The organism is Salegentibacter sp. T436 (genome assembly GCF_001932675.1).
GTDB classification, from domain to species: domain Bacteria; phylum Bacteroidota; class Bacteroidia; order Flavobacteriales; family Flavobacteriaceae; genus Salegentibacter; species Salegentibacter agarivorans.
In genome coordinates this window covers 115,343-230,685 of sequence record NZ_CP012872.1, presented here as the reverse complement: position 1 = coordinate 230,685, position 115,343 = coordinate 115,343, and the positions used below count along the sequence as shown (strand labels likewise).

Annotated in this window: 118 protein-coding genes, 1 tRNA gene, 2 pseudogenes and 1 riboswitch (2 of these 122 running past the window's edge); of the genes and pseudogenes, 86 read left to right on the top strand and 35 right to left on the bottom strand. The window is 37.1% G+C overall.

Features of this window, described 5'->3' with window-relative positions; translation table 11 throughout:
• On the bottom strand, positions 1–36 hold the start of the coding sequence (locus AO058_RS01020; RefSeq protein WP_075324821.1) for a deoxynucleoside kinase. 579 nt of this gene lie to the left of the window's left edge; the window shows 36 of its 615 coding nt (coding positions 1–36); the start codon lies at positions 34–36; the stop codon falls past the left edge of the window.
• A 177-nt stretch (positions 37–213) separates the two neighbouring features.
• On the opposite strand from AO058_RS01020, the gene AO058_RS01015 reads away from it, so the two are divergent.
• Positions 214–1,107, top strand: a complete 894-nt coding sequence (locus AO058_RS01015) for a DUF302 domain-containing protein (protein ID WP_083634113.1) — start codon at positions 214–216, stop codon at positions 1,105–1,107.
• On the opposite strand, the gene AO058_RS01010 is transcribed toward AO058_RS01015, so the two are convergent.
• A complete protein-coding gene (locus tag AO058_RS01010; protein WP_075324820.1) occupies positions 1,104–2,021 on the bottom strand; it encodes an AraC family transcriptional regulator in 918 nt (305 codons plus the stop codon). The two genes, AO058_RS01015 and AO058_RS01010, sit on opposite strands and share 4 nt — an antisense overlap.
• Positions 2,022–2,132: 111 nt before the next feature.
• On the opposite strand from AO058_RS01010, the gene AO058_RS01005 reads away from it, so the two are divergent.
• Together AO058_RS01005 and AO058_RS01000 are read left to right on the top strand one after the other, a co-directional pair.
• Positions 2,133–3,632, top strand: coding sequence for an aldehyde dehydrogenase family protein (locus AO058_RS01005; RefSeq protein ID WP_075324819.1), 1,500 nt, complete (start codon positions 2,133–2,135; stop codon positions 3,630–3,632).
• A 2-nt stretch (positions 3,633–3,634) separates the two neighbouring features.
• Positions 3,635–3,994: a DUF779 domain-containing protein gene (locus tag AO058_RS01000; RefSeq protein WP_075324818.1), complete on the top strand. Its 360-nt coding sequence runs from the start codon at positions 3,635–3,637 to the stop codon at positions 3,992–3,994.
• 136 nt (positions 3,995–4,130) lie between these two features.
• Here the strand turns inward: AO058_RS01000 and AO058_RS00995 are convergent, their stop codons facing one another.
• The 3 genes from AO058_RS00995 to AO058_RS00985 all read right to left on the bottom strand — a co-directional run bounded on the left by AO058_RS00995 (position 4,131) and on the right by AO058_RS00985 (position 8,313).
• Positions 4,131–4,499, bottom strand: a complete 369-nt coding sequence (locus AO058_RS00995; RefSeq protein WP_075324817.1) for a DUF6122 family protein — start codon at positions 4,497–4,499, stop codon at positions 4,131–4,133.
• Positions 4,500–4,562: 63 nt separating this feature from the next.
• Positions 4,563–4,904, bottom strand: coding sequence for a DUF202 domain-containing protein (locus tag AO058_RS00990; protein ID WP_075324816.1), 342 nt, complete (start codon positions 4,902–4,904; stop codon positions 4,563–4,565).
• A 115-nt stretch (positions 4,905–5,019) separates the two neighbouring features.
• Positions 5,020–8,313 carry an amidohydrolase family protein gene (locus AO058_RS00985; protein ID WP_075324815.1) on the bottom strand — a complete coding sequence of 1,098 codons (3,294 nt, stop codon included), beginning with the start codon at positions 8,311–8,313 and terminating at the stop codon, positions 5,020–5,022.
• Positions 8,314–8,462: 149 nt separating this feature from the next.
• On the opposite strand from AO058_RS00985, the gene AO058_RS00980 reads away from it, so the two are divergent.
• Positions 8,463–8,990, top strand: coding sequence for a DinB family protein (locus AO058_RS00980; RefSeq protein WP_075324814.1), 528 nt, complete (start codon positions 8,463–8,465; stop codon positions 8,988–8,990).
• A 325-nt stretch (positions 8,991–9,315) separates the two neighbouring features.
• Here AO058_RS00980 and AO058_RS00975 read toward each other — a convergent pair whose 3' ends face one another.
• The 5 genes from AO058_RS00975 to metK all read right to left on the bottom strand — a co-directional run bounded on the left by AO058_RS00975 (position 9,316) and on the right by metK (position 14,577).
• Positions 9,316–10,254, bottom strand: a complete 939-nt coding sequence (locus AO058_RS00975; RefSeq protein ID WP_075324813.1) for a pyridoxal-phosphate dependent enzyme — start codon at positions 10,252–10,254, stop codon at positions 9,316–9,318.
• A 141-nt stretch (positions 10,255–10,395) separates the two neighbouring features.
• Entirely contained in the window at positions 10,396–10,848 is a 453-nt protein-coding gene (locus AO058_RS00970) for a universal stress protein (protein WP_075324812.1), read from the bottom strand.
• Between the two features lie 15 nt (positions 10,849–10,863).
• Positions 10,864–11,793: a 2-hydroxyacid dehydrogenase gene (locus tag AO058_RS00965; RefSeq protein ID WP_075324811.1), complete on the bottom strand. Its 930-nt coding sequence runs from the start codon at positions 11,791–11,793 to the stop codon at positions 10,864–10,866.
• Between the two features lie 29 nt (positions 11,794–11,822).
• Positions 11,823–13,187 carry an acyl-CoA dehydrogenase family protein gene (locus AO058_RS00960; RefSeq protein WP_075324810.1) on the bottom strand — a complete coding sequence of 455 codons (1,365 nt, stop codon included), beginning with the start codon at positions 13,185–13,187 and terminating at the stop codon, positions 11,823–11,825.
• 133 nt (positions 13,188–13,320) lie between these two features.
• On the bottom strand, positions 13,321–14,577 hold the full coding sequence (gene metK, locus AO058_RS00955) for a methionine adenosyltransferase (RefSeq protein ID WP_075324809.1): 1,257 nt from the start codon (positions 14,575–14,577) through the stop codon (positions 13,321–13,323).
• A 922-nt stretch (positions 14,578–15,499) separates the two neighbouring features.
• Between metK and AO058_RS00950 the strand changes: the two genes are divergently transcribed.
• The 11 genes from AO058_RS00950 to AO058_RS00900 all read left to right on the top strand — a co-directional run bounded on the left by AO058_RS00950 (position 15,500) and on the right by AO058_RS00900 (position 26,408).
• On the top strand, positions 15,500–16,792 hold the full coding sequence (locus AO058_RS00950) for an O-acetylhomoserine aminocarboxypropyltransferase/cysteine synthase family protein (RefSeq protein WP_075324808.1): 1,293 nt from the start codon (positions 15,500–15,502) through the stop codon (positions 16,790–16,792).
• Between the two features lie 85 nt (positions 16,793–16,877).
• Complete coding sequence (locus AO058_RS00945; RefSeq protein WP_075324807.1) at positions 16,878–17,891, top strand: alpha/beta fold hydrolase; 1,014 nt, start codon at positions 16,878–16,880, stop codon at positions 17,889–17,891.
• The gene (locus AO058_RS00940; RefSeq protein WP_075324806.1) at positions 17,854–18,927 is read left to right on the top strand and encodes an aspartate kinase; all 1,074 of its coding nucleotides are present in this window, start codon (positions 17,854–17,856) and stop codon (positions 18,925–18,927) included. Before AO058_RS00945 ends, AO058_RS00940 begins: the two co-directional genes overlap by 38 nt.
• Positions 18,928–18,949: 22 nt before the next feature.
• Positions 18,950–20,113: a trans-sulfuration enzyme family protein gene (locus AO058_RS00935; RefSeq protein ID WP_075327843.1), complete on the top strand. Its 1,164-nt coding sequence runs from the start codon at positions 18,950–18,952 to the stop codon at positions 20,111–20,113.
• 95 nt (positions 20,114–20,208) lie between these two features.
• Complete coding sequence (locus tag AO058_RS00930; protein ID WP_075327842.1) at positions 20,209–20,625, top strand: RrF2 family transcriptional regulator; 417 nt, start codon at positions 20,209–20,211, stop codon at positions 20,623–20,625.
• A gap of 128 nt (positions 20,626–20,753) precedes the next feature.
• A complete protein-coding gene (locus AO058_RS00925) occupies positions 20,754–21,005 on the top strand; it encodes a DUF2061 domain-containing protein (RefSeq protein ID WP_075324805.1) in 252 nt (83 codons plus the stop codon).
• 66 nt (positions 21,006–21,071) lie between these two features.
• Complete coding sequence (locus AO058_RS00920) at positions 21,072–21,701, top strand: phosphoadenosine phosphosulfate reductase domain-containing protein (protein ID WP_075324804.1); 630 nt, start codon at positions 21,072–21,074, stop codon at positions 21,699–21,701.
• 180 nt (positions 21,702–21,881) lie between these two features.
• Positions 21,882–23,975, top strand: coding sequence for a HEPN domain-containing protein (locus AO058_RS00915; protein WP_075324803.1), 2,094 nt, complete (start codon positions 21,882–21,884; stop codon positions 23,973–23,975).
• On the top strand, positions 23,968–24,750 hold the full coding sequence (gene cobA / locus AO058_RS00910) for a uroporphyrinogen-III C-methyltransferase (protein ID WP_075324802.1): 783 nt from the start codon (positions 23,968–23,970) through the stop codon (positions 24,748–24,750). Before AO058_RS00915 ends, cobA begins: the two co-directional genes overlap by 8 nt.
• 7 nt (positions 24,751–24,757) lie before the next feature.
• Complete coding sequence (locus AO058_RS00905; protein ID WP_057480526.1) at positions 24,758–25,351, top strand: precorrin-2 dehydrogenase/sirohydrochlorin ferrochelatase family protein; 594 nt, start codon at positions 24,758–24,760, stop codon at positions 25,349–25,351.
• Positions 25,344–26,408: an NAD(P)/FAD-dependent oxidoreductase gene (locus AO058_RS00900; protein ID WP_075324801.1), complete on the top strand. Its 1,065-nt coding sequence runs from the start codon at positions 25,344–25,346 to the stop codon at positions 26,406–26,408. The genes AO058_RS00905 and AO058_RS00900 overlap by 8 nt, the downstream gene beginning before the upstream one ends.
• 358 nt (positions 26,409–26,766) lie before the next feature.
• Here AO058_RS00900 and AO058_RS00895 read toward each other — a convergent pair whose 3' ends face one another.
• Entirely contained in the window at positions 26,767–27,189 is a 423-nt protein-coding gene (locus tag AO058_RS00895) for a hypothetical protein (protein WP_075324800.1), read from the bottom strand.
• 135 nt (positions 27,190–27,324) lie between these two features.
• Positions 27,325–27,903, bottom strand: a complete 579-nt coding sequence (locus AO058_RS00890) for a hypothetical protein (RefSeq protein ID WP_075324799.1) — start codon at positions 27,901–27,903, stop codon at positions 27,325–27,327.
• 335 nt (positions 27,904–28,238) lie between these two features.
• On the opposite strand from AO058_RS00890, the gene AO058_RS00885 reads away from it, so the two are divergent.
• The 9 genes from AO058_RS00885 to AO058_RS00845 all read left to right on the top strand — a co-directional run bounded on the left by AO058_RS00885 (position 28,239) and on the right by AO058_RS00845 (position 38,158).
• Complete coding sequence (locus AO058_RS00885) at positions 28,239–28,661, top strand: OsmC family protein (protein WP_075324798.1); 423 nt, start codon at positions 28,239–28,241, stop codon at positions 28,659–28,661.
• Positions 28,661–29,167, top strand: coding sequence for a hypothetical protein (locus tag AO058_RS00880; protein ID WP_075324797.1), 507 nt, complete (start codon positions 28,661–28,663; stop codon positions 29,165–29,167). The genes AO058_RS00885 and AO058_RS00880 overlap by 1 nt, the downstream gene beginning before the upstream one ends.
• A 193-nt stretch (positions 29,168–29,360) precedes the next feature.
• Positions 29,361–29,471: riboswitch (SAM riboswitch) on the top strand.
• A 52-nt stretch (positions 29,472–29,523) separates the two neighbouring features.
• On the top strand, positions 29,524–30,540 hold the full coding sequence (locus tag AO058_RS00875) for a homocysteine S-methyltransferase family protein (protein WP_075324796.1): 1,017 nt from the start codon (positions 29,524–29,526) through the stop codon (positions 30,538–30,540).
• Positions 30,537–33,272, top strand: coding sequence for a methionine synthase (gene metH / locus AO058_RS00870; RefSeq protein ID WP_083634112.1), 2,736 nt, complete (start codon positions 30,537–30,539; stop codon positions 33,270–33,272). Before AO058_RS00875 ends, metH begins: the two co-directional genes overlap by 4 nt.
• 107 nt (positions 33,273–33,379) lie before the next feature.
• A complete protein-coding gene (gene metF, locus AO058_RS00865; protein WP_075324795.1) occupies positions 33,380–34,336 on the top strand; it encodes a methylenetetrahydrofolate reductase [NAD(P)H] in 957 nt (318 codons plus the stop codon).
• A 24-nt stretch (positions 34,337–34,360) separates the two neighbouring features.
• The gene (locus AO058_RS00860; protein ID WP_075324794.1) at positions 34,361–35,461 is read left to right on the top strand and encodes an acyloxyacyl hydrolase; all 1,101 of its coding nucleotides are present in this window, start codon (positions 34,361–34,363) and stop codon (positions 35,459–35,461) included.
• A 165-nt stretch (positions 35,462–35,626) separates the two neighbouring features.
• Positions 35,627–36,820, top strand: a complete 1,194-nt coding sequence (locus tag AO058_RS00855; RefSeq protein ID WP_075324793.1) for an ImmA/IrrE family metallo-endopeptidase — start codon at positions 35,627–35,629, stop codon at positions 36,818–36,820.
• Positions 36,821–36,828: 8 nt separating this feature from the next.
• Positions 36,829–37,392: a hypothetical protein gene (locus tag AO058_RS00850; RefSeq protein WP_075324792.1), complete on the top strand. Its 564-nt coding sequence runs from the start codon at positions 36,829–36,831 to the stop codon at positions 37,390–37,392.
• Positions 37,367–38,158: a head GIN domain-containing protein gene (locus AO058_RS00845; protein ID WP_232228876.1), complete on the top strand. Its 792-nt coding sequence runs from the start codon at positions 37,367–37,369 to the stop codon at positions 38,156–38,158. Before AO058_RS00850 ends, AO058_RS00845 begins: the two co-directional genes overlap by 26 nt.
• A gap of 93 nt (positions 38,159–38,251) precedes the next feature.
• Here AO058_RS00845 and gldA read toward each other — a convergent pair whose 3' ends face one another.
• Positions 38,252–39,178, bottom strand: a complete 927-nt coding sequence (gldA, locus tag AO058_RS00840) for a gliding motility-associated ABC transporter ATP-binding subunit GldA (protein ID WP_075327839.1) — start codon at positions 39,176–39,178, stop codon at positions 38,252–38,254.
• A gap of 419 nt (positions 39,179–39,597) precedes the next feature.
• Here gldA and AO058_RS00835 point away from each other — a divergent pair, with 419 nt between their 5' ends.
• The 12 genes from AO058_RS00835 to AO058_RS00780 all read left to right on the top strand — a co-directional run bounded on the left by AO058_RS00835 (position 39,598) and on the right by AO058_RS00780 (position 50,435).
• Positions 39,598–40,422, top strand: a complete 825-nt coding sequence (locus tag AO058_RS00835) for a prephenate dehydratase (RefSeq protein WP_075324791.1) — start codon at positions 39,598–39,600, stop codon at positions 40,420–40,422.
• Positions 40,422–41,570 (top strand): pyridoxal phosphate-dependent aminotransferase, encoded by a 1,149-nt coding sequence (locus AO058_RS00830; RefSeq protein ID WP_075324790.1) that lies wholly within the window; start codon positions 40,422–40,424, stop codon positions 41,568–41,570. Before AO058_RS00835 ends, AO058_RS00830 begins: the two co-directional genes overlap by 1 nt.
• On the top strand, positions 41,567–42,415 hold the full coding sequence (locus tag AO058_RS00825) for a prephenate dehydrogenase (protein WP_198036128.1): 849 nt from the start codon (positions 41,567–41,569) through the stop codon (positions 42,413–42,415). Before AO058_RS00830 ends, AO058_RS00825 begins: the two co-directional genes overlap by 4 nt.
• Before the next feature lie 23 nt (positions 42,416–42,438).
• Positions 42,439–43,521 carry a bifunctional 3-deoxy-7-phosphoheptulonate synthase/chorismate mutase type II gene (locus AO058_RS00820; protein WP_057480513.1) on the top strand — a complete coding sequence of 361 codons (1,083 nt, stop codon included), beginning with the start codon at positions 42,439–42,441 and terminating at the stop codon, positions 43,519–43,521.
• A gap of 240 nt (positions 43,522–43,761) precedes the next feature.
• The gene (gene rsgA / locus AO058_RS00815; protein ID WP_075324789.1) at positions 43,762–44,712 is read left to right on the top strand and encodes a ribosome small subunit-dependent GTPase A; all 951 of its coding nucleotides are present in this window, start codon (positions 43,762–43,764) and stop codon (positions 44,710–44,712) included.
• On the top strand, positions 44,709–45,161 hold the full coding sequence (gene dtd, locus AO058_RS00810; RefSeq protein ID WP_075324788.1) for a D-aminoacyl-tRNA deacylase: 453 nt from the start codon (positions 44,709–44,711) through the stop codon (positions 45,159–45,161). The genes rsgA and dtd overlap by 4 nt, the downstream gene beginning before the upstream one ends.
• 2 nt (positions 45,162–45,163) lie before the next feature.
• On the top strand, positions 45,164–45,490 hold the full coding sequence (locus tag AO058_RS00805) for a nucleotide pyrophosphohydrolase (protein WP_075324787.1): 327 nt from the start codon (positions 45,164–45,166) through the stop codon (positions 45,488–45,490).
• Entirely contained in the window at positions 45,490–45,753 is a 264-nt protein-coding gene (locus tag AO058_RS00800; protein ID WP_075324786.1) for a hypothetical protein, read from the top strand. Before AO058_RS00805 ends, AO058_RS00800 begins: the two co-directional genes overlap by 1 nt.
• Before the next feature lie 12 nt (positions 45,754–45,765).
• A complete protein-coding gene (gene aroA / locus AO058_RS00795; protein WP_075324785.1) occupies positions 45,766–46,995 on the top strand; it encodes a 3-phosphoshikimate 1-carboxyvinyltransferase in 1,230 nt (409 codons plus the stop codon).
• Positions 46,996–47,076: 81 nt separating this feature from the next.
• Positions 47,077–48,132: a tRNA preQ1(34) S-adenosylmethionine ribosyltransferase-isomerase QueA gene (gene queA / locus AO058_RS00790; RefSeq protein WP_177195650.1), complete on the top strand. Its 1,056-nt coding sequence runs from the start codon at positions 47,077–47,079 to the stop codon at positions 48,130–48,132.
• 200 nt (positions 48,133–48,332) lie between these two features.
• The gene (gene rlmN / locus AO058_RS00785; RefSeq protein WP_075324784.1) at positions 48,333–49,376 is read left to right on the top strand and encodes a 23S rRNA (adenine(2503)-C(2))-methyltransferase RlmN; all 1,044 of its coding nucleotides are present in this window, start codon (positions 48,333–48,335) and stop codon (positions 49,374–49,376) included.
• An 81-nt stretch (positions 49,377–49,457) separates the two neighbouring features.
• A complete protein-coding gene (locus AO058_RS00780) occupies positions 49,458–50,435 on the top strand; it encodes a polyprenyl synthetase family protein (RefSeq protein WP_075324783.1) in 978 nt (325 codons plus the stop codon).
• 64 nt (positions 50,436–50,499) lie between these two features.
• On the opposite strand, the gene AO058_RS00775 is transcribed toward AO058_RS00780, so the two are convergent.
• The 5 genes from AO058_RS00775 to AO058_RS00755 all read right to left on the bottom strand — a co-directional run bounded on the left by AO058_RS00775 (position 50,500) and on the right by AO058_RS00755 (position 54,873).
• A complete protein-coding gene (locus tag AO058_RS00775; protein ID WP_075324782.1) occupies positions 50,500–50,730 on the bottom strand; it encodes a hypothetical protein in 231 nt (76 codons plus the stop codon).
• Between the two features lie 80 nt (positions 50,731–50,810).
• The gene (locus tag AO058_RS00770; protein ID WP_075324781.1) at positions 50,811–51,047 is read right to left on the bottom strand and encodes a hypothetical protein; all 237 of its coding nucleotides are present in this window, start codon (positions 51,045–51,047) and stop codon (positions 50,811–50,813) included.
• 45 nt (positions 51,048–51,092) lie between these two features.
• Positions 51,093–51,875, bottom strand: coding sequence for a TIGR03915 family putative DNA repair protein (locus AO058_RS00765; RefSeq protein WP_075324780.1), 783 nt, complete (start codon positions 51,873–51,875; stop codon positions 51,093–51,095).
• Entirely contained in the window at positions 51,876–53,135 is a 1,260-nt protein-coding gene (locus tag AO058_RS00760) for a putative DNA modification/repair radical SAM protein (RefSeq protein WP_075324779.1), read from the bottom strand.
• 55 nt (positions 53,136–53,190) lie between these two features.
• Complete coding sequence (locus tag AO058_RS00755; protein WP_075324778.1) at positions 53,191–54,873, bottom strand: sulfatase family protein; 1,683 nt, start codon at positions 54,871–54,873, stop codon at positions 53,191–53,193.
• A gap of 93 nt (positions 54,874–54,966) precedes the next feature.
• Between AO058_RS00755 and AO058_RS00750 the strand changes: the two genes are divergently transcribed.
• The 9 genes from AO058_RS00750 (at position 54,967) to bglX (ending at position 71,386) form a co-directional block, all read left to right on the top strand.
• Positions 54,967–57,717: a helix-turn-helix and ligand-binding sensor domain-containing protein gene (locus tag AO058_RS00750; protein ID WP_075324777.1), complete on the top strand. Its 2,751-nt coding sequence runs from the start codon at positions 54,967–54,969 to the stop codon at positions 57,715–57,717.
• Positions 57,718–57,941: 224 nt separating this feature from the next.
• On the top strand, positions 57,942–61,058 hold the full coding sequence (locus AO058_RS00745) for a SusC/RagA family TonB-linked outer membrane protein (RefSeq protein WP_075324776.1): 3,117 nt from the start codon (positions 57,942–57,944) through the stop codon (positions 61,056–61,058).
• Between the two features lie 19 nt (positions 61,059–61,077).
• Complete coding sequence (locus AO058_RS00740) at positions 61,078–62,532, top strand: RagB/SusD family nutrient uptake outer membrane protein (RefSeq protein ID WP_075324775.1); 1,455 nt, start codon at positions 61,078–61,080, stop codon at positions 62,530–62,532.
• Positions 62,533–62,607: 75 nt separating this feature from the next.
• Positions 62,608–63,951, top strand: coding sequence for a glucoamylase family protein (locus AO058_RS00735; RefSeq protein ID WP_083634111.1), 1,344 nt, complete (start codon positions 62,608–62,610; stop codon positions 63,949–63,951).
• 100 nt (positions 63,952–64,051) lie between these two features.
• The gene (locus AO058_RS00730) at positions 64,052–65,428 is read left to right on the top strand and encodes a glucoamylase family protein (RefSeq protein ID WP_075324773.1); all 1,377 of its coding nucleotides are present in this window, start codon (positions 64,052–64,054) and stop codon (positions 65,426–65,428) included.
• Between the two features lie 5 nt (positions 65,429–65,433).
• Positions 65,434–66,432, top strand: a complete 999-nt coding sequence (locus AO058_RS00725; RefSeq protein ID WP_075324772.1) for a metallophosphoesterase — start codon at positions 65,434–65,436, stop codon at positions 66,430–66,432.
• 20 nt (positions 66,433–66,452) lie between these two features.
• Entirely contained in the window at positions 66,453–67,262 is an 810-nt protein-coding gene (locus tag AO058_RS00720; protein WP_075324771.1) for a prolyl oligopeptidase family serine peptidase, read from the top strand.
• A gap of 7 nt (positions 67,263–67,269) precedes the next feature.
• Positions 67,270–69,075 (top strand): family 43 glycosylhydrolase, encoded by a 1,806-nt coding sequence (locus tag AO058_RS00715; protein WP_075324770.1) that lies wholly within the window; start codon positions 67,270–67,272, stop codon positions 69,073–69,075.
• 58 nt (positions 69,076–69,133) lie between these two features.
• Positions 69,134–71,386 carry a beta-glucosidase BglX gene (bglX, locus tag AO058_RS00710; RefSeq protein WP_232228875.1) on the top strand — a complete coding sequence of 751 codons (2,253 nt, stop codon included), beginning with the start codon at positions 69,134–69,136 and terminating at the stop codon, positions 71,384–71,386.
• A gap of 128 nt (positions 71,387–71,514) precedes the next feature.
• On the opposite strand, the gene AO058_RS00705 is transcribed toward bglX, so the two are convergent.
• Positions 71,515–72,414 (bottom strand): alpha/beta hydrolase, encoded by a 900-nt coding sequence (locus AO058_RS00705; protein ID WP_075324768.1) that lies wholly within the window; start codon positions 72,412–72,414, stop codon positions 71,515–71,517.
• A gap of 108 nt (positions 72,415–72,522) precedes the next feature.
• Here AO058_RS00705 and AO058_RS00700 point away from each other — a divergent pair, with 108 nt between their 5' ends.
• The gene (locus tag AO058_RS00700; protein WP_075324767.1) at positions 72,523–72,975 is read left to right on the top strand and encodes a GatB/YqeY domain-containing protein; all 453 of its coding nucleotides are present in this window, start codon (positions 72,523–72,525) and stop codon (positions 72,973–72,975) included.
• A gap of 45 nt (positions 72,976–73,020) precedes the next feature.
• Positions 73,021–73,094, top strand: a tRNA-Arg gene (locus AO058_RS00695).
• 1,034 nt (positions 73,095–74,128) lie between these two features.
• Here AO058_RS00695 and AO058_RS00685 read toward each other — a convergent pair.
• A complete protein-coding gene (locus AO058_RS00685) occupies positions 74,129–74,560 on the bottom strand; it encodes an outer membrane beta-barrel protein (RefSeq protein ID WP_177195682.1) in 432 nt (143 codons plus the stop codon).
• Between the two features lie 54 nt (positions 74,561–74,614).
• Here AO058_RS00685 and AO058_RS00680 point away from each other — a divergent pair, with 54 nt between their 5' ends.
• From AO058_RS00680 to AO058_RS00645, 9 genes are all read left to right on the top strand, one after another.
• A complete protein-coding gene (locus tag AO058_RS00680) occupies positions 74,615–75,028 on the top strand; it encodes a response regulator (RefSeq protein ID WP_083634110.1) in 414 nt (137 codons plus the stop codon).
• Positions 75,029–75,093: 65 nt separating this feature from the next.
• Positions 75,094–75,222 (top strand): hypothetical protein, encoded by a 129-nt coding sequence (locus AO058_RS18825; RefSeq protein ID WP_257787184.1) that lies wholly within the window; start codon positions 75,094–75,096, stop codon positions 75,220–75,222.
• An 18-nt stretch (positions 75,223–75,240) separates the two neighbouring features.
• Positions 75,241–75,432 (top strand): PAS domain-containing protein, encoded by a 192-nt coding sequence (locus AO058_RS00675; protein WP_075324763.1) that lies wholly within the window; start codon positions 75,241–75,243, stop codon positions 75,430–75,432.
• 710 nt (positions 75,433–76,142) lie between these two features.
• Entirely contained in the window at positions 76,143–76,517 is a 375-nt protein-coding gene (locus tag AO058_RS00670; protein WP_075324762.1) for a BfmA/BtgA family mobilization protein, read from the top strand.
• Positions 76,518–76,534: 17 nt separating this feature from the next.
• The gene (gene mobB, locus AO058_RS00665; RefSeq protein WP_075324761.1) at positions 76,535–77,563 is read left to right on the top strand and encodes a MobB family relaxase; all 1,029 of its coding nucleotides are present in this window, start codon (positions 76,535–76,537) and stop codon (positions 77,561–77,563) included.
• A gap of 9 nt (positions 77,564–77,572) precedes the next feature.
• Positions 77,573–79,156: a type IV secretory system conjugative DNA transfer family protein gene (locus AO058_RS00660; RefSeq protein ID WP_075324760.1), complete on the top strand. Its 1,584-nt coding sequence runs from the start codon at positions 77,573–77,575 to the stop codon at positions 79,154–79,156.
• 189 nt (positions 79,157–79,345) lie between these two features.
• Positions 79,346–80,974 (top strand): dihydroxyacetone kinase subunit DhaK, encoded by a 1,629-nt coding sequence (locus AO058_RS00655; protein ID WP_075324759.1) that lies wholly within the window; start codon positions 79,346–79,348, stop codon positions 80,972–80,974.
• Between the two features lie 208 nt (positions 80,975–81,182).
• Complete coding sequence (locus AO058_RS00650; RefSeq protein WP_232228874.1) at positions 81,183–81,482, top strand: helix-turn-helix transcriptional regulator; 300 nt, start codon at positions 81,183–81,185, stop codon at positions 81,480–81,482.
• A 5-nt stretch (positions 81,483–81,487) separates the two neighbouring features.
• Positions 81,488–82,741: a type II toxin-antitoxin system HipA family toxin gene (locus AO058_RS00645; RefSeq protein ID WP_075324758.1), complete on the top strand. Its 1,254-nt coding sequence runs from the start codon at positions 81,488–81,490 to the stop codon at positions 82,739–82,741.
• Between the two features lie 124 nt (positions 82,742–82,865).
• On the opposite strand, the gene AO058_RS00640 is transcribed toward AO058_RS00645, so the two are convergent.
• Genes AO058_RS00640 through AO058_RS00605 form a run of 8 tightly spaced genes read right to left on the bottom strand, consistent with a single transcriptional unit; the run spans position 82,866 to position 89,728 of the window.
• A complete protein-coding gene (locus AO058_RS00640; RefSeq protein WP_075324757.1) occupies positions 82,866–83,699 on the bottom strand; it encodes a DUF4138 domain-containing protein in 834 nt (277 codons plus the stop codon).
• An 11-nt stretch (positions 83,700–83,710) separates the two neighbouring features.
• Complete coding sequence (gene traM, locus AO058_RS00635) at positions 83,711–84,670, bottom strand: conjugative transposon protein TraM (protein ID WP_075324756.1); 960 nt, start codon at positions 84,668–84,670, stop codon at positions 83,711–83,713.
• Positions 84,671–84,688: 18 nt separating this feature from the next.
• Complete coding sequence (locus AO058_RS00630; RefSeq protein WP_075324755.1) at positions 84,689–85,297, bottom strand: conjugal transfer protein TraK; 609 nt, start codon at positions 85,295–85,297, stop codon at positions 84,689–84,691.
• A 10-nt stretch (positions 85,298–85,307) separates the two neighbouring features.
• A complete protein-coding gene (locus AO058_RS00625) occupies positions 85,308–86,150 on the bottom strand; it encodes a hypothetical protein (protein WP_075324754.1) in 843 nt (280 codons plus the stop codon).
• A gap of 2 nt (positions 86,151–86,152) precedes the next feature.
• Positions 86,153–86,746, bottom strand: a complete 594-nt coding sequence (locus AO058_RS00620) for a conjugal transfer protein (RefSeq protein WP_198036127.1) — start codon at positions 86,744–86,746, stop codon at positions 86,153–86,155.
• On the bottom strand, positions 86,733–89,156 hold the full coding sequence (locus AO058_RS00615) for a TraG family conjugative transposon ATPase (RefSeq protein ID WP_075324753.1): 2,424 nt from the start codon (positions 89,154–89,156) through the stop codon (positions 86,733–86,735). The genes AO058_RS00620 and AO058_RS00615 overlap by 14 nt, the downstream gene beginning before the upstream one ends.
• Complete coding sequence (locus AO058_RS00610) at positions 89,143–89,427, bottom strand: hypothetical protein (RefSeq protein ID WP_075327835.1); 285 nt, start codon at positions 89,425–89,427, stop codon at positions 89,143–89,145. The genes AO058_RS00615 and AO058_RS00610 overlap by 14 nt, the downstream gene beginning before the upstream one ends.
• A 13-nt stretch (positions 89,428–89,440) precedes the next feature.
• Entirely contained in the window at positions 89,441–89,728 is a 288-nt protein-coding gene (locus tag AO058_RS00605) for a hypothetical protein (RefSeq protein ID WP_075324752.1), read from the bottom strand.
• A 1,295-nt stretch (positions 89,729–91,023) separates the two neighbouring features.
• Between AO058_RS00605 and AO058_RS00600 the strand changes: the two genes are divergently transcribed.
• From AO058_RS00600 to AO058_RS00575, 7 genes are all read left to right on the top strand, one after another.
• Positions 91,024–91,275 carry a DUF6364 family protein gene (locus tag AO058_RS00600; RefSeq protein ID WP_029035055.1) on the top strand — a complete coding sequence of 84 codons (252 nt, stop codon included), beginning with the start codon at positions 91,024–91,026 and terminating at the stop codon, positions 91,273–91,275.
• Positions 91,275–91,697: a type II toxin-antitoxin system VapC family toxin gene (locus tag AO058_RS00595; RefSeq protein ID WP_075324751.1), complete on the top strand. Its 423-nt coding sequence runs from the start codon at positions 91,275–91,277 to the stop codon at positions 91,695–91,697. Before AO058_RS00600 ends, AO058_RS00595 begins: the two co-directional genes overlap by 1 nt.
• 81 nt (positions 91,698–91,778) lie before the next feature.
• Complete coding sequence (tnpA, locus tag AO058_RS00590; protein WP_075324750.1) at positions 91,779–92,063, top strand: IS66 family insertion sequence element accessory protein TnpA; 285 nt, start codon at positions 91,779–91,781, stop codon at positions 92,061–92,063.
• Between the two features lie 4 nt (positions 92,064–92,067).
• Positions 92,068–92,253 (top strand): IS66 family insertion sequence element accessory protein TnpB, encoded by a 186-nt coding sequence (gene tnpB / locus AO058_RS18905; protein WP_075324749.1) that lies wholly within the window; start codon positions 92,068–92,070, stop codon positions 92,251–92,253.
• A 95-nt stretch (positions 92,254–92,348) separates the two neighbouring features.
• Positions 92,349–92,960, top strand: a complete 612-nt coding sequence (locus AO058_RS00580) for a DUF6088 family protein (protein ID WP_075324748.1) — start codon at positions 92,349–92,351, stop codon at positions 92,958–92,960.
• Positions 92,961–93,251 (top strand): nucleotidyl transferase AbiEii/AbiGii toxin family protein, encoded by a 291-nt coding sequence (locus AO058_RS18800; RefSeq protein WP_083634109.1) that lies wholly within the window; start codon positions 92,961–92,963, stop codon positions 93,249–93,251. It begins immediately after the preceding gene.
• A gap of 71 nt (positions 93,252–93,322) precedes the next feature.
• On the top strand, positions 93,323–93,958 hold the full coding sequence (locus AO058_RS00575; RefSeq protein WP_250637708.1) for a nucleotidyl transferase AbiEii/AbiGii toxin family protein: 636 nt from the start codon (positions 93,323–93,325) through the stop codon (positions 93,956–93,958).
• Between the two features lie 304 nt (positions 93,959–94,262).
• Here the strand turns inward: AO058_RS00575 and AO058_RS18610 are convergent.
• A pseudogene (locus AO058_RS18610) lies at positions 94,263–94,448 on the bottom strand (hypothetical protein); the annotation flags it as partial.
• 99 nt (positions 94,449–94,547) lie between these two features.
• Here AO058_RS18610 and AO058_RS00565 point away from each other — a divergent pair.
• The 9 genes and pseudogenes from AO058_RS00565 to AO058_RS00520 all read left to right on the top strand — a co-directional run bounded on the left by AO058_RS00565 (position 94,548) and on the right by AO058_RS00520 (position 99,615).
• Positions 94,548–95,207 carry a transposase gene (locus tag AO058_RS00565; RefSeq protein ID WP_075324747.1) on the top strand — a complete coding sequence of 220 codons (660 nt, stop codon included), beginning with the start codon at positions 94,548–94,550 and terminating at the stop codon, positions 95,205–95,207.
• A complete protein-coding gene (locus tag AO058_RS00560) occupies positions 95,204–95,419 on the top strand; it encodes an XRE family transcriptional regulator (RefSeq protein WP_177195678.1) in 216 nt (71 codons plus the stop codon). The genes AO058_RS00565 and AO058_RS00560 overlap by 4 nt, the downstream gene beginning before the upstream one ends.
• Positions 95,398–95,685 (top strand): DUF6922 domain-containing protein, encoded by a 288-nt coding sequence (locus AO058_RS00555; protein WP_075324746.1) that lies wholly within the window; start codon positions 95,398–95,400, stop codon positions 95,683–95,685. The genes AO058_RS00560 and AO058_RS00555 overlap by 22 nt, the downstream gene beginning before the upstream one ends.
• On the top strand, positions 95,682–95,855 hold the full coding sequence (locus AO058_RS18305; protein WP_143083631.1) for a nucleotidyl transferase AbiEii/AbiGii toxin family protein: 174 nt from the start codon (positions 95,682–95,684) through the stop codon (positions 95,853–95,855). Before AO058_RS00555 ends, AO058_RS18305 begins: the two co-directional genes overlap by 4 nt.
• A 222-nt stretch (positions 95,856–96,077) precedes the next feature.
• Positions 96,078–96,305 (top strand): hypothetical protein, encoded by a 228-nt coding sequence (locus tag AO058_RS00545; RefSeq protein ID WP_075324745.1) that lies wholly within the window; start codon positions 96,078–96,080, stop codon positions 96,303–96,305.
• 297 nt (positions 96,306–96,602) lie between these two features.
• Positions 96,603–97,031 (top strand): DUF1801 domain-containing protein, encoded by a 429-nt coding sequence (locus AO058_RS00540; RefSeq protein WP_075324744.1) that lies wholly within the window; start codon positions 96,603–96,605, stop codon positions 97,029–97,031.
• A 362-nt stretch (positions 97,032–97,393) separates the two neighbouring features.
• Positions 97,394–97,725, top strand: a pseudogene (locus tag AO058_RS00535) (type II toxin-antitoxin system RelE/ParE family toxin).
• A gap of 12 nt (positions 97,726–97,737) precedes the next feature.
• Complete coding sequence (locus AO058_RS00530; protein WP_075324743.1) at positions 97,738–98,070, top strand: helix-turn-helix domain-containing protein; 333 nt, start codon at positions 97,738–97,740, stop codon at positions 98,068–98,070.
• Positions 98,071–98,640: 570 nt separating this feature from the next.
• Positions 98,641–99,615 carry an alpha/beta fold hydrolase gene (locus AO058_RS00520; protein ID WP_075324742.1) on the top strand — a complete coding sequence of 325 codons (975 nt, stop codon included), beginning with the start codon at positions 98,641–98,643 and terminating at the stop codon, positions 99,613–99,615.
• Positions 99,616–99,673: 58 nt separating this feature from the next.
• On the opposite strand, the gene AO058_RS00515 is transcribed toward AO058_RS00520, so the two are convergent.
• Positions 99,674–99,952, bottom strand: coding sequence for a helix-turn-helix domain-containing protein (locus AO058_RS00515; protein WP_442974343.1), 279 nt, complete (start codon positions 99,950–99,952; stop codon positions 99,674–99,676).
• 251 nt (positions 99,953–100,203) lie between these two features.
• Positions 100,204–101,037: an RteC domain-containing protein gene (locus AO058_RS00510; RefSeq protein WP_075327833.1), complete on the bottom strand. Its 834-nt coding sequence runs from the start codon at positions 101,035–101,037 to the stop codon at positions 100,204–100,206.
• Positions 101,038–101,324: 287 nt separating this feature from the next.
• Between AO058_RS00510 and AO058_RS00505 the strand changes: the two genes are divergently transcribed.
• From AO058_RS00505 to AO058_RS00495, 3 genes are all read left to right on the top strand, one after another.
• Positions 101,325–101,705, top strand: coding sequence for a DUF7793 family protein (locus tag AO058_RS00505; protein WP_075324740.1), 381 nt, complete (start codon positions 101,325–101,327; stop codon positions 101,703–101,705).
• A gap of 11 nt (positions 101,706–101,716) precedes the next feature.
• Positions 101,717–102,628, top strand: a complete 912-nt coding sequence (locus AO058_RS00500) for a helix-turn-helix domain-containing protein (RefSeq protein WP_075324739.1) — start codon at positions 101,717–101,719, stop codon at positions 102,626–102,628.
• A gap of 448 nt (positions 102,629–103,076) precedes the next feature.
• The gene (locus AO058_RS00495) at positions 103,077–104,549 is read left to right on the top strand and encodes a glycosyltransferase family 2 protein (RefSeq protein ID WP_083634106.1); all 1,473 of its coding nucleotides are present in this window, start codon (positions 103,077–103,079) and stop codon (positions 104,547–104,549) included.
• Between the two features lie 200 nt (positions 104,550–104,749).
• Here the strand turns inward: AO058_RS00495 and AO058_RS00490 are convergent, their stop codons facing one another.
• From AO058_RS00490 to AO058_RS00480, 3 genes are read right to left on the bottom strand one after another with little or no spacing between them, the layout of a single operon-like run.
• On the bottom strand, positions 104,750–105,223 hold the full coding sequence (locus AO058_RS00490) for a hypothetical protein (RefSeq protein ID WP_075324737.1): 474 nt from the start codon (positions 105,221–105,223) through the stop codon (positions 104,750–104,752).
• A gap of 48 nt (positions 105,224–105,271) precedes the next feature.
• Complete coding sequence (locus AO058_RS00485; RefSeq protein WP_075324736.1) at positions 105,272–106,069, bottom strand: tetratricopeptide repeat protein; 798 nt, start codon at positions 106,067–106,069, stop codon at positions 105,272–105,274.
• Positions 106,070–106,073: 4 nt separating this feature from the next.
• A complete protein-coding gene (locus AO058_RS00480) occupies positions 106,074–106,565 on the bottom strand; it encodes a hypothetical protein (RefSeq protein WP_156858123.1) in 492 nt (163 codons plus the stop codon).
• 415 nt (positions 106,566–106,980) lie between these two features.
• Here AO058_RS00480 and AO058_RS00475 point away from each other — a divergent pair, with 415 nt between their 5' ends.
• From AO058_RS00475 to AO058_RS00430, 11 genes are all read left to right on the top strand, one after another.
• Positions 106,981–107,556 (top strand): Crp/Fnr family transcriptional regulator, encoded by a 576-nt coding sequence (locus AO058_RS00475; RefSeq protein ID WP_075324734.1) that lies wholly within the window; start codon positions 106,981–106,983, stop codon positions 107,554–107,556.
• Positions 107,557–107,712: 156 nt separating this feature from the next.
• Positions 107,713–107,973: a hypothetical protein gene (locus tag AO058_RS18195; RefSeq protein ID WP_083634105.1), complete on the top strand. Its 261-nt coding sequence runs from the start codon at positions 107,713–107,715 to the stop codon at positions 107,971–107,973.
• Positions 107,964–108,155: a methyltransferase family protein gene (locus tag AO058_RS18900; protein WP_442974493.1), complete on the top strand. Its 192-nt coding sequence runs from the start codon at positions 107,964–107,966 to the stop codon at positions 108,153–108,155. The genes AO058_RS18195 and AO058_RS18900 overlap by 10 nt, the downstream gene beginning before the upstream one ends.
• A gap of 45 nt (positions 108,156–108,200) precedes the next feature.
• Entirely contained in the window at positions 108,201–108,671 is a 471-nt protein-coding gene (locus tag AO058_RS00465) for an OsmC family protein (RefSeq protein ID WP_075324733.1), read from the top strand.
• Between the two features lie 103 nt (positions 108,672–108,774).
• Positions 108,775–109,839, top strand: a complete 1,065-nt coding sequence (locus AO058_RS00460; RefSeq protein ID WP_075324732.1) for a glycoside hydrolase family 43 protein — start codon at positions 108,775–108,777, stop codon at positions 109,837–109,839.
• 124 nt (positions 109,840–109,963) lie between these two features.
• Positions 109,964–110,329: a DUF2200 domain-containing protein gene (locus AO058_RS00455; RefSeq protein ID WP_075324731.1), complete on the top strand. Its 366-nt coding sequence runs from the start codon at positions 109,964–109,966 to the stop codon at positions 110,327–110,329.
• Positions 110,330–110,779: 450 nt separating this feature from the next.
• Positions 110,780–111,634 (top strand): IS110 family transposase, encoded by an 855-nt coding sequence (locus tag AO058_RS00450; RefSeq protein ID WP_075324730.1) that lies wholly within the window; start codon positions 110,780–110,782, stop codon positions 111,632–111,634.
• Between the two features lie 341 nt (positions 111,635–111,975).
• Entirely contained in the window at positions 111,976–112,449 is a 474-nt protein-coding gene (nusG, locus tag AO058_RS00445) for a transcription termination/antitermination protein NusG (RefSeq protein ID WP_075324729.1), read from the top strand.
• Between the two features lie 252 nt (positions 112,450–112,701).
• Positions 112,702–113,070, top strand: coding sequence for a DUF7793 family protein (locus AO058_RS00440; RefSeq protein WP_075324728.1), 369 nt, complete (start codon positions 112,702–112,704; stop codon positions 113,068–113,070).
• A gap of 14 nt (positions 113,071–113,084) precedes the next feature.
• Positions 113,085–114,023, top strand: a complete 939-nt coding sequence (locus tag AO058_RS00435; protein WP_075324727.1) for a helix-turn-helix transcriptional regulator — start codon at positions 113,085–113,087, stop codon at positions 114,021–114,023.
• A gap of 233 nt (positions 114,024–114,256) precedes the next feature.
• Positions 114,257–114,571, top strand: a complete 315-nt coding sequence (locus tag AO058_RS00430; protein WP_075324726.1) for a DUF6520 family protein — start codon at positions 114,257–114,259, stop codon at positions 114,569–114,571.
• 70 nt (positions 114,572–114,641) lie between these two features.
• On the opposite strand, the gene AO058_RS00425 is transcribed toward AO058_RS00430, so the two are convergent.
• On the bottom strand, positions 114,642–115,343 hold the 3' end of the coding sequence (locus tag AO058_RS00425) for a M16 family metallopeptidase (protein WP_075324725.1). 2,136 nt of this gene lie beyond the right edge of the window; only the last 702 of its 2,838 coding nucleotides appear in the window; the start codon falls outside the window, past its right edge; its stop codon occupies positions 114,642–114,644.

Below are 115,343 nucleotides of genomic sequence, written 5' to 3'. Positions count from 1 at the left end.
ACCTGCTCCTATATTCCCTGCAATCGCTACGTGCATAAATTCATTAAATTAGATAGTTATTTGGGGCGCTAAAAAAGCGCGGGTGTAAAGATACAAGAATTAAAGCTGCCTGTATTTTACACCCTGTCAAAATACTCATAAATCTTGAAAAGCTAAAGGATTTGAATCTATATCTCCCTAAATTTGATTAAATTAAAACAAGAATTACGGCTTATGACATCAATGTTAAAATTTATTTTCTTTTTATTTTTCTTCGGAATTTTTATCGGTTCGGCGCAGGAAAAGCAAAACGACCATCTTATGATTACTGAAAGTAAGTATGGTTTTGAAAGTACCGTATTAAGATTAGAATCGGTGGTGAAGCAAAATGAAGCCCTTTCACTTTTTGCTAAAATAGATCATTCTGCAAATGCCGAAAATGCGAATTTAGAACTTAACAAAGCCAGTGTTCTAATTTTTGGAAACCCTAAGCAGGGAAGTTTACTTATACAGAAAGATCAGCTTGCCGGTTTGGATCTTCCGCTTAAAATGTTGGTGTATAATAATGCTGATATAACCGAAGTAACATACTGCAGTATAAATTACCTGAAATCAAGGTTTGAATTTAAAGGAGTCAGGAATCTATCTAAGGTGAAAAAAGGGCTTAAAGATATGGCTTCAAAAGCTTCAGGCGGAAAGGTTAAGAAATCGGGAAAATTTAAAGTAGATACCCATGAAGGCATTGTTTCAGAAATAAGCGAATTTGATTTTAAAACTACTTACGACCGACTGATCACTGCTATTGAAGAAAATCCTAATCTAAAAATTTTTTCAGAAATAGATCATTTTAAAAATGCAGAGCAGGTGGGTGTGGGATTGCGTTCTACCAGGTTAATCATTTTTGGCAATCCTAAAGTTGGTACACCAATTATGCAGGAGAACTCCAGAATTGCCCTGGAGTTTCCGGTTAAATTTCTGGTTTGGCGGGACGAGGCCGGGATAGTAAAGATTTCTTATAACGATCCTGCTTTTTTAGCCAAAAGGTTTAAACTAACCCAAAATATTTCGCAGTTGGAAACTATGAAAAATGCTTTAGAGAATTTGAGTAAAAATGCAGCGAAATATTAAGTGAGATTATCTTTAACCAGTTTTCTGTATTGATTTGGAGTTATTTTCTCGAAACGTTTAAATTGACGGTTAAAATAGCTGGTATTGTTAAATCCGCTCTTATAAGCGATATCGGCAAACTTGCTATTTGTTCTTTGGATTAGTTTCTTCGCAAATTTAATTCGTTCCCCGTTTAGATAATCTATAGGACTTTCACCAAGCGTATTTTTAAAACTTCGGTAAAAATTTGAAGTACTCATGCAGGCTTTATCTGCCAGTTTATCTACCTGAATGTTTTCGGTAAGATGTTCCCGCATATATTTTACGATAAACGCCATTCTATTATTATCAAAAAGCGTTTCATTATCCAGCAGCATTACTTTTGCTTTAGTTTGAAGTAACCTGATAATAAGTTCCTTTACCATTAAATCTAACAACGCATCTTTAGCTTTACCATCTTCCAGGAAAGTGCTAAAAATGCGGTCTAGCACAAATTGAACCTGATGATTATTAGCTAAATGAACAGCGCTGGCATCAAAGCTATGATGATCATTTTCGAAATCTATTCGAGTATTTTCATTAAAGATTTCTACGGTTTCTTTTATTTTATCGGGATCAATTCCCAGGGCGAGGCAACGTGTAGGATTTTTTGAATTGGCAAGGGGAAAATCTATTAGCATTTTTTTATCTGAAGGTAACACCACCGATTCTCCCGGGAAAAAATCAAAAGATTTCATTCCTTCCAGGTGCATTATTTTTTTGCCCGTAAGCATACTCGCAATAATTGGAAAACTAAACTGAAGGTTTACACTTTCTGCTACCTGCCGGGTTTCAAAAACATTTAATTCAGCATAATCAGCACTGTAGATCGTCCTGTTTTCAATAGAAGTATTCAGCTTTAAATTGCGATTATAGTTTGATATATTGGTATTCAAAACCCGTTTAATTTAATAAGTTAATAGTAATGTAATACTTATTTGTAGAAAAGTTCAATTATTTACTCTTAAAATTAGGGATATTAGGAATGTAATTTAAAAAATATTTCTATGAGCTATTCAGCACCAAAATTTAAAGAAAAATATGGCAATTTTATTAACGGGAAATTTCAGGATCCCATAGATGGGAAATACTTTGAGAACCATTCGCCGGTAGATAATAAATTACTAGCCAAATATCCAAGATCTAACGATAAGGATGTAAAAAGCGCGATAGAAGCTGCTAACAATGCTAAAGATGAATGGGGCAAAACTTCGGCCTCAGAACGGGCTGCGATTTTGCATAAAATAGCCGATGTGATACAGGAAAACCTGGAAACTTTCGCGCAAATGGAAACCGCCGATAACGGGAAGTCTATACGCGAAACAATGAATGCTGATGTTCCCCTGGCGGTAGATCATTTTAGATATTTTGCTTCAGCTATTAGAGCAGAAGAAGGATCGGCTACAGAACTTAACGAAAATACCCTTTCCTTAATTATCAACGAGCCACTTGGCGTGGTTGCTCAAATTATTCCCTGGAATTTTCCACTATTAATGCTTGCCTGGAAAGTGGCACCCGCATTAGCTTCTGGAAACTGCGTAGTTTTAAAACCTGCAGAACAAACGCCTGCTTCTGCAACATTTTTAGCTGAAAAAATTGCAGATCTTTTACCTCCGGGAGTTTTTAATGTTATTCACGGTTTTGGTCCTGAAGCAGGGAAACCTTTGGCTTCCAGCCCAAATGTAGATAAAGTGGCCTTTACAGGAGAAACCACTACCGGGCAGTTAATTATGCAATATGCTTCAAAAAACCTGCACCCGGTAACCATGGAGCTTGGAGGGAAATCGCCTAATGTCTTTTTCAATAGTATTATGGATCACGACGATGCTTTCCTTGATAAATGTATTGAAGGCGCTGTGCTTTTCGCGTTTAACCAGGGTGAAGTTTGTACCGCACCATCCAGGATTTTAATCCAGGAAGATATTTATGATGAATTCATTAAAAGGGTGATAGAGCGCACCAAAGCTATAAAAATGGGTAATCCGTTTGAGGAGTCTACGATGATGGGCGCACAGGCTTCCAGTGATCAGCATCAGAAAATCCTGGAATATATTAAGATAGGTAAGGATGAAGGCGCTGAGGTTTTAGCCGGTGGTGATGCAGCAAAACTTGAGGGAAATTTAGCCAACGGATTTTATATTCAGCCGACTATTTTAAAAGGCCATAATAAAATGAGGGTTTTTCAGGAAGAAATTTTTGGACCTGTGGTAGCGGTTTGCACCTTTAAAGATGAAGCCGAAGCCATTGAAATTGCAAATGATACGATGTATGGTTTGGGTGCCGGAGTTTGGACCCGAGATGCGCATCAATTATATCAAATTCCGCGCGCTATAAAAGCCGGGCGGGTTTGGGTAAATTGTTATCACGATTATCCCGCACACGCGCCATTTGGAGGTTACAAAAAATCTGGTTTCGGAAGGGAAAATCACTTAATGATGCTGAATCATTATAGACAAAGCAAGAATATGCTAATTTCTTATGATAAGAATAAATTAGGATTCTTTTAAAAATGGACTATAAAAGAGTAGAAGTAACTCCTGAAGCAGAAAAACTACTGCAAGAACTTAAGCAACAGCACGGTGAGGTGATTTTTCACCAAAGCGGTGGCTGTTGCGACGGGTCTTCACCTATGTTACTGCCAAAAGAGGATTTTTATATAGACGAGAACGATATTTTAATGGGAGAAGTTGGCGGCGTAAATTTTTATATGAGTCACGACCAATTTGAATATTGGAAACATACCCATTTAACTGTAGATATTGTAAAAGGTAGAGGCGGAAGTTTTTCGCTTGATATTCCTACCGGTTATCGCTTTTTAATAAAATCGAGAATGCTAAATGATGAAGAAAACAAGAATTTAAACCCTTAAATTGTTGCTTAATCAGAAGCCTGAGAACCGAACATTTCCCTAATATTCAGGTTTTCGGGCTTTTTTACTCGATAATCGAGATTTAATGCTCCGAGGCTTGACTCTAAAATTTGATGTTTTAATTTTTCTGAAAAATTTAATTAAACCACTTATAAATTTCAGAAGAAGTATAGCATTCATTGCATTTAGAAAACATCCACAGGCAGTCTATAAAATCGGTAAGCATATGAAAGAGCAAACCGATGAATATTAACTTCAGAAGCTTATTTTTAATAAAAAGAACCCCTAAAACATAGCCGATAATTGCAAAATGAGAATGTAAAGGATGATAGCCAATTCCACAGCGCATGGGGTCAAATAGAGGATTGGCAAAAACATGGTCCAGATCTACGGCCATAGTGGCGAGTAAGATAAGCCAGTTCCTTTTCCAGTTCTTTTTGTCGTAAAACCAGGCAATAGCGGCAATAGCTATAAAATGAAGAAAATAATGGGTGAATGTTTGCAATTGAAGTTTTTAAAAAATTGAAGCTTCTAAAAAAATATCAAACCCTGGACCTCAGTAAAATTATTAATTATTTTCAGGCTCTTCTTCCTCTTCCGCTGAAGACTCTATTTTGCCCTTTAAAAGATCCTTCATCTTATTTTTTAGTACGATGAATCGCCATATACCGATAGTAAGAAACAATACAGAAATGACCAGGGCCAGATAGCCAATATAATGCATCTCTTCGTATTCTTTTAGCTGAATTAATGCCAAACCACCCAAAAGAAAATACATAGCTGCTTGAGTGTAGGATAACAACGTACGTTCATTGGCCAGCTTAGTTCTTTCCAGCGCAAGATGTTCACGAATGATGCTTTCATCTATCTTTCTGTGAGTGAAAAGCTTTCCAAATTTAACCCTTCTCATAAAATTTCATATTTCAGCATAGAAACTGGATAGTTAATTTGCTTTAAAAGTTACCAAATTCGGTTTGTTTAAGCAAGACTTAAATTTAACTATCCAGTTTGTGTTTTTTGGTTTTTTAATTAGTCAACCTATGGCAAGTACAACCGGGAGCGGTAAAGCTCTGGGTGCTTTCGTGCCACGGGAAAGCTGCATTGTATTTGTTGTCTTCCCAATAGAATTCACCGCGTTCTTTCGGGTTATTTCCAATTTCGTTCATCGTTTCAGCATCATATAATCTGCCGTTTACCATCGTGTAAATAACCGATTCAGAATTACGAATATCTTCTAATGGGTTTTCTTCCAAAACAATCAGGTCGGCTAGTTTTCCTTCTTCTAAAGATCCAATTTCGCTAGCCATTCCAATATATTCGGCACCGTTAATTGTAGCTGCCTGTAAAGCTTCCATATTGGTCATTCCGCCCATTTGCAGTAACCAAAGTTCCCAGTGAGCGCCAAGTCCCTGTAGCTGTCCGTGTGCACCAAGGTTTACCTTTACGCCAATATCAGAAAGTTCTTTGGCGGTTTCTGAAACCAAAATAGGTCCGTTTTTATATTCTTCTTCAGGAAGTTTGGTACGATGTCTTGATCTGGAATCTACAATTTGTCGCGGTGTGAAATTGAGCAAACGTTCATTTTCCCAAACGTTATCTTTTTGATAGAAGTAATACTCACCGTTTATTCCGCCATAATTTACAATCAGTGTTGGCGTATAGCCAGTATTGCTGTTTCCCCAAAGCGTTTTTACATCTTTATAAACCGGAACCACGGGAATATTATGTTCTATCCCGGTATGCCCGTCTACAATCATATTCATATTATGTAAGAAGGTGCTTCCGCCTTCGGGAACCACATTCATCTCCAGTTCTTTTGCCGCCTGCATTATTTGCTGGCGCTGTTCACGGCGAGGCTGGTTATAACTTTTTACCGAAGTCGCACCAAAGGCTTTCGTTCTCCTTAAAGCCGATTTAGCATCTTCCAGGCTATTAATTACTGCTTTAAAATCGCCTTCAGCACCGTAAAGAATAATTCCTGTTGAATAAATTCGTGGGCCTACCATTTCACCGGCTTTTACCATTTCAGCCATACTAAAAATGCTTTCACTTAAAGCCGAAGGATCGTGCACGGTGGTAACTCCAAATGCCATATTTGCATATAAAGGCCAGTGCTTTTCTGGCGTTAAGCCATATCTAAAAGCGCCAATATGCGCGTGGGCATCAACAATTCCAGGCATTATTGTTTTTCCTTCCAGGTCATAAACTTTCGCATTATTCGGAATATTTACTTCGGAAGTTTCACCTACAGAAACAATTTTATTTTCTTTAATTACAATGCTTCCATTTTCAATAACCTTATCACCATTCATAGTAATAATCCTGGCGTTGGTAAAAGCAATTTGCCCTTCCGGAATATCGGTTTTTAGTTTAAGTCCGATTTTGGTTCCTTCCTCGGTAATATCAGGAATAGAATCAGGAGAACTCTCCAGGAAAGTAAAACGCTCTGAAACTTTATTAGTGAAATATTCGTCACCTAAAGTCCAGTGTACATTTTGGCTGTTGTTCGACCAGTGCAGGTTCATCCCCGCATCTTTAGTGATTTGTGTTACCGGGATAGTTTTGGTGTTATTGTCTAAATCCAATGGTCGCCCCGTCATAGTAAGCGGTGCCAAATAAGCCTGGTGCAAATGACTAAAAACAACCCATTTATTATCTGGGCTTGGCACTAATCTATTGGCGTGTTTTGAATTGATATGCGTACGCTCGTCGTTTCCGCTTAGATCAATACTTTTTAAACTTTTTTCCAGGCTGCCCATAAGCGCGCCACCGGTTTGAAAGAAAATTCGGGAATCGTCTTTGCTAAACATTGGGAAATCTCCGGAATCGTGGATCTTCTTTTTATTTTCTCCGGAAGCACTAATCGTATAAATACCCGGTTCTTTACTAAAAGTTTGTCCCTGGTCACTGTTACCGCGCTCCTTTACAAAAACGATTTGCTTACCATCGTTGGAAAAAGCAGGGTTTCTATAAATACCTTTTTCTGAAGTGAGTTTTTGCGGATTTCTACCACTCAAACCTACTTTCATTAATGCACCCATTTTTGAATCACTCCAGGTAACATAAACGATCTCTTTTCCGTCTGGCGAGAATGCAGGTTCAAATTCAAAAGCCTCACTGCTGGTGATTCGCTGAGGTTTTCCGTTTGGTAAAGATTTTTTCCATAAATAACCTACCGCGTTAAAAACAAGGGTTTTTCCGTTAGGGGAAGTCACTGCGTGACGAATCACTTTAGGGTTAAATTCTTCCGAAAATACCTGGTGTTCGCTTCTATGGGTTTCTGCAATCTCTATGGTGTTTTCAACTTCAAAAGGAATAATTTCAGAGGAATAATCTTCAATATTTACTTTATTGATCTTTCCTTCACTCCAAAAAACGATTTCTTCTCCCGAAGGCATCCAGCTAAATCCGGGATAAACCCCAAAAATCGCCCAGGCCTCCTGTTGGTCTTTACTCAATTTATCATAAACCGGCCATTCTTCGCCGGTTTCCAGGTCGTGAATAAATAAAACCGATTTTGTTCTCACTCTTTTTATAAAAGCAAGCTTCTTCCCATCAGGTGAAACTTGTGGTCTTGCTGCTCCGCCGGGACCACCTGTAATAGTAGTGTTTTCACCGGTTTCAAAATCGTATCTTTTTATAACATAGATTTGCTTGTTAGGATCTTTATTGTACTGAAACATTCCGCCAGGGTACATATCTTCGCTGTAATAAAGGTAGCGCCCATCTGGAGAAATGCTGGGTTCGTTTACATCCTGTTGGTCGTTTTTACGTTCGGTAAGTTGTAAACCTCCTTCGCCACCAATGTGGTATAGCCACATTTCTCCGGCCCCAAGAGAACGGCCAGAAGTAAAATGTTTCCTGGCTACAATGGCATTTCCGTCTGGAGTCCAAACCGCATTGTTTAGCAATCTAAAATTTTCTTTAGTAAGTTGGCTGGCATTTTCTCCATCGGCATCCATAATCCAAATGTTATCGCCTCCACCGGCATCGCTGGTAAAAGAGATCTTAGAACCATTTGGGCTAAATCGCGGCTGAACTTCATAAGCCATTCCGCTTCTTAAAAGTGTTGCTTTTCCACCACTAACTGGCATTTTATAGATATCACCTAAAAGATCGAAAACTATGGTTTTTCCGTCGGGAGAGACATCAAGATTCATCCAGGTGCCTTCATCAGTTTTAAGCGGAACTTCTTTAATGTTCCAGTCATCAGAATAAGGATCATTTACGTCCCATTTCTTTTCTTCTTCTTTTTCTTGTGAAAATAGGTTTGGAGCGGCCAATAAAATAAATAAGGCCGGGAGGAATTTTTTAAACATAGTGTGATTTTTTAACGAGGCTAAATATACTATGAAAAGCTCAAAAGCTCTAATTGCATTAAGGGATTTAATATTTGGAGATTATTTTATCTAATTCCGTCTTTTAAGTAAGTTTGATTTAAGATTTTCTAAATTTTAATTCTTGAAAAATGAATAAAAATAGACCTGAAGTGTGGTTACGGGGAAAAATTCCTGATGTTCCAGATTTACTACAACCTGCTGCGCACGCTCTCTTGCAATCGGCGGAAGAAGTGGAGAAATATATGATCGGTTTTCCTGAAGAATTGCTTTGGAAAATGCCTGCAGGAAGAGCTTCGGTTGGATTTCATTTACAGCATTTAACCGGAGTAACCGATAGAATGCTAACCTATGCTAAAGCCAAAAAATTATCTGAATCTCAATTTCGGTATTTAAAAGATGAAGGAAAACCAAATGACGATATTTCAGCGGAATTTCTTGTTCAGAAATTTCAGGAAAAAGTAAATGAAGCAATCGATTTTCTTAAAAATACACCTGAAGTTATTTTAACCCAATACAGACCGGTAGGAAGAAAGGAACTGCCTTCAACGATAATCGGATTGCTTTTTCACGCTGCAGAACATAGTCAGCGACACGTGGGGCAACTTTTGGTAACGGTGAGTGTTTTGAAAGATAGTTCAGATTCGTTACAGTCCTAAATAATATATACTTGTTCTTTTTCCATTGATAAAAAAGAACCAAAAAATCTAGGCTTACGAAACTGTATCTAAATTTATCGTTCGTCACCTAAATTTTAGGAACTCGCAAGAGGAATTAAAGTAAATTAAGGAATTCATTTAGCTCAAACAGCCTAAAATTTTACGGTGCCATCACTTCAAATTTCACGATAAATTTTCGGTATGCCGCTATTGATTCGGCATTTTAATTTTCTACAAGGTTTAGCAAGCCTTGTAGGTCTTTGGTTAATTAGAAATTATACCTGCGAGGTATAAAAAACTCGCAGAAAAAGCAATTCAATGATGATTAAAAAGGCAAATTACTTAAATCTACATTCCCACCGGAGATAATAATTCCAATTTTTTTATTTCGAAATTTCTCTTTTTCGCGTAAAATCGCAGCAAAAGCCACCGCACTGGAAGGTTCTACTACAATTTTCATACGTTCCCAGATGAGTTTCATAGCATTGATAATTTCCTCCTCTTCAACTCGTATAATTTCAGAAACAAACTTTTGAATTATAGGGAAATTCTTATCTCCAAGCTGGGTTTTTAATCCATCGGCAATTGTATTGGTGCTGGAATTGGTTTCGATTTTTCCAGTTTTCAGAGATCGATAAGCATCGTCAACTTCAAAAGGTTCGGCACCAATGGTTTTGCATTTTTTAGTATAAAAATCTACTGCCAGCGCGGTTCCGGCTATAAGTCCACCGCCACCAACGGGTGTAATAATTATATTCAGATCAGGAAAATCTTCAAGGAGTTCTTTTGCCCCGGTTCCCTGGCCATAAATTACATTCAGGTCATTTGAAGGATGAAGAAAAGTAGCACCGGTTTCTTTTTGAATCTTTTCGGCCGCGGTTTCGCGAGCTTTTATGTTGGGTTCACACTCGGTAATCTGGCCGCCGTAAGTTTTTACCGCATCTTTTTTAACCTGTGGAGCCGAAGAAGGCATCACGATATAAGCCGGGATTCCCAAATTTTTAGCCGATAACGAAACTGCCTGCGCAAAGTTACCAGACGAATGTGTTACCACGCCTTTCGCTCGTTTCTTTTTGCTTAAAGTCAGGATTGCAGCGGTTGCACCTCGCATTTTAAAAGCACCCATTTTCTGAAAATTCTCACACTTAAAGTAAATTTCAGTTTTGGCTAATTTGTTTAATAAATCTGAAGTTAATACCGGGGTGCGGTGTGTGTATGGTGAAATTTCTAAATGTAGTTTGGTAAAATCTTCTTTACTGATCATTGTGACTTATTTCAATCAATAAAATTAAAAGAAATTAATTCAGTAAAAAAGTATAATCCAGCTGAGTAATCTATCCTGAAGTGATTTAATAAAAAATTTAGTGCTTAATTTCAGAAGCAAGATTTTGAATTATAGAGAAAATTATTTTTCTTCTTCAATAGGAATGGACAGCACAGGGATTTCGGCATTTTTAAACAATTCTACCGAAACACTTTCGGCAAAAAGATTATAGAAGAAACTGTGTTTGTGGGTACCTACAATTAGAATATCGGCTTTAAGCTTTTTGGCTTCCTGCAATACGGTTTCCACAGTAGAGCCCTGAATTAAAAGCGCATCAGATTCTATATTTTTATCAATAAACATATCGCGAATTTGCTGTAATTCTTTGTGCTCGTCTCTTAATTCATCGGCTCGCATATCTCTAATATATTGCGGGCCGGCATCAAAACCGGCAAAATCGGGATCTGGGGCGGCTACGTGAACCACCCAGATCTTAGCCCCGAATTTTTCTGCTATACTTTCAGCGTATGCCATAAGTTCTCCAACGGCATCATTAAAATCTACTGCAACCAAAATGTTTTTGAAAGTTTTCATACGCTGATATTTTAATTAATAACCTCTATCTCGTTCTACCACGTTCTTAAGTTCTTCTTCATCCTGCAATCTTTCATAATTCTCAATAATTTGCGGCACTACAGAGTTTGGATGAGTAACGCTGGCAATATGTGGTGTTATCCTTATTTTTGGATGTTTCCAAAATGGATGCTCGTCTCTTATTGGCTCTTCCCAAAATACATCTAATGCCGCACCAGAAAGATGGCCATCGTCTACTTTTGCCAGTAAATCCTGCTCCACTAAATGTTCACCACGGGCAACATTAATTACGTATGCGCCTTTGGGTAATTTTTCGAATAATTCTTTATTGAGTATTTTTTCGGTATCGGGAGTTAAAGGAAGCATATTTACCAGGATATCAGACTGCTCCAAAAACTCATCAAATTCATCTTCTCCGGCAAAGCTTTCTACGTTTTCAAATTCTTTTTTATGCCTGGAAAATCCTATTACCTGGAAGCCATTTTTTAATAAATTATTGGCCACGCTTTGCCCAAGGTTACCTATCCCCAAGATCCCAACTTTTACATCGTTATTGCGAGTATAAGAAACAGGTTCCCATTTTTCGTTTATTTGGCTTTCCCTGTAATGGAGTAAATTTCTTTGGTGCGCAAGAATAAGGGTAAGTACAAAGGTTCCCATATCTTGTTCCAGCCGATCGTCTACCACTTTAGTGATTTTTATATTTTCGGGAAGTTCCTGATCGCTGGTAATATGATCTACCCCGGCGCCCATAGAAGCAACGACTTTTAAATTGGGATAATTTTGAAAGATTCCACGGGGATGATTCCAGGTTAAGGCAAATTCTACCTCTTCTTTATCGTGATCTTCTGGATACACGTAAATATTTAAACCCGGATGTTGATTTTTTAAAGCTTCAACCCAAGCTTTCGGGTCTTTACCCGGACTAACAATTAATAATGACATTCTATTCTTTATTTTTGAATGGTTAATATTTAACTTACAAAAGCACTGTATCCCGTAATGGCACGGCCTACAATTAGCGAATTAATTTCTTTTGTTCCTTCGTAACTATAAATGGCTTCGGCATCGGCTACAAAACGGGCAACATCGTGTTCTAGTAGAATACCATTGCCGCCCATAACTTCGCGGGCACGGCTTACCACATCCCTGGTACGCATACTACAAAAAACCTTCGCCAAAGATGCGTGTTCATCTGTTAGTAAGTCGGCATCCTGCATTTCAGAAAGCCTAAAAACCAGTGTTTGCATTGCGGTAAGATTGGAAACCATTTCTACTAAATGATTTTGAATTAACTGGTAAGAAGCAATTGGTCTCCCAAACTGTTCTCTTTTCCTGGTGTATTTTAAAGCGCTTTCATACGCGCCCCGGGCGCAACCAACCGCCTGCCAGGCTACTCCAGCACGAGTCATTCTAAGTACTTTTGCAGTATCTTTAAAGGAATCTGCTTTTTGTAACCTGTCACTTTCGGGTATTACACAATCGGTTAAAGTTATAATGGCATTCTGCACAATTCGCAAGGCCATTTTATCTTCCATTTTTTCTGCTTTATAACCAGGATTTCCTTTTCTTACCAGGAATCCTTTAACCTGGTTGCTGTCTACATCCCGCGCCCAAATAATAATTACATCAGCAAAAGTGGCGTTCCCAATCCATTTTTTCTGTCCGTTTAAAATCCAGTTTTCACCGTCAAACTTGCATGTAGTTTCAAGTCCGCCGGCCACACCAGAGCCAACATTGGGTTCTGTTAATCCAAAGGCACCAATAGCATCTAATTTTTGCATCTTCGGAAGCCATTCCTGCTTTTGTTCTTCACTTCCGCATAGGTAGATAGATCCCATTGCCAGGCCGCTATGTACGCCGAAAAAAGTTGAAATAGAAACATCTACACGTGCAATTTCCTGTGCTATAATACCTTCCATTAAAAAAGGAAGATTTGGGCAGCCATAACCTTCGTAAGGCACACCGGTAATATTTAGTTTCTTGAATTTCTCAATAATTTCGTGAGGAAATTTAGCACGATTCCAATGGTCGTTTACCAACGGCCTAACTTCATCTTCCATAAAATTTCGCACCTCCATTTGGAGCTTGCGCTGCTCCTCGGTAAGTTTAAGGTCTAAATTGTAAAAATCGCCGGTAATGGGAGGAAGGTCACTCTGGCCTTTTTTCTGCTTGGTTTTTAACATTTTCATCAAACCCTTGAGTTGACGCTCATCTAACTGGCCTAAACTTTTCATCGCTTCTGAAAGGTCTATCTGCTTATTAATTTTCGCTAATTGATCCATATCAACCGACTTTAATAGGTTGATGGTGTTTCTTACTTTTCTAAAAACGGACATAAGGTGTTTGATTGGTGGAATTCTAAAATTAGGAATTAAAACTGCGTCCGGTTGTTAAAGCTTTCCGAAGAAAACGTCAAAAAAAAATACCGCTGAATGCAGCGGTATTTAAGTAATAATTATGGCTTAGAATTTAGAGACTAAAGGCTTCCTTCACCTTGTCTACATAATCCAGTTTTTCCCAGGTAAAAAGTTCTACTTCCTTTTTTACTTCCCCAGAATATGGACTTTTAAAGATTTTAGTGACCGTTCTTGGTTCTTTCCCCATATGCCCGTAAGCAGCAGTTTCACGATAGATAGGACTCCTAAGTTTTAGACGATTTTCTATGGCCCAGGGGCGCATATCAAATATCTGGGCTACTTTTTTTGCAATTTCCCCATCCTTCATATCCACTTTGGAAGTACCATAAGTTTCTACTGAAATTGAAGTAGGTTCTACCACCCCAATCGCATAAGAAACCTGTACTAAAACTTCGTCTGCAAGCCCGGCGGCAACCAGGTTTTTGGCAACGTGACGCGATGCATAAGCAGCCGATCGGTCGACTTTACTTGGGTCTTTTCCCGAGAATGCACCACCACCGTGCGCGCCTTTTCCGCCGTAGGTGTCTACAATAATTTTTCTTCCGGTAAGTCCCGCGTCCCCGTGAGGCCCCCCAATAACAAACTTTCCGGTAGGATTTATATGATAAGTAATATCATCATTAAAAAGTTTCTGAACATAATCTGGTAATTGTTGTTTTACCCGCGGAATAAGAATTTCAAGAATATCTTTCTTGATCTTTTTCAACATAGCATCATCATCCTCATCAAAATCGTCGTGCTGGGTAGAAACCACAATAGCCACAATTTTTTGCGGCACATTATCGTCACTATATTCTATAGTAACCTGGCTTTTAGAATCGGGACGTAAGTAGGGGATATCTTTGCCTTCGCGTCTTAATTTTGCCAGCTCAATAAGTATTTTGTGAGAAATATCTAAAGCCAGCGGCATATAGTTTTCGGTTTCGTTGGTGGCGTAACCAAACATCATTCCCTGGTCTCCGGCGCCCTGTTCCTCCTTATTTTCACGATCTACACCCTGGTAAATTTCCTGGGATTGTTCGTGGATTAAAGAGATTACGCCACAAGAATCACCACTAAATTTGTATGCTCCTTTAGTATAACCAATATCATTAATTACTTCCCGGGCAATGTTTTGAACGTCTAAATAAGTGTCGCTTCTTACTTCACCGGCAAGCACCACCTGGCCGGTAGTTACTAAAGTTTCGCAGGCGACTTTAGAATTTTCATCAAAAGCAAGGAAATTATCGAGTAAGGTATCGCTAATCTGATCGGCGATTTTATCGGGGTGTCCTTCAGAAACACTTTCTGAAGTAAATAAATAAGCCATATTTTTAATTTATTTTAAAAAATACGGGTTGAATTTGACGAAAAGCTAAGGGAGTAGTGATACTGCTTTAGCATTTTTCTTATACTTTAAAAAGCATAAAAGGGTTGCAATCAGTCAAATCCTTCCCTTTAATAATTCGGTTACAAATGTATAAAAATAACCCAAACTCATACTTTCTTTAACTTTCTTTTTTATAGGGTTGAAGACTTTAAAATTTCGACTTCAATTTATAGCGTATAAAATTATAGTTTTATACTTCTGAAATATAGCTAATTAGGTTTGTGTTTTAGATAAAAATAGATAATAAATAATTTTACAGCCATTAAATTATTGATTAATCAGTTTAAAGGAATAAAAATTTATTTTTCGTAAAAGTGAAGTTTGGATTTGGTTATTAAAAATTTCTGCCCTTATCTTTGTAACCAACAAAACAACGAAATGTACCAGATAATTTGCAATATGATGCGTATGATGATGTGGAAAACTTCCGCAGCGCGCTCAATTGCTTAATTCTGAAAAGAGATAAATTGCAAAAAGCCGCTGCCAATCGCAGCGGCTTTTTTTTTATTTAAAACTTAGTCATTTTCGCGGAGGCGGAAATCCAGATTAAGAAAATAGGTTAGTAAAAATTAGATTCCCATCGGTATGGGAATTACAAAAACAAATATGATGATTAAGGCAATAAATAAAATGATGATGCGCACTATGATGATGTGTATGTGTATGCAACACATGAATTGCTATTGCCAAAACCGAATGTAACTTAGTTTGTTTAGAGTTCAATTAAAAGGTCCCCTTGGTAATAGCTACTTAAGGGGACTTTTTTATTTAAAACACCGTCATTTCCGTGAAGGCGGAAATCCATAACAAAAACATAATCAAGCTTTCAAAATAGAAGCAAAACTTTAAAAAATTAGAAATTATGAGTACTCAAAAATTTTCAACAAACGCATTACACGCAGGTCACGATACAAAAAAAAACGGAGGAACAAGGGCAGTACCAATTTACCAAACAACTTCTTATGTTTTTAATAATTCAGATCACGCTGCCAATCTCTTTTCCCTGGCAGAACCCGGTTATATCTACACCCGATTAAATAATCCTACTAACGATATTTTAGAACAACGTCTTGCAGCACTGGAAGGCGGGATAGCAGCTGTAGTTACAGCTTCAGGCACAGCTGCAATTAATACCACGCTTTTAACGCTTTTAAAATCTGGAGATCATATTGTAGCATCCAGTAGTTTATATGGAGGAACTTATAATCTACTAAGTGTAACTTTACCAAGATTTGGAATTACAACCACCTTTGTAGACCCTGAATATCCAGAAAATTTTAAAAAGGCTGCAAAAGAAAACACGCGTGCCATTTTTGTAGAATCGCTTGGAAACCCGAAGCTTGATGTTCTGGACCTTAAAGCAATTTCTGCTGAAGCCAACGCGCTCAAGGTTCCATTTATAGTGGATAATACCGTGGCTACACCTTCTTTGCTAAAACCTATAGAGCACGGCGCCGATATTGTAATTGAATCGCTTACCAAATATATTAGCGGTAACGGAACTTCACTTGGAGGTGCCATTATAGACGCCGGTAATTTTAACTGGGCAAATGGGAAATTCCCCGAATTCACTGAACCTTCACCGGGTTATCACGGGCTAGTTTACCACGAAGCCTTAAAAGAAGCCGCATTTATTGCAAAAGTGAGAATTGAAGGGCTTCGAGATCACGGCGCGGCTTTAAGTCCGTACAATGCTTTTCAGATTTTACAGGGTTTAGAAACTCTTGAAATAAGGATAAAGCAGCATAGTCAGAATGCTTTGGAACTGGCCACCTGGCTGGAACAGCAAAAAGAAGTAAAATGGGTAAACTACCCTGGGCTGGAGAGCAGTAAATACAATAAACTCGCTAAAGAGTATCTTTCTAAAGGGCAAAGCGGCGTAGTGACTTTTGGAGTTGAAGGAGGCTTTGAATCGGCTAAAGTTGTAGCCGATGAAACCAAACTTTTCTCCCTCGTTGCCAATATTGGAGATACGAAATCACTAATTATTCATCCGGCAAGTACTACACACCAGCAACTGGACGAAAAACAACAGGCTACTGCTGGAGTTACACAAGACCTTATTCGTATATCGGTTGGGCTGGAAGATGTTGAAGATTTAAAAACAGATTTAAAAGAAGCTTTTGCTAAAATTGAGAAAAAAGCTCTGGTATAATTTATTGTTGGTGGAAAGGCAAAGGAAAAAGCAGCCAGGTTAAGTCTTTTTCCTTTTGCTCTTTCTAAATCAAAAAACGAAAAAAATGCTTCAGGAACTCTGTTTAAAAGATTTTGAAAATTCCGCGGGAACGGTTCAGGATATTTATTTGAGCTTTCAGCAGTTTGGGAAAAACCCAGAAACGGCGCCGGTGGTTTTAATAAATCATGCGCTTACGGGTAACTCTCAAATTACGGGAAAGCTTGGCTGGTGGACCAAAATTGTGGGGCCTCAAAAATGTATTGATACCGAAAAATTCAGCATTCTGGCTTTTAATATTCCGGGTAATGGTTTCAACGGAAAAAAAGAACATTTAATTGAAAATTATAAAGAATTTACGCTTAGAGATATTGCAAGAATCCAGGTTTTAGCACTTCAGCAATTAAAAATTGAGAAACTTTTTGCCATAATTGGAGGCTCAATAGGCGGCGCACTCGCCTGGGAACTAGCCGCTTTAAAACCTGATCTAGCTGAAAATATTATTCCTATTGCCACAGATTATAAAGCCACAGATTGGGTTTTGGCAAACTGTAAAGTGCAGGAGCAAATTCTTAATAACTCTAAAGAGCCGGTGAAAGATGCAAGAATGCATGCAATGACCTTTTATCGTACTCCGCAATCTTTAAGTAAGAAATTTAACAGAACAAAAGAAGAAATAAAACCTTGCTATAAAGTAGAAGGCTGGTTGCAATATCATGGTGTTAAACTGGAAGAACGTTTTCAACTCGCTTCCTATAAATTTATGAACCACTTGCTAACTACTATAGACATTAGCAAAGGCAGCGGTAATTACCTGGAAGTCGCAAAGAAAATTGAGGGAAATATTCATATTGTAACAGTGAATTCTGACTGGTTTTTCCTGGCCGATGAGAATTGGGAAACTTATGTAAACCTTTCCCTGATTAAAAATAATGTAAGTATTCACGAAATAAGATCAATTCACGGGCACGATGCTTTTTTAATAGAAGCCTCGCAACTGTCCAGATTTTTAAAACCCGTATTTAAAACCAACAATATAAAAAATGAAAAAAGTGAACATCATCTTGTTTGGAATAGGTAATGTAGGAAGTACCTTAATTCAGCAATTACTCGACGCAAAAAAACAATGGGAAAAGCATTCGGGGGTTTCTGTAAATATTCCTGTGATTGCCAATTCAAAAAAAGCGCTTTTTAATGCTGAAGGTATTTCAGAAAACTGGAAAAAAGATTTTAAAAAATCTTCCGAAAAGTACAAACTGGAAGATATCCTGGATTTCACCAAAGAAAATGACCTGGAACATCTTATAGCAATAGATGCCACGGCCAGCAAGGAATTTGTTGAAATTTATATTCGGTTAATACAAAATGGCTTTAACCTGGTAGCCGCCAATAAAGTTGCGAACACACTTTCTGCCGATTTCTACAACAAATTACGAAAAGAATTAGATTACCACGGCAAGTATTTTTATTATGAAACCAATGTGGGCGCAGGATTGCCAATTGTACAAACCGTACAGGGCTTGCACCAGGCGGGAGAAAAGGTTACCAAAATTCGAGGGGTCTTTTCCGGTTCGCTGAGCTTCATTTTTAATACTTATTCTGAAAATAAAGAGAAGTTTTCAGATGTATTGCGAAAAGCCGGAAGATTGGGATATACCGAGCCTGATGCCCGCGAAGATCTTTCAGGAAATGATGTGGGAAGAAAATTATTGATTCTGGCTCGTGAGCTTCAGTTAGAAAAAGAATTTCAGGAGATTAAAATTCAATCTTTAATTCCCGAAAAATTAAACGGACAAACTTCCGCAGAAGAATTTCAGCGAAGAATAGGGGAGCTGGATGAAATATTTTTTCAGCATAAAAAGGAACAAAACAAAGATCATGTGCTACGATACATTGGGGAAATTGAAGTAGAGAGCGCCAACCTGGAGGCAAAACTTATTTCTGAACCAAAAAGTACCGCTCTGGGTCAAATTAAAGGCGCCGATAATATTTTTGAAATTTATACCGAGTCTTATGGCGACCAGCCACTGGTAATCCAGGGAGCCGGCGCAGGAGCAGCGGTAACCGCTCGCGGTGTAGTTAGCGATGTGCTTAGATTATCGCAAAGACTTAATTAAAAATCCAACAAAACCAACAATTATGCATTTTGAAACCGAAGCCATTAGAACACAAAACGAACGTACACAGTTCCAGGAGCATTCCACGCCCCTGTACCTAACGTCCAGTTATGTTTTTGATGATGCCGAAGATATGAGAGCTTCATTTTCTGAAGAAAAGGAACGCAATATTTACAGCCGATTTACCAATCCCAATACTTCAGAATTTACTGAGAAAATAGCGAAGATGGAAGGGGCAGAGGCAGGTTTTGCTTTTGCCACGGGAATGAGTGCTGTTTTTTCAAGTTTGGCGGCTCTTTTAAATAGTGGAGATCATATTATTTCGGCAAGATCGGTTTTTGGTTCTACGCATAGTTTGTTTACCAAGTTTTTTCCAAAATGGAATATTTCACATTCCTATTTTAATGTGAATGAAGTTGATAAAATTGAAAGTTTAATAAAGCCCGAAACCAAAATTATTTTTGCTGAAACACCTACTAATCCAGGTGTAGATGTATTGGATTTAGAAGTTTTGGGTGAAATAGCTAAAAAGCACAATCTTATATTAATTATAGATAATTGTTTTGCCACGCCCTGGCTTCAGAATCCTATAAAATTCGGGGCGCATTTGGTAATACATTCGGCTACAAAATTAATAGACGGTCAGGGCCGCGTTTTGGGTGGTGTAACAGTAGGAAATGCCGATTTAATAAGGGAAATATACCTGTTCTCAAGAAATACGGGACCGGCTTTGTCGCCTTTTAACGCCTGGGTACTTTCTAAAAGTTTGGAAACTTTAGCGGTACGTTTAGATAAACATTGTGAAAACGCAGAAAAAGTTGCTCTATTCCTGGAAACCGAAGCCAATGCTGAAAATGTGAAATACCCTTTTTTAAAGTCGCATCCGCAATATGAAATTGCTAAAAAACAGATGAAAAAAGGTGGGAATATTGTTTCATTTGAGATTAAAGGAGGGATTGAAGCGGGTAGAAAGTTTATAGATGCTATAAAACTTTGTTCAAGATCGGCAAATCTTGGCGATACACGCAGTATTGTTACGCATCCAGCATCTACAACACATAGTAAATTAAGTGAAGAAGACAGGTTAGAAGCCGGGATAAAGCCAGGATTGGTAAGAGTTTCAGTAGGATTGGAACATGCAGATGATGTAATAGCAGATTTAAAACAGGCTCTAAATTCAATTTAGTTATGGTAATTTCAGCAGACATAGGACTTTTTGATTTTTCCGTAGAGAATTCAATAATAAATGCGAAAAAGTCAATATTTAAGTATATTCGCAGTATGCTTTCTAAAAAGACCAAATACGGTATTAAAGCCCTGGCGTTTATCGCAAAAAAAGGGGATAGAAAACCGGTGCAAACTTCTGAAATCTCAAAAAGTGAAAATATCTCGCAAAAATTCCTTGAAAGCATACTTCTGGAATTGCGAAAATCGGGATTTTTGGGGTCTAAAAAAGGCAAAGGCGGCGGCTATTATTTAATAAAAGAACCGGAAGATATCCGAATGACTTCGGTAATTAGAGTACTGGAAGGTCCTATAGCGATGGTGCCCTGTGTGAGCCTAAATTATTACGAAAAGTGCGACGATTGCCCCAGTGAAGAAGCCTGTTCTGTTCATAGTTTAATGATCCAGGTTAGGGATAGCACATTAAAAGTGCTGGGCGATAACACTTTAGCTGATATTTCTGCGAAAAAATAAGAATTCAAAAATTAAATGTTAAATACTGAAATTTAGGCCTTTAATAGTTGGTCTGATAAAAAAACAAAGTTACTTTTGTTTTATAACCTACTAATCCGATAGGTTAATAGAATTTAAACGAAGAGAGTATGATACTGGATCAGGCAAAATCTAAAACCACTTATAAAAAAGACAGGACTTCAGAAAAACCCTTACGCAGTATTTTAAAAACAGTGAGTTGGAGAATTGTAGGAACCGTAGATACCATAGTTATTTCGTGGGTTCTAACAGGAGAAATTGAAACTGCACTGGCCATTGGGTCGGTAGAATTGGTCACTAAAATGATCCTGTATTTTGGCCACGAGCGGCTTTGGAATATGATAAGTTTTGGAAAAGAATAGGAATATTTTTTAGAAAAGAATATAGAGTATAGTTAGGCTCGGGCAGGGCCAAAAAATTTATAAAAGATGAAACGGTACAGCGAAAAAGAATTAAAAATCCTCAACCAGCAGTTTAAAGGAATTACGCCGGCTGAGATTGTACAGTGGGTAGTATCCAACTCGGCCAGGCCGGTGATTACCACTAATTTTAGACCTTATGAAGCTGCAATTTTACACGCAGTTTCAGAGATAGATCCGGTAATAAAAGTAATTTGGTGCGATACCGGTTACAATACTCCTCAAACTTATAAGCACGCAAAGCAGGTGATAGACCAGTTGTCACTTAATGTTAAGCTTTACACCCCAAAGCAAACCGCTGCTTATCGTGATGCACTGTTTGGAGGAATCCCCGATATTAATAATCCGCAACACGAAGAATTTACCAAACAGGTAAAACTGGAACCTTTTTTACGCGCTATGCGCCAGCAAAATCCGGATGTTTGGTTTACAAATCTTAGAAAGGGCCAAACCAGTTTTAGAGATAGTATAGATATTTTAAGCTATAGCAAAGACGGAATTTTAAAAGTGAGTCCGTTTTACCACTGGAGTGACGAAAAACTGGATGCCTATTTAGAAAAACATGAACTGCCAAACGAATTTAAATATTTTGATCCCACCAAAGTTTTAGAAAACCGTGAATGTGGCCTCCACGCTTAATGAATCCCAATGAAAAAAGAGCAGAGTTATACCGAGATGTACCGTTCAAAAATGTGTATTCGCTGCACTTAAAGGAAACTTTTTATAAAAAAATATAGGAAGTCCTTTTAAATGAAAAATCAAAAAAGGACTTTTTTATTAATACCTGTTTTTCAGGTTTCAATTTAAAAATTATCGATAATGCAAAGTTTTAGAACCGAAATAGAAAACCCAATCGTAGAGCAGGATATTCTTGATTTAGAAAAGAAAATCAGGTTGTTTCGTGAGGGCAAAGCAGATGAAGAGAAATTCCGAAGCCTTCGTTTAGCGCGTGGGGTATACGGGCAACGACAGGCGGGAGTACAAATGGTTCGAATAAAACTGCCATTTGGAAAAGTAACTTCAGAACAACTGCACAGAATAGCCGATGTTTCTGATGAATATTCCAAAGGCCGTTTGCATATCACTACGCGCCAGGATATCCAGATTCACCACGTGAGTTTAGACAGAACACCGGAGCTTTGGGCGCAGCTGGAAAGAGATGATATCACTTTGCGTGAAGCCTGCGGAAACACGGTAAGAAACGTAACCGCTTCGCCAACCGCGGGAATTGATGTAAACGAACCTTTTGATGTTTCTCCATACGCACATGGGACTTTTCAGTTTTTCCTTCGGAATCCAATTTGCCAGGAAATGGGAAGAAAATTTAAAATTTCTTTCTCTTCTTCAGATGAAGATACTGCGCTGAGTTACATTCATGATCTTGGTTTTATCGCCAAGTTGAAAGACGGAAAACGCGGATTTAAAGTGATGCTAGGCGGCGGGCTCGGTTCTCAACCAAGACACGCCGATGAACTCTATGATTTTCTTCCTGTGGAAGAAACCCTTCCTTTAATTGAGGGTGTACTTCGGGTTTTTGATCGGTACGGCGAACGTGCAAAACGATTAAAAGCAAGGATGAAATTTCTTGTAAAAGATATAGGAAAAGAGGCTTTTATGGAACTTGTAGCCGAACAAAACACGGCGCTTTCAAAAAACCATCCTAAATTTGAAGTTGAAAAATTTGAAACTGCACCGCCGCTTCAGGATGTTGAGGTGCCTGCAGTAACAATTGAAGATAAGAAGGATTTTGAAACCTGGAAAAACACCAATGTTCTTCCGCAGAAACAGGAAGGCTTATTTGCGGTTGGAATCAGGGTTCCGTTAGGGGATTTTTATACCGGTGGCGCAAGAAAACTTGCCGATTTGGTAAAGAAATACGCCGGAAATGAGATCAGACTGAGTTTAAGACAGGATATTTTAATTCGTCACGTTCGGGAAGAATTTTTGCCATTTTTCTATTCAGAATTAAAAAAACTGGGCTATGCTGATACCGGTTACGATAAAACCGTAGACATCACGGCCTGCCCCGGTACCGATACCTGTAACCTGGGGATTGCCAGTAGTACGGGAATTGCCGATGTACTGGAAGATGTTTTAAAAGAAGAGTATCCGCAGTTTATAAACGGAAAAGATATCACTATAAAAATAAGCGGTTGTATGAATGCCTGCGGGCAGCATAATATGGCGGAGATCGGTTTCCAGGGAATGTCGGTTAAAGTTGGCAAAACCGTGGCACCGGCACTTCAGGTTTTACTTGGTGGCGGAACCCTTGGGGACGGCCAGGGCCGTTTTGCTGATAAGGTGGTGAAAGTGCCCAGTAAACGCGGGCCAGAAGCTTTGCGATTCTTGCTAAACGACTTTGAAGCAAATGCCAATTCCGAAGAAAAATTTGCGGAATATTATGACAGGCAGGGCAAAACTTATTTCTATGATTTATTAAAAGAACTGGCCGATACTTCAAACCTAACAGAAAACGAATTTGTAGATTGGGGCCACGAAGAACCTTATATAAAAGCAGTAGGAGTAGGCGAATGTGCCGGCGTGGTTATAGACCTTATCGCAACACTTTTATTTGAAAGTGAAGAGAAAATTGATAACGCAAAAAGTGCACTGGAAAGAAAAGCCTGGGCCGATAGTATTTATCATTCCTATACCTCAATCGTAAATTCTGCTAAGGCTTTATTACTTGCTGAGGATGTAAAAACCAATACCCAGGCGGGAATTATTTCTCAGTTTGATGAGCTTTTTGTAGACACCGGTAAAATTGAATTATCGACTTCCTTCAAAGAATTCGCTTATCAAATGAACGAGCACGAGCCAACCGAAGCTTTTGCCAATAAATATTTAGAAGACGCGCATTTGTTTTTAAAAAGAGTGGATGCATTTAGAACAAAGGAGGTACAAAATGTATAATTCACCAAAATTAAGTGTGGTTGGTGCCGGGCCGGGAGATCCGGAACTAATCACCCTAAAGGCTTTAAATACTTTAAAAGATGCGAAAGTAGTGCTTTTTGATGCGCTTATAAACCGGGATCTTTTGGAATATGCACCGCAGGCTGAACATATTTTTGTTGGCAAACGAAAAGATAAACATAGATATTCTCAGGACGAAATAAATGAGCTTATTGTAAAATATGCCCTGGAAAGAGGTCACGTGGTTCGGTTAAAAGGAGGAGATCCTTTTATTTTCGGAAGGGGATCTGAAGAAATCAATTACGCTAAAAGTAAAGGTTTGGAAACTGCAGTTGTTTCCGGGATTACTTCTTCTATTGCGGTACCAGCCAATGTTGGAATTCCGCTAACCCAACGGGGAACTTCCGAGAGTTTTTGGGTTATAACAGGAACCACAACTCAAAAGAAACTTTCAGAAGATGTTCGGCTGGCCGCACAATCTACCGCTACGGTGGTGATACTGATGGGAATGGCGAAACTCGCTGAAATCGTGAACATTTTTAGCTACTACGGCAAAGAAGATACTCCGGTGGGGATTATTCAAAATGGAACTACCGATAATGAAAAATCTGGTTTTGGGACCATTATAAGTATAGAAAAAGTAGTTGCCGAAAAACAACTTACCGCCCCGGCAATTATCGTGATTGGCGAAGTAGTAAAAGAAAGCGGACAGCTTAAAGCAGTTTTTGAAAACGTCAAGGAGTTTGAATTTAAAAATTCCCCCATTGGGGGCTAGGGGGCCTATGGAAGAAAGAAACGAATTATACCCGGTCTTTTTAAAGGTCAATAAGCTGAATATTCTGGTCGTTGGCGGCGGACAGGTGGGACACGAAAAATTGCATTTCCTGTTTAAATCGAGTCCTAATGCTAAGGTGGAAGTGGTCGCAAAATGGTTTTTACCGGAAACAGAAGAACTGGCAAAAAAACACGGCGCAAAATTAACAAAAGGCAGGTATAGAAGAAAATACCTTAAAAACCGTCATTTTGTAATTGCGGCTACGAACGATGCAAAATTGAATAAACGAGTTTACAAACATGCCAAAAAGCGTTATTTACTGGCTAATATAGCCGATACGCCCGAACTCTGCGATTTCTATATGGGCGGCATTGTAAATAAAGGCCACGTAAAAATCGCGATTTCCACCAACGGTAAATCGCCTACCGCGGCAAAACGTTTACGGCAATTTTTTGAAGAAGTAATTCCCGAAAATGTAAACCAGATGGTAGAAAATTTAAATGAATACCGAAGTAATATAAAAGGTGATTTTGAGGCGAAAGTTGATCAAATGAATTCTATAACCGAATCTTTAAAAGTTAAAAACAAGAGTGATGATTAAAACAGATATCCTGATAATTGGGGCTGGCCCAACCGGTTTGTTTACCGTTTTTGAAGCGGGATTATTAAAACTAAAAACGCATTTAATAGACGCGCTGCCACAACCCGGCGGGCAATGTTCTGAGATTTATCCTAAAAAACCAATTTATGATATTCCGGCATTTCCTGAAATTTTAGCGGGAGATTTGGTTGGAAATCTAATGGAACAAATAAAACCTTTTGAACCAGGCTTCACTTTGGGAGAACGCGCCGAAACTTTGGAAAAACTGGACGACGGTACTTTTATAGTAACTACCAATAAAGGCACAAAACACCACGCGCCGGTAGTAGCAATTGCGGGTGGATTAGGTTCTTTTGAGCCAAGAAAACCCCCAATCGCTAATATTACCGATTTTGAAGATAAAGGCGTTTCTTATTTTATTAAAGATCCGGAAGTTTACCGCGATAAAAAAGTAGTGATTGCCGGTGGAGGGGATTCTGCATTAGACTGGGCCATTTACCTGGCCGATGTTGCTGCGGAAGTTGCCCTGGTGCACCGTAGAGCAGAGTTCCGTGGCGCATTGGATTCTGTGGAAAGGGTTTCAGAATTGGCTAAACTCGGTAAGATTGAAATGATTACCAATGCTGAAGTTGTTGGCCTTAGAGGTGAAGATCAATTGGAACAGGTGGTAATTAGGCATAAAGATGAAGCCCGCGGAGAGGAATTTAAAGATGTGGATGATTTTATTCCACTTTTCGGATTGTCTCCAAAACTGGGCCCGATTGGAAGCTGGGGACTGGAAATAGAGAAAAACGCGATTAAAGTTGATAATTCTTACGATTATCAAACCAATATTCCCGGCGTTTATGCTATTGGTGATGTAAACACCTATAAAGGAAAATTAAAACTGATCCTTTCCGGTTTTCACGAAGCCGCGATTATGTGTCAAAGTGCTTACCAGCGAATTTTCCCTGATAAAAAATATGTACTTAAATACACCACCGTTGGCGGCGTGACCGGATTTGACGGTAGTAAAAAAGAAGCCAAAAAAGAAGTGGTACAGAGTATTGGCATGTAAGCCACCTGGCCCCGAAGGGGGAATTAATTAGAATAAAATACAATGATTTTTAAAGCTTATTAAGCTCCCCTCCTTTTAAGGAGGGGTGGCCTATAGGCCGGGGTGGTTGAAGCATTTCGTCATTCCTTATTTTAAGTCTTCTATTTTTTGCCGAGAGCCCCTATCATATTCTATTCCACCCTTAATATTAAATTTATGTAAATTTTCTCTGGAATAGAAAATTTTATAATCTCTTGTTTGCATTATCTATTCCGTAAATCTTTATTTTTCCTGAGGTTAAATTTTTCTATTTTCTTCTTTGCAAGAGCTTAAAATTATTAAAGCAATTAATATGATTTGGAGTCTTTTCATTTCAAGTTTATTCAATACACATTCTACCATCTAGCCTTTGTTCCTCTCCTTCAATGCTTAAAGTTGAAAGGAAATAGAAACATCCATCTTCTATCTTTTTCATTTTTACTTTAATTCCACCATTGCTATTTACGAAATGTTGAAATTCTGTTAATTCCATTTTAGTTCCATCATATTTTCCAATGTAAGAACAATCATTAATCCACTTGAGGTTGATAAATTCTGCTTTCTTGTTTTTGTCTGGTAAGCCTTCTTCATTTAAAGGTATTTCAATTTGATAATTCCCGTTTCTTTCGATCCGGACACTTGAAAATCCATCTTCTGCCGGCATAATAAAGTTTCCATTTCTAAAGTCTTCACAATTTAATTCCTGGGCTGTAGAATTTAAAAATGTAAATATTAGTGCGGTAAATAGATATAGTGTTTTCATTGATATTGGTTATGGAAAAGTAGCGGAAATAGGGAGACGGGCTTGTCGGATTAATGCTTTCTTTCCTGGTTTCTAAAATTACACTTTTTCGGCAAAAAGGGTTATTTGCGATGAAACGACTTGGCAATTGTTTATTTAGTTCGAACTATAATGGGATAATACAAAATCTATATAGGAAATCATTGAAATTACTTTTAATGAATTAGTTTCATTTCCATATTGAATATCAACACCGTGTAAAATTTCATGACGGTTTAATCGAATTGGGAATTTTTCAATTTCCTTTTCCCAACTATTAATACTTGCTTTTTTAATTATAGGAGATAATATAAAGTCTGAATATTTTAGATTTTTACTCTCTAATTTTTCTTTAATCTGTGGCAAGTAATTCTTATTTATAAAAAATTTAGCATCTAAAACATCATTACAAATTCCATCAATTTGAGTTAATAATATACAAATAGAAGCGTGGTAAAGTCCTTTATTATGAGCATCAAAAGCTTCATTTAAAATTTGTTTTCTGTTTGAATATTTCTCAGTTAACATTTTTCTAATCTCATCAATTTTACCTCTGTAATAATCTGAAAAATAAAGATCAAGTTTTTCGGGAAGATTATTATAGATATGTTTAAGGCAAGTGTTTATTTTTAATTCACTGTTTTTTGAGAAATCATCTACATACCATCCATATGTTGCAGTTTTGTAGATGACCATTTCAACTTTTTCAGTGTTTAAATGCTTATATTGATCAAATAATCTATTAACCTCATATAGCCTGATTAAAGCTTTAACGAGTGTTTCAGATCCTTCTTTAATTTCTATGATTTACAGAATATTTCATTAATAAATTGTTGTCAAATCCTTGTATTCCTATTTTTACAATCACACGTAAATTACTAGGATAAAATCAGATTCATTTCCAAGCTTCCCTGTAAATCTATTAAAAATTTGTTAATATCGTTTACGGAAAACCCTAACCCGGTATAAGCTTTAGAACTTTGAGGTTTTTTAATAAGCTTTAGCTAAATTTGTTTAAAACAAGATTTATTATGAAGATTAACCTTAAAAGACTTAATAAAGATTATCATTTTGAAACCGTAAACGAGCGTGGAGACATTGTTCATTTAGATAATAAAACCGATGCCGAACCAAAGGGAGCCAGCCCAATGGATTTATTACTGCGAGCCATTGCCGGTTGTAGCAGTATTGATATCGTAATGATTCTAAAAAAGCAACATCTGGAACTGGAAGATCTCCAGGTGGAAGTTGAAGGCTTTAGAGAAGATGGCGCAGTGCCTAATGTTTTTAAGAAAATTCAGCTTAATTTTCTTTTAAAAGGAGATGTGCCTGCGGCGAAAGCCAAACGTGCCGTAGATCTTTCTATGGAAAAATATTGTTCGGTTTCTAAAATGCTGGAAAAAGCAGCTGAAATCAATTATGCGATCACTTTAAATGGCGAGCTTATCAATTAATGAACTCTTTTGAAACCAGGATAGTTAAAACCTGGAAGCCTTCGGTGTTTTTAAGGATTGTTTTTATTATTCTCCTTCTGGGAGGTAGTGCGCTCACATCGATTTTCGAGGTAGAGGAAAAGTGGCTTCGGCTTACCGGTAGTTTTGCTTTTATGCTGGGAATGTTTGGAGCTTTAAGTCAGTCGTTTGTTAAACCTAAATATCTTGGGGATATGGAGATAGATGAAACCAGGGTTAAAATAGATTTAGCCAATTCCAAAAAGGAATTTTTAATTTCCGATTTACGGGAAATTGGATTTAAATATGGAGGTTACGCCAGTTTCTGGAAGTATACTTTATACGGAAATAAAAATCATATTTATTTTACTACGCTTTCAGGTGAAAAATATAATTACGAAATAATTCTTCAGAATAAACAGAAGAAAGAAGAGCTGAAATCTTTTCTAAACGAATTAAATACCACTGATACTATTCAAATTAAGAAGTTTGGTAATTCGGCTTTTTAAGTCAATAGAAACTTTGGAAATTAAAGCAGTATTTGGAAGTAATCTTTAATTTTTATCCCTTCTTTTTCCTGTTTTATTAAAAATATAATTCAGTAGATCATATAAAATACATTATCCATAAAAATTACTCTTAGTCCTTGCATTTAAATGGCTGTGCCGTATATTTGCTGGTTCAAGTTCATTGTTTATAACATCGTTATCAAGAAAGGTTGAGGGAATAGACCCGTTGAAACCTTGGCAACCCTCCTGTAATGGGAGAAGGTGCTACATTCTACTTCGCTTCTTTGGCGCAGATAGATAACAAGAAAGAATTCTTTCCCGCTTCTTTTTTTGATAGTGATTTTAGATAAAATTATATGTCAAAATTAGAAGAACAACTTCAAAAAAATATACTCATTTTAGACGGTGCCATGGGCACGATGCTTCAGGATTATAAATTTTCTGAAGAAGACTTCCGTGGAAAACGTTTTGGAGATTGGCCGGTTTCCGTACAGGGAAATAACGACCTGTTATCCATTACCCAGCCTGAAGCAATCGCAACAATACACCGCAAATATTTTGAAGCCGGTGCCGATATTGTAGAAACCAACACCTTTTCTGCAACCACCATCGCTATGGCCGATTATAAAATGGAAGAACTGGTAGATGAGCTCAATTATGAGTCGGCCAGGATTGCCAAAGAAGTCGCCGTAAAAATGACTGAAGAAAATCCGGAAAAACCTCGGTTTGTGGCCGGCGCGATTGGGCCCACCAATAAAACCGCCAGTATGAGCCCCGATGTTAACGATCCCGGATTTCGTGCAATTTCCTTTGAAGAATTGCGGGTAGCTTATAAGCAACAAGCCAGCGCTTTAATAAAAGGCGGCGTGGATATTCTTCTGGTAGAAACTGTTTTTGATACCCTAAACGCTAAAGCCGCGCTTTTTGCCATTGATGAACTTAAAGAAGAATTACAGCTAGATATTCCCATAATGGTAAGTGGAACGATTACCGATGCTTCCGGGAGAACGCTTTCGGGGCAAACCGCGGAAGCTTTTCTTATTTCGGTATCGCATATTCCCCTGTTAAGTGTTGGTTTTAACTGTGCTTTGGGTGCTAAACAACTAACACCGCACCTCGAGGTTTTAAACCGTTTTGCAAGTTGTGGTGTGTCAGCTTATCCTAATGCAGGGTTGCCAAATGCTTTTGGAGAATACGACCAGGATGCTGAAGAAATGGCAAGACAGATTAGGGAATATTTAGAAAAGGGTTTGGTGAATATTCTTGGTGGTTGCTGTGGTACCACACCAGAGCATATTAGCGCTATTGCTGAAATTGCCAAAGATTATAATCCAAGAAAAATAGTGAAACCTGAATTTTCCACCGCGTTATGATAGAAACAGTGAATCAAGAAAATATACAGGAAGAAATTTCCCCGGAAAAAGAACAACAAGAGATTAGGCCTTTAAAATTATCTGGTCTCGAACCGCTTATAATTACCCCCGATAGCAATTTTGTAAATGTTGGGGAAAGGACTAATGTAGCCGGTTCCAAAAAATTCCTTCGCCTAATTAAAGAGGAGAATTTTGAGGAAGCCCTGGAAGTAGCAAGAGATCAGGTAGACGGTGGTGCCCAGATCATCGATATTAATATGGACGATGGTCTTATTGAAGGCAAAGAGGCGATGGTAAAATTCCTTAACCTTATTGTTGCCGAGCCCGATATTGCCCGTGTACCCATCATGATAGATAGTTCTAAATGGGAAATTATAGAAGCCGGTTTACAGGTGGTGCAAGGGAAATGTGTTGTGAATTCTATAAGCCTTAAAGAAGGCGAAGCAGAATTTATTGAACACGCTAAAAAAATAAAGCGTTACGGTGCTGCGGTAATCGTTATGGCTTTTGACGAAGTTGGGCAGGCCGATAATTTTGAACGTAGAATTGAAATAGCAAAGCGTTCTTATGATATCCTGGTTAATACAGTAAAACTACCACCAGAAGACATCATTTTTGACCTGAATATTTTCCCGGTAGGTACGGGGATGGACGAGCATAAACGCAATGCCATAGATTTTATTGAAGGAACCCGTTGGGTAAAAGAAAATCTTCCGCATTGCAGTATTAGTGGTGGTGTGAGTAATGTTTCATTTTCTTTCCGCGGAAATAATCCGGTGCGGGAAGCGATGCATTCGGTGTTTTTATATTATGCGATTAAAGCGGGAATGAATATCGGGATCGTAAACCCCGCACTTCTGGAAGTGTATGATAATATTCCCAAAGATCTTTTAGAACACGTAGAAGATGTAATTCTTGACAGAAGAGAAGATGCCACAGAGCGCTTGCTTGAATTTGCTGAAACCGTAGTGGGTTCTAAAAAGGCAAGCAAAGTAGACCTTTCCTGGAGGGAAAATCCGCTTCAGGACAGGATTACCCACGCTTTGGTTAAAGGAATTGACGCTTATATTTTAGAGGATATAGAACAGGCCCGCCAGGAAGCTGACAAACCTATTGAAGTAATTGAAGGTCATTTAATGATTGGAATGAATGTGGTAGGCGATCTCTTTGGAAGCGGAAAAATGTTTCTTCCGCAGGTAGTAAAATCGGCCAGGGTAATGAAGAAAGCAGTGGCCTACCTTCTTCCTTATATTGAAGCAGATAAGTCCAGTAAGCGCTCCTCGGCTGGAAAAGTTCTTATGGCTACGGTTAAAGGAGATGTGCACGATATTGGGAAGAATATTGTAAGTGTGGTTTTGGGCTGTAATAATTACGAAATTATTGACCTGGGCGTAATGGTGCCTCCGGAAAAAATTATAGAAACTGCAAAAGCTGAAGGTGTTGATGCCATTGGTCTCAGCGGATTAATAACACCTTCTTTAGACGAAATGGTTTTTTTAGCCAAGGAAATGGAACGCCAGAATTTTGACGTGCCTTTACTTATTGGTGGCGCCACAACTTCAAAAGCGCATACGGCGGTAAAAATAGACCCGCAGTATAAAAATGCGGTGGCTCATGTGAACGATGCATCGCGTGCAGTCACGGTAATTGGCGATCTTTTAAAGGAAGAAACGCGCACTAAATATATGAGCGATCTTAAAGCCGAATATGATAAATTCAGGCTTAATTTTAAGAAAAGAAGTAAAGTGAAATCTTTTCTTCCAATTGGAGAAGCGCGAAAAAATAAGTATTCCATAGACTGGAAAACCACTCAAATTACAAAACCGAACAAACCGGGAATTCAGCAAATAGATAATTTCGATTTAAAGGAACTGGAAGCTTTTATAGACTGGAGCCCATTTTTTAGAAGCTGGGATCTCCACGGGCGTTATCCGGATATTTTAACCGATAAAGTGGTGGGGGAACAGGCAACTTCTTTGTTCAAAGATGCAAAAGTTTTACTGAAAAGAATTCTGGATGAAAAGTTACTAAAAGCGAAAGCTGTTTACGGATTATTTCCGGCGAATACGGTTAATGATGATGATATTGAAGTGGAATATGAAGAAAATTCCGAAGAAAAAAAGATGCTTTTCAGAACGCTTCGGCAGCAATTAAAAAAACACGGCGGAAAGCCAAATTTTGCACTTTCCGACTTTATTGCGCCAAAGGAAAGCGGAATCCAGGATTATATAGGTTGTTTTTGTGTGACTACAGGTTTTGGTACTGCAGAATTAGCTAAAAAGTTTGAGGAAGATTTTGACGATTATAATTCAATAATGATAAAAGCCCTTGCCGATCGTCTCGCAGAAGCTTTTGCTGAATATTTACACAAAAAAATAAGACGGGAAGACTGGGGCTACGCGCCCGAAGAGAATTTAAGCAACCAGGAATTAATAAAAGAAACTTATAAAGGAATTCGCCCGGCTCCGGGTTATCCTGCCTGCCCAGATCATTTAGAGAAAATAAGTATTTGGGAAATTTTAAAGGTAAAGGAACGAATTGGAGTTGAACTTACCGAAAGTTTAGCGATGTGGCCGGCTGCGAGTGTAAGCGGATATTATTTTGCCAATCCCGAAGCGCGTTATTTTGGCCTGGGAAAAATTAAAGATGACCAGGTGAAAGATTTTGCTGAAAGAAAAGGAATTCCGCTGAAAAAGGCCGAAAAATGGCTTAATCCAAATATTGCAGATTAAGAGCTCTTGTTAGCCTCCCCAAAGGGAAGGAATCGGGAAAAATAAATTTAGATTAATTAATAATCCAACCAATATTTTCCTATTGGATAAAGAACTGGGAAGTATTTATGAAAGTAACAGAACATATAAACCGGGCAAAAGGAGAAACATTGTTTTCTTTTGAAATTGTTCCGCCGCAAAAAGGAAGAAGTATACAGGATCTTTATAATAATATAGATCCACTAATGGAATTTAATCCGCCGTTTATAGATGTAACTACCTCGCGGGAAGAACACGTTTACATTAAAAAAGATGATGGTTTACTGGAAAGAAAGATTACCCGTATGCGCCCGGGTACGGTTGGTATTTGTGCTGCAATAAAGCAAAAATATAATGTAGACACCATTCCGCATGTGCTCTGTGGAGGGTTTACCCGTGAAGAAACCGAGTATTTACTGGTAGACTGTCACTATTTGGGGATTGAAAATGTAATGGCACTTCGCGGGGATGCTATGAAACACCAACGCTATTTTGAACCAACCCACGGGGGGAATTGTTTTGCCAGTGAATTGGTAACCCAAATTAAAGATTTGGGAGAAGGAAAATATTTAAACGAAGTTATTGAATCTAATAACAATGCCGATTTTTGTATTGGCGTGGCCGGTTATCCTGAGAAGCACCTGGAAGCTCCTTCTTTACAAACAGATCTAAAACGCCTTAAGGAGAAAATTAATGCAGGCGCAGATTATGTGGTTACACAAATGTTTTTTAATAATAAAGCTTACTTTGATTTTGTAGAACAGGCAAGGGAAGCAGGAATTACTGTTCCCATTATTCCCGGTATTAAACCCATAGCCGTTAAGAGGCATTTGCAATTATTACCACAGGTTTTCAGCATAGATATACCCGAGGATTTAATTAAAAATGTAGAAGCCTGTAAAGATAATAAAGAGGTAAGAGAAGTGGGTATTGAATGGGCTATAGCACAATCTAAGGAGCTTAAAGCTTCCGGTGTTCCGGTTTTACATTATTATTCAATGGGAAAAAGCACCAATATTCAAAAAATTGCGAAAGCGGTTTTTTAAAATATTAGGCTACATTTGCGGGTAATGAAGAAAATTACCGCCCTTATTTTTCTTTTCAGCATTTTTAATAGTTCTGCCCAGGAGTTCGGGAAGAACTATTATTCTTTTGATGCCAGTTATTTCTACGGAACCATTGCCGAACATAATCCTGATATTGCCCATTTAATTACCGGGCATCCAACAGGTTTAATTCTTGGTTTTAATAAAAAAAGTTTCGGATTTGAAGATTGGGAAAAGCGCTATAATTATCCCGATGTTGGCGCTTCTTTTACCTATCAGGATATGAAAAATCCCAGTTTAGGTGAAAATTACGGACTCTATGCGCATATGAATTTCTACCTTTTTAAAAGAAATTTAATGTTTAGAATAGGGCAGGGCCTGGCGTATGCTTCCAATCCATATCATCCAGATGATAATTATAAGAATAATGCCTACGGTTCGCGCTTGCTAAGTTCTACTTACTTAATGGCGAATTACAAAAAAGAAAACATTTTTGAAGGTTTGGGACTACAGGCCGGGCTTTCCCTGATTCATTATTCCAACGCCGATTTTAAATCGCCGAATGCCAGTACAAATACCATCACTTTTAACCTGGGAGTGAATTATGCTTTAGATCATCAAAATCTGCCCAATTATATTCCAAAAGGGCCAAGAGAAAAATATACAGAACCCATTCATTTTAATTTTGTGTTGCGAAGTGGCGTAAATACTATGGGGATTATTGGTTCTAAACAATATCCATTCTTAACCTTTTCAGCTTATGCCGATAAGGTGCTTAATCATAAAAGTACTCTGCAGGCAGGAACTGAAGTTTTCTTTTCCAAAGCTATGGAAGAACGAATTTATTATCAATCGGTAGCTTTTCCTTCCGGAAATACCACTGGGGAAGAAGATTCCAAACGAGTAGGCGTTTTCGTTGGCCATCAGCTAAACTTCGATAAATTATCGGTAATTACGCATTTAGGTTATTATGCGTATTTTCCCTACGAGCATTTTGTAGATCAGTTATATAACAGGGTTGGTCTGCAAAGAAAAATCACCGAAGATCTTTGGGCATCGCTTACCGTTCGCTCTCATTATGCGAATGCCGAAGCCGTAGAATTTTCAATTGGCTATCGTTTATGAGTAAACAAGCTTGAGCGGAAGTTTGTAGTTTGGGGCAAGCGGAATTGTATCCTTAGAAGCTTGTGGAATAATAATTTCTTTTAAATATTTTTTGAGGGTAATTACCCTTTTTTATCTATTATATGAATTATATGACATATATTTACAGGGTAAATTCTATTTTTTATGAATGAGTCAAGTTTAGATAATCTATTGAAGTCAATTTTCTCTGACAGCGAAGACCTTGATGTCAGAGGGGAATTTGAGCAGAAATTAAATGAGTATAATATAAGTAAAACAAAAGCACTAAAACTGCTGAAAATTGATAAGGATGTTTTTGAACAGATTATCTCAGGTACTGCGAAACAACCTAATTTAATTCATGTTATTAAACTTGCTGAGTTTTTAGATATTGAAATTAATCGATTCGTTCAAGCGGTTTTAAAAAATCAAAATGAAGAGAATATAACCTCGATTGATAACGCCAGAAAGACCACTTTCTTGTTGAAGAATTTTGATGTTAAAATGTTAACGAAATTAGGCTTTTTTGAATCTGATTATGGAACGGATGAACTTATACGAAAAGTTTTAGAATTTTTCGGATACGAGTCTATTCAAGAATATGAGCAGCAGTTAGAAGAACCTCTATACAGCCAAACTAAAAGAAATTTTTCGGATAAAATGAAAGATTTCTGGGTAAAATCAGCTTATCAAACCTTTAAAATCATTGATAATCCTAATGAATATGACAGGGGGAAATTAAAAGATTTAATAATAAAATTAAAACCTTACTCACAAAATGTTCAGAATGGGTTATTTACTGTGTGTAAAGCTTTATATAACATTGGAATTACGGTAATCTTTCAAGATTACTTATCTACCACACAAGTTAGAGGTGGGACATTTATAATAAACGGTAAACCTTGCGTAGTAATTACAGATTTTAATAAAAAATATTCAACAATCTGGTTTACACTTATGCATGAACTGCATCACGTTTTATTTGATTTTGATCTGATTGAGAAGAATAGTTTTCATCTAACAGGAGACGATGATTTATTTCTTATAGAGGAAAAGGCAGACTCTTTTGCAAGAGATTACTTTTTATCTGTAGATAAATTCAAGTATATCAAAAAGTACATTAATAACCCTTTTTTAGTTTCAAAATTTGCAAATGAAAATGAAATTCATGAGTCATTAGTGTACACATTCTTTACTTGGTACATGAATAAGCTATACGGTAAAAGTTATCACGGAGCGTTTCGCGAGTTTTATCCAAATTATAAAAATGCAGTGGGTAAGTTAAATCCAATCGCTTGGAATGATGATAGTATAAAAGTAGCAAGCGAAAGAATTAAAAATATATTAGAAATTAAATAAAGGATAGCATGGCTAAAGAGAATAACAAAAAAAGGAAAAAAGATAAGTTATCCGAAGCGGATATTGAGCGAATGGAATTACTGCAAAGGGCGAACGAAAAAGTCGGTAAACAGTTATCTATAAATACTGAAAAAGGTAATCTTGAGGAAGTAGATGAATTGAGGGAACTTATTGGTAAAGAGTTTGAAGATCCTGAGGAAAAGTATAATATTTATTACAGAGGTATAAGAAGACTTTTGATGGACTTTTTGCCTAAGGGTCAAGAATTTAAAGAAGCAAGAGATATTATTTATGACGAAAAAAATATCTTTTTAAATCTGGGTAAAAAGAAATCAGATAATAATGGTATTAGAAAGTCAGATGGGCGTATGACATTTCAACCTGTTATGAATGAAATCCTGGATGTTATCGTTCAATGGGTCTCTGAATCTCAGAATCCATTTGATCTTTACAGAGAATTTTATGAACTAAACGAAAGACATGGTTATGGCCATGAAAAATACGATAAAACTTCTCTTAGTATAGCAAAATCCATGTATAACTTAAGTGAAAAGGATCAGGATCTTGATTAAAAATTGCATCAAGCAGGTTTTAGGAATAGCGATATTGATTTTTGTCTTTTTAGGATGTGATTCTGAAGAAGCGTCGACTTGTGTAAAGACTTCCGGAGAAATTATTTCTGAAGAATTTAGCGTTGATGCATTTGAAGAAATTATCGTTTATGAACGTGTAAAATTGTTTATTGAAAAGGGCGATGAATATAAAGTGGAGATCGTAACCGGGGAGAACCTTAAAGAAAATGTTTATGCTGAAGTTGTAGATAACCGACTTGAACTGAGAAATGAAAATTCCTGTAATCTTTTTCGTGATTACGAGATCACAAAAATCTATGTGACTACACCAACTTTAAACTGGTTACAGAATAGCAGTGGCAGCGCGATTGAAAGCTTAGGAACGCTTGACTTTCCTGAACTTTGGTTGCGGTCTTTTAACCAGGAACGAGATCCCGATATTCATACCAATGGAGATTTTATCCTTGATCTTGAAGTTGAAAACCTAAGAATTACCAACGACAATATTTCTAATTATTTCCTAACCGGAAACGCCGAAAATGTAAATCTGTTTTTTGCAAATGGTGACGGCAGGCTGGAAGCCGAAGAGCTGATCGTTCAGCATTACGATATTTTGCATCGAGGAACCAACAAATTAATTATCAATCCGCTGCAGTCTTTAAAAGGTGATATTTTTGGTTTTGGAGATATAATTTCAAAAAACCGGCCACCAGAGGTCGATATTGAAGAACACTACACCGGCCGACTAATATTTGAAGCCCCCTAACCCCCGAAGGGGGAACTCTCAGCGCTTCGGAAATGATTCCCTGAAAAATAAATACTTCAAACTTTAAAAGAAATCTTTGCAGGTAAGAACAAACTAAACTCCCCCTTTGGGGGCCTGGGGGGCTGTGAGTTCCGCGAACAGGCTTTCTAAATTCTTTGTTTTTTGATTTAGCTGTAAAGTTTTTAATCCATTATCGTGGGCGAAATCGAATACTGCGGGGCGCATATCTTTTTTGGTGTCGAACGTGAGTTCATAGGCAAATCCGCCTACATTTTTAGCTGAAATTAGGTTTGGAATTTTCTGAATGGCCACTTGCTCCACCCTGTAATCGAATTCCACTAAAATAACCTGTTCATTTTCTTCCCTTAAATCTTTTAAATTTTTATCGGCAACTACCTTTCCTTTATTAATAATAATCACACGGTCACAAACGGCTTCAACTTCCTGCATAATATGAGTAGAAAGAAATATGGTTTTTCCAGATTTTTCCTTTCCAATATTTTTAATAAGGTTCCTGATTTCCACCAATTGATTTGGGTCCAATCCAGTGGTAGGTTCGTCTAAAATCAAAACCTGGGGATCGTGCAGCAGGGCAGTGGCAAGGCCAACACGTTGGCGATAACCTTTAGAAAGCTGCTCTATTTTTTTATTGGCTTCGGGTTTTAGCCCTGTGAGTTCTATTACTTGCTCAATTCGGGATTTATCGGTTTTAAAGATCCTGGAATTAAATTCCAAATATTCCCGAACGTACATTTCAGTATATAATGGATTGTGTTCTGGCAAATACCCAATTTGCTGTTGAATTTTATGTAAATCGTCTTCAAGGGAAATTCCGTTTACTTCCGCTTTTCCTTCCGAAGCAGTTAAATAACCGGTAAGGATTTTCATTAAAGTGGATTTTCCGGCGCCGTTTGGCCCCAAAAAGCCAACAATCTCTCCTTTGTTCAGCTTAAAAGAAACGGAGTCCAGCGCTTTTTGTTCACCATAAAACTTTGAAATTCCTTCAACATAAATAGACATAGCAAGCATTTTTTCAAAAGTAAGGATTTTTAACGCGCCAATAATAGTTCAAATTTAGATATAAAGGGTTTCAGAAAAGTCATCTCGTTAGGAATTTCGGAATTACTAAGTGATTATTTTGAAAGCTATTATAAATCTTTCGATGAATCTTTATAAAAAAAATAAAGTCTGTAAAAAGCTTATGAAAGCTTAAAAAAATCTAAAAAATGGTTTTTGTTTAGGTAATAATATTCTAATTTAGCCCCATAACAACGAAACAATGAATCACTTAATTAGCTGGAACGCATTTTACTTTTTTTATTTCTATTTCAGAGATAGGAACGGGAATGCTATGTAATTAAGTAAGAAATTATATAAAAAAGTCCCGATAAACATCGGGACTTTTTTTTTACTCGATAATCGAGATTAATTAGAAATTAATGGATAAAATTATCGCAATTCAGGGAGTGCAAGGCTCATTTCACCATTTGGTGGCCCAGGAATATTACCACCAGGAGGTTGAGGTTTTAGAGTGCATGTCTTTTGCTGAACTTACTAAAAGCCTTTTAAACGGTGATGCTACCGAAGGGGTGATGGCTATAGAAAACTCTATCGCCGGATCAATTTTGCCGAATTATGCACTTATAGATGAGAATAATCTAAAAGTGGTTGGCGAGCATTATATCCCGATAGATATGAATTTTATGGCTATGCCGGGACAAAAAATAGAGAATATTAAAAAGGTCTATTCGCACCCTATGGCACTTTTGCAGTGCAAGGAATTCTTTAAAAAACACCCACATATTAAGTTAATTGAAGACAGTGATACGGCCGAAGTAGCGCGAAGAATTTCAGAAAAAGGAAGTACAAAAGTTGCGGCGGTAGCGAGTAAAGCAGCGGCACAACTATTCGGACTGGAAATTCTTGCAGAAAGTATTCATACCAAGAAAAGCAATGCGACTCGTTTTTTGATTATCAGTACTAAGAAAAAAGAGCCAAATGGCGATAAAATAGATAAAGCTTCTTTAAAATTTGAATTGGAAAGTAGGCGTGGTAGCCTGGTTTCAGTATTGAATATTTTACGGGATTTCAATCTGGATATGACCAAAATACAGAGTATGCCCATTATAGAATTTCCGTGGAAATATTCATTTTTTATCGATGTGACTTTTGAAGATTATTCCGAATTCCAGAAAGCGATGGATATTCTAGAAGTAATGACCGAGCGATTAACAATTTTAGGAACCTACAAAAACAGTTTGTAATGATAGAGCAGGCAAAAAGGTTGAGCAACGTAAAAGAGTACTATTTTTCTACAAAATTGAAGGAAGTGCGTGCAATGGCAGCTGCCGGAAAAGATATTATTAATCTTGGTATTGGTAGCCCAGATTTGGCGCCACCGCAACAGGTTATCTCAGCTTTAAACTCAGCTTTGGTAAATACCGGTGCTCACCAATATCAGCCGTATAAAGGCACGCCAGATTTTAGAAATGCCATTGCTGAATTTTACCAAAATCATTACCAGGTTTCCCTGGATGCTGAAACTGAGATCCTTCCGCTTATGGGAAGTAAAGAGGGAATCACCCATATTTCTATGGCTTTTTTAAATGAAGGCGATGAGGTATTAATTCCAAATCCCGGATATCCAACTTATTCTTCGGTTACTGAACTTGTAGGCGCCAAAGCAGTTTATTACGATCTAAATGCTGAAGGAAACTGGTTGCCGAATTTGGAAGAATTGATCCAAAAAGATTTGAGCAAAGTAAAACTTATGTGGGTTAATTATCCGCATATGCCAACCGGAGCTTCTGCGAATGAAAAGCTTTTTGCTGATTTGGTAAAGTTTGGAAAGGAAAACAACATCTTAATTGTCAATGATAATCCGTACAGTTTTATCCTGAACGATAACCCAAAAAGTATTTTAAAGGCTGAAGGAGCTAAAGACATAGTTTTAGAACTGAACTCTTTAAGCAAAAGCTTTAATATGGCCGGCTGGCGAATAGGAATGCTCTGCGGAAGCGAAAAAAACCTAAATACGGTTTTAAAAGTAAAAACCAATATGGATAGCGGAATGTTCTATCCGCTTCAGGCGGGTGCTGCAGCGGCATTGCGCTTAAACGGAGAATGGTTTTCTGCCCAAAATGAGGTTTATCAAAGCAGAAAAGAAAAAGTATTGAAATTAGCTGAAGCTTTGCAGTGTAAACCTGAAAAAGACCAAACCGGAATGTTCGTTTGGGCCAAGGTTCCGAAGGGAACAAACGCAGAAGCTTTTGTAGATTTTCTACTGAATAAATATCACATTTTTACCGCGCCGGGTTTTATTTTTGGAAGTAATGGCGAAGGTTATATAAGATTTTCACTTTGCGCTACGGAAGAGAATATTCAACGAGCTATAAAAAGAGTTACATCATGAAAGTTCAAATAATAGGAATAGGACTTATAGGCGGATCTTTTGCACTTGATATTAAATCGGCTTTTCCCGAAGCTGAAATCTACGGAAGCGATGCTGATGAAAAGCATTTAAAAAAAGCGAAGGAACTCGGTATTATAGATCACTTGGCTCATATTGAAGATGTTCAGCACGCTGATGTTGTTTTGGTGGCAGTTCCCGTAGATGTTGCAAATAAAGTGGTGACAGAAGTTTTAGACCTGGTGAATGAGAATACGCTGGTTTTTGATGCCGGGTCTACAAAATCGGGGCTTTGTAAAGAGATCGCTAATCATCAAAACCGTAGAAATTTTTTAGCGGCTCACCCTATTGCAGGAACCGAGTTTTCCGGGCCTGAAGCGGCAATTTCTAACCTGTATAGGAATAAAACAAATATAATTTGTGAAGTTGAAAAAACAGCTTTTAAACTTCAGGAAAGAGCGCTAAACATCTTTCAGAAACTGGGAATGCGAATTCGATATATGGATCCGGTTTCGCACGACAGGCATATTGCCTACGTCTCGCATCTATCACATATAAGTTCATTTATGCTTGGAAAAACGGTTTTGGAAAAAGAACGTAACGAGCGCGATATTTTTGATTTGGCGGGCAGTGGATTTGCTTCTACGGTAAGACTTGCCAAAAGTTCGCCGGCAATGTGGTCGCCAATATTCAGGGAAAATAAGGAGAATGTGCTGGAAACTTTAACTGAATATATTAATAACCTTACGCATTTTAAAGACTTGCTGGAAAATGATGATTTCCAGGAAGTTTATAATGAAATGCAACGCACCAATCATATTAAATCAATTTTAAACGGAATAAATTAAAAATCAGGATTAAATTTTAAATTATGGAAAACAACAAAGAACAAAGAAAGTGGCTTGACGATTTCGGATTAGATCATCCGTTAGTAATCGCAGGACCTTGCAGCGCTGAAACCGAAGAACAGGTTTTAAAGATCGCTCACCAGTTAAAAGATACCGATGCCACGGTTTTACGTGCCGGAATTTGGAAACCCAGAACCAGACCGGGAAATTTTGAAGGAGTTGGAGCGCTAGGTTTAAAATGGTTAAAAAAGGCCAAAGAAGAAACCGGAATGCTAACCACTACTGAAGTTGCGAATGCACACCACGTAGACCTTGCTTTAGAAAACGATGTGGATATTCTTTGGATTGGCGCCAGAACAACGGTTTCACCGTTTATTGTTCAGGATATCGCTGATGCTCTTAAGGGCACCGATAAAACTGTATTGGTGAAAAACCCGGTAAATCCAGATCTTTCACTTTGGTTGGGAGCTGTGGAAAGATTTCATACTGCCGATATCAAAAATTTAGGAGTAATTCACCGTGGATTTTCTGCTTACGAAAAAACCAAGTACAGAAATAATCCTGAATGGCAGATCGCTATTGAGCTTCAGAATAAATTTCCAGATCTTCCTTTAATTTTAGATCCGTCACATATTGCAGGACGTAGAGACATTATTTTTGATCTTTGCCAGACTGCTTTAGACCTGAATTACGACGGACTTATGGTTGAGACCCACCACACTCCCGATGATGCCTGGAGTGACGCTGCACAGCAAATCACCCCCGCAACACTTGTTCAGATTATGAAAGATTTGAAAATTAGAAAAGAGGTTTCAGAAAGTGAAGAATTTCAGAATAAATTAAGCACTTTAAGAGCTAAAATTGATGTAGCCGATAATCAATTGATCGAGCTGCTTTCAAAAAGGATGAAAATTTCTGATGAAATTGGCCAGGTGAAAAAAGCACAGAACGTTTCGGTTTTACAAACCAAAAGATGGAATGAAATTCTTGGGAATATGGTTTTGGAAGGAGAGCAACACGGATTAAGTGAAGAATTTATTCTGCGTTTATTTAAAGCGGTTCACCAGGAATCTATTAACCACCAGGAGAAAATTATGAAAGCTTAAGAATCTTGTTTTCCATGATTTTTGGTTTAAAGGCAAGTAGTGAATGTTGCATTTGCTATTTTAGCAAAGTGGTTGTTTGAAAAAATTAAAGGACGTCATCCTGTCCCGAGACTTCGGGATTGTTTCCGTCAAGCTGAACTTGTTTCAGCTTCTAATAGGTTAACAACTTAGATCCTGAAACGAGTTCAGGATGACGGTTTAAGAAAACTTTCAAACAGCCACTTAAAAATCATAATGTGAATGAAAGGAACCGTTTATAAATCTACCGGAAGCTGGTATCAGGTGAAAAGTGAAGCGGGAACGTTTTATGACTGCCGAATTAAAGGAAAATTCAGGATTAAAGGTATTAAAAGTACCAATCCTGTGGCCGTTGGCGATAAGGTAGAATTTGATATTGAAGATAAGGAAGGTGCAGAGCAAGGAGTGATCAAAAAGATTGAAAAGCGGGAGAATTATATTATTCGAAAATCGGTTAATCTTTCTAAGCAAACCCATATCATTGCCTCCAATATAGACCAGGTTTTTTTACTGGTTACGCTTAATAATCCTCCTACACTTACCACTTTTATAGATCGTTTTTTAGTTACTGCGGAAGCTTACCACGTAAAAGCGGTTTTGCTTTTCAATAAAGTTGATAGCTATAATGAAGATGAATTGGTAGAGGTGAAATACCTGGCGGCCATGTATAGAAATGCAGGTTACGATTGTATAGGAATTTCAGCCACTACCGGAAAAAATGTAGATAAAGTTAAGGAGATGATGCTGGGTAAAACCAGTATGTTTGCCGGCCATAGCGGTACTGGAAAATCAACTTTAATTAATGCCATAGAACCCGGTTTAAATTTAAAAACTTCCCGGATTTCTGAACAGCATAAACAGGGGCAGCATACTACTACTTTTGCTGAAATGTTTGACCTTTCTTTTGATGCAAGAATTATTGATACCCCGGGAATTAAAGGTTTTGGGGTGGTAGAAATTGAGCGTGAAGAATTGGGTGACTATTTTCCTGAATTTTTCAGAATAAAACAAGATTGTAAATTTCATAATTGTTTACACCTGGAGGAACCAAAATGCGCTGTAAAAGACGCCCTGGAAGAAGGTGAAATTGCCTGGAGCCGTTATAAAAGTTATTTACAGATTTTGGAAGGAGAAGAAGACAATTACAGAACAGATATTTATCCAAAGAAATGAGAGTAGTTTTACAGCGGGTTTCTAAAGCCTCCGTGCAAATAAACCACGAAATTAATGCGGTAATGCGCACCGGTTTATTGATTTTATTAGGAATAGAAAATGAAGACTCGCAGGAAGATATTGACTGGCTTTGCAATAAAATAGTGAAAATGCGCATTTTTAGCGATGATAATAACGCGATGAATCTGTCTTTGTTAGATGTTGACGGCGATGCCATTGTAGTAAGTCAGTTTACCTTACATGCTTCTACCAAAAAAGGGAACAGACCCAGTTTTATAAAAGCGGCCAAACCTGATGTTGCGGTTCCACTCTATGAAAAATTTATTGAAAAATTTGAAGAAACTTTAGGAAAACCAGTGGGAACCGGAGAATTTGGTGCAGATATGAAGGTGGAACTAATTAATGATGGGCCAGTGACAATAATTGTAGATTCTAAACAAAGGGAATAAAAATGAACATAGAAAACGCGCAAAAAGCGGTAGACGATTGGATAAATGAACACGGAGTTCGGTATTTTAACGAGCTTACCAATATGGCGCAACTTACCGAAGAAGTAGGTGAAGTTGCCCGAATTATTGCACGCCGTTATGGTGAGCAAAGTGAAAAAGAATCTGATAAAGATAAAGATTTAGGAGAAGAGCTGGCAGATGTAATTTTTGTAGTGCTTTGTCTTGCCAATCAAACCGGGGTTGATCTCCAGGAAGCTTTTGATAAAAAACTGGATTTAAAAACTAAAAGAGATCACGACAGGCATCATAACAACGAAAAGTTAAAATAATGAAATTCAAAGAGATGATTTCGCAAAAAGCCTTCTGGAAATCGGTTTTATTCCTCGGCCTGGGCTTTCTAATTGTGTATGATATTGTAAGTATGCTGTTTGAATACGGCGGATTTCATTTTGAAGCCTATTTCACTGAACGTACAGAAGATGGGAAGTTATTTCGCTTTATTGTGGGCCAATTTCTTGCAGCTTTTGTTTATGGATTCATCATTTCGTTTGGGCAATTCAGGGCAAAAAGAAAGAAGGATGCTGAAAATTAATATAAGCAATTAATGAACTTAGAAATTTCAAATACAAAGAAGCACCTTAGCGGCACTATAAAAGTTACCGGTTCTAAAAGTGAATCTAACCGTTTACTAATTTTACAGGCTTTATATCCAAACTTAAAGATTAGTAATCTTTCTAATAGTGACGATACCCATTATTTGCGAAAAGCTTTAAAATCTGAAGATGAATTAGTTGACATTCATCACGCGGGTACGGCAATGAGATTTCTAACCGCTTATTTTTCAAGTCTGGAAGGTAGGGAAGTAGTTTTAACCGGAAGTAAAAGAATGACCGAGCGCCCTGTTAAACTCCTCGTAGATGCACTAAAACAAATGGGAGCCGATATTTCTTATGAAAACAACGATGGCTACCCTCCAATTAGGATTAAAGGAAAAAAACTTACCGCAAATCGTGTTTCTTTACAGGCTAATATTAGTAGTCAGTATATTTCGGCCTTAATGCTTATTGCACCTTCACTTCCCAACGGTCTCGAAATAAATTTGGAAGGTGAAATTACTTCTAGCCCTTATATTAAAATGACATTAGAAATCTTGCAACGTGCAGGAATTAAAGGGGTTTTTCAAGGAAAAACGATTAAAATTGAACCTATTCAGGATGTAGAAAAGCAGACTCTGGCTGTTGAATCAGATTGGAGTTCAGCTTCATATTATTATAGTTTAGCTGCGATTAGCGATTCTGCCGATTTAAAATTAAGCACTTATAGAAAAACCAGTTTACAGGGAGATTCCTGCCTGGCTAAAATTTATAAGCAATTTGGTGTAACCACCAGGTTTGAAAATGATCATATTATTTTAGAAAAACGTCCTGGTACTAAACCAAAACATATTGAAGAAAACCTTCAAAATTCGCCAGATATCGCCCAAACAATTGCAGTAACCTGTTTGGCCTTAAATGTACCCTGCCACCTTACCGGTTTACATACACTAAAAATTAAAGAAACCGATAGGCTGGTAGCTCTAAAAACCGAAATTGAAAAATTTGGCAGTCAGGTAAAAGTGACCAACAACAGTTTAGAACTTCTTCCGAAGCAAAATTTCTCTCAAAATGTTTCAGTAGGTACCTATAACGATCATCGTATGGCAATGGCTTTTGCGCCTTTAGGGCTTAAAATTCCTTTTGAAATTGAAGATGCTGAAGTGGTTTCAAAATCCTATCCCGGGTTTTGGGAAGATTTTGAAAAACTCGGTTTTAAGATTGAAAAAACTTCAATTTAAAAGCTTTTTTTAAATAAACCGTTAATTACTTGACAACCCCTATCTTGAGATTGTATATTTGCCGCTTCTAAAAATGCAATTATGGGAATGAAACTTTCACACTTCAATTTTGAACTTCCGGATGAACTTCTGGCAGAGTACCCTTCAGAAAACAGGGACGAAGCCAGGCTAATGGTTCTAAACAGGAAAGAACAAACAATTGAACATAAACAATTTAAAGATATTCTAGATTATTTCGAGCCTGAAGATGTTATGGTATTGAACAATACCAAAGTATTTCCGGCACGTTTATATGGTAATAAAGAAAAAACCGGTGCGAGAATCGAAGTTTTTCTTTTAAGGGAATTAAATCCTGAAACCAAACTTTGGGATGTTCTTGTAGATCCTGCGAGAAAAATTAGAATCGGGAATAAACTTTATTTTGGAGATGACGAAAGTTTAGTTGCTGAGGTTATAGACAACACTACTTCCCGTGGAAGAACACTTCGTTTTCTTTACGATGGTTCTTACGAAGATTTCAGAAAAAAATTAAAGGAATTGGGAGAAACTCCACTTCCAAAATATATTAAGCGTAATGTTGAACCTGAAGATCAGGAGCGTTACCAAACTATCTATGCAAAAGAAGAAGGGGCTGTAGCAGCACCAACTGCCGGGCTTCATTTTTCTAAACACCTTTTAAAGCGTTTGGAAATTAAAGGAGTAGATTTTGCTGAAGTTACATTACACGTAGGTTTGGGAACGTTTAGTCCGGTTGAGGTAGAAGATCTTAGCAAACATAAAATGGATAGTGAAGAAGCTTTTATTGAAAAGAAAGCTACACAAACCATTAACAAAGCAAAACTGGAAAACAGGCGGGTTTGTGCTGTGGGTACTACGGTAATGCGTGTTCTGGAAAGCTCGGTTTCTTCAAACCATACTTTGAATGAGTTTGGTGGATGGACCAATAAATTTATCTTTCCTCCTTACGATTTTAGTATAGCGAACTGTATGATTACTAATTTCCATACTCCAAAATCTACGCTGCTTATGATGATCTCGGCTTTTGCCGGTCACGATTTTATGAAGCGAGCTTACGAAGAGGCGGTAAAAGAGAAATACCGTTTCTATACTTATGGAGACGCCATGTTGATTATCTAGTTTTTAATTTGATATAATCTTAAGCCACGAATTCATTAATATTAGTGAATTCGTGGCTCTTTTATTTTTTAGAAAAAAGGATATTTTTCGTGTACGTCTTTAAGTAGTTTTTTAACTTCAAATTTTTCTTATCATCACCATTTAAAACACTTAGCTTCAGCTTAACTTAAAAATCCTTTAATTCTTAGTACTTTTGCAGCGTGAAAAACAAGAAGAAAGACATACGGGCACTTACCAAAGCACAACTGCAGGAATTTTTTGTAGCCAATGGCGATAAATCTTTCCGCGGAAGCCAGGTATATGAATGGCTTTGGAATAAAGGTGCGCACAGTTTTGAGGCGATGACCAATATCTCTAAGGCTACCCGCGAAATGCTGGACGAGAATTTTGTGATTAATCATATTCGTGTAGATCAAATGCAGCGCAGCAGTGACGGTACCATTAAAAATGCCGTAAAATTACACGATCAACTTACGGTAGAATCGGTTTTAATTCCTACAGCTAACCGAACCACGGCCTGCGTTTCTTCGCAAGTAGGCTGCAGCTTAGATTGCCAGTTTTGTGCTACCGCAAAGTTAAAAAGAATGCGAAACCTTAATCCTGATGAAATTTACGATCAGGTGGTTGCTATAGATAATGAAAGTCGTTTGTATTTTGACAGGCCGCTGAGCAATATTGTTTTTATGGGAATGGGTGAGCCGCTTATGAACTACAATAATGTAATGAAGGCGGTAGAAAAGATCACTTCCCCCGAAGGTTTAGGAATGTCCCCAAAGCGAATTACTATTTCTACCTCGGGCGTTCCAAAAATGATTAAAAAACTGGCTGACGATGAAGCGAAGATTAAGCTCGCTGTTTCCCTTCACTCTGCTATAGATGAAGTGCGAACCCAAATAATGCCTTTTAATGAAACCTTTCCTTTAAAAGATCTTCGGGAAGCTTTAGAATATTGGTATTCTAAAACTAAAAGCCGAATTACTTACGAATACATTGTTTGGAAAGATATTAACGACACTCGAAAAGATGCCGAAGCCTTGCTGCGCTTCTGTCAATATGTGCCGTGCAAGGTGAATTTAATTGAATACAATCCTATAGACGATGGTAATTTTCAACAGGCTTCTTCCCGGGCTACAGATATGTACCAGCAAATTCTAGAAAGCAATGGGATTACGGTAACTGTAAGGCGCTCCCGCGGAAAAGATATAGATGCTGCCTGTGGTCAATTAGCTAATAAATCGGCTTAATTTACGCTTTAAAATTACTTAATCTTTGAAAGAAAAACCACTGATGAATATTCTCTATAAATAATTATCTTTGGTGGCTTAATGAAAGTAATTTCCCAAATAAAACTTCCGGTTGAGAAAGAGATGGAGCTTTTTGAAAAAAAGTTCCTGGAATCAATGTCCTCCAAAGTTGCACTGCTCAATAGGATAACGCATTATATTGTTAACCGCAAAGGAAAGCAGATGCGACCTATGTTTGTTTTCCTGGTTGCCAAAATGGTTTCGGACGGGAGCGTGAACGAGCGTACTTATCGCGGTGCATCGGTAATAGAGCTTATTCATACCGCTACTTTGGTTCACGATGATGTGGTAGACGATTCTAATCGCCGCCGTGGATTCTTCAGCATAAATGCATTATGGAAGAACAAGATTGCCGTTTTAGTAGGCGATTATTTACTTTCTAAAGGTTTACTACTTTCTATAGATAATAATGATTTTGACCTGCTTAAAATTATTTCAGTCGCGGTTCGGGAAATGAGTGAAGGTGAATTGCTTCAAATAGAAAAAGCCAGGCGTTTAGATATTACTGAAGCTGTTTATTACGATATTATTCGACAAAAAACCGCTACTCTTATTGCTGCTTGTTGCAGTTTGGGAGCGGCCTCGGTGAAACCAGATTCTGATGCGATTGCTAAAATGAGACGATTTGGCGAATTAATAGGGATGGCATTTCAGATTAAAGATGACCTTTTTGATTATGGCGATGAGCAAATTGGTAAACCCACAGGAATTGATATTAAAGAACAAAAAATGACTTTGCCTTTAATTTACGCCCTTAATAATTCGACTAAAAAAGAGAAGGATTGGGTGATTAATTCGGTTAAAAATCGCAATAAAGATAAGAAGCGGGTAAAAGAAGTAATCCAGTTTGTAAAAGACAAAAACGGTCTTGATTACGCAGTAAAGCGTATGGAAGAATTTCAACGGGAAGCTTTATTAATCCTGGAAGATTACCCGTCATCACCTTATCGCGAATCGCTGGAACTCATGGTAAATTACGTGATAGAGCGTAAAAAATAAGGCTGTTCGTTAGGTTTAATGAAGTAACGAAACAGCCTTAAATAGTTCTTAGAGAAATTATAGATTAGTTATCGTCTTCGTGAATTTCTTCATCTATTTCTCTTTCTACTTTTTCTGCACCTTCTTCAACTTTTTTGGCGCCTTCTTTCACTTTTTCTCCGGCTTTATTCACATTGTCTTCAATGTCTTTGCCTATTGCTTCTACGGCATCTTCTGTTTTTTCCTGGGTAGTTTCACGGCAGGAATATAAACTAAGCGTAAAAATGCTAATTAATAATAAAACTAACTTTTTCATTGAAATTTGATTTTGGTTTAAACTAAAAAAAGCCACTTTCTATTACAAAAGTGGCTTTAGAATTTCTTAGAAAGAAACGATTACATGTTATCGTCTTCGTTCATTTCTTCTTCCATTTCTTGCTCAGCTTCATTAGCTTCAGCTTCTATTTCGTTACCAGCTTCTTCCATCTCGTTTCCTGCTTCATCAGCAGCGTTTTCGATGTCTTCACCAGCAGACTCTATAGCGTCTTCTGTGTTTTCTTCAGTAGTTTCTCTACAAGAGTAGATAGAAAGTGACATTGTTGCAACAGCAAAAAGTAAAAATAATTTTTTCATTTTAGAATATGTTAATTAGTTGAAGGAACAAATTTAAACTATTTTTTAATTGTGCAAGGGATTCTTTTCAATCAAATATTTCCAATATCTTTTGGGGACGTGTTGGTGATGAAGCCTAATGTTTATGCGGGATTTGATGGTAGTGGCTTCAAAATAATTCTTCCATAATTTCTGAAAATCCTGTTCGTGGGAATCAAAGAAATAATCATTTTCTTCTGAAGAACCCGAATTTTTAGCAAAATCAATATTGATAATATTGGTGGTAGTTAGATTATAATAGAGACCGAATTTACGTTTCAAGTCATAAATTATCCATTCCTGGTCGCTATAGCGGGAGGTAAAATGATGCTTTATAACCGGAAGCACATTAAAATCGGGTTCAATCGTTGCAAAATAGATACTGTCTTTTGTAAGTTGAAATCTTACAAAAGCTTCCATACGGTGTTTTTCCCGACTTACCTTTTTAGCCGTTTGCGCAATTTTAAGCACGTGCGAATTGGCGAAATCCCCGTCTATACTCTCTTTACGCTGAAATGTATGCTGAAAATATTTTAAAATTTCTAATTCAATTCCCGGTTCTTCACTTAAATAAGCGAAATATATGTTTTTTACACCGCGAGCTGTTGCAATTTTTTTAAAAGCATTCCAAACCCTTTCAGCCTTTGGTTTTTCAGTTATTACTTCAAGGTGGTTGCTAAATAATTCTTCACTGGGTATCCCGGGAGGATGTATTGCCACTACCTGCAATTTTTCCTCATAATTAAGGAATATGCAGGTAAGTAATCCATTCAAACTACCATCGTAACTTAATGAAGTTGTAGAATTCATTTAAAATAAACTTAACTGGCTGCTATATTCTTTCCTGAATTTCCCAACCGAATTTCGAAGAATAAGCGATTTGATTTTTGCTGAACCCAGATCTTTTGTTTCCCAACCGCGGGAATCACAAATTATAAAATATTTCGCCCGGTTAAGGGCAACGCCAATTGCCTTTAAATGATCATAGTTCAATTTTCGGTATTTTCTTGCGTTTAAAATCTTGCTTACCGATTTTAAACCAACTCCTGGAATTCTCAACAAAGTTTCTTTTTCAGCCCGATTAATATCTACGGGGAAATGCTGCGGATTTCTTAAAGCCCAGCTTAATTTTGGATCTACTTCTACATCTAAATTTGGAAACTGCGGGTTTAATAATTCGTTTACTTCAAACCCGTAAAAACGCATTAGCCAATCGGTTTGATAGAGCCGATTTTCCCTAAGCATTGGTACTTGCGAGCCAAGCGAAGGTAACCGCGGATCGTTTCTAATTGGCACATAACCGGAATAATAGACCCGCTTCATATTATAATTCTTATAATAATGATTTGCCGAAAGCATAATCTCCCGGTCACTTTCTCCCGTGGCTCCCACAATCATTTGTGTGCTCTGGCCGGCCGGGGCATATTTTGGTGTGCTTTTAATTAATTTTTTCTCAGAATTATATTGAATAATTTCATTCTTCACCTTTTCCATAGGTTTTATAAAATCGGCGTGATCTTTTTCGGGAGCAAGTTTTTTTAATCCCGACACTGTTGGAATTTCAATATTTACACTTAACCTATCAGCGTAAAGTCCGGCTTCGTGCATAAGCTCGTCGCTGGCTCCAGGAATTGATTTTAAATGAATATAGCCGTTAAAATTTTCTTCCAGTCGAAGTTTTTTTGCCACCTGGATTAGACGTTCCATCGTAAAATCGGCATCTTTAAAAATTCCTGAACTAAGAAATAATCCTTCAATATAATTACGCCTGTAAAAATTGATGGTGAGATCTACCACTTCCTGAACTTTAAAAGCTGCTCGTTTAATATCGTTACTGCGGCGGGTTACACAATAAGCGCAATCAAAAATACAATGATTGGTAAGCAAAATTTTAAGCAGAGACACGCAACGACCATCTTCGGTATAGGAATGGCAAATCCCCATTCCGTCAGAATTTCCAAGGCCTTTATTTTTATTTGAGCGCTTACTGCCACTACTGGAACAGGAAACATCGTATTTTGCAGCATCAGCCAGAATTTCCAGTTTTTCCTTAATTCGGTCGAACATCATACTATTCGAAGTTTGAGTCAAAAATAGGAAAAAATCCGATAAATTGGAATAAATACTAATTTTTAAAATCCGGATAATTTTCAGGATCTTCCCCCGCCAGTTTCGCGAAATTACGATAAGCCCGTTCTACCTGTTCTTCTGGAGTTGTATTAAATTCTTCCTCGGTAACATTATATTTTTGCTGAAGGGAATCCAGGCTTTGGTGCATTTCTTCCCTAACTTCGGCATAATCTGGATGGTTATATAGGTTGGTCATTTCTGTTGGATCTTCTTTGAGGTCGTATAATTCCCATTCATCTATATCATCATAAAAATGTATTAATTTAAAGCGATTGGTTCTAATACCGTAGTGTCTTTTCACCATATGAAAGGCCGGGAAATCGTAATAATGATAATAAATTGCATTCCTAAAATCTTTATCTGAAACTGAATTATTCATTAAAGTGCGTAAAGATTTTCCCTGCATATCTTGGGGAATTTCTGCATTCGCAAAATCGAGAAAAGTTGGCGCAAAATCCAGGTTTTGCGTTAGCGCATTTATTTCGCTTCCTGCTTCAATTTCGCCTGGAAGTTGCATTAACATAGGCATCGCCAAAGATTCTTCGTACATAAACCGCTTGTCAAAAAATCCTTTTTCACCTAAATAAAAGCCCTGGTCTGTGGTATAAACAATTAGGGTATTTTCATCTAAACCCGATTCTTCAAGATAATCTAAGATTTCCCCAACCCCTTCGTCTACCGAAGCAACAGTGGCAAGATAATCTCTTAAATAAAGCTGGCCTTTCCATTTTGCTAATTCTTTCCCGGTCAAATTAGCTTCGTGAAAAGCATCATTTTTAGGTCGGTAAGCTGCATTCCAGGTATCGCGTTGTTCTTTCGTCATTCTGCCAAAATCTGTTTTCCAGGGATTATGCCTTAAAGAATCGCTACCTTTCTCTACACTCATTTTTAGATCGTGACCTTCGTACATATCTTCATAAATGGTTTGCAGCTGTTGTTGTGCGGCTACCTGGCCCTTGTGATCTGAAAAATAACTATCGGGTAAAGGGAATTCAATAGAATCATATTTATTTAAATGCCTTAAAGCAGGCATCCAGTTTCTGTGGGGAGCCTTATGTTGCACCATAAGCATAAAGGGTTTGTCTTTTGCACGGTTATTTTTTAACCAGTCCAGGCCCATTTCGGTAATAATATCGGTAGCATAACCTTCAATCCTGGTCGTATCTTTTCCTTTAATGAAATCTGGATTATAATAATTTCCCTGATCTACAAGTATATTCCAGTGGTCAAAACCTTCAGGTAAACCATGAAGATGCCATTTTCCTACCAGGGCGGTTTGATAGCCCACTTCTTTTAGGAATTTTGGTAGGGTAGGTTGGGAACCATCAAACACTTCCCCATTCATTCTAAATCCGTTTTCGTGGCTATGTTTTCCTGTTAAGATTACAGCGCGGCTGGGCCCGCAAATGGAATTAGTGCAAAAGTTATTATTAAATTTTACGCCATTTTGGGCAATTCTATCAATATTAGGCGTAGGAGCTAATTTACTAACGGGATGACCGTATGCACTAATCGCCTGTGCAGCATGATCATCGGTCATTATAAAAACTATATTGGGTCGTTTTGTTTCAAATTTTTTGTCTTCTTCTTTTTCTGAATTATTGTTCTTACAGGAAATCAAAGAAATACTTAGTAGAAAAAAGCTTAAAAATTGAAGAGAAATTTTGTTAGAAAACATAAAGGAAGATTTTGGTGAGTAAGAACTAATGTACAAAAAGTATGTAATTTTGTTTTAAATTAGACCTATACAAGAACTGCTCAATTGGATTTTATGAAGTTTTTTCAACTGAAAATATTATTTATTTTATTATTTGGTTTTCAGTGCTATAGCTTGCTTTCACAACAGCTTACGCCTCCCATACATAATTATTCTTCTACAACGTATGAAGCGGCCAGCCAGAACTGGGATATTGATGTAGACGAAGAAGGTGTGATTTACGCGGCGAATAATCAGGGCCTACTAAGTTTTGATGGTCAAACCTGGGAATTGTCTTCTTTGCCCAATGGTAGTATTATTCGTTCGGTTTTTGTTTATGAGGATAAAATCTTTACGGGATCTTATAAGGAATTTGGATATTGGAAGAAGGATGATACGGGAGAATTGTTCTATACTTCCCTTATCCCAAAGCTTGGAAAATACGCAATGCAAAGTGAAGAATTTTGGGAAATCCTGGAGTTTAACGGTGATATCTATTTTCGATCTTTTGGAGCAATTTATAAATATGATTATAAGACTATAAAACCTATTCAGAATATTGTAAGTAATAAGATGTTGGTTTATAGAGATAAGCTCCTGTTCGCGGTGAGAAAGAATGGGATACATTTTTTAGATGAGAATAACGAATTACAAAAGCTTCCAAATCAGGAAATTTTAAATGATGAAGTAATCGTAGATATGGCAATCCAGGGAGAAAACCTCATTATTGGAACCAGGGAGAAGCTATTTAAGTATAAAGCCACTGGCTGCAAATTGTTGAAGGATACTAAATTGATGAATGAGTTGGAAAGTTCTGAACTTAATCACATCATGACCTTAGATAACCAAAGAATACTTTTAGGTACTGTTAAGAACGGAATAATAAACTATGATGAAGCAACTCAATCTTACACTATTTTTAACCGAAATAGCGGACTTCAGAATAATACCGTCCTGGGCTTTGTAGAGAAACATGGTAATATTTGGTTAGGCCTGGATAACGGAATAGACCGGATAGAAATTGACTCTCCAGTAGAGTTTTACACCGATGATACCGGCGAATTAGGAGCAGTTTATGATCTTGTTTTTTATAATGATAAAATGTTCCTGGCCAGTAATACCGGCGTTTATACTTTTAATAATAATCAGCTTGAAATTATTAAAGGTGCAGAGGGCCATACCTGGAACCTCGAGATCCTGAACGATACATTATATGTAAACCATAATACGGGCACTTATTACTTAATTCAGGATAGACTGATGCCTGTAGAAACTTCTACAGGAAGTTTTAAAATTAGTGCGGTACCCTACAGCAGAAATGAATATTTAATTAGCAGTTATACCGGAATTCGAAATTTTAGCAGAAAAGATGACAGCATCTATAATCTTGACAGTTTAAATTTCCCGGTTAAAAATGTTGTTTTTGAAAATGAAACCAGCCTTTGGGCAGCACACCCTTACGAAGGTCTTTACAGGGTAGGATTAAAAAATAACTTCAAGGAAACTCAGTTTATAGATAAAATCAAAATCCCCGACTGCGGCAACAGTATTAATACAAATGTTTTTGTAATTAATAATCAAATAGCTGTTTTTAATGGCGACCAATGGTTTAAATACAATTCTTTTAAAGATTCATTATTTGTTTTTGAAGAATTACAGGCTTTTAGAAAACATAAAATGTTACTGAAAGATGAAGGTTCATATTGGTTTAGCCATACCGAAAACAATTCGCTTAAATTAACCAATTTTGATGATGAAAATATTGTAATTGCTCCCGGAAACCTCAATAACAGGCTGGTAAAGAATTATGAGGAAATATTAAAAAATGGAGATTCGCTCTACTATATTGCCTTAAATGATGGTTTCGCAAGATTAGACCTGGCCAGATATGTAAAAAATTTAGATGATGTTCATATTAGCACGCCTACAGTAAAGGGTTTTCTTAATATTAATGGCCGCCATTCTCTGGAAAATAATATTGAGATTCCTTATAAAAGTTCAAGGGACCTAAATATATATACTTCTTTTCCGGTTTCTGAAGCTATGGGATTACGGTATCGTTTAAGGGGAGAAGATACGCTAAGCGGGGAAGTTAAAAATGGAGTGATAAATCTGCAGAACCTTAATCATGGCGATTATGAGTTACAACTTCTGGCCGTAGGTCCGCAAGCTAAAATAGCAAAAAAGAACAGTTTTAATTTTAGTATTCAGCCCCCGTGGTATCTATCTAACTTAATGAAACTGGTTTATATGCTTATTATTCTTTCTTTGGTGGTTTTGGTGTATTGGTATAACCAGCTGAAACTTAGAAAACACCAACGAGTTTTAGAAGAAAAATTTGAAAAGGAACACCAGGAACGTCTCAATAATCTTGAAAAAGAAAGATTAAAGAATCAAATAAACTTAAAAAGAAAAGAGTTGGCTAATACTACTATGGTGGCGGCAAAGAAAAATGAAATGTTGATGGAAATTCAAAATGAATTGAATAAAGATAAAAGTAATTTTCCCAATCAATTTAAAATGAAGCATATATTAAATAAGATAAACCGTGCTATTAAAAATAAGGATGAATGGCAGGTATTTGAAACTAATTTTAATGAATTGCACCAGGATTTTTTTAAAGATATTCTGGATAGTTACCCTCATCTTACTAGCAAAGATTTAAAGCTTTGCTCTTATCTTAAAATGAACCTTACTTCAAAAGAAATTGCCCCATTAATGGGTATTTCTGTGCGCGGTGTAGAAGTACATCGTTATCGCCTTCGAAAGAAAATGGATCTGGATAAAAAGGAGAATTTGACAAATTTTCTGATTAAAAATTTCTAAGTTCTCAAATTAAGCCTATTTAATTAACATAAAATAACTACGTCATTACTACATCAGCCCTTTAAGTCTTTGTTAAATAATTACTTCAAATAGTTAGTAAAAAACTGTTAATCAGTAATTTAAAGGCTTAATTTTTTTGATGTAGCAGTAGTGTACTATATCGTTTGCGTGAACACTAAGCTTGGTTGTATCTTTCTGTTAAAATTCAGTAAAAATTCAACCGTATGAAATTAAAATTATTTGCCTTTTGTATGGTCATATTTTCCAGTTTTGGATTTGCACAGGAAACCAAATCTATTACCGGAATAATAACTGACCAGAATGATATGCCTTTACCGGGAGCCGAAGTAAAGGTTATTGACAAAGAGATTTTTGATGTAACCGACTTTGATGGGAATTTTAGTCTCGACAATGTTGAAGTTGGTGATGCCGTAAGAGTAACCTTCCTTGGTTTTATGCCGCAGGAATTTACGGTGGGAGAAAATAATCAATACAACATAGCATTGGAAGAAGATACCGATCAACTTGATGAAGTTGTGGTTGTTGGTTATGGTAGACAACGTAAACAAGATCTAACCGGTGCCATTAGCCAGGTCTCTTCGCAGGAAATTATGAAACAACCTGCTTCTACTGCTACTCAGGCCTTGCAAGGTAAAGTTGCCGGTGTAAACATAATAAATAGTGATGCACCTGGTTCCACACCCACTGTAGCAATTAGGGGGTTAGGAACCGCACTTGGAGGACGTGATCCTCTATATGTAGTAGATGGTGTTCCAGTTAATGACATTCAAAATATTAGTCCTTCTAATATTGAATCCATGGATTTCCTTAAAGATGCCTCTTCTGCGGCTATTTATGGTGTAAGAGCGGCTAACGGGGTGGTAATCGTTACTACTAAACAGGGTGAGTCTGGTAAGCCTAAAATGAATATTAGAAGTTTTTATGGTGTAAAGCCTATATTAAATGAAGTAGACATGGCAAATGCCAGCCAGTACATTACTTATTTTAATGAGGAAAATGCTGCAATTGGCGGGGATCAATTAAATCAAACCCAACAATATAATACCGATTGGTATGATGAAATTGTTCAAACAGGTTTTGTAAATAATACTGTTTTTGATATTAATGGTGGAGGAGACAATATTAATTATTTTTTCAGTTATGATTATTACGAAGAAGGCGGATTATTGGAAGATCAGAAATTTAGGAGATCTACAATCACCAGTAATAATACTTTTGATCTTTTTGATGATCGTCTCAAGATTATTCAAAACTTAAATGTTTCTATTAGGGATGAAAATCGTAAACCCTTTGGTGCCTTCAATACGGCTTACCGTCAATCTCCTTTAGTTCCTGTTTTTTACCCCAATGGAAGATACGGGGGATCATATTACAACAGAACAACTGGGGAAGCTACATATATTGCGGGACCTGATGAAAGTATTGGCAACTTAACCAGTCACGGAAACCCGGTTTCTGCCGTAGACTTTGAAAATCAAATTTTCAACGCTGTCAGATTACAGGGTAGCGTAACTGCAGAGCTAAGTATTACTGATGATCTTACCTTCACCTCTCGATTTGGTGCAAGAAAGGAATTTACCAGTGGTAGAACATACAATCCTATTCAGCAGCGTTGGTTAAATAGTGACCCTACTCGAACCGTAGAGCAATTTGAGAATTTAAAAGCTCAAAACCCTGAACAATTGCAATATGCTTATAATCAGTTGTCCTTTGAATCCAGTGAGAACTACAAATACAACTGGGATAATTTTATAAACTATAATACCAATTTCGGTGACCATAACCTTGATGTTACTTTAGGTGGATCTAAAGAACAAATTGGAATTGGTATGAGAGACGATTATCAAACCTGGGATGTTCCCGAACAGGAACAATATTGGAGCTTAAAACATGCCAGTGACCAATATGATAAACAGGTTAATCAAACCTATTTAACCCCTACAAATTTCTTGTCTTACTTCGGAAGGGTTCAGTATAACTTTAATAGCAAGTATTATTTTACCGGTACTTTGCGTCGTGATGGGTCCAGCACCTTTCAAAATAATGCTAATTACTGGGGAACATTTCCAGCATTGGGTGTAGGTTGGACTTTGACCGAAGAAGAATTTCTGGCAGATAATGAAAGCATAAACTTTTTGAAATTAAGAGGTTCCTGGGGGGAATTAGGAAATGCTAATGTACCTATAAATACTACTCAAATCCTTACCGAACCAAACAGCGGTAACCAAAACTATGTATTTGGTCCCGGTCAGGATCTTATCTTTGGAGCATATATAGGTTCTCCGGCTCAAAACCTTAGCTGGGAAGTAGTTAGTGAATATAGTGCAGGTCTAGACTATGAATTATTTGATTATAAATTAACAGGTAGTTTCGATTATTATATTCGAACCACGGAAAACACCATTCTTCAGGTTCAACCTTTACTGAACTCTACATTCTCTACAGATTTTTACGATCACGGAGCAGAGGTAGTTAACGAAGGTTTTGAATTGGCTATAAACTGGAGTGATGAGTTTTCAGATGATTTTAGCTATAATATTGGAACTAATTTTTCTTTTAATGAAAATACAGTTAAAAATGTTCAACAAAACTATGAAGGACAGCTAGGTGGGAGTCTTGGGAATGGTCAAATTACAAAACGTCTTGCCGAGGGTCAACCCTTAGGCGCCTGGTGGTTATTTGAAACCGAAGGTGTATGGCAAACACAGCAAGAGATAGATAATAATGCCGCTATTGGAGGAGCAAGACCCGGCCACCTAAGATATACGGATCAGAATAACGATGGTGTCATAGATGATCGTGACAAGATTTATCACGGTTCATACATTCCAAAATATAATTATGGTGTTAATATTGGACTTAACTATAGAAATTGGGACTTCAGTTTAGATGGTTATGGCGTAGGAGGCAATAAAGTCTATAATGCATTACTGAACACCAGAATTGGAGGCGAGAATGTGCCGGTAGACGTTTTTAATGAGAGATGGACCGGACCTGGAACTTCTAATACAAATCCGGGAGCCGATCGTGATGCCAGATCTTCTGATTACTATTTGGAAGATGGAGATTTCTTCAGGATAAATAATATTACTTTGGGATATACATTGCCAGAGATGACGGAGTTTATTTCTCAAGCGCGAGTTTATGTGTCTGCCCAAAACCCGTTTATATTCACAAAGTATTCAGGTTTTACTCCAGAAATATCAGGTTACGATCCAAATGATACCAATGCACAAGGTCCTTACAGAACCACAGGTGTGGAACTTTCAGCATATCCATTAACCAGCACATTCCTGCTTGGAGTTAATATTCAATTATAAAATTTTAAATATATACTGTATGAAACGAATATATAAAATAGCAGTTTTCACATTTACATCCCTATTTATTTTAGGGTGTAGTGAAGATTTTCTGGAAGTAGACTCCAGGGAAAATATAGAGGCAGAGGACAGGGATGAAAACTTTTCTCCGGAAGATTTTGTAACCGGAGTCTATGGTCAGTTTACCGATTTTAATTATGCCTTTTCTTATTTAGGAATTACTGAAATTATTTCAGATAATGCCGATAAAGGTAGTGCGCCTACCGATACAGGAACGGACAAGCATTTGCTAGACGATTTGGAATTTACAAGTACTGCACCATCGGTTTCCAATATGTGGGAGCATTGGTATAAAACCATTGGCCGGGCCAATTATGCTATAGCTTATGCTGAAGAAGAAGGTGGGCCAGATACAGGTCGACTCATTGCCGAAGCCAAATTTTTAAGAGCGTATACCTATTTCTTTTTAGTGCGCGGTTTCGGTGGTGTTACTATTCAAGGTGAAGTTGAGTTTGTAGATGGAGAACCTATTATAGATCCAGATGTAGATCTTTCTGCCAGAAACACTCAAGAAGAAGTATATACCTATATTGAGCAAGATTTGATGGATGCTATAAGTGTTTTACCTGCCAAAAGTGAATACCCTCCCCAAGATTTGGGTAGAGCTACACGTGGTGCAGCTCAGGCATTACTCTCAAAGGTTCACTTATACCAGGAAGAATGGAGCGAAGCCTTAGAACAGGCCAACGCTGTCATCTCTTCTGGTGAGTATGGGCTTGAACCAAACTATGAAGATGTCTGGAGAGAATATTCTGAAAATGGAATAGAGTCTATTTTTGAAATTCAGGGTCGTGGAGAACCTATTGTTCACGGTGTTCAGCAATATTCCACCACTCAAGGTGCCAGAGGTACCAGTGGATGGGGATGGGGTTTTAACACACCATCAGAAAGTCTTGTAGATGCATTTGATGCTGAAGGAGATTCTATAAGAAAAGATGCCACTATTATTTTTGCTGGCGAGACATTATGGGATGGTCGTGAAGTTAGTTCTTCCGTAGAAAATCCACGTTATAATGAAAAAGCATATTCGAGTGCAAATGCCGGTGATGGTGATGGTGATAAGAATATTCGCGTTTTGAGATATGCTGAAATTCTTTTAATCAAAGCTGAAGCTGAGGCTCAATTAGGCAACCTGGCAGCTGCTATGGATGCCCTTAATGAAGTTAGAGAGCGAGTAGATCTTGATCCTGTAAGTGGCCTGGGCCAACAGGAATTACTTGAGAAGATATGGAACGAAAGAAGGCTAGAACTTGCCTTTGAGCACGATCGTTGGTTTGATCTTACCCGTACAGGGCAGGCTCCGGAAGCTATGGCTGCACACGGAAAAGATTTTCAGGAGAGACACTATTTATTTCCAATCCCTGAGAATCAAAGAATTCAAACACCAGGTATGGAGCAGAATCCAGGCTGGTAATAGCATTTAATTTTAAAAGTTCCGCAGTCATTTGAGACTCGCGGAACTTTTTCCATCATTTAAATTCATTTTCTTTTGAATATTAAATTTCTATACATACTTATTTTTTCAATTTTTGTAATAAGCTGTAGTTCATCTGGTAACGAAGCTGATGATTTTTCTGATGATGCACCTAAAGAAATTCCAGATGAAGAAAACTCTGAAGAACCCGTTGAAGAATTCCCTTCGCTTACTGACCAAGAGCTACTTGATGAGGTTCAGGAAAAAACTTTTAATTATTTCTGGGAATTTGCTGGTACCAATTCAGGCCTAGCTAAAGAAAGATCAAGTGATAATACTACGATCACCACAGGAGGTTCCGGTTTTGGTCTTGCATCTTTTCCTGCAGCGGTAGAACGGGGCTGGATAAGTAGAACTGATGCTTTACAGCGCTTAGATAAAATACTTACTTATCTTGAAAATATAGAAACCTACCATGGAGCTTTTGCGCATTGGTATCGGGACGATACTGGTGCAACGTTGCCTTTCTCAGCAAATGATGATGGTGGGGATATTGTAGAAACAGCTTTTTTAATTCAAGGCTTGTTAATTAACAGAAGCTATTTTTCCAAAGAAACGGAAATAAAAAACAGGATTACCCATATTTGGGAAGATGTAGAATGGGATTGGTATACTCAAGGCGAAAATGTAATTTATTGGCATTGGTCACCAAATTTTGAATTTGAGAAGAATCTGCAGGTAAAAGGCTGGAATGAGTCGCTTATGGTATACGTACTTGCAGCTTCATCTCCCACCCATCCCGTAGATGCTGATGTGTACCACCAAGGTTGGGCTTCTAATGGAAATATGCAGACGGGCCGAAGTTATTATGGAAATCAGTTGCCTTTAGGTTCAGAACTGGGAGGGCCTTTGTTTTTTGCCCATTATTCATTTATTGGTTTAGACCCCAGAAATCTAAGTGACCAATATGCCGATTATTGGCAACAAAATACCTCGCACAGCTTTATTAATTATGAATATGCGGTGAGCAATCCCAATAATTATGAAGGTTATAGCGAAGATTCCTGGGGTTTAACAGCAAGTACCGGTTACGACGGATACGCTGCTCACAGTCCTACAAATGATAAAGGGATAATTGCACCAACAGCTTCTCTATCCTCTTTCCCTTATACGCCGGATAAATCTATGCGTGCCTTACGTTATTTTTATGAAGATTTAGGAGAAAATCTTTGGGGGGAATATGGCTTTTACGATGCGTTTTCGCAAGAAGTGGGTTGGTTTTCTGATAGCTATCTAGCAATAGATCAGGGTCCCATTGTCGCAATGATAGAAAACTATCGAACTGGTTTACTATGGGATCTTTTTATGCAGGATGAAGAAATTAAAGCTGGATTAGATAAACTGGATTTTAAATACTAATTCTTGAATGTACTTTATATTAATCTCACTGTCCTATCATAGGAGGTTTTTTCAATTCCAGGCATAAAATAATTTTGAACCGAAAATTAAATTATATAAAATGACATCAATTAAATCAACCATCTTTGTTTTAATCCTTTTAATTAGCGTAGGCTGCAAGAATGAGAATAACAAGGAAGCTACAAATAGAAATAAAGAAATTAAGGCTTCTTTAATCTCAGAAGAAGCTTTATTAGATACAGTTCAAAAGCAAAGCCTCAAATATTTTTGGGAGTATGCCGAACCTAATTCAGGAATGGCGCGAGAACGCTATCATCCTGATGGGGAGTATCCGAAAAACGATGCCCACGTGGTAACCACAGGAGGCTCTGGATTCGGACTTATGGCTATAGTTTCCGGAATGGAACGCCAATGGATTCCCCGCGATTCGGCCGTGGCTCGTTTAAACAAAATCGCAGATTTTTTAGATAATGCACCAAGATTTCACGGGGTATGGCCACACTGGTTAAATGGCGAGACAGGTGAGGTCCAGGCCTTCAGCGATAAGGATAATGGTGGAGACCTAGTGGAAACTTCATTTTTGGCGCAGGGCTTTATTGTCGTTCGTGAATATTTAAAAAATGGAAACCAAGATGAACAGGCGGTTGCAGCAAAGTACGATGAGCTTTGGAAAGGTATAGAATGGGAATGGTACACCAACAATAAAAACGGACTTTACTGGCACTGGTCGCCAGATTACCAGTGGGAAATGGACTTTATGATAGAAGGCTATAACGAATGTTTGATCACTTACGTAATGGCTGCTTCTTCTCCAGATCACGCGATTGATGCTAAAGCTTATCACGAAGGTTGGGCTCGTAGCGGTAATATTGTAAGCGATAAAGAAGCTTATGGAATTCCGTTAATTCTAAAGCATAACACCCGTGGCGATAAAGCCGGACCGCTTTTTTGGGCGCATTATTCTTATTTAGGGTTGAATCCGAAGGGACTTGAAGACAAATATGCTAATTACTGGGATTTGAATGTAAATCATACCCGAATTAACTATGAGTATACCCAGGAAAATCCGAAGGATTTTGAAACCTATTCAGAAAATTCCTGGGGTCTAACCGCAAGCTATACCCGAAATGAAGATAATGGCATTGGCTATACCGCCCATTCCCCAGATGATGACAAGGGAGTGGTATCACCAACTGCGGCGATCAGTTCTATCCCTTATACACCAGAACTTTCTTTGAATGCGATGAGGTATTTCTTTGAAGATCAAAACGAATTGCTATGGGGACCAGCCGGATTTTATGATGCTTATAGCCTTGAAGGGGAGGATTGGGTAGCTCCAAAATACCTGGCAATAGACCAGGGGCCACAGGTAGTAATGATAGAAAATTACAGATCAGGCTTGATATGGGATCTATTTATGGGCGCTCCCGAAGTGCAAAATGGTCTCGAAAAATTAGGATTTAATACTTCTGATTAATTTTTATGAATTACCATCTAACATATTTTAACCGTATTCGAAGTCTTATTCTGATTCTTGTAGCAGTAATGATTACAGGGTCTTCTCTGGCTCAACAAAAGTCTTTTGAATTTGTAGTACTGCCAGATACCCAGACTTATGTTGAAGAATATCCAGAAATCTATTTGCATCAAATGCGTTGGTTGGCCAATAATAAAGATAGATTTTCCTTTGCCCTGCACGTGGGAGACATTACCCAGAATAACAATGGGAAAGAATGGGATATTGCTAAAAAAGGATTCAATATAATTGAAGGGAAGCTGCCTTATTCTTTTGCTTTGGGAAATCACGATATGGGAAGTGCCAGCGGTAAATTTGCCGATACCCGGAATACCGCTATGGCCAATGCCTACTTTTCACCAAATGAGATTCCTAATCTTGTAGCTTCATTCCCTGAAGGAAAAATTGATAATCTTTTAAGTGAGTTTAAGATCGGGGATCAAAATTGGATGGTATTGTCCTTAGAGTTTGGCCCCAGGAATAAAACGATTAAGTGGGCAGATGGGATGATAGAAAAATATTCTCAGCATAATTTCATCATTGTAACCCACGCTTATGTTTACGAAGATAGCACGCTGCATAACGGTGAGGACTGGTGGCTTCCTGAAAACTACGGAATAGGGAAAGATACCGGAGAAGAAGCTCCAAATAACGGTGGTCAGCTTTGGGAAAAGCTAATTAAAAAGCACGATAATATTTCCATGGTATTTTCTGGACATATACTTAAATCTGGCGTTGGAACTTTAGTAAGCGAAGGTGAAAATGGAAATAAGGTTTACCAGATGCTCGCCAACTATCAAAAAGGGGTAGAAGGCTCAGAGAATGGCGGAAATGGTATTTTAAGAATTATTAAAGTTAATCCAGAAAAACAAAGAATTGAAGTAAAAACTTACTCGCCATGGCTTGATGAGTTTAAGACAGAAAAAGAGCATAATTTTACATTTGAAAATATTCAATTAAAATAACAGCATCAAAAAAAACAATTATGAAAAAAAGATTTTTATACATCTTAGCAGTTTTACTGTTCATTTTACTTATCGTACCAGCTTCAGTAGAAGCACAGGAAAATGAAGCTTTTATAAAAGAACACTTTATTAAAGATTCTGATACTCTGAATTACCGTATTCTTTTTCCGAAGGATTTTTCAGAAGAAAAGAAATACCCTGTGGTTTTGTTTCTGCACGGGGCGGGAGAAAGAGGTAAGGATAACCAGTCACAATTAACCCACGGCAGTGATTTATTTTTAAAACATCAGGAAGAATTTCCCGCAATAGTTATTTTTCCGCAGGCACCAAAAGAAGACTATTGGGCAAGAGTGGATGTGAATCGCGATACGGTTCCTCTTCAATTCGAATTTATGAATGAGAAGTCAGCTACTAACTCTTTAGAATTAGTCATGGAACTTATGGATAAAATGGCTTCAGAGAGCTACGTCAATAAAGATCGAATTTATGTTGGCGGACTTTCCATGGGAGGAATGGGAACCTTTGAGATTGTCTATAAAAAACCTAAAATGTTTGCAGCAGCCTTCGCTATTTGCGGTGGTGCTAATCCGGAAATAGCGAAAGAATATCCGGAAGGGTTCAATATTTGGCTTTTCCACGGAAAAAAAGATGATGTTGTACTTCCAAAATATTCTGAAGCAATGGCCCGGTCTATTAATCACTACGGTGGCAATGCCAAGCTTTCTTTATATCCCGACGATAATCATAACAGCTGGGATTCAGCATTTTCAGAACCTAATTTATTACCCTGGTTATTTTCGCATAGTCTGGAAAATGAAAATGGAAAATAATTAGTAGATGAAAACTTTCAAAAACATACTTACAGGCACGGCCTTGCTTATTAGTTCTTTTATAAGTGCACAAGAAGTAGTCCCGGAAACCTATATCAATCCCCTGGATATTGATTACACCTATATGGTTTATAATTCCAGTAAGAATATTTCCTATCGTTCGGGTGCTGATCCCGCGGTAATTGAATTTCAGGGCGAATATTATATGTTTGTTACCCGTTCTTTTGGATACTGGCATTCCAAAGATCTGATAAACTGGGAATTTATTAAACCAGAACAATGGTATTTTGAAGGTTCCAATGCGCCAACCGCTTTTAATTATAATGACTCCTTAGTTTATTTTGCAGGTGATCCCGCAGGTTACGGCAGTATTCTTTATACCGATGATCCTAAAAGTGGTAAATGGACTCCCACGGCTTCAATTTCTAATAATATCCAGGATTCAGAATTATTTATTGATGATGACGGGAAAACCTATTTGTATTGGGGTTCATCCAATGTACATCCACTTAAGGTTAAAATGCTGGACAAAGACGATCGTTTTCTTGAAACCGGGGTAGAAAAGGAACTTATTAACCTGGTAGAAGAAGAACACGGCTGGGAACGCTTTGGCGAAAATAATTACCATCCAACCTTAAAAGAAGGATATATGGAAGGTGCTTCCATGACCAAGCACGACGGGAAATACTATTTGCAGTATGCAGCTCCGGGGACCCAGTTTAATGTTTATGCCGATGCCGCTTATGTAGGCGAAACGCCACTTGGCCCGTTTAAATACATGAAAAACAATCCTATGAGTTTAAAGCCGGGCGGATTTACCAATGGTGCCGGCCACGGGATTACCATGCAACAAACCAACGGACAATACTGGCATTTTGCAACCATGGCCCTGGCTTCTAATTCTCATTGGGAACGCAGGCTGGCTATGTTTCCAACCTATTTTGATGACGAAGGTTTAATGTACACCATTACCAGCTATGGCGATTATCCTTTGTACGGTCCAGATCATCCTACAAAAGCAGGACTGCACAATGGCTGGATGTTGCTTTCCTATAAAGGAAAAACAACCGTCTCCTCTTCACAAATGCAGGTTAGAAAAAGCACTGCCACAGATGGTGATTTTGATATAACCGAAATGCCACTGGAAAAGAATAATGAAGGTGAAATTATTTCGAAATTATTAACCGATGAAAGTCCGAAATCTTTTTGGGTTGCGGAAGCTAATGAGGATAATCAATGGGTGGAGATAGAAATGCTGGCGCCCGGAAATATCTATGCGTTTCAACTGAATTTTCACGACCAGGAATCTGGTATTTATACCCGTACCCAAGGTTTACGACACCGGTATACCTTAGAGGTTTCAGAAGATGGTAATAACTGGAAAACTGTTGTAGACAGAAGTAAAAGTTTTGAAGATACACCGAATGCCTACATTCCGCTTAATCAGCCAGTAAGGGCTAAATACGTGCGCTATAATAATATTGAAGTTCCGGGGAATAACTTGGCTTTATCTGAAATTAGGGTTTTTGGTAAAGGTTTAGGTCAAAAGCCTGCGAAGGTTAAGGGATTCGAAATTTCTCGAGAGGAAGACAGGAGAGATATTTCCCTGGAATGGCAGCCGGTAAAAGGTGCCCAGGGTTATAACATTCGCTGGGGAATCGCTCCAGATAAATTATACCATTCCTGGTTAATTTATGATGAAAATGAACATTTTATGCGCAGCCTGGACCGTGATACAGAGTATTATTTCAGTATTGAAGCATTCAATGAAAATGGCATATCTGAAAGATCTGAAATATTACAAGCAAAATAACCGAAAAACCAAATTATAAAATTTAAAGAATAGGAAAATGAGAAGAATTTATCTATCAATGAGCCTCATAATTTTTATGGGAATATCATTTCTTAATGCCCAGGAAAAAGTTCCGGAGGTTGAGGAATTACTAAAGAAGATGACGCTGGAAGAAAAAATTGGCCAGCTTAACCTGCTTACTCCCGGTGGCGGCGTTGCTACAGGATCTGTAGTGAGTGAAGGCGTAGAAAACAAAATAAAAGAAGGAAATGTTGGTGGCGTTTTTGGTGTTTCCAGCCCCGAAAAAGTTAGGCAGGCACAAAAGCTTGCGGTTGAAAATTCCCGTCTTGGAATTCCGTTATTAATCGGGTCTGATGTTATTCACGGTTATAAAACCACATTCCCGATTCCTCTTGGACTTTCTTCCAGTTGGGATATGGATTTGATAAAAGAAACCGCTCAAATTGCGGCTAAAGAAGCTACGGCCGATGGGATTAACTGGAATTTCTCGCCAATGGTAGATATAGCTCGAGATCCGCGTTGGGGGCGAATTGCTGAAGGTGCCGGGGAAGATCCTTATTTGGGTTCCCAGGTTGCAAAAGCAATGGTTGAGGGTTATCAGGGAAATGATTTTACAGCGCCTAATACAATGATCGCTACCGTAAAGCATTTAGCGCTTTATGGAGCTTCTGAGGCCGGCCGGGATTACAATTCGGTAGATATGAGTAAGATAAAAATGTTCAATGAATATTTGCCACCTTATAAAGCAGCAGTAGACGCAGGTGTTGCCAGCGCAATGACTTCTTTTAACGATATTCACGGGGTTCCTGCTTCAGGGAATAAATGGTTAATTACCGATTTGCTTCGTGAGCGTTGGGGGTTTGAAGGATTTGTAGTTTCTGATTATACTTCGGTAAACGAAATGATTGCCCACGGAATGGGAGACCTGCAGGATGTTTCTGCTTTGGCCATAAACGCCGGACTGGATATGGATATGGTTGGAGAAGGATTTTTAACGACTCTGAAGAAATCTGTGGAAGAAGGCAAAGTTTCCGAAGAACAGATCACCAAAGCGGCTCGCCGAATTCTGGAAGCAAAACATAAATTGGGTCTTTTAGATGATCCGTATTTATATTCAGATGAAAGCAGGCCAGAAAAAGATATTCTTTCCGAAGAAAATAGGTCGGTAGCCAGGAAAGCAGCAAAACGTTCTTTTGTGCTTTTAAAGAAGCATGAAAACACACTTCCATTGGCCAAAAATGCAAAAATTGCATTGGTTGGGCCGCTGGCAAATAATAAAAATAATATGTTGGGAACCTGGGCACCAACCGGAGATCCACAGCTTTCGATTCCTGTTTTGGAAGGTATTAAAAATGTAGCTCCAGAGGCTGAAATTTCTTATGCAAAGGGCGCAAACATAAGTAACGATACCACTTATGCTAAGAACGTAAATGTTTTTGGACCGCGTATCGAGATTTCTGAGGAATCTCCTGAAACAATGATACAAGAAGCCTTAGAGGTTTCTCAAAATGCCGATGTAATTGTTGCCGTAGTTGGAGAAGCTACCGAAATGAGCGGGGAAGCTGCCAGCCGTACCAATTTAAATATTCCTGATAGTCAGAAGAAATTGATTAGAGAACTAGTGAGAACCGGGAAGCCTGTAGTTTTAGTATTAATGAGTGGTCGCCCTTTGGTGATTTCCGAAGAAATGGAAATGCCAGTGAGTATCTTACAGGTTTGGCATCCAGGTGTTGAAGCAGGAAATGCCATAGCCGATGTGCTTTTTGGAGATTATAATCCTTCAGGAAAGTTAACGGCTACCTGGCCCAGAAATGTTGGCCAGATCCCGATTTATTATAGGATGAAAACCACGGGAAGACCGGCCGCATCACCATCGCAGTTCGAGAAGTTTAAATCAAATTATTTAGATGTTGAAAACACTCCGCAATTGCCTTTTGGTTACGGACTTTCTTATACTGATTTTGAATATGGTGAAACTACTGCAAGTACCGATAAATTAAATAAAGACGGAAGCATCACCATTGCTACTACAGTAACCAATACAGGTGATTATGAAGGAGAGGAAGTGGTGCAGTTGTATATTCACGATAAAGTGAGAAGTATCACACCGCCAATGAAAGAATTAAAAGCCTTTAAAAAGATAAGTTTAAAGAAAGGAGAATCTAAAGAGGTGAGGTTTGAAATCACTGTAGAAGATTTGAAATTCTATAATGCAGATTTGGAATTTGTAGCTGAACCTGGCGAATTCGAGTTTTTTGTTGCCGGAAGTTCAGACCACGAATTTCAGGGAACTTTTATTGTAGTGGAGTAGATTTTTTATTAATGCAAAACCCTGAGATACCCTACTGTCTTGGGGCTTACTAATCCTGCTTCGGCGGGATTTTTGTATATAAGCCTTAATTGAACTCTTTGATCATTCTTTACTAAAGCGGTGTGCTCTTATTTCCATACTTCAATCTGCTTACTTTCTCCATTCAAAAATACCGAATTGAAAAACTGGAAAACTTTGGGAAGATGTTCGAATGGCATTCCGGAGTGTTCGTGTTTTCCACCTTCGAAACTGTAAAGTAGGTATGAGGTATTTAGTTTTTTAAGTTTTTCAGTAATTGTCTTGGAGCCGTCCAACATGATATATCCTGGTTGGTCCCGATCACACCAGTGATGAGGTGCGCTTGCATAAGGCACAAGATTATCTTCAGTACCGTGGAAAAATACCCCGGGAATAGCGTTTTCTTCAGTAATATATCGCGCATCTACAATAGCACCGGCAAGAGAGAAAACCCCGGCAAAATCAAAGTTTTGGTATTTAGAAAAATCCTCGAGCATAAGTTTTTCGTTGTATACCGCGTTTAAAACTGCTTCTGCGCCAGCACTACTTCCGCCCACAATTATCTTTGCTGGATTTATATTAAATTCTTCTTTATTTTTAACCATAAAATTCACGGCATCCATAAAATCTTCAGCAGCCATTTTAAAGGTTTCCATTTTTCCGGAAGCTTCGTAATCACAACCAAAAGATTGTCCTTTTCGGGTTAACCGGTAAGAAATCTGTACGGCTACATAGCCTTTTTTAGCCGCGCTTTCTGCAAAATTTATTTCACCAGGGTTAGTTCGGGTTCCGCCTGCAAATCCGCCCCCGTGCATAAAAACAATTAGCGGTCTTTGCTGCATCGTATCATTTTCAGGCTGATAAATGTCCAGCTTTAAAGCTTCCCCATTTTTGGTTGCGTAGGTTTTAGTTTCAGTTTCTTTTAACTGAAAAGATTCGTCTATAAATCTTTGCTGGGCTGAAATTGAAAAACTTAGCAAGAACAGGAGGATGAAAATCGGGTTTTTCATAAATGAATTATAATTTAGCGTCTCAAGATACTTAATTTTGCAGGGAGAATAAGTGGGGATTTTAATTTTAATATTTTATCTTCGCTGCGGAAATGACACTTATAAGTTATGAGTTTACAGGATAAAGTAATGGCAGAGATGAAAGCTGCTATGAAAGCTAAAGACAGCGAAAAGCTTGAAGCTTTACGATCGGTTAAAAGTGCTATTTTATTAGCCAATACTGAAAGCGCTGCAAAGGAGGGTTTGACTGAGGATGAAGAACTTAAAATTTTGCAGAAGCTTGTAAAGCAACGCAAGGAAAGCGCTGCGATATACCGGGAGCAAAACAGGGCAGATTTGGCCGAACCGGAAGAAAAACAGGCTGCCGTGATCGAATCTTTTTTACCTGAGCAGTTAAGTGAAGCTGAAATTGAATCCAAAGTAGATGAAATTATCGCGAAAACCGGAGCCAGCGGAATGCAGGATATGGGAAAGGTGATGGGAATGGCCAGCAACGAATTAGCCGGCAAAGCTGACGGAAAAACGATTTCTACAATTGTAAAAAGTAAATTGAGTAAATAAATATTGAGACCTCCAAGGTTTCCAAAACCTGGGAGGTCTTGAAAAGGCCCCGTGGCGCAACTGAATAGCGCATCAGATTTCGGCTCTGAGGGTTGCAGGTTTGAATCCTGCCGGGGTCACTTAAGCTATTAATCATTAGCAATAAAACCGCACAAATCTTTTGATTCGTGCGGTTTTTTTAATGCTGCTCCGCAAGGTCGTATCACTTGTCTGTACAAGTCCGTTATGAGAGTTTGTAGTCACCTATCATTAGTTAATGGTAAGGTGTCCACCGTGAGGTGGAATCTGAAGGAAGCCGGCTGCAAAGTTCCAGTCCGAGGAACACGAACATTATATAAGGCATATCTGATCTGGATGAGCTTTCCATACAAAGCAAAGTCCGAAAGCTATATGGAAAACAGGGGGTAAATGATGCGGATATATGGAATGAAAGTGATACGTCTTACCGCGTGATATCTCATAGACATAGACGAAACAGAGTATGAATCTATGGTGGGAACAAGATTTACTGTGAGTGATCAGCTGACGTTATAGTACTTACAGTTAACGAGGTGCATAAACTGCACAGGTTTCACACCTGGGGAAGGACTGAACCTTAAGATGTATATTTCAACTGAATAGTATGCATTTTTGCCAATTTTTTTAATTTGTCACTCTCTCAAAAAGTATAAAAAAGAATAAAACTTATTAAAGTGATTAAAATCCATAGTCTATTTGGTAAGAATAGGAACTGAGCTTCATCGTGTTCTTTAAAAGCATTGCTCCTTTCCAGTTGGTTCTCCATAACATCTATAGAATGCGCTGTTAGGGTACTATAAAAGAGCTGTGCTCTTTGTAACATCCTAATATATGTATATACTTTTGAATCTGATTGTCTAGTCAATCGTCTCAAAGCCCCTAAGTAATCATCCCTGTAAACGGTATGGATCATAATTCTGGTCTGTCCTGCCTTTACAAGTTCGGCATTCATCATCACTCTTGCTAATTCAAGTGACCCTTTAGGTTTATTTGAATCTATAACTATCTATGAACATTTAGGAAGGAATAGAAAGAGAATTAAGATTTTTTAAAGAACAATGTTTAAATCACAATGGAAAATAGATATCTCTCTTACGTGGCTATACGTTTAAGGCTTAACATTCAACGCTTATAATTATCTTCTATTTCTTCTTCGCTCATTAGGATTTGCACCACCAAATTTATCTAATTTATAAGTAAAACTAAGCATAGCATACTGAGTTAGGATTAGATTACTGGTATCCTGGATAAAATCATCTCCAATAGTTCGACGGGTGTCAATATTTTGATTCAACATATCATAAACCTTTATTTTAATAGTAGCATCATCATCTAAAAATTGGTAACCCAAACTCGTATTCCATAGAAGAGAAGTATTATCGAACCCGGGAGAGACATTTACGAAGTAATTATAAGAAATATCATTACCAAAAACTACATTTTCGGGCCAGTAAGTTGTTGCTTCAAAACCAATACGATGGTTAAGGAAATCTTCATTCCTATCGGGATTAATATCATATGCTCCGCCTCCTCCAAAAACTGCTCTACCGGCACTTCGGCCCATCATTCCAAAGACTTCATCATAGCTAAAACCTGAACTATTGATAGTATATTTCTGAATATGGATAATCAGCGCTATATGGTAGTAGACGACGATTCTACCAATAATATGATATGTGAGTTTACTATTAAACGTTTTGATAAAGAAGGAAATATCAAAATTTTTTCGGTACCTGAAGAAGCACTTAGTTTTATAGCACAAGAATATAAACTAGAAAACAGGAAGCAGCCAACTATTCTATTTCTTGATATTAATATGCCTACTATGAGTGGTTGGGAATTCCTAGATGAATTTTTAAAATTTAATGAAGGTGTGAGGAATCAATTTAATATCTATATGCTTTCATCCTCCATTGAAGATTTCAAGGAGGAAGCAGAAATTTATTCAGCCATAAAGGGATTTATTTCCAAACCTTTAAAAATGAATAAGCTTGAAGAGATTAAAAACGGCCCATTGAACTCGTCAACCTGTTGAATATTTATATTTTCATAGTTAAACTTTTAAAATTACTTCTTTGAGTAATTACCTGTTGTTAAATTATGAGAAACCTACTTGGTAGTTCTAGTACCCAAATCTTAACCTATATAATGGCGTATAATATCACCGATTCTGAGAGTAATATCTCAAAAATGTCTATAGAGCAAAATGCCCAGAATTTAAATTTGTAATAGATCTTATGCCGCTAAATGGTTTGGGCAACTAAACCAGATGGTTATCAAACCCTTTATAACCAACGCTGGTATGATTTTATCGATTTAACTTATGAAGAGACTGAAGATAAAGGCTGGTCTCTGGTTCTTCATCCAGACGATTATGATTGTGACTGGGAAATATGGCAACATTCGCTGGATAGCGTCAATCCTTACGAAATAGCTTGAGAAGTTTTGATGGGACTTACACCAGTTTCCTAGCCTGTGCCTATCCATTAAAAGATGATAAGAATGGTAAAATTTTAAAATGATTTGGCATGTGTATCGATATTCAGGAGCAAAAAGAAATCTTAGAAGAACGGGAAAGAACTAAAGAAGCACTTAGAATCAAGTTGAATAAACCTTGAACGAGATAATTTTGTTTATTCTGCACGCACGACCTTAAATCCCCTCTAAATAACAATATCCTGAAAGGGCTTATTGCGCTGTTAAAACAGGTAGAGAGCACGAAAGAAGATCTGCAGCCTCCCTAGCTACTCCTGAGAAATTGGGTCATTCAGATTTTGACCTGCTATCCAATCAAATTCACCGATTGATTTTATTATTATAACATAGAGGTAGAATAAAATAGTATTTTTATCGTACTATTTTTTCAATTTCTAAAAAACATGTATCTTTAAAAAGCTGAACTTCAGCATTTAAATTTTAAGTAGGAGCATCCATTTTTTGACTTTCGCCGATTGCCCTGCACATCAGAATACTAACATAACTGGAAATTTTTCCCAGCTTTTGGCAATGGCTTTTAAGCCAAATTGTATGAGGTTTTGTCCCGCAGTGCGGGAGGAAAGGAATAATTGAATCCTTTATTTCTACAATTTGTGATAATTGCTTTCAAAGCCTATGGTTTTAGGGGAATATTTGCGACAAATCGGCGAATTATGGAATCATTTATTAGCATTAGACTCAAAAAGAAAACCGCCCAACGTTTTCAAAAGTTTTCCAAAGAACACTTCAAATCCCACACGGAAACTATGAGCGCTATGCTCGACTTTTTCTACTATAACGAAATTTCTCCTCAGGAGAGACTGGGACCGACGGGAAGAACCATTGAAGCCAGCCTGAAAAAAAGAATCAACGCGGTCATGGCTGTTATGCGGGAAATAGAAAAGACCCAAACCAAACCAACGGTGGTTATGATCCAGTCCTTGTTTGAAATGGAAGAACCACAAAAGAAGCCTTTAATTCTGGAAAAGAAACTTGTGGAAGAAAAGGAAAGAGTGGGTTTACGGGAAAAAACAAATTCTCAAAACTAAATCTAATTTTTTGAGCTATGTATATCACGATCACACCTCAAAAACTAGGAAAGAACTACTCGCAAAGTGCTGCTGATTTTGTTGGTTACCTCGAGAAAGAAAATGAAGCTAAGACCGAGGAGAAGATGGAGCATTTTTTTAATCAATATCACGATGGGATACCAGCAAATGAAGTGGTCAGAGAAATCGATATAAATACCGCAAAACTCAAAAAGACAGAACCAAAATTTTACTCGATCACGGTAAGTCCTTCGAAATACGAATTAAATAAATTACAAAATAACAGTGAAGATCTGAAAAAGTATACCAGGGAATTGATGAAAGATTATGTGAGATCCTTTAACCGGGAAATCAACGGTCGTCCCGTAAATATTGACGATTTAAAATACTATGCAAAAATCGAACATAAGCGAACCTATAAAGGGACCGATTGGCAGGTCAAGGAAAACCAGCCCTATGCTACCAAAATTTTAAACTTAAAAAATGAAATCCGAAATATTGAGCGGGGTCACATACAAGGCCGTATAGACCGTAAAAAAGAGCAAATTGCTCAACTGGAAAAGCAGGTTCCACATCAGCAGAACGGAAAGCGAATCGTCCAGGGGATGCCTAAAGCAGGTAATCAAAGCCATATCCATATTATCGTAAGCCGAAAAGATGCCTCCAATTCGTTTAGCCTTTCTCCCGGAAGTAAATATAAAGCTTCGGAAGTGACGATGAATGGTAAACTGGTTAAACGAGGTTTTAATAGGGATCAATTCTTTGAGAACGCTGAAAAGACCTTTGATAAAACCTTTGGCTACCAGCGTAACTTCGTGCATACCTATAAAGGGCGGAAAGAGTTTATTAAAGATCCCAAAGCTTATTTTACCAGCCTGAACAAACTTCCTACCCCTGAAAGAGTTTTAGCTTTTAAAATGATAAAGGAAACGGGCTTTTCTGTGCCCAGTATTCCAACTAATAAAGCCCAGCTTGCCCTAAAGATTTTTAAGGGGCTTCGTAAGGGGGTGGATATAGCCCGAAAATCAAGTTCTATTGAAATCTAATTTTTTGCTATGGAACCAGACAAACTTTATATCATACTCTTAATAGTGGTTCTGTGCAGTATGGTAGGATACGGGCTATACCGAATAACCCGGTATGCTTTTTTACTAAATTTGTTTTTATTGGGATTGATTTTATATTTTCTTTCCAGTGGTTATAGCCTGGTTCTTCTGGTTTTGATCCTGGGATGTCCACTGATGCTTATCAATATTGTAGGCTACGTATTTATGCACGACCCGGACCAGGGCAGACCTAAAAATCCCCAATACACTGTTCATTTTGCTACCACTTCAGGTGATTTTAAACTGGATAATATCAAACGTGGAGCATCCGTAATTGGTTCCGCAGGAAGCGGGAAAACCGAAAGTGTAGTTTATGGTTTTCTCAAACATTTCGAAAAGAAAAGTTTTTGCGGTATTATTCATGATTACAAGGACTTTGAGCTCACCGAAATGGCTTACCCGATTTTTAAAGAAAAAGAAATTCCATTTAAGATCGTTTCCTTTGATTCCATTATCCACCGGGTCAATCCCATCGCGCCACGTTATTTGGAAAATGAGGAGAGCGTCAACGAGGTCTCCCGGGTGCTGGTAGAAAATCTTCTGGAGCTACGGGAATCCGGTAACCTTGGTACCTCTAAATTTTTTAATGATGCGGCCGAGGGGCTGATTGGAGGACTTATCTGGAAGCTAAAAACAAGCTACCCGGAATACTGCAGCCTTCCACACCTTATTGCTATTTACCAATACCTGGATACCAATAGTCTTATTGAATTTCTAAAGACCAATACAACCTCCCGGGCTCTGGCCGATGCCTTTATCAGTGGAAAGGATGCGGAACGGCAAACCGCCGGGGTAAAAAGTACCCTGGCCAATGCTTTAAAACGGATCAGCACCCGCCGCATATTTATGGCCCTATCTGCTGATGAGGTTCCCCTCAATATTAATAGTGAAGAAAACCCTGCTGTTATTTCAGTAGTGAACAACCCTAAATACGAATCTTCCTATTCCCCGGTTATTGCAACAATTATTCATACCATTACCAAACAAATGAGCGTTCGCAATTCTAAAGCATCGTTCCTGTTGATGGAGGAGGCACCCACCCTTCGACTACTCAATATGCACCGGATCCCTGCTACCCTGCGAAGCTATAATATAGCTACCGTTTACGTGATGCAAGACAAGATCCAGAACGATATGATGTATGGAGACAAGGCAAGTAGGGCCATATTGAGTAATCTGTCTTACCAGTTCTTTGGAAAGGTAAATGACCCGGATACCGCTAAATACTATGAACGTTTTTTTGAAATCGTAAAAAAGCCTACCAAAAGTGTCAATAGTAGTTACAGTCTTAATTTTGATACACGGGTGACCACCGGTGAGAAAGAAATTCCCAAATTACGTTCCGATGTTTTCTTTAGGTTGAAACAAGGAGAGTTTATTACCTATGCTGACGGAATTGATAAAAGGTTGCAATTTAAATTACAAAAGATTTCAAGGTACCTCCCCCCGGAACAGGAGCAATATTCTCAGGCTGATTTAGAAGCTAATTTTAAGAGGATCTATGAAGAGGCAAAATTCATTTTTGGACAATAAGGGGATATTTTAGATGAACCCCATAATTATCTGTCGATTTAAATTCGGCAAAAGATTTAAAAACTAAAAATAAATATTAAGGCTAATGAAGTTTCTTCATTTTTAAACCTGTGGCTTTAGTTCCTAAGCTTAACGTTTCTTTAAAAAATCAAAAATCGGTTTTCAGTATATTTAGAAAAACAAAAACCTATGAAATTTTTTATTAATGATGCTCAGGATGTAGTCAATGAAGGCATAGATGGCTTACTCACCGATCCAAATCTTACCAGATTAGATAATTTTCCAGAAGTAAAAGTAGTTCTCCAAAAAGAGTTAGATAAAAATAAAGTAGCGGTTATTTCAGGCGGAGGTTCTGGTCATGAACCAGCTCATGCGGGATTTGTGGGGAAAGGTATGCTGACAGCCGCCGTATGTGGTGATATTTTTGCTTCTCCATCGGTAGATGCCGTACTCTCAGCAATTATTGCCACAGCAGGAGAAAAAGGCTGCCTGCTAATTATTAAAAACTATACCGGAGACCGATTAAATTTTGGACTGGCAGCAGAACAAGCACGCGAATTAGGATATAAAGTTGAAACCGTTATAGTGGGTGATGATATTGCCCTGGGGCAAGAAGTAGAACAACGTGGTTTGGCTGGAACTTTATTTGTACACAAAGTAGCTGGGCATTTAGCTGAAAAAGGAAAATCATTGGATGAGATCGCAAAAACAGCTCAAAAAGTGGCCAATAATATTTTTTCAATAGGATTATCGCTGGAAGAAGGAAAGAAGTTTCAAAATCCCGAAAGCTCAAGGTTGTCTAGTTCTGAGGCAGAACTGGGACTGGGTATTCATGGGGAACCAGGCGTTAAAACTATTGATATGGAAAAGGCCGATGATTTGATGTCTAAAGCTGTTGAAAAGTTAAAAGAATACCTCCCAAAAAAAAATAATGAAAAGTTTGTCTTGCTAATGAACAACTTGGGAAGGGTAACCCCAATAGAAATGAACATACTCCTCAATTCATTTCAAAAATTAGAAATTGCCAGGCAGGTAGAATATATCATCGGTCCCTCACAATTGATGACCTCTCTCAACATGAGCGGTTTCTCCATTTCATTGCTCAAATTGAATGAAGGATTGAGGGATTCATTAACTTCAGAGGTGGAACCAGTCTCTTGGTTTATCAGAAAATTTGGAGGGAATTCTTCTATAGAAAGTCCAGATTTACCTGATACGATGCCTTTCAAACCCTCTGAAAATATGCAGTTCAAAAACGCTATAAAAGCCGTTGCTGAAGAATTGATTAGTTTAGAAAATGATTTGAATGCCATAGATGAAAAAGTGGGAGATGGAGATGCAGGATCTACATTTGCTACTGCGGGTAAAAAATTACTGGAGGTAGCAGATAAATTACCCTATGCGAACACAGCAGAGCTCCTCATTACTATAGGAAGAATTCTAGCAAGGGAAATTGGAGGTTCTAGCGGAGTTTTACTATCTATTATGTTTACAGGTGCTGGAAACTCCTACAAAGAAGAATCAAATATTGGTAAAGCCTTAATGAGTGGATTGCAGAAAATGAAAGACTACGGAGGAGCCAAAGAGGGGGATCGGACCATGATAGATGCTTTACAGCCGGCCTTTTCCGCTTTGGAAAACGGTAAAGCAATTGATGTAGTGGCTAAAAAAGCCCGTCAGGGAGCAGATAGCACTAAAGAAATTAGCAGTACAAAATTCGGCAGATCTTCTTACTTGTCTGAAGAAAGCTTAAAGGGCATTCCAGATCCCGGAGCAGAAGCTGTCGCCATAGTTTTTGAAAAATTGGCGTCCCTTTAAATTGGCGATGGTATTTTTTTATATCCGTCTTTTTATTTCATTGACAAAGATTATTTCATTGACAAAGAAATTCGTTTGATTATTCGGGGTGATCCTTATTCAGAAATTACCGAAAAGCAGGGAGATAGAAGGTGAGTATATTCTAAAAATGTAATTGTTCACTCTATAATGTCGCTCATTTACAACAAAAAATATAAAATTGTTGTAAATGAGCGACATTATGATTTCAAAAAAAACTATTCTCCTCCCTAAACATCGAAAAATATTTGAGCAAATTGGAGAAAACATAAAGCTTGCCAGAAAGAGACGAAAACTTACTACAGCGCAAGTATCTGAGCGGGCAGGAATCCATAGGGCAACCCTATACCGCATTGAAAAAGGGGATCCCGGAGTTGCCATAGGATTGTATTTTAATGTGTTTAGAGTGTTTAATTTGCAAGATGATTTTTTAAAACTCGCAGTAGATGATGAGTTCGGAAGAAAATTGCAAGATTTAGATTTATTATAAGTGTTATGGCAGGAGAAAAATCTGATATATATGTATTTGCAGACTGGATAGCATTGAAGAAACCAACATTGATTGGAAAACTTTCTGCTCACTTTGCAAAAGGTAAAAAGGCTTTTAGTTTTGAGTATGACAAGAATTGGTTAAAAACAGATGCGCACCGATTGTTAGACCCTGATATAGCATTTTATTCCGGACCGCAATACCCACCAAACAAAGAAAATTTCGGAATCTTTTTAGATAGTATACCGGATACCTGGGGTAAAACCCTAATGAAACAGCGAGCAGCCCAGAATGCGCGAGCTAAGGATGAAAAAATAAAGAAACTCTATGAGATAGATCATCTTTTGGGGGTGTATGATGAAAGCAGAATGGGAGCGTTACGATTTAAAACTGATTTTGATGGTCCCTTTCTGAATAATGATAACCAAAATCCAACACCACCCTGGTCCTCACTTGGTGAACTTCAAGAAGCGGTAAACCAATTAGAGAATGACGACCAAAGTGATGCTATTAGAAGATGGATTGCTGTACTTATTGCTTCTGGTTCCTCATTAGGGGGTGCACGTCCAAAGGCCAATATATTAGATGCTCAGCAAAATCTATGGATTGCAAAATTTCCATCAAAGACAGATACAATTGATAAGGCTGCCTGGGAATTTTTAGCTTATAAACTTGCCCTTGCATCAGGTATTGAAATCGCAGAATCTAAAATAGAGAAAATAACTGGTCAATATCATACTTTTTTGACCAAACGATTCGATAGGGATAATGGAAATCGCATTCATTTTGCTTCAGCAATGACTATGACAGGAAATACGGAAGAAATAATCAAAGATGATTCACCCAGTTATTTGGAAATTATCGAATTCATTGAAAATTATGGTGTGGATGTAGAAACCAACCTACATCAATTATGGCGGCGAATTGTGTTTAATATTGCGGTTTCAAATACGGATGACCATTTAAGGAATCACGGTTTTATATTAAAAGAAAAAGGTTGGATATTGTCGCCGGCCTATGATTTAAATCCATCCGTTGAGAAAGACGGCCTATCCTTGAATATTGATATGGAGGATAATGCTTTGGACTTCGATTTGGCAAGAAGTATAGGGAAGTTTTGCAGATTGAATGAGGAGGGGATGGAAACAATTCTAAAGGAAGTTTTGACCGTGGTTAAAGACTGGAAATCTATGGCAAGTAAACTAGGAATTGCAAATAAGGAAATAGAGATTATGAGTCCCGCCTTTAGATATCTCTGATAAAAAAGTCATTGAAATTATCATTTCCAATTTACCTAAAAGTGATAAAAAATCATATCGAATAAAGGAAAATGTGAAATATAATATGGGTATTCATTTCTTGTTACAAGTGGAACTTTATCTATCAATTAGGATTATTAATAAATCGGTGAGATATTTTCAGTTTTAAATCACGTTCTCCATCCTTTTCCTTTAGCTCCAATACGGCCCTTCGATCCCTGGATAAGGAAAATTTCGGGAATACATAAACCAATTTGGTGGCCCGTCCTTTTCTTATTTTAACCGGGACTTCAAATTGAAATATAGGTTTTTTCAAAATTCGCTGTGAAGATTTTTTCTTTCCTTTCTGCCTGGTGTGGATCGATAGGTTTAGGTAATTCAAATCATAATCCAGGCTGGATTTGTTTTCAATTAAGATTACGAAATACAATTCCTTTCTATTAAATACTATGTTCTCAAGGCTTAGCTCGATCCCCTGCTGTTTTTTACTAATCCTGCCAATCCGCTCTTTTTTACTTAATAAATATCTACTATAGCTTCGATAATAATGACTATTATTTCTTAATTCTTTTTCTGACTTAACGGATTTTACTGTATCAATAGCAGTAGCCTTTTCAGGACCTATGCTTTCAGACTTACCGATAAAATAATTTAACCTGCTCAGTGTTTTTTTATATTTTATAATATAGCAATAAACCGAGCCAGCTGCATCTATAACGAGCAAATTACTTTCTTCTCCGGGTCTTGCCTGCAATAGCCCAAAATGCTGTTGTTTTTCCCTATTGTAAGTGAAAACAAAATGGTCGTTCCCGGTAATTCCCTGGCTAATTGGACTCGGAAAGAATAAAGCAACATTCTTTAGTTCATTGGCAAAAATAGTATCCAGCTTTTCCTCTGTTTGTGCACAGGTGAAAAGAAATGCAAGTAGAGCAGCCGTGGTTAAAATATAATTTTTCATAATGCTTGTTTTTATTGGTTGTCAATTTCCCATTTTGGTTCAGGTTTATCGGCTTTTAAAATCAATCTGTAATTATTAAGGATGGTTGCTTTTACGTTTCGGTTGTTGCGCCGGAATACTTTGCTGATGCCACTTACCTGGGGAACGCTTGGGATATTGATATCACTGATTATATCATCCAGGACTTCCGTGGTAACCTCCGACCGGAAATTATTTTCTAAATAAATCCCTTCACTACCGTCCTGGAGGTCAAAAGCTTTTAAGCTTGTAGGATGATGCATGATATTTTCGATCTCGATTAAAACCCGGTTTGGCTGAAAGCTGATAAACCCGAAAATTGGGGTGTTCTTTGGAATAGGTATACCACTAATTAAACTAGGTTCTAAAAGCCGCATTCGCAACCGGGAGTTGGCCTTGACTACCTGGTTGCCATCAACCACTACATTGATCTGCTTAGCGGTAATACTTATTATATCCGGCTCGGGCTTCTTAGGGGCAGAAGCAAAGAATAATTGATGTTCCAATCCCATTTCTTTGACTTTGATCTTTTCATCTCCAGGAGTATCAGTAGTGACCAAAGCTTTTTCTTTGATTGTTTCAGGTATTTCGATGGGTTTGGTGGCCGCCCTGATTTGTTCTCGCCTGGATTGTCCTAATAAATAAATACTATCGATCAGACGCTCTTTTTCTTTTTCCGGTAAATTAGGATCGTAATAGCCTAGGGAGTCAATTAATTTCTCTTCGTAGATACTGGGAGCACTTTTTTCGCGGACCTCTTTTAAATCATTTATAGCATCCAGTTTGGATTCATATACTCTTTGATCATCTTCTTCTAACTCGGGTACTTCTGTTTCTTTGAGAAAGTGGTTTTCCGGGTCATCTCCGGTTATCATTATCGTATAGGTGATAAGGAAAGTCACGATCACAACCAATATGCTGACAAATACGATTTTACTTTTCTCTATTTTCATCTTTATTAATTTTAAAAGTTATTCCGCGAGTTTTCTTAAACTGTTTTCAAAATAATCCGTGATCAAAAGCCCGTGAGGGTTGTTGGGAAAATGACGGTCTACCGGTAAGAGTTTACCAGTGCTAATAAGCTCATAAGTATCGATAATGCTTCCCCTGTTGAGCTCAAAAATTACTTTGGCCCGGAAATAGTATACATCCTCCTGTTCTTCCAGTTTCGAATCAATTTCCAGAACTTCTTGTACCAGGGAATATTGAAGCAGGCGGTTATACACTCCATCAGCCTTTTTCTGTCGATACAAGTTGTCTACGGAGCTGTTTCCCAGCCAGAGGGCTTTTTCCAGATTTTTCTCATAATTACTGGCATCGATATCATAGAAATAAGAATGGAACAATTCCAAATGTGCAAGGGCTTCTACCCGGAAATTTTCTTTTTGGGTAACCAGTGTTAAGGGAATGATACTACCATCGGTATTAATGGCAAAAGCAGAATTTAAAGCTTTCCGGCTGGTGGAAAATGCAGTCCATAGTGCAAGAGTACTGGTAAGAAAGCTGCAAATAACCACGCTAAGTACAATAAACCTGTTCAGTTTTAGAACCTTATAAATATTTTGATATGGTGTTTCCATAAAATGGTTTTTAGTTGGTGAATAATCTTAAAGTAAAAGTGATTGCACGCCGGTATAATTTGAATTTTAGAAAAACAATAAAAGCTATGGAACCCAACTCTACCACGGGTGCAAAAAAGCTGCTACCATATTCTGTCCCAAAGAGGTTCTGCCAGAAATTGGTATTTATCTCGGTATAGATCGCGTTGATAAAAACATTGACCAGGAAGAATGCCGGAACAAGCATATAAACTGCGGCATAGAGCCTAAAAAAGCTATAGGCCATCGACCGGAATTTTTCAAAAACAGCAAGGCTTAGTACCAATGGAAAGAAAGCCTGCATAATGCCCAATAGAAAATAACGTTCTGCAAGGAAAAGTGGGTAGATGAACAAATCCAGCATCCATAGGAACAAGCTGATCAAAAACGCAAGTGTTTTTAATCCATACAAGGGGGTGACCAGAGCTTCATAAAGCAGAGCCATGGCTTTACGCATGGCGTCCATTGCAGAAACTTCTTCTTCAATGGGGATTTCTTGCATTTGCAAGGGTAGGAGCATAGGGGCGGTTTCACGGTATTGGTTCTCAATGGCCACCAGTACGCCATCGAAAAAGCCCAGGATCTGGGTTGAAAAAATCACTAAAATCACTACCACAAAATTTTTAGCCAGCTCCCCCGGAGATAAGCCCCAGGTATATCCGTCCCGGTCCGCAACGCCCTCGTTATATTTTTTGAGGATGTTCACCAGGAAGAATAGCACCGCGAGGGCTTTTATTCCCACAATGGTGTAGCGGGAAAACTCGCTATTCTGAATAGTTTGAAAGACACTATCCATATACTCCAGGCCGAGGGCTAAAATAATTGTAGCATTCATCTTTAATAAGTGGTTTCCCGGTTATTGATCTTATCCTGCATTTTCCGAAAGGAAATGATTTCCCGGTATCGTTTTGTCTTCAGGCGTACATCGGTGACCATTTCTTTGGACTCCAGTTCTTTTTGTTTTAAGACTTCAGCCCTTTCGGCATCGCTCATTTTTAAGTGGTCACTCGATAAGATCTCGTCGATAAAATCCAGAGTTGCCAGAGAGTTTTCTACTACACTATTAAATGATTCTGTGACTTTAGTGACTTCACCCGGTTTGATATAAGGGGAGTCCAAAATATCCCGAAGGTCATTTTGCATTACTGCGATGAGCCGCTCATTATTGCGGCCAATCTCACGAACGGCTTGTAAGTCGCGGATCACACTATTGACCTTCTCAATATTTTCTTTTTGAGCTTTTAGAAAATTAACGGTCTTAACCAGGTTTGCGGTTTGTTTGGCTGATTCTACCAAAGATTTTACAAGGCTTACAAAGTTGGTATTGTCATAAACCGGCATCCCCTGACAGGCAGCGCTTGCAGGCAATAATAGCGCTAATGCCGTGGTAATGATCAATGTTCTGTGTCTGATTATTCTAATGGATTGCATCTTGTTTCATTTTTGCGCTTACAAATCCTTTGATAGCTGCTTCCATATCTCCGGTCAGTTTAAAATTGTCCATAATAACGGTATTTTCGGACCCGTCAGTGAGGTAGGCGGCATAGACTTCCGGCGGTACTTCTAATCTGAAAATGTTGCTTTCTTTGCCGATTTTGATAAATATCTCGGTATATTTTCGCTGTCCGGAAAGCTTGTTCTTAATCGATTTTAATTGGTTGAGATCGTGACTGGAAAGATGTAGCCTTCGAACTAGCTCATCATATCCTTTTTCATTATTAAGACTATAGATGACCTGGGTGTTTTCCAGGATACTGGCCGAAGTGGTGTTTCCGGGAAGTTGATTTATGGATTGGAGGATGATTCCTATGGCCCCGTTTTGTTTACGAATGGCCTGGTAGTAAAACTCCACACTCTCCAGGACATTTTCAAATTTTAATTGTTTGGCAAACTCATCGAAGAGGATTATGCCTTTCTCGGCCCGGTTTTTCCAAATGCTACGCTGGATAGCCGATTTGATGAGCTTGAGCATCACTGAAAGAATTTCTTTATTATCTTTTACTTCATCGAGTTCGAAAATGATAAGGCGTTTGTCTTCGATCTTAAAGCTTTGGTCCTGGTCTCCTTCGAAGAGGAAACTATATAGACCATCTCCGACATACTCCGATAACACGTGCAGGAAATTTGTGATATTGAAGTAGTCGGGATGGATTTTAAGGGTGTCGAGCAAAGTCTTCTGATGTTGCTCGATAAAATTGTAGAAACTCTCCAGGGAGTGATTTTCAGCCTTACGTTTATAATAATACCGCAGGATCTTCTTTATAGAAACGGATTGTGCCTTACTAATTTTTAAATCAGAAGCCAGCAGTTCAAATAAAAACACGGAAAGATCTTCCAGGTGTTCTGGGCTTAATTCTTCGGAATTGGAGCTGTAAAATGGGTTGATCCCTAAATTTTTACCACTCTCATATCGCAGTACGGTATATGCCTGCGGGTAGAGTTTAGCAAGTTTAGTATAAGATCCTCCCAGGTCGATAATGACCAGGCGAACCCCACTTTCAAAATACTGTCGCAGGATATTGTTGGCTAAAAAGGATTTTCCTTCCCCGGTGGGAGCGAAGATGGCAAAATTCCGTGCCTTGATGCGCTTTTTATGCTCATCCCAAACATCCTTTACTACCGGGATATTATGCTCCCGGTCATTAAAAATAATCCCGGTATTGTCTGATTTATAATTCGTGTTATTGATCAGCAGGCATAATCCGTGTTTCAGGTCGGTTACATAAAGATCCTCGTTGGAAAAATTCGAAGAAAAGCAGCAATAACTATTGAGAATATAGTTTTTGCGTTCCTCGCCCCTGGGATAATATGGTGTGATATCAAGCTCTTTAAATTCAGATTTGATTTTAGATCGAATACCTTCTAAGTTCGAAAGCTCCTTGCCCCAATAGATAATATTGAGATGGCCTCGTATGATCCGGGCATTATCATCTTTATTGATCTTTTCCAAAATCTCCTGGATCTTACCCAGAACCACCTTGTTCTGGGATCCAAAATTGGAGCTCTTGCTGAGTTCCTCTATTTTTTTATCGAGGAGTTTGCGCCATTTGTGTTTATCATCCAAATACAGCACCTGGTTGACAATATGGTTTTCATTTAGCGTAAGCCCTATGCCATCAATAAACCCCTGGTGAAATACAAAATCGTCTGAAGTGAATTTCTCATTGGTCTTGCTACTTTGTACTCTTTCGCCAAAGCACAGTTCACTGTTGATGGCCAGGGCATCAAAATGATTACCGCCAATAGTTACATTTTTATTTTCCAGTAATATATCCGTATCGAAACCTTCATTAAAACCATTGAAATAGTTTTGGGTCAGTTTGATAATTCCTGCGGCGCTTAATTTCTTAAGCGAAAACCTACGGCTATTGTCCAGAAAGGAAACAGAATCACGTACCGATTGCATAAAACCTTGCAGGTTAGCATCGCACTCCCGGAGGGCACTGCTGGAAATTTTTCTGAAGGGATTGACATATTTTACATGGTTTAAAGCTTTGTTTTTCGTGAGGCTAAAGAATAGGTAGGAGCGATGCTCTAAATATTGCCTTCCTTTAAAATAATCGTGAGTAGTTTTTTCCAGAAAAGTGTCCCTGGGTAAGGCTTCACTATTATAAGCTTGTTTTGTATAAATATCCTGCTTGTGTACCACCGTACCTACCGGTAGTGATTTGAGAGCCTGGTACCAGACTGTGTGCAGGTCTTCGAAATCTTTTTCGGATAACGAGTAGATTTCGGGTAGGATCATCTCATAACACATCACCACGTTACCATTATTGGCAAAAATGCTGTTGTCCTGGATATCCCCAATAGGCCAGTGGGAGGAAAGTTTAATCTTGTTCATAATTGATATTTGAATTTCTTTTGTTACTGATGATTTTGGAAAAGACTCCGGTCATTTGGAAAAACTCTATGAGTCTGCTTAAGCGAAGCAACCCGATATATAGGGCCACATTAAAAACCAGCCCACTTAGAATGACCCCTAAACTAAATGAGAAAATAATTACCAGTAAGCTGGCAATTACGCACATCATCATCAGTGCAAATAGGGGAAGGCTTAGTCCAAAGATCACGGCGCCTTTTCGAATGTTCCTATAAGGTTCGTATTTTTTCATATTACTTTCAGGTTTATACAACTATGGTGATTAAGTAGGAGAAGATGCCCACTACTGTTCCAGAGATCAGTACAAAAATGAGTACCCGGGTCAATCCTTTTTTCATATCGGAATTTTCACCGAAGAAATGACCAATGTTAAACAGGAAGCCAACCAAAAAGATTATTCCCAGTACAATGGGGAAGATATTCCTGATCGTATCTGAAATTTCTGCTACGGAATCTTCGATCCCACCGATCTGCGCAAAAAGGTTTGTTGAGAGCAACAAGAAAGAAGTTGCCAGGAAGGTTGATTTTTTCATAACGGATAGTTTTAAATTATTGACTCGTTTTCGTTATGAGAAAATTAGGAATTTAAGTAGTTAAGTATCTGTAAATCAGATATTTGTTAATAAAATATTCTTTGATGTCTAATGATTTTAAATGTTGTTATTTGATATTAAATTCTATGAAAATTTGGAAGAGGGCTGTTAATAACTTTAAATATGGGAATGGAGGAAGAGAGCAAAAACGTCAATTTTGTAATTTTTACTGCTTGAAAATTATTTTTTTCCTGGATAAGAACCGCGATTTTTCACTTAAAGGATACCATCGATAAGCAATAGTTTGCTATTGTAGGTGTGAAGTTTCAATTTTCCAGAATTTCGCAAGATGTTGAATCATTGTTCTTGGATTCTTTTGGAACTGGGTTTTAGCAGATGTCAATGCTGGTGTACTGGAGTAATCCTTAGTGACCGGATTAGTCTTTATTTTGACGATACAGGAATCAATACTCTTTCATTAAACGGATGGGAGACTACAAACCAGCTGCTGTTCCATCTTTCAAATAGAGTCATATATGGATAATTTGCTTAGAATTTATGGGCTTATTCAAAACAGAATTTCTCATTTTATATCTGCTGAGCATAGGGTAGAAATTTTAAAATTTCAGGTTCAGGATAGATTACAGAGAAGGAGGAGAATCTCAATAGAATTAAAAAAAATGTCACAACAGGTTTATTTGCAAATAAATGTAATATTGCATTTATCGCTATGTTGTATACTATTGCTGGCAGCGAATGGTCATCTTTTGAGGATCCTGGGCTGATTTTCGGAGCTACAGCTAAAGGAAATAGAAGGACATACCTTTTGGTAGCGTCCCCAAGTATTTAGCGATGAGATCGTGGAGAGTTTTTTAACTATCCAAACGTTATCACGTTACTAATACTTGAGGTTAAGGTAGTTGAAGTTTTGGAAATAGTCTATGGGTCAACTCCCTTAATTTTTTCCCTTAGCTGTACGGACAATTGGAGTAGCCCGTCCCTTATTCCACGGATGTTTAGATCTACTTCAAAACACAATGTAACCGGGGCACGGACCTTAAAAGAAGTCTTTTTATTTTTGCGCTGCAATCAACAGTCCCTGTTAACCTGATCCTGGCAGATAAGATAAACAGCATACAACACCATCTAACTGCAATAGCCGCGGAAAAGCGACTACAGCAGTTAGATCAACGTTAGCTACAAGCGGATTGAAAAGTGTGTTAATTTTTATAAAACAACACGTGTAAGCATTATTCTTCTTTATATTTGCATTTATAACTTTTAATAAAAAGGTCATGAATACTAAACTCACATTAACAATAGAGCAAGAAATCATAAAAAGGGCAAAAGATTACGCTAAAGAAAAAAATCGTAGTCTTTCAGACATCATTGAAAACTATTTAAAAATGCTCACCAAAGAAGAACAAAAACAAAAGGATAGAAAACTGAATCCTATAGTGAAATCTCTAAAAGGATCTTTCAAAATGCCCAAAGATATGGACTACAAAAAAGAACTGAGAAATCGTTTAGAAGAAAAATATAAATAATGGAAAACGTCCTTATTGATACTGATGTTATTTTAGATTTCTTCTTTGACAGAGAACCATTTGCAGAGTTTGCAACAGAAATATTAAACTTATGTGAGGAAAATAAATTAAAAGGGTTTACAACTCCAGTAATTATTTGTAATACATATTATTTACTTAGAAAAACTGCTAAACACAATATCGTAATTGAAAAAATAAAACAACTTTTGACAATAGTTGATGTTTTACAAATTGATAAAGAAGTAGTGCTTGATTCATTAAACTCAGATTTCAAAGATTTTGAAGATGCGCTGCAAAATTATTCAGCAGTTAAAAATGGTAAAATAAGTATTGTTTTAACCAGAAATATTAAAGATTATAAAAAGAGTGAGATAGCAGTAATGACTCCTGAAACATATTTGCGGGGGACCGCCAGTAGCTAACAGCATATAAAAACGTATCCAGTTGGCTAAGTACATCTTTTGTAAACTTAAGATAAATTCTAGCTTGCCCACAAAAAAGAAATGGATAAGCAAGTCTATATGTATGAGTTAATCGAGAAATGGGAAGTTAGCGGTCTAAGTAAAAAAGATTTTTGTCACCATCATGGGATAACCCGTAGTAATTTTTACTACTGGATTAAAAAATGGAAGAACAGGAAACCGGAAGCTCCGGATGGATTTGTAGATATCACTCCTGATAAAGCAGCTGTTATTCATTTGCAGTATCGCCTGCGATATCCCAATGGAGTACAGCTAGAAGTCAGTGGTATTGGTTTGAATCAACTAGCAGCCCTGGTAAACTTGTAGTCCCATGTTCAGTTTAAGTTCCTCTAACCGATATTACCTTTATAACCAGGCCTGCGATATGAGAAAGGGTTTCCATGGCCTATCGGGATTGGTTACCGCTCAGATGGGAAAGGATCCCATCAGTAGCGATGTTTTTATATTCATCAACCGCCGGGCTACTCATATCAAACTTCTGCACTGGGAATTTTAACTGCCCTTTACATTTCTTCAATTTAATTTACTCATCTGTAATAGTTATTTTGTCACAAATTTTTAGGATATTTGTGACAGAATTTTAAATAAAAAATGCCTGAATCTATTGAAAATAGAGTAAAAAATAAGATTAGTAATTATAAGAGAGGAAAAATTTTTTTCCCGTCTGACTTTACTAAATTAGGTTCCTCTACAGCTATTAGACAAGCCTTAAATAGATTAGAAGAAGATGGGTTTTTGACAAGACTAGCTCACGGAATTTATTTATATCCTAAAGAACATCCTATTTTAGGTGAATTAATACCTACAACAGAAGAGATTGCATTAGCTATTGCAAAAAGAGATAAGGCTCGGATAATTCCTACAGGAAATCAATCCCTTAATAAACTCGGTCTTTCAACTCAAGTACCTATGAATATAGTCTATTTAACCGATGGCTCTTCCCGATCAATCAAGATTAATAATGGTAGTATTAAATTTAAAACAGCTTCTCCCAAAATATTTTCAGTAAAAAGCGATAAGATCATTCTTATAATACAGGCATTGAAACAATTAGGTAAGGAAAACATTACACCTAAAGTCAGACAAAAAATAAAAGAAGTACTAAAACAAGTTGACCCTGAGGTGATCCAAAAAGACATTCAATTAGTGCCCGTATGGATCAATCAGATAATTAAGGAGTCTGTTGAAAATAGCGATGAATAAATGGAAGAATGGTTTAATCTAAGTGAAAAGGATCGAAAATTAATTATAGATCAAGTTAGTTCGAAAAAAGGTTTACTCCCTGTGGCTATCGAAAAAGATCTATGGGTAATGATTGCTTTGAAAGCAGTTTTTAGCACTGAATTAAAAGACTATTTGGTTTTTAAAGGTGGAACTTCATTAAGCAAGGCGTGGAGTATAATTGAAAGGTTTTCAGAAGATATTGATTTAGCAATCGATAGATCATTTTTTGGTTTTGAAGGAGATTTAAGTAGAACTCAAGTAAAAAAATAAGAAAAGCATCCTGTAAATATGTAAGCGAAAAGTTTGAAGAACAATTGAATGAAGCCCTATCAAAACAGGGTGTGAAAGAATTTGAAATAAGCATTACAGAATTCGAAGAGTCAGATACTGATCCGCTAGCAATTGAATTACGGTATAAGTCGCTAGTAGAAAAGCAGGAATACCTTCATCCCAGAATATTAATCGAAATTAGTTCAAGATCCTTGATCGAACCTTATCAGTTGAGAGAATTAAAATCTTTAATTAGTATGGTTTATCCAGATCAAAAATTTAGTGGTGATAAAATCGAAATTCCTACGGTTCTTCCATCTCGAACGCTATTAGAAAAAATGTTCTTGCTTCACGAAGAATTTCAAAAACCAAAAGATCGAAAAATTAGAAGTGCTCGTATGACAAGGCATTTATATGATATTTCTAAATTAATGGAAACAAGATACTTAGATCAAGCTTTAGAAGACAAAGATTTGTATGCTACAATTGTTGATCACCGAAGTAAGCTCACTAAAATTTCTTGGCTAGATTATTCCAAACATAACTATGATACCTTAAAATACTTACCACCAGAAAATATTATGGAAGAATACAAAAGGGATTATTCTGCAATGGAGGAAAGTATGTTCTATGGTAAAACTGAACCATTCGAGGATTTAATTGATAAGTTAAATCAATTAAATAAACGCATAAATAAAATTACCTAGTGAATTATATGAAATAGCAATCGTTTTTCGGATTAGTTTTTATCTAATTAACAAAGCCTATGTTACGTATATGGCTGATGCATTTAGAGAAGCTAATTAAAAATCTCACCTTACTGGTTATAAACACAAAATTTTATTCTTCTAAATTATCTTATTTTCAGTCTAAAATCTTTTGGACTATTAAAGTTAGCTGAATCTCATTCAGTTAATTAATATAAGAAAGCCCACGCCGTTGTATATGCTAAACGCATTTAGTGAGTGTAGTTTTCAACCTTGCGGGTGTACAAGCACCCTCGTAAATTTGTCAATCTGTGATAAGTTCAATACCGGCTTTTTCGGCCTTGTATTTTATTTTAGTCATTAATTCATAATAGCTCCAGTTTCGCAGTACAAATTCTTCCTGTTTAGCAATCTCAATTTTATCTTCTTGATTTAATAAAATTAGCGTACCCGCCTGGTGCTTAATGCAAAAATCAATTAATTTTCTACTACCTAAAATCGTAAAATGGAAATAAAAAAAAGTGATGTATTTTACTTATATTTAAGTTGTTAACACAAAATATAAAATAAAACAAACATCACTTTGAAGGTGAAAAGTACAAAGAATAAACTAAACGGAAAAGCGAAAGTTGTAAAGCATTCATTCTCAGGGAATCGTCTTACTAAATACGCAGGTCTCAACCCTATCCTCCGATTTATGAACAAACAGGGCTTGGTGCAAATGTTCAGTAGTTCCTTCCCCACCCACTGGCAAAACGCCACAAAATTCGGTAAAGATCAGATTTTATTAGTTATTGTAATGGCCTCCATAAGCGGAGTCAGTCGGATCAAAAAAATCTCCAACTTCAGTAATGATGGACTGATTAAGACCTTATTGAAACTTGACAAAGGTATAAACCAGAATGCAATATCGGCCACCTTAAAAAAAATGGAACAAGGTGGTGCACGCAAGTTACAGGAGCTGTTACTTGGCAAAAATGCAGCTTGGTTGAAAAAGAGCAAATTGGCCAGCATAACTTTGGATGCCGATTCGACCGTCAAAACAGTTTGCGGCAATCAGACAGGGGCCGCCAAAGGATATAATCCTATAAAGAAAGGTTCCAGGAGCTATCATCCACTCTTGATTTTTGTAAGCGAATTAAAAATGCTCTACCACAGTTGGTTCAGGACCGGTTCAGCCTTTACTTCCAACGGTATCACGGATTTTTTACAGGAAGTCAAAGCCAGACATAAAAAATATTTGATATGATACAGACAGAAAAAGAGTATAAAGCCATACTTCATCGTATTGAAAAGCTTTTGCAAAACCCAGATAATATCGAAAACACGGAAGCTCCTGACTATATAGAATTAAACCTGTCATCAGATTTAGTGGCAGATTATGAACGAGCGGAAGAACATTACTCTACTATTTTGTATCTTTGTAACAAATTAAAAGCTTGCACAAACAAGTTAACATAGCAAAAAAGTTCCCTAAGCACTTATTTTGGGATTTGGATGCCAGTAGATTATCGGTTAAAGAAGATAAAGCTATTATCATTCCCAGGGCTTTATTTGCCACAACGCAAGCTACGTTTGAGAATGATATTCAACGATTAGAAGAAATCTATTCTAAAAAAGAGATTATTAGTATTCTTAGAAATACCAAAGAGCGTATTAGCAATGAGATATGTGAGTTGGTAACCAAACGTTATAACGCAAAACCTTTTATCCGTTACTCGCTATGAAAGCCGTAAGTCCGGTACTTTATCAAAGCATAAAAGAATTACAAAGCTTAAAAAGTTTACAGTCTTTTGCCTTGGCAGGAGGAACAAACTTAGCTGTTCGCTACGATCATCGAGAATCGATAGACATCGATTTATTTTGTACAGAAATTATTGGGTTTAAAGGTTTTTAAGAAATTCAACAAGAAGTAGAAAACCATTTTGAGAATAGGGCTATTAACTTTATGGATCCAATGAAGTTAAGTGATCAGTTTACTTTTTTACGTTTCTTTATTCAGAAAGACGAAGTGACCATTAAGGTAGATCTTATTCAAAATATGAAAGCTTTAGACCCTGTATAAACAATAGAAGGTTTACTTTTGTTTTCTGTAAGGGATATTGGTTTATTTAAGTTAATGAGTGCTTCCAGTCGTCCGGCCAAAAAAGATATTTACGATTTATATTATACCACGGAAGAAATATCACTTATCAAGCTGTATAAAGATTTACTGGAAAAATACAAGCAATTCAACAATAAAGAAGACCAAAACATCTTTGATATTGATACTGAAGAATCGGTAATAGATAATCCCTTACTATTATTATTGTTTGATAGCAGTTACAAGGTAAGTAAGACAAGATGATGCATTCGCATGATAATATTTTAAAAATGAATAATGCGGTTACTTGGCAAATAGCAAAACTCCAATTTAGAATGCGCTTAAGAGAATTATGTAGATATTTAAATATTGAATTCCCAAAGTATAAAATACGATAGAGAGGGAATCTGTATTTTGTTTTTAAAGACTTTGATTTTCTTTAATTCTTAAAGTTTGTACAACACTCGTACCGCATAAGCACCCTGATCCCTTGTGAATAAGTAAATACAACATATTGCATAGGGAAGTAGATTTCTATAAAGGTATAAAAAATTCAATCAAATGGGTAAATTAACATTAAAGACAGACCCAAAGGTAGAGACAGTTTTTGCGAGTTATCCCGACATTGTTCGCGATAAAATGCAATATCTGCGTGAATTGGTAATTGAAACAGCAGAAGAAACCGAAGGTATAACCGTTTTAGAAGAAACATTGAAATGGGGAGAACCCAGCTTTGTTACTAAAAACGGCAGTACTTTGCGAATGGATTGGAAAGAAAAAACACCTGACCAATATGCAATGTATTTCCAATGTACGAGTAGATTGGTTGATACTTTCAGGTTAGTTTTTGATCACAAATTTCAATACGAGGGAAAACGAGCAATTGTCTTTCACTTAAACCAGAAAATTCCAGAATTAGAGTTAAAAGAATGTATTAAGGCTTCCTTGATCTATCATAAGGTAAAAGAACAAATTACGTTGGGAATTTGAAGTTGAATAAAAAAAGCCAGTGACCAATCGAATAGATGGCTCCACCAGAAACTGGCGGACATCGCCTCTACAATACCGTACTTAAAGGTCTCGTATGCGGCGGCGGTTCGATAATGAAAATTTTAGATTAGAGCCTTTTGACATCGTAATAGCACGAGAGGTTCGGTGATGGGGTGGGAAAGTGCTTAATATGTTAGGTAACTTGCTGGCTAACTTCTCTATATCATATCCGGTGACTCGAGAACTCCCTTTACTCCTCGACATGGAACCTTACCTGTAAGGCAACCACATCAGTAAAAAAAGTTTCCATATATTGCAACTTTGTATTACCTTTGTTGTTTAAGAATTACAAATGAATCTCAATGGAGAAAAAATTTGAAGTGGTATTTCTAGAACAGGCCATTGACTTTCTTGAAAATCTAGACCAAAAAACGAGAAAAAAATCTACTACAATTTAGATAAAGAGAAACTTGTAAACGACCCGAAATTATTCAAGAAACTTACGGAGGATATTTGGGAGTTCAGAACCAAATTTAGCGGACTTCAATATAGATTATTTGCCTTCTGGGATAAAACGGAAAAAACTGAAACACTTGTAATTTCAACACACGGAATTATCAAAAAAGTCGACAAAGTGCCAAAATCCGAAATTGAAAAAGCAAAACAGATAAAAAACGAATATTTTGATCAATAAAAATCAAATGTTATGGAAATCAAAAAGAAAAAATTGAAAATGATGACGCTCGACCAAATGAAAGACAAACACATTGGAGAAGTTGGAACAAAGGAGCGCGACAAATATGAATTTGACCTAAAATTGGAAGTTTTAGGAGAAATGATAAGATCTGCCAGAAAGGAAAGACAATTGACCCAAGAGCAGCTTGGAGAATTGGTCGGAGTTCAGAAATCACAAATTTCCAAACTAGAACGGAATGCAAAAAATGTAACTATTGAGACGATTTTAAAAATCTTCCGAGCATTAAAAGCTAATATCAAATTTAGTGTTGAAATGAAAGATGGAGATTTTAAAGTAGCATAGGCACTAGAGGTAGCAATGAAAACGTGAATTGCGGAATATTTATTTAAAAAACATACTTGACTACCATTAAAAATAGAAATTGACGGACAGTTTTTCTGCTCATCCCACAAATTACAAGGTTTATACTTAAATCAATGGTCGAAAATATTTGAAATGGAATTAGACAGAACCTATGATGTCGATTTTGAGATTTTCGGAGAAAGAGCATAAAATCTTTCTTATGCAGAAGTAGATTTCAATGTAGGTATAAAATTTAATCCAATGGGTAAATTGACATTAAAGACAACCCTATTGTAACAAATACAGACAAAGAAGGCTCAAAAGAATTTAAAGATCTAAATATTCAATTTCTTGCAGCACCAGCTAATGGTTACAGCCTTGGCTGAAATACATTGGAAAAGAAAAAATATGAAAAAGATTTCTATAACAAATATTTATCGCAATATGGCAATTGTGGAAAAAATGTAATTTTCGAAATCAGTAATATAAACTGCTAATTCGCCAAATCCAATTCCCTATTTTAATAACTTGCAAAACGCAAACCTTGAAAAATTTTAAAGAAAGCTTTCGATGAAGAAAATTTTAAAATGGACTGGTAATATTTTAGCAGGACTTCTAATACTGTTATTGATATCAGGATTAGCTTTCCGTTTATTTAGTTCAAAACCACTTCCACCAGGGAAATTAGTTGATGTTGATGGAACAAAACTTCATATAAGAGCAGAGGGTGAAAAGAATGATTTACCAACCCTTGTCCTTGAATCAGGTGCAGGTGGTGATACAGATATATTTCATTGGGTTGCAGAAGGATTGAAAAAGGATATGAGAGTTGTGCGCTATGACAGAGAAGGAAAATGGTTTAGCGAATCGAGTAAAGACAGTATTACCCCGGAATTTTATGCGCGCCAATTACATAAATTACTAGAAAAAAATGGTGAAAAACCACCATATATTTTGGCAGGTCACTCTATGGGTGGTCCTTATAATCTAATATTCCGAGACCTGTACCCAAATGAAGTAAAAGGAATGGTTTTCCTGGATTCGAGTCATCCCGAACAATGGGAACGATTGGCAGCAAATGAAATGTTTGATGAAAATCAAGTATTCTTAATAAAATCTGTTGCAATACTTTCTGATATGGGAATAACGGGAGCATATTATGAAATAACTAATCCAAAATCTATAGATAAACACCTACCAAAAGATGCCAAGGATCGTAAACTGGATCTGACTTCATATTCAGGGGATATTTATCGTAGGTATGTAAAAGAAAATAAGATAAATGATGATATTCTTTTACGAGCAGGTAGAGCAAAGAATTTAGATTCCTTACCTGTCTTGGTTTTTACAGCGAATAAACAGTATGGTGATCCTAAGATATGGTTCAAGATGCAAAAAGAACTGAAAGAACTATCGACTAGGGGAAAACAATTTTATATGGATGCAAATCACGGTTCCATAATTACAAAAAAAGAAAATGCCGAAATTATTAATGAGAAATTACTTTCAATGGCAGAAACACTTAGACAGGAAAACCGAAGTTGAAGGTTTACTCAGTGTTCCATTCATTAGGCAGCTTGCAGGCTAGTAAGAATAAAACTTTTTATAGGCCTAAATTTAGTATACGATTCCTCTCCATTACTTTTTGGACTTCCGCTGGTTCGTAATAAATGATACGGCCAATTTTGATATAGGGAAGTGTACCGTTTAACCGTAAATTCTGAAGTGTCCCTGGACTGATTTGTAAATAGTCCATAACTTCTGACGATCTTAAGTACTTTTTTAATTTAGTTGATTTCTGTTGGTTAAGCAGCTGTTTAATGTCTCTGAGTAGCTCCATTTTAAAATCCTGAAGATCATCTCTGGTAATTGGTGTTGACATAATAGAACACTTTTTATGACTGGGAATAGCAATTATAATTCCTGGCCCGGTTTAATAATAATTGTTCTATAAAAATGAGAATGTTTCAGGGAAATAATTCCCCATATTCTTCGTAGTACGAAAAACTTTAACATTTGACCCCAATCAAAAATAATTGTTGAAATTAAGGATCAGGTATTATGAAATTAGCCTTAAGATGCAATAGAAATAATGTATTACCGGTCTGTTGTAGTAAGGATATACTTCGAAAATTATTTGTCATCCTCTCTGCGCATTTTGGCTTCCAGGTTAGTAGCAATTTCAAGGAGGTATTTTGCCCTCGGATCTTTTCGGGCTTTCATTTCCCCGTAGGTTTTATAAAAATTATCAAATTTGATATTAAAGACATCTTCAAAGACAGAGAATAAGGTCTTGAGATCTGCAGTTCCATGGTTAATGTCTCCTGCATGGTATAGGGCATAAATTACTTCTGCCAGTGAAATTTTACAGCCCGACCATACCAGTAAATTGGGTTGACGTTTTCGAAAATTACTGTTGTTACCGGGTTGAATCAATTCTAGTTTCTCCCTAATATAATGGATATAGCGGTAAAGGGCTTGCACCTTGGACCATAACATATCATGAGTAGTCGAAAACTCGGGATTCTGATAATAATTTATAACGGGACTAAAGGAAAAATCTCTCCTCCCTTCCCGGCTAAAAAATTCGAAGTCGAGGTAATTTTTGTTTTGTTCCATATAATTCACAAAACTGTGGTTGGCGGAAAAGAACTTATTAATTTTCTTAATTTCTTTTTCTAAATAATGAACCTTATGAGAATCACCAGCCTTGGGCAACATTAGTTCACAGGATCGAACTTCCGTGAAATAAATCAGGTAACTCATGGGTATGGGTTTGATATTTTTGAAAAACTCAATCTCCGTCTGGGTATCCTCAAAGTCTTCTTTATCAACCTGTTTTTGAAGTTTTGATAAGGTTTGGATGCACAACCTTATCCCGTCATCAGCCATTTTCAGCTCGGTTTTCCCCGAATGAATTAAGCGTTCGATGTTTTCACTAAATGTCTCCATGTCCTTTTCAAACATACTTGTAGTAAATGAAAATAAATAAAATCGTTGTTGGGCTATTTTCAAGTTTGGTTTGTTTAAGGAATTGGTACAGGGTAAATCCTCATCTGTCATTAAATTAACTCAAATTATATCAGTTAGCTATTCAAAAAAATAAAAAAAAGTCAAAAATTAATGAAATTCACAAGTTCACTGTTGAAATGTATAAGTATTTCTGACCTTTATCTTTTATATTTGAGTTGAATAAGCTGGTTTTTCCAAGTATTCGCTTAAAAAACCCTACTTAAACGAAAATCCCCCCGTTGATGTTTGAAGGTAAGTATGGTAAATATTGTATTGTTGATGGCATTCTATTCGTAGATTATAAGGAGGATCTAATTTTCACTTTAAAAGTAGCAAAAAGGATTGTGCAAGAGCGAATGGGATTTCAGCATAACAAGGAATATCCCGTTTGTTGTAAGCTTTCCGGTCGGATTGATTCTCAGTCAGATGCCAGGCACTACCTTGCTCAGGAAGGTGCTCTTTTTATAAAAGCTTTAGCATTTTATGTAACCTCTCCAGTGGCGCTCCGCCTTACCGAATTCTATATTCAAACTCTAAATCACCAAATACCCATTCAAGTATTCAACGATAGAAACCAGGCAATACAATTTTTAAAACCCTACAGTCAAAGAAGAATTAATTAAAACCTACAATTATGGAACGTGTATTTAATAGGGTAAATTTACGTGGTATATACCGTATGCTTACTGAAATGGCAAAAGGTAATTTTGCTTATCAAATAAAAAGAACTCACCACAGGGATGAGCTCGAAGGGCTCAATGCTTATGTAAATCAAACGGCAGAAGAACTACGCAGGAAACGACATCAATTTTTGTTGCTTAACCGGCAAACCGAAATTATGATGATTCGTACAGCTACCTTTTTATTAGATGAAAATCTAAAGGTGGTGGATTATAGTTATACACATCCTGATAATATTGTAATTGATCCCAATACTATTATTGACAAACCATTTTATGAATTGTTAATCAAAAAATCTCAAGATAGATGGACCAAAAAAATAACGGAATTCTTAGAAGGAAATGAACAATCTTTTAATATTACCCTGGAATATCATTTTGATGAACTTTTGAAAATTGATTTACATACTGTAATCTCCAGGCTAACCGGTATGAGGGATGAAAAATATACTGTAACTTCTTACCTTATGGATACCACCGAGGATTTTTTCTCAGAACTTCCCGAGAATTCTGAAATAAAAACCTATTCAAGATGGGATCAAAAACTATTTCACGAAATCCATATCTATATTATGCACCATTTGGAAGAGCCTCCAAAAACGTTAGATCAGTTAGCAGGCCTCTTTAATACCAATAAATATAAAATAAAAAACGGTTTCAAAGAAGTTTTTGGTTGTACTCCCACTCAGTACTACAACAAGCAGCGCATTCGGAAATGTAAAATACTCATAGAAAATACAGATCTTTCCTTAACTGAAATTTCAAATAAGATGGGTTTTAGTTCCTATCCCCATTTTTCGAAGAGTTTTAAAAAGTTCACTCAATTAACTCCTAGATTCTATAAAAAAATCACTCGTAACACATAAAATATATCTGGATTTATACCGATCCGACACTCTGGGTCGTTTAGAAATATCTCTTAGCGGCTAATAGAATCTAGATTAAGTAAGCCTTAGAGGTTCTGTTCTCAAGGTCAAAATCAGTGTACTATTAAAACTGGTTATATCGGACTCCAAGCCAAGAAGCCAGGAATAAGGCGATTGTAATTAATTATTTAATTGAACCAGCTGCAAACTTTGAATAATTGGCAGGGTGATTTTCTTAAAAGATTTTGTTTTGATGTAGATTTTCTCCCCAACATTCCCATATTCACCCCATTTTATTCACCATAGGTATTTGGTAATTGGTTCATTTTCAGCAGTTATTGTCCGGGTATAGATCTTGCTTTGATCTAAAAAAATACTACAGGACTATTATGGTTTAGGTGCTAAAAGAAACTAATAGGCTGAAAGTTAAATAAAAAACAGAAACAGTATGATATCTAATGTTGATTTATCCCCCGCTCAACCAAAGGTTTTTAAAGATCAGAAGAAGACGAACTCCAAAAAGGCGTTGCATCAAAAAGCAAAGACTGTAAGAGAGAATAATACCAATACATCCGATTATAAAAAAGCAAGCTTTACAAAAAGACACCTGTTCATCATTGCAGGAACATTCTTATTATTTATAGCGGCAGCTTTATCTTTTTATTTTTTTCATGCCGATTTCCGGGAGATTAACCTAAGTAGGAGAAATACTCTCGGGGGTAGTGTACTGCTAATAATCGCAGGGCTTCTGTTGTTATTCAGGCTCGGTTTTCTAACCTACCTGGCGAGACTATTTTTTAAATACAAACCTATAAATTCAGTCCCAGATGCCCAATTACCTTTTTCTACTATAATCGTCCCAGCTTATAACGAGGGAAAACAGGTTTATGAAACCTTAAAAAGTCTTGTGAACAGTGATTTTCCTGCTGAAAAATTACAAATAATCGCTATTGATGATGGGAGTAAAGATGATACCTGGTACTGGATGAAATTGGCAAAAAAAGAACTTGGAACCCGGGTATCCATCTATCAGCAACCCCATAACCAGGGAAAGAGACATGCACTTTACCGAGGATTCAACCTGGGCACTGGCGAGGTTTTCGTAACGGTGGATAGTGATTCTATTGTAGAAACCGATACATTACGTAACCTGGTTTCACCCTTTGTAACCAATAAAAGCTGTGGCGCTGTCGCAGGGAATGTTCGTGTGTTAAACAATCAAAAAGCGATTATTCCTAGAATGCTTAATGTGAGTTTTGTTTTTAGTTTTGAATTTATTCGTTCCGCCCAAAGCGTACTGGGTTCGGTATTGTGTACCCCTGGAGCCTTAGCAGCATACCGTGCCACTGCAGTAAAAAACTGTCTGCCTCAATGGATTAACCAAACCTTTATGGGTAAACCTACCGATATTGGAGAAGACCGTGCCATGACCAATATGATCTTATCACAGGGTTTCCACGTTTTATTCCAGCGGAATGCGTATGTGCTTACCAATATCCCTGAAAAATTCAGCAGTTTACATAAAATGTTTACACGTTGGGAAAGAAGTAACGTGCGTGAAAACCTGATGATGTCTAAATTTGCATTTAAAACCTTTAGAACAGGTTCAAAATCCGGTCCACGTTTGCTATTATTAAACCAGTGGATGAGTATGCTTACAACCTATCCTGCTATTATAATTATGTTTATTCTGCTTATAGCGCATCCGGTTCTTTTTCTTACTTCAACACTATTGAGTATCCTTATATTCTCTAGTCTACCGGCATTTTTCTATGCTAAAAAATATAATATAGCTGAATCTTTCTGGATCTACTCCTATAGTATTTTCTATACGTTTGGCTTGTTCTGGATTACACCTTACGCTATGGCAACTGCCAGTAAAAGAGGTTGGTTGACCCGTGAATTACCGCAAAAGAAATAAAGGAGGCCTAACTTTAATTTGTTAGGAATTAAGAAGCTGTTTGAAAACGCATAATCTCATCTCACCTGAAATTTCGGGCTTCGAGAAAAGGTTTTGAATTTTCAAACAGCTTTTTCTTTTTGAAACCTTATGAAGGGAGCTTCAACTTAAGGCAAAAGCTTGAGAATATTTCCAGAGAAAAGAATCGGTTTCTCTGTCATTTAAAATGATAAAGCCAGTCCAAGCCCTTGCTGATTTCCTATGAATTTAAAGGTGACCGGTACTAAAGGATTAGGTTGTGATGAATTTACCTGATTAATTCTTTCTGCGGCCTGATGCGCCTGATTATTGGCTCTGATAGAAATGGGTATGGCCACACCAATAAAAGCTGCTCCAACTCCTGCTAAAACCCAGGGGGCATCTCCGCCAGCCACCGCTGCACCTATTGGAATTCCTACAAAACTCCCGCCTATACTTCCCAGGATAGTGGAAATGGTATTGTTTTTTCGTGCTTTCTTAATTAAACGTGTGGCCTGTTCATCGGCGATCATAAGTTTTTGCATTCCTTTAAAATCCAGGGTCTTATTGTTCATGGTAAACTTATAACCCAGAAAAACTTTTTCAGCTTCAATCTCCTGGGCGGAAACTGAAGTTATTCCTATAAGTAAGAAAACTAATAAACTAAGTATTTTCATTTTGCAGTATTTAGATTGATTAATTTTTAGAGTGATTTTTCTGTGAGTTTATTTGAATCGTTTTTTTAGTAGTTCAATATCTTTTTTATATACCTCGTTTAAATATTCATTATAGCCATCATTCCTTTTATAGCTGTAATATTTCTGCGCTAAATCTGCATGTATTTCAGCGTTTTTTATATCTTGTTTTTCCAGGTATATATTTGCTAATCCTAAGTGTGCTTCAACCGTATATTTTGATTGCTCAAGGGCTTTTTGATAAAAAGCGATAGCCTCAGCCGGTTTATTCATTTTATATTCACAAATTCCTGCATACACGTATGCCTGTATATCTACCCAATCTGTCCCTTGAGTTTCTATACTTTTTTCGAAATAAGCTTTTGCCTTTTCATAATCTTTTAAGCCGAAATACGATTCTCCCCTCAAAAAATTAATGTCTTCACCCCAGGGCGCATCAACAAAATTAGGGGTTAAGGAGTCCAGCCGAGTGAAATCTTTTAACGCACCATTAAAATCTCTTAAAAACCGAAGTTTCATATAACCTCGGTAACCCAGGTGTACCTTTGGGTTTAGGTCTACAGCCTGGTCTAGCAGTTCAAATCCTTTTTTATATTCACCTCTTTTATTAAACGCTACAGACTGCTCAAAGTAGATCTCATCATTTTCCGGATCCTGGAATTTTAAAATCTCGAATAGATTTTGGGATAGAAAACTTCCCTGTAAATCAGCGGCGATATTATAGCGTTTCTCCGCCGGGGAAAACAACAGGAAATAAATAATTATCACAGAATAAAGTGTAAGCAGGGAGGCGACAACCAATTTGAGAATTTTAAAAAATCTTTTCATCCGCTTAAAATATATCTAAGATCTTATTATTCCTGATTTTGAAATTTAAAACATAATAACTATCGAAGACCCTATTTTCTTCCGGAGAGTTCCAGTGCTGTAGTAATAATACCGCAGATTTTATTTTTTTAATATTTTCGCTATTAACTTTTATTTCTTTTAAATCTAAATCAGTTGATTTATAGCGAAACCTGCCTGTATCCCCATTACAATTCACGATAAAACGAGCTGTTATTAAGCCCGGATTATTAAAATCCAAGCTTTCCAGCCTACTGAGAATTTCTTGTTTTATTGCTTTTTTACCTCCATTATAATCGGTATCCAGGTTGTAATACTGAAATATTCTATCCTCATTGCAAACCTGAAAATCACCATCCTGCTGTTCATTTACGGAAAGATCTCCAACTCGCTTACCTGAAAGATAAAACAGCCAGCCGGTTAGCATAAATGAGACTACTAAACTTGTGAATAAGAAAAGGTTGGTTTTATTCTTCAATAGTAAAGTTTAAAGTATATTATGAAAAATGACATACAGAAGATAGTATTGAACGGGACAAATTATAATTGAAGCTTAGCCGGAAATTGATGCTCTTAATTATGAGTAAAATGATAAAATGCTTTTCCAAATAAATAGCCCATCTGTAAAACTATAAGAGAAAGGATGCACCCTGCTGTGATCAAGCATAGAATCTTAGTTCTTTTATCCGATTTTTTGAGCCTGGCAACAAGAGCCTGGGTAGTATTTTTCATAAGATGATTTCATGTTATAGCTTATTAGTAGAATATTTCAGAATTTGTTACAGTTTTGATTGGCGGGTGTTATGTTTCTGCTGATAGAAAGCATCTGTTAAGTTAAATTGCTGAATTTGATTATTTTAGTGTTTATAATAATTCGTGGAAGTAATTCAGAGATGTTAGCAGAAATTATAAAATCGATTAGAAAATTCACCGACTTAAGCGAACAGGAAATTTCTGAGTTTACCGAAATATCCAAAATTGAAAACTTCGATCCAAAATCTCATTTTATAAGAGCAGGTCAAATTCCCGCTAAATTTGGTATTGTAGTTATCGGCTTGTTCCGTTATGTTTATATTTCGCAAGAGGGCAAAGAATTTACAAAAGTCTTTATGCCTGAAGGGAGTTTTATTAGTTCCTATTCGGCAATGATCTCAAAAACAACTTCTCATTTCTTTATTGAAGCCCTGGAAGAATCAGAGGTTTTAGTCATTTCTTATAATAACTGGCAAAAATTAAAAGCACAAAATCCCAGGTGGAATTTACTGCTGGTTAAATTATTAGAGAAAGGATATTCGGTAAAAGAAAAGCGGGAACGGGAATTTCTGTTACTGGATGCTGAAAGTAGATACCGCATATTTCTGGAAGAATACCCAGACCTGGAAAAAAGGGTAAAACAACATATGATCGCCTCTTATTTGGGTATCACGCCCATTGCCTTAAGCCGAATTAGAAAAAATATGGGCGCATAAACCTATGTTAATGTAATCGTTTTTTTTGCGGTATACCTTTACTCGATAATCGAGATTTAAATACTCCGAGGTTTGCCTCGAAAATTAAACAATGTTCTTAATGAATGTTTCGTGAGCTTGCTTCGAGGTAGTTTACAAATACTAAACATCCGGGGTATGAAAAAATTAATTCCACCATTTCTTTTTCTAATTTGTATCATCCTTATGGTCTTGATTAGAAATGTAATCGTAATTGAGAAAATTATTCCACAGCCTTATAATTACCTTGGGATCATCTTACTCCTGCTGGGAATAGTTATGACTATAAAAGTTAGAAAACTATTCAATAAAATAGAAACCGAAATCCACACCTTCAAGAAACCACGAAAACTGGTTACAACGGACTTTTTAAATTCAGCAGAAATCCAATTTATCTAGGTTTTTTAATAAGTTTACTTGGAGTTTGGGTCTTATTGGGAACATTGATCCCAATCCTTGTCTGTGTACTTTTTATTTTGGTCACAAATTACTGGTACATTTCATTTGAAGAAAAAGAAATGGAAAAGCAATTTGGTGCAGAATATAGAGCATATAAATCCAAAGTAAATCGGTGGATATAATCAGCCGGAACTCCGTTAAATCACCAGTAAGTCAATTATTCTAAAATGAAAAATCATCAATACGAACTAAGCGTGGAATGGACCGGGAACCAAGGTAAGGGAACGCTGAATTACAGGTCTTACAGTCGTGATCATAGTATTTCAGCTGAAGGAAAATATGCTGAAATTATGGGTTCGGCAGATCCGGCTTTCCTGGGCGATAAAACCAAATATAATCCCGAAGATTTATTTTTATCTTCAATAGCGGCCTGTCATATGCTTTGGTTTTTACATCTATGTTCCAGTCACAAAATTATAGTAATAGCCTATTTGGATAATGCCACGGGTGTAATGGAAGAAGCTCCTAATGGAAGCGGAAAGTTTACCAAAGTCATGCTAAATCCTCAAGTGAAAGTAGCAAAAGAAAGTATGATTCAAAAGGCAAATGAGTTGCACCAGGAAGCAGGTAAAATGTGTTTTATTGCCAATTCCTGTAATTTTGATATTGAATATAACCCCACCACCACCATAAATTAAAAGCAACTAAACCTTAAACAGAATTAACTCCAACTATTTTAAGTGTGAAATACACAATTAAAATAGTTTTATTAAATTGGTGAAAAATTAAAACCTGATTAAAATGCGAAATTTTTTTGTTGGTATAGTAAAAGTTTTTGGAGTTTTCAGTCTTCTTTTAATACCGTTTTCCTGTGGTTCTTCAAAAACCGGAATGGAGGAAACAAAAAGCTTGCAATTTGATAATCCCTTAGCCGAACAAAGAGCAGATCCGTTTGTGACTAAGACCGAAGATGGCAACTATTATTTTATAGCAACCGTTCCGGAATATGATCGAATTGAAATTCGTAAATCAAAAACTATCAATGGCATAAAGGAAGCCGAGCCCGTAATAATATGGCGTAAACATGATAAAGGAGTAATGGGGAATCATATCTGGGCTCCAGAACTGCACCGAATAGACGGAAAATGGTACGTGTATTTCGCAGCCGGTTCAGCAGAAGAAAAATGGAAAATTAGAATGTATGCATTGTCTAATCCTTCCGCCGATCCTACCAAAGGGGAATGGAAAGAGGAAGGCCAGGTGGTTAGTAATCGGGACGATTTTTCCCTGGATGCGACTACCTTTGAATTAGACGATCAACGCTATATGATCTGGACTGATAGGGCTTCAGATACCATAATGAATACCGGCCTGTATATTGCTGAAATGACCAGTCCAACCACTTTGGCAGATAACCAAGTGGTGATTTCACAACCTACGCACGACTGGGAAAATCAGGGGCACAGGGTAAATGAAGCTCCTGCGGTACTCGTGCGCCACGGAAAAGTATTTGTAACATTTTCTGCCAGTGCTACCGATGCCAATTATTCCATAGGATTAATGTGGGCCGATACCGATGCCGATCTTCTTGATCCCACTTCCTGGCATAAATTACCAGAACCGGTATTTTACAGTAATCCCGCTCTGAAGCGTTTTGGTCCGGGCCATAATAGCTTTACCAAAGCTGAAGATGGAGAAACCGATATAATGATTTATCACGCCCGTAATTATAAAGAAATTGATGGCGAACCTCTTTATGACCCAAATAGGCACACCAGGGCAAGAGTACTGAAGTGGAAAGAAGGGATGCCATTTTTTGGACAGGAGTTAAGTGATAAAGAAATGAGTATGAAAAATCTTAAATAGAATGAAGGATTTAGAAAATTATAATCTGGGATATTTTTAAAGGTCGTAAAACAACCAATAATTTTATAACTTAAACCTGTTTTTCCTTGAAAATAATAGCAATTAGTAGAATAAATTTTAGGTTATGAAAACAACACCCAAACACAACGAGCGAATGGCAAAAATGACTTTTGCTTCGGTATATCCACATTATCTTACCAAGGCGGAGAAGAAAGGACGGACAGAAGAAGAACTTGAAAAGGTGATTGAGTGGTTAACAGGTTTTGATAAAAAAAAGCAGAAGGAACTCATTGAAGAAAAAGTAAATTTCGAAACTTTTTTTGAGCGCGCAAATTTAAATGGGAATGCGCACCTCATTACCGGGGTGATTTGTGGTTACCGCGTAGAGGAAATCGATAATCCCCTAACTCAAAAAGTAAGGTATTTAGACAAGTTGGTAGACGAACTTGCAAAGGCTAAACCTATGGAGAAAATTTTGAGAAGTGATTAAGACATTTTTTACCACCTGGTATATAATAATTCAGTTAGGTAAGTGTTGTATTAATACTGCCAGTTACTCGTACGTTTGTAATTCATTAAGGTTCTTTTATTTTCTTTGGAGAAAAAGGCAGTGGGAATAGGAGATATAGCTGTTACTAGGTTGTCCTTGAGATATACCGTAAAAAAGACATATACCTATTCCCATTCGTTTCTCAGAATCTGGGCAGTACTTAGGGAGCTTTTATGCATCCCGCGTAAAGACGAGAATAGATCATAAGAAGGTTCCTGCCTCATTAAATCCTAGTATTATGAAAACAGTACAATTTTGTGGGGGAATTGATGTATCAAAAGATTCCCTTGAATGTTCCTATGGTTTGTATACCGAATTCGGTGAATTACAATTTTCTAAGGTGCAGAAGTTTACGAATGACATTAAAGGTTTTAAAAACTGCTGGAATGGTTGAAGAAGAAAAAAGATCCTGCAGAAATTTTTTTTGTGATGGAAGCCACTGGGGTCTATTATGAGAATTTGGCTTATTGGCTTCAGGAGAGGGATTTATACTTGTCGGTAGTACTTCCCAACAAAGTAAACTACTTTGCCAAGAGCCATAACATAAAGACAAAGACCGATAGTGTAGATGCTAAGCTTTTGTGCAGGATGGGCTTGGAAAGGAAATTAAATCATTGGGAAATTCCCTCGCTTCATATGAGAACTTTAAAGATTCTAACAAGAGATTACCGTAGCCTTAAAGCTAAACTTACCATGACCAAAAACCAATTACATGCGAAGGATAATTCCCATAAATGTCCCCCCACAGTTGCTAAGAGACTAAAACAACAAATCCAATTACTGGAAAAGCAGATTGCACAGGTGGAATCTGAGATCAAGCTAGTTGTTAAAAAAGATAGCATTCTGGACGAACGGATCAGAAAGATGGAGACCATACCAGGAGTAGGGTTTATGACCATCGCTTGTATTTTGGGCGAGACAAATGCTTTTGCACTCGTACGCAATTCCAAACAATTGGTAAGCTACTGTGGGTTTGATATCCAGCATCGGCAATCGGGTCTACATGCCGGAAAGACAACTATAAGCAAGAAGGGGAATAGTTTTATAAGATCAGCCCTATATATGCCTGCATTATCTTCCCTACAGCATAATCCAAGTCTAAAGATATTTTATGAACGTCTATCGGAGAGCAAAGGCATTAAGAAGATTGCGGTAACTGCAGTAGCAAGGAATCTACTAGTACTTATTTATACGATTTGGAAGAATGGATCAGAGTATAATCCAGATTATTCATTTTCACATTAGAAATAATGATTTTGGTGTTATGCTTGTTGTTGGACTGGAAACAACTCCAATTTAGAGTTGTTCCATTTCAACAATGCCACGTAATCCATGTAAAAAAATAACAAATAGTTTGTTTTTTATCGCAGTACCTTTTTTGTAAAACGGTTTTAGTCACCCATTTCCTAATATTTTAAAAATAACTAACTATGTCTGAGTGCTTCAAAGATTGATTTTAATTTCAACGGGCACCAGGCCTTATTCCTACTCAAAATCTTTGTAATTTTGATCCTGCTAACTAACAATTCAATCTAAAATTTCTTCAAAATTACCCTGCTGCGAAGAATGATAAATAAATTTTAACTATGTCGTGGTACGTTTTATTTACCAAACCCAGGATGGAAAAAAGAGTAGCCAAGGGTTTGCAACAAATGGGGGTTGAGGTCTATTGCCCTTTTATCACAGAGATAAAACAATGGAGCGATAGAAAGAAGAAAATTAAAACGCCTCTCTTTAAATCTTATGTTTTTATAAAAATGGAGGAAAAGAATCGCAACGGGGTTTTTGAGGTCCCCGGTGTGATTCGGTATTTATTTTGGTTAGGCAAACCGGCTATTGTAAGAGACAAAGAGATTAAAGTAATACGCGAATGGCTGGAAGAAGATAAAGTTGATGACGCTAAAGTAGAGCATCTAAATGAAGGAGATAAAATAACCATTAAAAACGGTGCCTTTAAACAACAGGAAGCTATTATTCGTGATATAGGAAAAAGAAAAATGCGCCTTGTACTTCCGCATCTTGGGTTCACGGTAGAAGTTAAAATCAAAGAGGTGCTTTAGATAAAAAATTAGAAATAGTTACATCTCATTATTTTAATTTATACAGGCTTCTTTCGAAATTTCGCTGATTTTTATGAACTCCTTACTGCTTAAAGGTAATTGATTCATTGATCTTTACCCAAATAAAACTTTAAGGAATACTTTTTAGGCTTAATAGACAACTTTCAGAGTAAACAAAAAACTCTTTATATTTATATTACCCAAAAATTTCTAGAGCCCTACCCGATAGATTTCACCTGGAATTCAAATATTATGCAGGAAGAATCTGAATATGCAACTATGTGGGTAAGTGAAGGAATTCTTTTTTTCACATTTAAGCCATTAGCTGAACTTGATCTGAAGGAAGCGCAAATAATTGTTGCCAGTAGATTAAAGTTTCAGAATAAAACTCCCTATCCTGTTTTATGTAACATTTATAACCTTAAGACTGTAAGTGAAGAGGCCGCAGATTACCTTGCCACGGAAGGGATTACCTTAGTCCCTGCCATAGCATTACTATGCAATTCCTATTATCACCGTGTACTGGCGGAAGTATTTATAAAACTTCATAACCTGGCAAAGCCTATTCAAATTTTCAGTAACAAACAAGAAGCGCTGGATTATCTTCAAAAGTTTATATAATAAATCCTTTTAAAATGCTCACACCACATCAGATATACGATCACAGGTTTATGCAATTAGTAAAGGCTTTGCTTAAAATGGCTTCGGGTAATTTTTTATACAGAATTCCTATTTCAGACGCTAGAGACTGGAAAGATACCCTTGGTATGTTAATCAACAAAACGAATATTCGTCTAAACACTATGTTTAATGAAATCAAGAAAATCCAGGTTTTTACACACCCCAAAATAATTCTCTTAATAAATTCAAAGAGAGAATTGCTGACGCATACCGATGATAACTATCAACTTATCTCCAAGGAGTTAATGCCAAAAACACTACACGACTTGTTATCCCTAAAAGGAAAGAAAATATTTTCAAAACAATGGAATAAATGGGATAAGGAAACCTTAAGCTGTTGCGATATGGGAATTCTGGATATAAAGGGAGAGAGTGATTTATTAGTCCCATTACATATTCAGGTTTTACAAAGCAGCGCTTTACTTGAGGATTCCTGGTATTATATTTTGGGTTTCGATCCTCAACAACCGGTTCCTCCCATAGCCGCACCGGAACAAGATACTTTACAAACTTTTTCCGGTAAAAAGGCTAAAAATAATTCTAAAACTATTGGTGATTTTTTATTGGCACAACGGGTTCATGATGTACTTCTTAAACTCCAAACCTCTTCCATCCCTTCTTTAGAGGTTATTGCAAGTGAGGCCGGAGGTAGTATAAGCTCTATACAGAAAGCTTTTAAAGATCGATACGGGAAACCGGTATTAAAATATGATATGGAAAAGCGTCTTGAGGCCAGTACTTTTTTACTTAAGCAAAGCGATATGGAAATAAAGGATGTAGCTAAAAATTATGGCTTTAAAACAAGTTCTCATTACTGCAACCGCTTTCGCAAAAAATATGGAATAACACCAATGCAGTTCCGAAAGCAGTCTTTTTTCAATAAGCACAAGTAGTCAAGAACAGGAAATACCTTCCCGGAACATTTCATGGTTCCTCTGGAATATGATTATTGCAGACCTTTATACTCATAGAAAAAGAAAAAACTATTCTGGATTTTTAAACTCAATATTTAGGTTGAATTAAAAAAGAAGAGAATAATTATAAAAATATTATTGCGCGATGATGCAGGTGAGGCCGAATACCTGTTTTACAACGGCATGTTTATTAACAATTAAATTTAAATATTATGAAATACTTAAAAGTAATTTTACCGATGCTGGCAATTATTTTTGCCATAGGATTGACCTTTGCTACGGTAGACCCAGAACCAAAGCCGGAATTATCAGAAAGTGATAATTATGCGACCATGTATGTTAATATTGGAAACAACTGGCATGAAATTGAAGTAGAGTGCGGGAATGGTGATGAAGAATGTCTGGTGATTTTCACTGAAGACCCTTCTGGCACGCCTTATCAGGTATATAATTCTCCAAATACAAATGATGAAGCATTTGGAACCTTGAATATTAAACGAGTGGAGGGCCCTGTTCCTTCAAATTGATTTTTTTTATTGAAAGAAAAGTGTACAGCTTAGGTTGCCTAAAGCTGTACACTTTTTATTTTTTAGAAGTTTATAACTCAGCAGGGGAAACCATCTTAAATACCAATGGTTCCACATTTAGATATTCTGAGGCTGTTTGCTGGATGTCTTCAGGATCAATTGATTGTACATATTCCTTCTTTTTATCGAGTTCCAACCAATGTCTATCATAATTTTCATACTCATACATTTTATTTAAAGTGTTCCCATACGTTTCCTCTTCTTGAAAATAGACATTTTTTAATTTTTCCAGAAAAGAACTTTCTATAGAAGTTGTTTTTAGTTCATCTACCACTTTTTTAGCGTTTTCGGTTAACCTACCTACATCTTTAGGATAAGCACTAAAATGAATAAATGTTTCATGATAATTTCTCCTATCAGCAAAATTCATACCTGCTATAATCTGATAAGTACCTCCTTTCTCGGACTCAAACCTTAAGCTTTTATACAATAATTCTGATAAACTACGTCGTAAAAGTTCTATTTTGATTCGCTCTTTCCAATTCACTCCCATACTTTTAATTTTCTTTGGGTAAATTATTCTTACTAAAGGTAATTCCAAAGGTGTCCTGGTATAAAAGATGTTTGATTTTGCCTCCGTAGGGATGGTTGTTTTATCTGAATTTGGATAACACTTTTTAATATTTTCATTTTTTAGAGGAAGATTACCAAAATACTTTCGGAACAAGTCTAATATCTCATTTTCCTTAAAGTCTCCCGTAACCAAAAAAGT

Coding starts and splice junctions, on each gene's coding strand:
- AO058_RS00900 (WP_075324801.1), top strand. CDS start 25,344: ATGATTAAAACAGATATCCTGATAATTGGGGCTGGCCCAACCGGTTTG.
- AO058_RS00760 (WP_075324779.1), bottom strand. CDS start 53,135: ATGATGTTCGACCGAATTAAGGAAAAACTGGAAATTCTGGCTGATGCT.
- AO058_RS00835 (WP_075324791.1), top strand. CDS start 39,598: ATGGATAAAATTATCGCAATTCAGGGAGTGCAAGGCTCATTTCACCAT.
- AO058_RS00675 (WP_075324763.1), top strand. CDS start 75,241: ATGGTTTGGGCAACTAAACCAGATGGTTATCAAACCCTTTATAACCAA.
- AO058_RS00680 (WP_083634110.1), top strand. CDS start 74,615: ATGGATAATCAGCGCTATATGGTAGTAGACGACGATTCTACCAATAAT.
- AO058_RS00945 (WP_075324807.1), top strand. CDS start 16,878: ATGCTTCAGGAACTCTGTTTAAAAGATTTTGAAAATTCCGCGGGAACG.
- AO058_RS00510 (WP_075327833.1), bottom strand. CDS start 101,037: ATGTTTGAAAAGGACATGGAGACATTTAGTGAAAACATCGAACGCTTA.
- AO058_RS00485 (WP_075324736.1), bottom strand. CDS start 106,069: ATGAAAAGATTTTTTAAAATTCTCAAATTGGTTGTCGCCTCCCTGCTT.
- AO058_RS00540 (WP_075324744.1), top strand. CDS start 96,603: ATGGGTAAATTAACATTAAAGACAGACCCAAAGGTAGAGACAGTTTTT.
- AO058_RS00925 (WP_075324805.1), top strand. CDS start 20,754: ATGATACTGGATCAGGCAAAATCTAAAACCACTTATAAAAAAGACAGG.
- AO058_RS00950 (WP_075324808.1), top strand. CDS start 15,500: ATGAGTACTCAAAAATTTTCAACAAACGCATTACACGCAGGTCACGAT.
- AO058_RS00560 (WP_177195678.1), top strand. CDS start 95,204: ATGATACAGACAGAAAAAGAGTATAAAGCCATACTTCATCGTATTGAA.
- rsgA (WP_075324789.1), top strand. CDS start 43,762: ATGAAAGGAACCGTTTATAAATCTACCGGAAGCTGGTATCAGGTGAAA.
- AO058_RS00610 (WP_075327835.1), bottom strand. CDS start 89,427: ATGAAAAAATACGAACCTTATAGGAACATTCGAAAAGGCGCCGTGATC.
- AO058_RS00460 (WP_075324732.1), top strand. CDS start 108,775: ATGCGAAATTTTTTTGTTGGTATAGTAAAAGTTTTTGGAGTTTTCAGT.
- AO058_RS00715 (WP_075324770.1), top strand. CDS start 67,270: ATGAAAACTTTCAAAAACATACTTACAGGCACGGCCTTGCTTATTAGT.
- AO058_RS00720 (WP_075324771.1), top strand. CDS start 66,453: ATGAAAAAAAGATTTTTATACATCTTAGCAGTTTTACTGTTCATTTTA.
- mobB (WP_075324761.1), top strand. CDS start 76,535: ATGTATATCACGATCACACCTCAAAAACTAGGAAAGAACTACTCGCAA.
- AO058_RS00825 (WP_198036128.1), top strand. CDS start 41,567: ATGAAAGTTCAAATAATAGGAATAGGACTTATAGGCGGATCTTTTGCA.
- AO058_RS00465 (WP_075324733.1), top strand. CDS start 108,201: ATGAAAAATCATCAATACGAACTAAGCGTGGAATGGACCGGGAACCAA.
- AO058_RS00620 (WP_198036127.1), bottom strand. CDS start 86,746: ATGCAATCCATTAGAATAATCAGACACAGAACATTGATCATTACCACG.
- metK (WP_075324809.1), bottom strand. CDS start 14,577: ATGGCTTATTTATTTACTTCAGAAAGTGTTTCTGAAGGACACCCCGAT.
- AO058_RS00670 (WP_075324762.1), top strand. CDS start 76,143: ATGGAATCATTTATTAGCATTAGACTCAAAAAGAAAACCGCCCAACGT.
- AO058_RS00645 (WP_075324758.1), top strand. CDS start 81,488: ATGGCAGGAGAAAAATCTGATATATATGTATTTGCAGACTGGATAGCA.
- gldA (WP_075327839.1), bottom strand. CDS start 39,178: ATGTCTATTTATGTTGAAGGAATTTCAAAGTTTTATGGTGAACAAAAA.
- AO058_RS00545 (WP_075324745.1), top strand. CDS start 96,078: ATGAGTGCTTCCAGTCGTCCGGCCAAAAAAGATATTTACGATTTATAT.
- AO058_RS00855 (WP_075324793.1), top strand. CDS start 35,627: ATGAATGAGTCAAGTTTAGATAATCTATTGAAGTCAATTTTCTCTGAC.
- AO058_RS00850 (WP_075324792.1), top strand. CDS start 36,829: ATGGCTAAAGAGAATAACAAAAAAAGGAAAAAAGATAAGTTATCCGAA.
- AO058_RS00905 (WP_057480526.1), top strand. CDS start 24,758: ATGGAAGAAAGAAACGAATTATACCCGGTCTTTTTAAAGGTCAATAAG.
- AO058_RS00430 (WP_075324726.1), top strand. CDS start 114,257: ATGAAATACTTAAAAGTAATTTTACCGATGCTGGCAATTATTTTTGCC.
- AO058_RS00435 (WP_075324727.1), top strand. CDS start 113,085: ATGCTCACACCACATCAGATATACGATCACAGGTTTATGCAATTAGTA.
- AO058_RS00685 (WP_177195682.1), bottom strand. CDS start 74,560: ATGATGGGCCGAAGTGCCGGTAGAGCAGTTTTTGGAGGAGGCGGAGCA.
- AO058_RS00605 (WP_075324752.1), bottom strand. CDS start 89,728: ATGAAAAAATCAACCTTCCTGGCAACTTCTTTCTTGTTGCTCTCAACA.
- metF (WP_075324795.1), top strand. CDS start 33,380: ATGAAAGTAACAGAACATATAAACCGGGCAAAAGGAGAAACATTGTTT.
- AO058_RS00580 (WP_075324748.1), top strand. CDS start 92,349: ATGCCTGAATCTATTGAAAATAGAGTAAAAAATAAGATTAGTAATTAT.
- AO058_RS00750 (WP_075324777.1), top strand. CDS start 54,967: ATGAAGTTTTTTCAACTGAAAATATTATTTATTTTATTATTTGGTTTT.
- traM (WP_075324756.1), bottom strand. CDS start 84,670: ATGAAAATAGAGAAAAGTAAAATCGTATTTGTCAGCATATTGGTTGTG.
- cobA (WP_075324802.1), top strand. CDS start 23,968: ATGTATAATTCACCAAAATTAAGTGTGGTTGGTGCCGGGCCGGGAGAT.
- AO058_RS00770 (WP_075324781.1), bottom strand. CDS start 51,047: ATGAAAAAATTATTTTTACTTTTTGCTGTTGCAACAATGTCACTTTCT.
- AO058_RS01005 (WP_075324819.1), top strand. CDS start 2,133: ATGAGCTATTCAGCACCAAAATTTAAAGAAAAATATGGCAATTTTATT.
- AO058_RS00515 (WP_442974343.1), bottom strand. CDS start 99,952: ATGTCAACACCAATTACCAGAGATGATCTTCAGGATTTTAAAATGGAG.
- AO058_RS00505 (WP_075324740.1), top strand. CDS start 101,325: ATGTTTGAAGGTAAGTATGGTAAATATTGTATTGTTGATGGCATTCTA.
- AO058_RS00895 (WP_075324800.1), bottom strand. CDS start 27,189: ATGAAAACACTATATCTATTTACCGCACTAATATTTACATTTTTAAAT.
- nusG (WP_075324729.1), top strand. CDS start 111,976: ATGTCGTGGTACGTTTTATTTACCAAACCCAGGATGGAAAAAAGAGTA.
- AO058_RS01015 (WP_083634113.1), top strand. CDS start 214: ATGACATCAATGTTAAAATTTATTTTCTTTTTATTTTTCTTCGGAATT.
- AO058_RS00440 (WP_075324728.1), top strand. CDS start 112,702: ATGCAGGAAGAATCTGAATATGCAACTATGTGGGTAAGTGAAGGAATT.
- AO058_RS00980 (WP_075324814.1), top strand. CDS start 8,463: ATGAATAAAAATAGACCTGAAGTGTGGTTACGGGGAAAAATTCCTGAT.
- AO058_RS00660 (WP_075324760.1), top strand. CDS start 77,573: ATGGAACCAGACAAACTTTATATCATACTCTTAATAGTGGTTCTGTGC.
- AO058_RS00875 (WP_075324796.1), top strand. CDS start 29,524: ATGTCAAAATTAGAAGAACAACTTCAAAAAAATATACTCATTTTAGAC.
- AO058_RS00490 (WP_075324737.1), bottom strand. CDS start 105,223: ATGAAAATACTTAGTTTATTAGTTTTCTTACTTATAGGAATAACTTCA.
- AO058_RS00930 (WP_075327842.1), top strand. CDS start 20,209: ATGCTTTCTAAAAAGACCAAATACGGTATTAAAGCCCTGGCGTTTATC.
- tnpA (WP_075324750.1), top strand. CDS start 91,779: ATGGATAAGCAAGTCTATATGTATGAGTTAATCGAGAAATGGGAAGTT.
- AO058_RS00890 (WP_075324799.1), bottom strand. CDS start 27,903: ATGGTCATCTACAAAACTGCAACATATGGATGGTATGTAGATGATTTC.
- AO058_RS00615 (WP_075324753.1), bottom strand. CDS start 89,156: ATGAACAAGATTAAACTTTCCTCCCACTGGCCTATTGGGGATATCCAG.
- AO058_RS00530 (WP_075324743.1), top strand. CDS start 97,738: ATGGAAATCAAAAAGAAAAAATTGAAAATGATGACGCTCGACCAAATG.
- AO058_RS00495 (WP_083634106.1), top strand. CDS start 103,077: ATGATATCTAATGTTGATTTATCCCCCGCTCAACCAAAGGTTTTTAAA.
- AO058_RS00920 (WP_075324804.1), top strand. CDS start 21,072: ATGAAACGGTACAGCGAAAAAGAATTAAAAATCCTCAACCAGCAGTTT.
- AO058_RS00935 (WP_075327843.1), top strand. CDS start 18,950: ATGCATTTTGAAACCGAAGCCATTAGAACACAAAACGAACGTACACAG.
- AO058_RS00705 (WP_075324768.1), bottom strand. CDS start 72,414: ATGAAAAACCCGATTTTCATCCTCCTGTTCTTGCTAAGTTTTTCAATT.
- AO058_RS00755 (WP_075324778.1), bottom strand. CDS start 54,873: ATGTTTTCTAACAAAATTTCTCTTCAATTTTTAAGCTTTTTTCTACTA.
- AO058_RS00500 (WP_075324739.1), top strand. CDS start 101,717: ATGGAACGTGTATTTAATAGGGTAAATTTACGTGGTATATACCGTATG.
- AO058_RS01000 (WP_075324818.1), top strand. CDS start 3,635: ATGGACTATAAAAGAGTAGAAGTAACTCCTGAAGCAGAAAAACTACTG.
- AO058_RS00780 (WP_075324783.1), top strand. CDS start 49,458: ATGAAAGTAATTTCCCAAATAAAACTTCCGGTTGAGAAAGAGATGGAG.
- AO058_RS18825 (WP_257787184.1), top strand. CDS start 75,094: ATGAGAAACCTACTTGGTAGTTCTAGTACCCAAATCTTAACCTATATA.
- AO058_RS00960 (WP_075324810.1), bottom strand. CDS start 13,187: ATGTCCGTTTTTAGAAAAGTAAGAAACACCATCAACCTATTAAAGTCG.
- AO058_RS00475 (WP_075324734.1), top strand. CDS start 106,981: ATGTTAGCAGAAATTATAAAATCGATTAGAAAATTCACCGACTTAAGC.
- AO058_RS00880 (WP_075324797.1), top strand. CDS start 28,661: ATGAACTCTTTTGAAACCAGGATAGTTAAAACCTGGAAGCCTTCGGTG.
- AO058_RS00730 (WP_075324773.1), top strand. CDS start 64,052: ATGACATCAATTAAATCAACCATCTTTGTTTTAATCCTTTTAATTAGC.
- AO058_RS00640 (WP_075324757.1), bottom strand. CDS start 83,699: ATGAAAAATTATATTTTAACCACGGCTGCTCTACTTGCATTTCTTTTC.
- AO058_RS00520 (WP_075324742.1), top strand. CDS start 98,641: ATGAAGAAAATTTTAAAATGGACTGGTAATATTTTAGCAGGACTTCTA.
- AO058_RS00975 (WP_075324813.1), bottom strand. CDS start 10,254: ATGATCAGTAAAGAAGATTTTACCAAACTACATTTAGAAATTTCACCA.
- AO058_RS00455 (WP_075324731.1), top strand. CDS start 109,964: ATGAAAACAACACCCAAACACAACGAGCGAATGGCAAAAATGACTTTT.
- AO058_RS00740 (WP_075324775.1), top strand. CDS start 61,078: ATGAAACGAATATATAAAATAGCAGTTTTCACATTTACATCCCTATTT.
- dtd (WP_075324788.1), top strand. CDS start 44,709: ATGAGAGTAGTTTTACAGCGGGTTTCTAAAGCCTCCGTGCAAATAAAC.
- AO058_RS00765 (WP_075324780.1), bottom strand. CDS start 51,875: ATGAATTCTACAACTTCATTAAGTTACGATGGTAGTTTGAATGGATTA.
- AO058_RS00650 (WP_232228874.1), top strand. CDS start 81,183: ATGAGCGACATTATGATTTCAAAAAAAACTATTCTCCTCCCTAAACAT.
- AO058_RS00985 (WP_075324815.1), bottom strand. CDS start 8,313: ATGTTTAAAAAATTCCTCCCGGCCTTATTTATTTTATTGGCCGCTCCA.
- tnpB (WP_075324749.1), top strand. CDS start 92,068: ATGTTCAGTTTAAGTTCCTCTAACCGATATTACCTTTATAACCAGGCC.
- AO058_RS00885 (WP_075324798.1), top strand. CDS start 28,239: ATGAAGATTAACCTTAAAAGACTTAATAAAGATTATCATTTTGAAACC.
- AO058_RS00625 (WP_075324754.1), bottom strand. CDS start 86,150: ATGAATGCTACAATTATTTTAGCCCTCGGCCTGGAGTATATGGATAGT.
- metH (WP_083634112.1), top strand. CDS start 30,537: ATGATAGAAACAGTGAATCAAGAAAATATACAGGAAGAAATTTCCCCG.
- aroA (WP_075324785.1), top strand. CDS start 45,766: ATGAACTTAGAAATTTCAAATACAAAGAAGCACCTTAGCGGCACTATA.
- AO058_RS18305 (WP_143083631.1), top strand. CDS start 95,682: ATGAAAGCCGTAAGTCCGGTACTTTATCAAAGCATAAAAGAATTACAA.
- AO058_RS00805 (WP_075324787.1), top strand. CDS start 45,164: ATGAACATAGAAAACGCGCAAAAAGCGGTAGACGATTGGATAAATGAA.
- AO058_RS00970 (WP_075324812.1), bottom strand. CDS start 10,848: ATGAAAACTTTCAAAAACATTTTGGTTGCAGTAGATTTTAATGATGCC.
- AO058_RS00600 (WP_029035055.1), top strand. CDS start 91,024: ATGAATACTAAACTCACATTAACAATAGAGCAAGAAATCATAAAAAGG.
- AO058_RS18195 (WP_083634105.1), top strand. CDS start 107,713: ATGAAAAAATTAATTCCACCATTTCTTTTTCTAATTTGTATCATCCTT.
- AO058_RS18800 (WP_083634109.1), top strand. CDS start 92,961: ATGGAAGAATGGTTTAATCTAAGTGAAAAGGATCGAAAATTAATTATA.
- AO058_RS00965 (WP_075324811.1), bottom strand. CDS start 11,793: ATGTCATTATTAATTGTTAGTCCGGGTAAAGACCCGAAAGCTTGGGTT.
- bglX (WP_232228875.1), top strand. CDS start 69,134: ATGAGCCTCATAATTTTTATGGGAATATCATTTCTTAATGCCCAGGAA.
- AO058_RS00940 (WP_075324806.1), top strand. CDS start 17,854: ATGAAAAAAGTGAACATCATCTTGTTTGGAATAGGTAATGTAGGAAGT.
- AO058_RS00860 (WP_075324794.1), top strand. CDS start 34,361: ATGAAGAAAATTACCGCCCTTATTTTTCTTTTCAGCATTTTTAATAGT.
- AO058_RS00745 (WP_075324776.1), top strand. CDS start 57,942: ATGAAATTAAAATTATTTGCCTTTTGTATGGTCATATTTTCCAGTTTT.
- queA (WP_177195650.1), top strand. CDS start 47,077: ATGGGAATGAAACTTTCACACTTCAATTTTGAACTTCCGGATGAACTT.
- AO058_RS00775 (WP_075324782.1), bottom strand. CDS start 50,730: ATGAAAAAGTTAGTTTTATTATTAATTAGCATTTTTACGCTTAGTTTA.
- AO058_RS00700 (WP_075324767.1), top strand. CDS start 72,523: ATGAGTTTACAGGATAAAGTAATGGCAGAGATGAAAGCTGCTATGAAA.
- AO058_RS00595 (WP_075324751.1), top strand. CDS start 91,275: ATGGAAAACGTCCTTATTGATACTGATGTTATTTTAGATTTCTTCTTT.
- AO058_RS00820 (WP_057480513.1), top strand. CDS start 42,439: ATGGAAAACAACAAAGAACAAAGAAAGTGGCTTGACGATTTCGGATTA.
- AO058_RS00830 (WP_075324790.1), top strand. CDS start 40,422: ATGATAGAGCAGGCAAAAAGGTTGAGCAACGTAAAAGAGTACTATTTT.
- AO058_RS00800 (WP_075324786.1), top strand. CDS start 45,490: ATGAAATTCAAAGAGATGATTTCGCAAAAAGCCTTCTGGAAATCGGTT.
- AO058_RS00915 (WP_075324803.1), top strand. CDS start 21,882: ATGCAAAGTTTTAGAACCGAAATAGAAAACCCAATCGTAGAGCAGGAT.
- AO058_RS00655 (WP_075324759.1), top strand. CDS start 79,346: ATGAAATTTTTTATTAATGATGCTCAGGATGTAGTCAATGAAGGCATA.
- AO058_RS00990 (WP_075324816.1), bottom strand. CDS start 4,904: ATGAGAAGGGTTAAATTTGGAAAGCTTTTCACTCACAGAAAGATAGAT.
- AO058_RS00630 (WP_075324755.1), bottom strand. CDS start 85,297: ATGGAAACACCATATCAAAATATTTATAAGGTTCTAAAACTGAACAGG.
- AO058_RS00725 (WP_075324772.1), top strand. CDS start 65,434: ATGAATTACCATCTAACATATTTTAACCGTATTCGAAGTCTTATTCTG.